A 110,153-nucleotide genomic window follows, 5' to 3' on the forward strand; every position below is an offset into this window, starting at 1 on the left:
TCACATTCGAAAGCTCGACACCCGAACCATCCGCCTTCACGCGAATTTTGACGTTGTAATCAACGACCCGCTTTACAGGGACCAAGATCTTCATGGCTTCCTTCCTTCATATGCCCGCGAGGGAAAATGCGCCTTTCAAAGGCGCCCTGATTGTCGGTTGGCGACATCGATACGCGTTTTTTCCCCAAATACAATGCGCCACGGGCCCTCCTCGCGCGAAAACGCAGGCGTTATAAATTACCTTTACGTTCACGTCAATTTTCCCCGCGAAACGCCATCATCGCCCCCAATGGGTCGGCGGCACGGAGGGGCCGGACGCCGTCTCCTCGGCGGGAACCGGCGTCGCTTCGACATGCCGGACGGCCTTCGGCGTGACGATCGTGCGGTCGAACAGCGGCACGCCCCGCCGGCGCATGACGAGGACGAGAACCGCGCCGGCAAGAATGCCGCCGACATGGGCGCCCCAGGAGACGCCGCTGTCGCCATCGACCACCAGCATGTAGAATTGCTGGGCGATCCAGAAGGCGAGCGGAATGACCGCCGGCAGCGGCAGCGGAATGCGGAAGAACACCAGGACCCAGACGCGCACCTTCGGATGCAGCAGGAAATAGGCCGCCACCACGCCGGAAATCGCGCCCGAGGCACCGATCAGCGGCGCCTCCGAATTCATCTGCACGAGGCCATGCACCAGCGCGCCGGCCGCCGCGCACAGCAAGTAGAAGATGAGGAAGCGGATATGGCCGAGCGCATCCTCGACATTGTCGCCGAACACCCAGAGGAAAATCATGTTCGAGGCGAGATGCATGAAATCGCCGTGCAGGAAGGCATAGGTGATGTAGGTCGCATCCTCCGGCACCAGCACGAGGCTCGGCTCCAGGTCGGCGAAATCGAAGACGACCGCCGGAATGTAACCGAGGCCGACCACCGCCGCATCGTTGAAGTCCTGCGTCGAGGCGAGGCCCGTCACCAGCCAGACGACGACATTGATCACGATCAGGCTGATCGTGACATATTGGACCTTGATGTATTTCAGGGCGTTGGCGTCGTGCAGCGGTATGAACATGGATCCCCTTCCCCAAAGGATGGCTGCGCACTTTTGCTAAGCTGCTGGCGACGACCTTATCTGTTCTGCCCCGGAACCCACAATATGTCCGTGCTGCCCTTGTCGTTGACCCAGCGAGCGGCAACGAAGAGAAAATCGGACAGCCGGTTGATATAGGCGACAGCAGCGGCCGAGACGGTTTCCCCGCCATCCTGAAGCGCCACGATCCGACGTTCCGCCCGGCGCGCGACGGTGCGCGCCACATGGAGTGCGGCCGCCGCCGCCGTGCCGCCCGGCAGCACGAAGGAGCGCAGCGGCTCGAGATCGGCATTGAGCGTGTCGATTTCGCTCTCCAGCCGGTCGACCTGCGCCTGCACGATGCGCAACGGCTCGTATTCGAGCTTCTTGCCGGTATCGGGCGTGGCGAGGTCGGCGCCGAGATCGAAAAGGTCGTTCTGGATGCGCATCAGCATCCGATCGAGATCCAGATGGCCGGCGAGATGCTGGCGGACGACGCCGATGCAGGAATTCGCCTCGTCGACCTCGCCATAGGATTCGACGCGCAGGTCGTGTTTCTTACGGCGCGGGCCGGCCACGAGGCCGGTCGTGCCGTCGTCGCCCGTGCGTGTGTAAATCTTGTTGAGTTTCACCATCATCCGCGCCCGCCGCCCGTGATCCACAGGGTCAGCATGATGAGCACGATGGCGATCGCCTGCAAGAGCACGCGCGCCTGCATCAGCTTGTTCGAGGTATTGCCGTTGCCGCCCTTGGCCATGTTGGCAAGACCGCGCACGAGCACGATGACCACGAGGCCCATGACGAGCAGGGTCATGAAGGTGAGAAAGGAAGACATGCCAACGATCCGATTTGATTTCTGTCAGCCCTATTCAAATAGGGCATTTGGGCGAAATAGCACGCGATTTGACGACGAATGCCTGCGACGCCGCGCCGCGTCAGCCGAGTTTGCCGATGATGCGGTAGAACAGCGCCGCCGGCAGCAGCTTCTTCAGAAGCGCGCCCTGCTTGGCCGGCGTCGTCACGATATAGTGCGGCCGCGGCGCCTTCGCCGTCAGCGCGTGGCGCAGCACGGCATGCACCGCCTCCGGCCCGAGTTTTCCGCGCGCGGGCTTGGCCTCGCCGCGCAGCCGCTGCAGCTGCCGGCGATATTCCTCCGCATGCACCGAGTTTTCCAGGTCGATGTTGCGCTCGATATGGGTCAGCGCATTGGCGGTGAAGCGCGAGGCGATCGGCCCCGGCTCGATGAGGCTGACATGCACGCCGGAGCCGGCAAGCTCCATGCGCAGCGTCAGCGACAGCGCTTCCAGCGCGAATTTCGAGGCATTGTAGGCGCCGCGCCAGCGATAGGGCACGATGCCGAGGATCGACGAGCATTGCACGATGCGGCCAGCCCCCTGTTTACGCATGGTGGGGATCACCCGCCGCGTCAGATCGTGCCAGCCGAAGACGTTCGTCTCGAATTGTAGGCGCAATGCCTCGACCGGCAGGTCCTCGACGGCCCCGGCCTGCCCGTAGGCGCCGTTGTTGAACAGCGCATCGAGCCGCCCGCCGGTGCGCGCCAGCACCGTCTCGACAAGGCCCGCGATCGTCTCCGGCTTGGTATAGTCCATCAGCAGCGCCTCGATGCCGTCCGCTTCGAGGCTCGCGAGATCCTCCTCGCGGCGCACCGTCGCGAAGACGCGCCAGCCCTCCGCCTTCAGCGCCCGGGCGCAATGGGCGCCGATTCCGGAGGAGCAGCCGGTGACGATGATGCTCGGCAGATGAGGCGCTGTTGGAGAAGACATGGCGGTTTCCTGTACAAATCTGCCTGGGTTTCCCATATTCACCATTCCAGCAACCTCTGTCTGTCATCCAGGAGGCACAAAGGTCGCCGTAGAACGTTGAACCGGGCATAAGCCCTTAAATCGATTCTGATTTACGGGCCATGCCCGCGCAGACAATGAGAGACCGGCGACGGTCGCAAAGGGACTGGACATTGCTTATGCCAACCGTCATCCGCCTTGCCTACAAGGTCGTCTTCGACGCGATCTGGCACTTTTCCGAGGACGACGGCTGGGCGATGGCGAGCCATGTCGCGCTGTCGACGCTGCTTGCGATCTTCCCTTTCCTGATCTTCGGCACCGCGCTCGGCTCCTTCCTCGGCGCCGACCAGTTCGCCGAAACCGCCGTGCACCTGATCTTCGACACCTGGCCGGAATCGATCGCCGCGCCCATCTCGCGCGAGGTCGTCGCCGTGCTCACCATCCCGCGCGGCGGGCTGCTGACGGTCTCCGTGCTCGCCGCCGCCTATTTCGCCTCGAACGGCGTGGAGGCGCTGCGCGTCTCGCTCAACCGCGCCTACAGGGTCGCCGAGACGCGCTACTGGTACGTCACGCGCCTCGCCAGCCTCGGCTTCGTCATCGCGGGCGTCCTGGCGCTTGCCGTCATCAGCATCGTGCTCGTTGCCGCCCCCCTTGCGGTGCGCGCCACGGGCGACTGGCTGCCGTGGCTGACCTATATCTATTCCTGGGTGGAGAGCTGGGGCCTTTTCGGCACGGTGCTCGTGCTGCTGGTCGGTCTGCTGATCGCCCATCTCTGGCTGCCGGCCGGCCGGCGCAAGATCGCCGACGTGCTGCCCGGCATCCTGCTCACGCTGATCGCCTGGGGTGTCGGGGCCTATATCTTTGCCTCCTATCTCGCGACCTTCGCCAATTACGTCTCGACCTATGCCGGCCTCGCCTCGATCATGATCGCGCTGGTCTTTCTCTACATCGTCGGCGCAATCTTCATCATAGGCGCGGAAATCAATGCGGCCCTGATGAAATATCGGGTGAAACACCTGATCCTCGACAAGGTGCGCGGCGTGAAGAAACCGCAGGCCGAGGACGACCCCTCAATGGAAGACGAAGCCATAGCCCGCGAGCAGGGCGCGAATGCCGGCCGGTGACACGCCCTTCTCACGATAGGCCGCGATCCCCGTATCCTGGTTGCTCTTGGAGAGTTTTCGCCCGTCCGGTCCCGGCACCAGCCCATGGTGGCGATAGGCCGGCACCGGCAGGCCGAGCAGGCTTTGCAGCAAGCGATGCACGGCCGTCGCGTGAAACAGGTCCTGCCCGCGCACCACGTCGGTAATGCCCTGCGCCGCGTCGTCGAGCACCACGGCGAGATGATAGCTCGCCGGCGCATCCGGCCGCGACAGGATGACGTCGCCCCAGCGCTCCGGCTTCGCGGTCACGGTGCCGGTCTCCCCTTCCGGCCCCTCGCCCGCCTCCGACCAGTCGAGGACGGCAGGCGCCAGCGCCCGGGCCTTGTCCATGTCGAGCCGCCAGGCATGCTGCCGCCCCGCCGCGATCCAGGCGAGCGCCTGGTCCCGGTCGAGCGCGCGCTCCTCGGTCGGGTAGAGCGCCGCGCCGTCCGGATCGCGCGGCCAGGTGCCGCCCGCTGCCTCATGGGCCTGGACCCGCGCCTTCACTTCGCCGCGGCTCAAGAAACCCGGATAGAGCACGCCCAGCGCCTTCAGCCGCTCCAGCGCCTCGCCATAGAAGGCGACATGTTCCGACTGGCGGCGCACCGGCTTTTCCCAGTCGAGCCCGAGCCAGGCGAGATCGCGATAGATCGCCGCCTCGAATTCGGGGCGCGAGCGGGCGGGATCGATGTCTTCCATGCGCAGCAGGAACCGGCCGCCGCAGGCTGCGGCAAGGTCGTGGTTGAGGATCGCTGAAAGCGCATGTCCGAGATGCAGGAGGCCGTTCGGGCTCGGCGCAAGACGAAAGACACGATTTTTTGACAAAGCGCTTGGCATGAGGTCTTCTGGCACGAAGAGGCGTGTCGCGTCACTACGGCATCAGGGCCGCTTGAAAAAATGCAGTTGCACATGATCAGGACGGAGGCGGATGTCGCGGCGGGTCTCGTCGACCTCGCGCTGCTTGACGCACGCCTTTTCACCGTCATCGACAAGGCCGGCCCCGTGCCGCTGCGACGCCTGGCGCCCGGCTATCGCGGCCTTGCCGGCATCATCGTCGCGCAGATGGTGTCGCGCGCCAGTGCGGACGCGATCTGGCGCCGGCTGGAAGAGGCTGCAAGCGACATCACGCCCCATCACATCCTCGCCCTGTCCGACGAGGATTGCCGCGCCATCGGCCTGTCGCGCGCCAAGGCCGAGACGCTGCGCCGCGCCGCCGACGCCGTTGACCGCGGCGAACTCGATCTCGATGCGATCTGTCACATGGAGGCGACGGCCGCGACCCGCAAGCTGACCGCGATCAAGGGCATCGGCCGCTGGACGGCGGATGTCTACCTGCTGTTTTGCGGCGGCCACCCGGATATCTTCCCCTCCGGCGACATCGCGCTGCAAAATGCCGTCGCGCATGCCTTCGGCCTTGCCGTGCGTCCAGGCCCGCAGGAGCTCGACCGGATCGCCGAAAGCTGGTCGCCCTGGCGCGGCGTTTCGGCCCGGCTTTTCTGGGCTTATTATTCGCGCGAGATGCGCCGCGAGGCCGTCCCGGTGCTCGAAGGCTGAGGCTCGCGAAATACGTTGTTTTCGCTTTTCCTTTCCGGCTTCACAATGCTGTAACAACGGGCCTAATATAGAAGGGCAGATGCCGAATCGATCAGGAGAAGCCCTTGACGATTTCTGTTTCACCACAGGCCCTGCCAGCCCTTGTATTGAATGCTGACTACAGGCCGCTGAGTTATTATCCCTTGTCGCTCTGGTCGTGGCAGGACGCGATCAAGGCTGTGTTTCTCGACCGCGTAAACATCATCGCCGAATACGACCATTCGGTTTCCTCCCCGAGCTTTACGATGCGCCTGCCGAGCGTCGTGTGCCTGAAGACATACGTGCAGCCCTCACGCCACCCGGCCTTCACCCGGTTCAACGTGTTCCTGCGCGACAGGTTCGAATGCCAGTACTGCGGGTCGCCGGACGACCTGACCTTCGACCATGTCATCCCGCGCGCCCATGGCGGCGAGACGACCTGGTGCAACGTGGTCGCCGCCTGCTCCCCATGCAATTTGAGAAAAGGCAGCAAGCTGCCGAAGCAGGCGGGCATGCTCCCGCATCAGAAGCCCTATCAGCCGACGGTTCAGGATCTGCACAACAACGGGCGACTGTTTCCACCCAACTATCTGCATGAAAGCTGGATGGACTATCTCTACTGGGACGTCGAACTGCAACCCTGACGCAGGCTGCGTGAACGGCAAGGCCGTTTCACGTCAGCGACATGCGTGACACGAAGGGTTGCGGCATCTCAGGCTTTCACGGACCGCGCGCCCGAAAAGGCGATTGCGGCGAGGATGACGCTTGCGATCACGTTCCAGCCGGCAAAGGACAGGCCGAGCAGGCGGAACGACGCCTCCGTGCAGGAGGGGCCGTGTTTGGTGTTGAGATCGGAGAGCAGGTCGCCGGCATTCTGCGTGACACCCTGCGCCGTGGTCGCGCAGGTCGCAGGCCCTTCCCAGAAACCCCATTCGACGCCCGCGTGGTAGACGCCCATGCCGGCGCCGACGAGCATCATGATGCCGGCAATCGCCAGCAGCAGCCGCGTCAGCCAGGCCGGACCGCCGAAGAGGGCCGAAACCAGCGCCGCGACCGCGACCGGAATGCCGTAATAATAGGGATCGCGCTGCAACAGGCAGAGCGCGCAGGGAATGTAGCCGCCGATATGCTCGAAGGCGAGCGCGCCGCCGACGGTCGCCGCCATGCCGAGCGTCAGGAGGCCTGCGGATGTCTTGCGGGAAAGGTCGAGGGATGCAGTCATCAGGATCGTCCAATCGGGCCGGCGGGGGTGCCGGCGGAACGGCGCCGAGTTCTATCAGGCGGCGCGCCGTTGTAAATCACCCGCACGGATAAGTGATCATGCCCGCCCCCGGATTTGCCGGTTGCCGCCCGCGAAAGCTTCGTGTAAACGGCGATGGCTCACAAGTGCCGTGCCCCATTGGCGGAACTGGTAGACGCGCTCGACTCAAAATCGAGTTCCGAAAGGAGTGCTGGTTCGATTCCGGCATGGGGCACCAAAATCTCAAAGCTTTTTTAGGCACTTTGTTTCCGGTTCCATCCTAGCCTTCGGGCAAATCAACGGGCTAGCCAAGGCCGGGTTATCGCCCGGGCCTTGCCGAAACTATCCGCATGAGGCAGATGAAACGGCAAGGACTTGCAATCGAACGGGCTTCAACGTGATCAATCAAGAGTTGGGAGAACTGACGCGGTGTTATTCCAATGTCGACTTGCCCGTCGAGGTGGATGCGACCCTGGATAGCGCGCTGTCATTCGAACAGCAGATCCTGAAATTCGGCGCGGCAGCCCGTCGGGCGGTCCATATGCCGGCGCTCCAGCGGTATTTGAGCGAGAATGCCGCACGCGCCGTTTCCGGCGATCTTTCCGATGAAGCATTGACGGAATTCTTCTGGTTCCTCTTCTCGCAAAAAGATTGGCCCCGGATTCGGTCGACCGCGGAGGGTTTGCGCGGCCGGCTCCGTCATCTTCCCCTGCACGTCGCCGACCTGATCTTCCTTGCCTTCTATCGCTCTCAACGCGATCGCCTGATGGCGGGCAAAGAGCGCGACGGTTTTGCCATCGATGCCAAGGAAACGACGGCGTTTTTGCGAGCCGGCTGGCCGGGCGCCGAGAGACATCTCGCCGCCTTCGAGGCCATGTCGGCCCATGCGACGGGAAACGCCGTCCATGCTCGCTCTTCGTTCGTGTCGGTCGGCGATCTCAAGTTCATTGAGCCGTTTGCCGGCATATCCAGCGTGCTCGTCGAAACCGACTACGCGGGCACGATCGTTCCCGAACACGATATCGAGGTGAGCCCGTCGGCGGCCGAGCATGTCACATTGCTCTCCCTCGACCGCACCTACTTCGAAAAATATGCCCTGCTCGTCGCAAGACGTTATGCGCAGACGAACCCGACGAACGGCTTGCACTTCCATTGCGTGGGCTTCGATTCTCGCGAGGCGATCAGCTCATGGGGCGTGCCTGTCAGCTTCGGCTTTACGATCGATCATACCGATCTGTCAGGCCTCGAGGTGCGCCAGAAGCGGGGATATTATGCCAGCGCGCGCTACATCCATCTGGCCCGATACCTTCAACTTTACCGGTCTGTGTTCGTCGGCGACGTGGATGGCCATGTGGCCCGCGATTTGCGGCAGATGGAGAGTGAGCACGCCCATCTTGACGTCCTCTTGAGCACGAAGGTGCTCGACAAGGCACGCACCCTGAACAGGCTTCCATGGGAATCGGTGACGGCCTGTTCGTTCATGGCGCGGCAAACGCCCGGCGCGCTTCGCTTCGCAAATCGGATCGGCGCCTACCTCCAGAGGATTGTCGAAAATGCCCGCTCGACGGGCAGGCCGATCTGGTATGCCGATCAAACCGCTCTCTTCTACTGCTGGCTCGATTCCGAGCACGACGTGGCGTTCGGCACCTTCGCCAAGCCCGCTTTCGTGCAACGCGGCTCCTGGCAATTGTTCCAGGGCGAGAAAGAGCGGCTGGACTTCCTCGCCAACCCCTAATCACGAATGGACCCCGTAGGCGTCATGCCGTTTGCCTTTTTGGTGCACGTAGTGGCGCGCACTAACGGCTCGTTCATCACTTAATTAGCAAATATTAAAATTACCTGGACTCCGCCCCGACCCAGGTTCACCCTCCCACGCATAGTCCAAGCTCAGCTTCGACTATCAGCGACTTCAGCTCCGTCTGCCGTCAAGGGCCAACCAGCTGCGTGGGCGTCCATGAAATATCTGATCATCATCGTTACGGTGGTTTGCGCCATGGCATGGGACTTCACGCAGAACCACGGCGCTTACACGTCGCGGACCGTGCGAAATGTGCATCATTTCATCCAGAGCACGCTTTAGGTCAGCGCACGACCCCGGCCGAAAACCCCTCGCTTAAAAAACCTGCATTTTAGCGGGAACAAATTTTGCACAGCCGCATTTTACGGCTGCAACTGCAGACACCCCCGGATGCGGTTGTGAGGGGGACCCGAGAGCGATGTGCACGCTCTTGGGTCTCAACCATCCTGGGGTTTTCAGAGAATGAAATCGGCCTTTGTGAAATCGATCGACGCATCGAGGCGGATCGAGAAATCGGCCTTGCCGTCGCCATCGACGTCGCCGTGGACAAAGGTATCCCCGCCCTTCTTCTCGTAGCGCAGCTCGCCCGCATCCTTGGAAAAGGCCTTGTCTGCGATGAAGCTGAACGCCTGGTTCTTGGCGAGCGTCGCATCGGCGTCGATCGCCTTGAGGTCGATCCTGTCCTTTTCCGTCTGGCTGAAATCGACGATCGTGTCACGCCCGCCCGCGGCAACGGTCGAATCCTTCACCGAACGGAAAACGAACGTATCCGCACCCGTGCCGCCATAAAGCTTGTCGGCGCCCGCGCCGCCTTCCAGACGGTCGTTGCCGGCATAGCCGTAGAGCGTGTCGTTGCCGGCCCCGCCCCAGAACGTATCGGCATATTTGGTGGCCTTGATCACGTCGCTGCCGGAGAGAAGCGTGTCGAGGAAGGTCTTTGTGCTGCCGCTGTCGAGCGCATTGGAGAGTTTTTTGCCGGCGAGCGAAAGTTTCGTGATGTCGAGCAGCGCCTGACCTTCGGATATAGCCTTGAAAGACGTGATCGTTCCCGATGTAATGCCGGAGACTTCCTTGTCGTCGAAGGTGTATTTCAGCTTCGAACCGCCGATCGCCATGTAATTCTTTGCATCATTGGAGAATTTCAGCGAGGTCGATGTTACCTTTTCGTGCTCGTAATCTAGAACGTCATGCAATTTTTCCGAAACGAACTTGCTGAAATTGGCGCCGGATTTCGATGTGAAACCGCTAATATTGATATAACTCATAAACACGTCCTCGCTGGAGATGCCGATGCTTAACGCGGGCGCTTAGGCCCGGCAACCGCCGTTTCGGCACAGAGCTGTCCGACATCGAAGCACCCCTAACCATCCCTTAAACCGCCATGAACAAATCCGATCTTTCAGCGTTGTCCACCGAACCCGCCATAGAGGAGCGCGCGCCATGGTCTTCAAGGAAGGCACCTTCAAGGGCGAACCGCCCGAACATTTCGATGGCCCGCACCCCGCCTGGCTGGAGGCTGCGGTGGCGGATGCGCTTTCGCTGGCCGGCGACGTGGACGCCTCCGACGTCAGGGTGACGTGCAAAGGCACGCGCATCATCCTCACCGGCAGCGTCGGCTCCGCCGCGGAGGCGGAGCGGGCGAGCGCGATCGCGGCCTCGCTGAAGGACGTCACGGAGGTGGACAGCCGCCTTTCCTGGCTCTGAGCCCTACAAAAAGCCGCCATTGCCGGCGGCCCCTCCGGAATGCTAGGTGCAATGCAGCAAACTGGAGTGACGCCGGATGCTCGCCGAGAGATCGACCTATGATGCGCTGTACCGGGATTTTCGCTGGAAGATCCCCGAACGGTTCAACATCGGCACCGCGGTCTCCAACGCCTGGGCGGCGCGCGAGCCGGACCGCGTCTGCCTCCAGCATTTCCTACCCGACGCCCCGCCGCTGGCACTTACCTATGGCGAACTCGCCGCCCGCTCGGATGCCTTTGCGGCGGCGCTTGCGGCCGAAGGGGTAGGCAAGGGCGACCGCGTCGGCATCCTGCTGCCGCAGGGTTTCGAGACGGTCATCGCCCATGTCGCGATCTACAAGCTCGGCGCCATCGCGTTGCCGCTGGCGCTGCTGTTCGGTGCGGATGCCCTGCTCTTCCGCCTGAAGAATGCCGAGGCCAAAGCGATCGTCACCAACCGGTTCGGCGCCGAGCGCCTTCGGCCGATCCGCCAGGAGCTTCCGACGCTGGAGCTGGTGGTGACCACCGACCCGGTGACCGATCCTGCGGAAAAATCCTTCCACGATCTCGTCGCCCGGCATGCCGGCCCGTTCGAGGCCGTCGACAGCGGTCCGGACGATCCGGCGATGATGATCTATACCTCCGGCACGACCGGCCCGCCGAAGGGCGCGCTGCACGGCCACCGCGTGCTGCTCGGCCATGTGCCGGGCTTCCAGATGCATCATGAATTCCTGCCGCAACCGGGAGACCGCATCTGGACGCCGTCCGACTGGGCCTGGGCGGGCGGGCTTCTCAACGTGCTCATGCCGGCGCTGCTGCTCGGCGTGCCGGTCGTCTCCTCGCCCGGCCAGAAATTCGATCCCGACATGGCCTACCGCATCATGCAGGACATGGACGTGCGCAACGCCTTCATCCCGCCGACGGCGCTGAGATTGATGAAATCGGTCGCCAATCCGCGCGAAAAATACCGGCTGAACCTGCGTACCATCGGTTCGGCGGGCGAATCGCTCGGCCGCGAGACGTGGGAATGGGTGCGCGATACGCTCGGCATCACCATCAACGAATTCTACGGCCAGACCGAGTGCAACATCGTGCTTGGCTCGATCGGCAAGCTCGGCGTCTCGCGCCCGGGACCGATCGGCAAGCCGGTGCCGGGCCATGTCGTCGCAATCATCGATGCGGATGGCCGGGAAGTGCCGCGCGGCACCGTTGGCCAGGTCGCGGTGAAGCGGCCTGACCCGGTGATGTTCCTCGGCTATTGGCGGAACGACAAGGCGACGGCGGAAAAATTCATCGGCGACTGGATGACGACCGGCGATCTCGGCCGCATGGATGCAGAGGGATACGTCACCTTCTTCGGCCGCGACGACGACGTCATCACCTCGTCGGGCTACCGCATCGGGCCGAGCGAGATCGAGGATTGCCTTGCCGGCCACCCGGCCGTGCAACTCGCCGCCGCCGTCGGCAAGCCGGACGAGCTGCGCACCGAGATCGTCAAGGCCTATGTGGTGCTGCGGCCGGGCCAGGCACCCTCCGAGGAGCTTGCCGCCGATATCCGCGAATGGGTAAAATCGCGGCTCTCCATGCACGAATATCCGCGCGAGGTGGAGTTCGTCGACAGCCTGCCGCTAACGACCTCGGGAAAAGTCATCCGCCACCTGCTGCGCAAGCGCGCCGCCGAAGAAACGTCGTTCGCCGCTTAAACTATTTGCGCAATTCCGGACGCAAAACCGCTTCACACTTTTGCTGGAATTGCTTTAGCGCTTAGCCAGCGACCGGATCTTGTCGCGCAGCAGCCGCGCCACGTTGCGCGTGTTGCGGTAGAGGTGGAGCTGGGCTGCGACCTGGCGCACGTCGCGGTCGCGGTTCTGTTGCAGGCCGACGACGAGCGTGCCCATGTCCTCGCGCTCTTCCCAGAACCGGCTCATCACCGGATGGTCCGGCACCGCGCAGGAATCCGAGCGTGCGATATTGGCGTCGTCGAGATGCCATTCGGTGAGTTCTGCGACAAGCAGCTTGCCCGGCGAATATTTCGAGAATTCCTCGGCATAGGCCGTCTTCCACGTATAGGCCTCGCCACCCGTCATGAAGACGATCATCGAGGCGATGGCGCGGCCGTCGAGGTCGAGCGTGTGGATGCGCACGCCGTCGGTCTCGGCTAGGTTGGTGATCGCCTCGCGGGCGAAGGCGGCGCGGTAGCGGTCGTTGATCATCGCGGTGCGGCCGCGGCCCTTCCAGCCGGCGGCTTCGAGCAGCAGGAATTCCTCCATGCGCAGTCTTATGTCGGCGGGTTGGCGGGCGACGTTGTAGCTGAGCGCACCCTGCTGGTCGAGCTTGCGCCATTGCCGGCGCAATTCGCGAAAATGCTCGGGCGAGATCGCCTTCTGCAAATAGGTCTGGCCGTCGAGCAGGCTTTCCAGCATCGGGCGGCGATAGGTGTCGGTGACCGTGACGGGCAGGTTGCGACCGATTGCCACAGCGCGCATCAGCTGCGCAAAAGCGCCGTTGAGGCGCAAGTCCGGCAGGACGAGGATCGGCGGCAGGCCGGTGCCTGCGCTGCCGAGCGCGTCCAGCAGGTTGTCCAGCGTTTCGGCCGCCTCCTCCGCATCGACGAGCGGCGTGCCGAGCGGCCCGAAAGGATTGGACCAGGCGCGCAAAATGCTGGAGCCGATGGAGAAGCCGGGCTTTTCGACCGAGAACGGCATCAGAAAGCGCATACGGCTGCGCCCGTTGCTCTCGTCGCGGATGACCGAAAGGCGCACCGTACGGTCTTCCAGGCGCGGCATGGCGGGTGCCAGAAACCGGCCGGTGAAGAAGACGTTCGGTTCCATGACGCGGTTCGACAGGAAATCGAGCTCCTGCTGCAGCTCGTAGCCCGCGGTCGCGGGATAAAGTGCCAGCGAGCGGCCCGGACGGCCGACGGCAACGCGTTTGTCCGCCGGCGGCTGCGCCATCGGCGGGGCCGCCGGGATGGCGGCCTGGGCGCGTCCGGCCGCAATGGCGTGGTCGAAGCCGTGGCTATCGGTCATGGCGGTCCATCCCGTTGACGAGGCTCGCCTTCACCGGATTGGCGAAGGCGAAGAGAATGATGGAAAGTTTCGTGCGCACCGCCAGGTGCAGCAGCACCGCCTCGACGATCATGGCGCTGGTGGTGGCGATCGCAGCGCCCGTCAGGCCGTAAAGCGGAATGAGCGTGACGTTGAAAGCGATGTTGGCGGTGAGCGCCATCGCATAGACGGCGACGCACAGTTTTTGTTCGCCGGACATGGTGAGCAGCACCTCGCCCGGCCCGACGAGCGCCTTGGCGAGAATGCCGACGAACAGGATGAACATCAGGCTGTAGCCCGCCGTGAAGGCCGGGCCGAACAGCGACAGCAGGAAATGCCCGACCAGCAGCACGCTGCCGCCGACGACGATCGACGGCCAGAAGCTCCAGCGCACGGTCTCCCCGGCAAAACGCGCGAGCGCCACGCGGTCGCCGGCGGAAAACATCGCGGAAAAGCGCGGTGCGGCGGCCGCCTTCACCGAGAAGAACACGAAATGCACCAGCGCCATCGTCTTGGCGGCGGCAAAATAGATGGCGACGCTTTCCGGATCGAGGAACAGGCCGACGACGAGCACGTCGGAATTGGTCAGCATGAAGCCGAAGCCCTCGATCAGGAAGATCGGCAGCGCGGCCTTGATCCACAGCGAGAACTCGATCTTGCGCGGCCCCGCGACATAGCGTTTTCCCAACCGGCGCACGATGTTGAAGAACTGCACGACCGTCGTGAGATAGGTGGCGGCAAGCGCCGCGACGATCGCCGTCAGCGCCGTATGCGGCGCGTCCATCGAGATGGCGAGCATCATGAAGACGAGGATCAGCAGCGGGCGCACGATATAGGTCGGGCTCAAGGCCACGACCGCCCAGCTGTGTGCGCGCGCCGTGCTCTCGAGCACATCGCCGAGCGCGATCATCGGCATGCAGAACAAGCCGATGAACAGCGGCACGAGATAATAGCCGGCAAAGGATTCGTGGAAGAGCCAGAGGCAGAGGAGGCCGACGGCGGCCAGCCCCGACGATGTCAGCATGGCGAAGATGCGCGCGGTCGAGGTGAGGCCGCGGATTTCTGCATGGGCGCTACGCCCGGCATAACCCGGCAGGAAGCGCACGATCGTCGTGTGGATTCCAAGACAGGAGAGATCGCCGAAAATGACGACGAGCGCCCAGACGAAAACGAAGATGCCATATTCAAACTCGCCCATCACGCGGGCAAGAATGATCTGCGAAATGAAGGCGATGGCCGCGCTGACGACGCGGATGGCGAAGGCGATCAGCGCCATGCGCTGGGCGAGATTGCGGGGGTCGTCGCTTGCGAGCGTGGCGGTAAGCGCGCGCACGAGCGGCTCCGCCTTGCCGCGCAGGCCGGATGGCAGCAACTTTTCCGCCGATTGAATGACCGCCATCAACACAGGAACCTGAACGCTACGCGAGACTATACAAAGGCCAGTCTTGTCAGATCAGGGTTAACAAACGGTTGGGTCGGGCCATGAAGAGCCGCCGGCAGGGCTAAAAGAACAGCCCGCCGAATCTCTCCTCCGTCATGGTCGGGCCTGACCCGACCATCCATGCTCCGGGCACGCCGGTGGATCCTCGGCTCAGGGCCGAGGATGACGTCGCGGGTGGGGGGAAACCTGTCAGCAAAATGCCGCCCGGAGGCGGCATTTTCTGGGTTCATCAGGCCTGTTCGAAGGCGCCGTGGCAATGTTTGTATTTCTTGCCCGAGCCGCAGGGGCAGGCCTCGTTGCGCGAGACGCGGCCCCAGGTCGCCGGATCGTTCGGATCGCGGTTTTCCGGCGCGACGGCAACGGCCATGAAGCCGCCGCCATTGCCCTCGCCGAAATCGTCCTCGCCGGTCGTGCCGTCGATGTGGTGGCCTTCCATTTCCGGCAGTGCCGGTGCAGGCCCGTCGGCGGCCTGGCGCACCAGCTCGACACGCATAAGCTGCGCGGTCACCGTCTGGCGCAGGTTCGCCAGCAGCGCCTGGAAGAGTTCGAAGGCTTCCGCCTTGTATTCCTGCAACGGATCACGCTGTGCATAACCGCGGAAGCCGATGACGGAACGCAGGTGGTCGAGGTTGACGATGTGCTCGCGCCAGAGAAGGTCCAGCGTCTGGAGCAGCACCGAGCGCTCGACATAGGTCATGATTTCCGGGCCGAAACGGTCGGCGCGGGCCTGCGCGGCCTCGTCGACGGTCGTCTTCAGGCGCTCCAGGATGTCCTTCTCGTCGATGCCTTCCTCGGCCGCCCAGGCATCGATCGGCAGGTCGAGGTTGAGCTGTTCGAGCACGCCGGCCTTAAGGCCCGCGACGTTCCACTGCTCTGCATAGGCGTTTTCCGGAATGTTCAGGCGAACGAGGTTTTCCACCACTTCATGGCGCATGTCGGCGACGATGTCCGACAGGCTTTCGCTGTCCATCAGCTCGATGCGCTGCTCGAAGATCACCTTGCGCTGGTCGTTCAGCACGTCGTCGTATTTCAGCAGGTTCTTGCGGATGTCGAAGTTGCGCGCCTCGACCTTCTTCTGCGCCCGCTCCAGAGCCTTGTTGATCCAGGGATGGACGATCGCCTCGCCCTCCTTGAGACCAAGCTTCTGCAGCATGGAATCCATGCGCTCGGAGCCGAAGATGCGCATCAGGTCGTCCTGAAGCGACAGGAAGAACTTCGAGCGGCCCGGGTCGCCCTGGCGGCCGGAACGACCGCGCAGCTGGTTGTCGATGCGGCGGCTTTCATGGCGTTCGGTGGCAAGCACGTAGAGGCCGCCGCCGGCAAGCGCCTGCTCCTTCAGCTTCTTCACCTCGGCGATGATCGCCTCGCGCTTGGCATCGCGCTCCGGACCCGGCTCCATCTCGGCCAGATCGCGCTCCAGGCGCATTTCGAGGTTGCCGCCGAGCTGGATGTCCGTGCCGCGGCCGGCCATGTTGGTGGCGATCGTAACGGCGCCGGGAACGCCGGCCTGCGAAACGATATAGGCTTCCTGCTCGTGGTAGCGGGCGTTCAGCACTTGAAAATCCTGGAAACCCGCCATCTTGAGGCGTTCAGCAAGATATTCCGACTTCTCGATCGAGGTCGTGCCGACGAGGACCGGCTGGCCCTTCTCACGCGCATCCTTGATCTCCTGGATGATCGCCTTGTACTTCTCCTCGACGGTCCGGTAGACCTCGTCGTCCTCGTCGAGGCGCTTGATCGGCAGGTTGGTCGGCACTTCCACAACGTCGAGGCCGTAGATGTTGCCGAATTCTTCGGCTTCCGTCGAAGCCGTGCCCGTCATGCCGCCGAGCTTGGAATACATGCGGAAATAATTCTGGAAAGTGATCGAGGCCAGTGTCTGGTTTTCCGGCTGGATCGTCACCTTTTCCTTGGCTTCGAGCGCCTGATGCTGGCCTTCCGAATAACGGCGGCCCGGCATCATGCGGCCGGTGAATTCGTCGATGATGACGATCTCGTCGTTGCGGACGATGTAGTCCTTGTCGCGGGTGAAGAGCTTGTGGGCCTTCAGCGCGTTGTTGATGTGGTGGACGATCGCGACGTTCTCGACGTCATAGAGCGATTCGCCCTTGAGAAGCCCGGCCTGGCGCAGCAGGTTTTCGAGCTTTTCCGTGCCGACTTCGGAGAAGTTGGCCGAGCGCTGCTTCTCGTCGATCTCGTAGTCCGCCTCGTCCAGCATCGGGATGAAGGCGTCGATCGTCGTGTAAAGGTCGGAGCGGTCGTCGAGCGGGCCGGAGATGATCAGCGGCGTGCGCGCCTCGTCGACCAGGATCGAGTCGACTTCGTCGACGATCGCGAAGAAGTGGCCGCGCTGCACCATCTGGCTGCGCTCGTACTTCATGTTGTCGCGCAGATAGTCGAAGCCGAGCTCGTTGTTGGTGGCGTAGGTGATATCGCTGCCATAGGCGGCGCGGCGCTGGTCGTCGTCGAGGCCGTGCATGATGACGCCGGTCGAAAGCCCCAGGAAGCCGTAGATCTTACCCATCATCGCGCTGTCGCGCGTGGCGAGATAGTCGTTGACGGTGACGACATGCACGCCCTTGCCGGCGAGCGCGTTGAGATAGACGGGCAGCGTCGCCACCAGCGTCTTGCCTTCACCGGTCTTCATTTCGGCGATCGATTTTTCATGCAGGATCATGCCGCCGACGAGCTGGACGTCGAAGGGGCGCAGCCCCAGGACGCGCAACGCGGCCTCGCGGGCGACCGCGAAGGCCGGCACCAGGAGGTCGTCGAGCGTCTTGCCCGCGGCAAGCTGCTCGCGGAATTCCACGGTCTTTGCCCGCAACGCCTCGTCGGAGAGCGCCTTCATCTCCGGTTCGAGCGCATTGATGGCGTCAACGCGGGGCTTGTAGGAGCGGATGCGGCGATCGTTCGAGGAACCGAACAACTTGCGGGCTATGCCGCCGAGGCTGACCATCAGGATGGTCCTTTCTTCATGGGCGCCCGGCGCGTGACAGGTCGCACGATATTTGCGCGCAAAGCCTTGAGACGCCCGGAAACTGTTCTGGACGCGGGATTGCGTGACAGATAAGAGGGGGGTCGAATGATGTCAACGGCTCAGGCGGTTGCACAACTGCCACATTCTGGTGGTGTTGAGCCGACTGGCACCGGATATCGGCCCGATTCCGGCGAGGATGTGAAAGGTCTCTTCGAAATGTTCAAGTACAGCAAGCTCGCAGCAGTCGCCCTTATCGCGATTGCCGCCGCAAGCACCAGCGTCCGCGCACAGGATGCGGCGGCCGATCCGGTCGTCGCCAAGGTCGGCGCGCTCGAGATCCACGAATCGGAGCTCAAGCTCGCGATCGCCGGCCTCGACCCGCAACTCGCCAACCTGCCGGACGAGCAGAAGCGCGTCGCAGCCCTCTCCTCGATCATCGACGTGAAGCTGCTGGCGGCAGACGCCGACAAGGAAGGCCTTCAGAACGACGCCGACTTCAAGCAGCGCCTCGCTTTCCTCACCGATCGCGAACTGCACAACGCCTATTTCAAGAAGCACGTCGTCGATGCCGTCACCCCGGAAGAGGTGAAGGCGCGCTACGACAAGGAAGTCGCCGCGATTACGCCGGAAGACGAGATCCGCGCCCGCCACATCCTCGTCAAGACCGAGGACGAGGCCAAGGCCGTAATCGCCGAGCTCGATGCCGGCAAAGATTTCGTCGAGATCGCCAAGGCGAAGTCGACCGACCCGAATAAAGCCGAAGGCGGCGATCTCGGCTATTTCGCCAAGGGCCGCATGGTTCCGGAATTCGAAACGGCCGCCTTCGCGCTGGAAAAGGGCGCCTATTCCAAGGTTCCGGTAAAGACCCAGTTCGGCTTCCACGTCATCAAGATCGAGGACAAGCGCCAGCAGCAGCCCCCGGCGCTCGACCAGGTCGAAGCCCAGGTTCGTCAGCTCGTCATGCGCGACAAGTATCTGGCACTTCTGGAAAAGGCGAAGGCCGCGGCCCCCGTCGACATCCAGGACCCGGCGCTGAAGACCGCCTATGACGCGGTCAACAAGCCGGAAGCCGCGGTCGAAGGCGAAGCCGCGCCGGCAACCGAAGGCCAGCAGTAAGATCGACAATGGCCCGGCTTTTTTCGCCGGGCCTCTTCTTGAGGCAGGAAAACAGCATGTCCGGTTCCATCTCCCCGCTCGCCCCGAAAACCTATGCCGAAATGCCGCCGGTCGGTGGCGTGCGCATGGCGACCGCCGCCGCCGGGATCAAGTACAAGAACCGCACCGACGTGCTGATGATGATCTTCGACCGCCCCGCAGCGGTCGCCGGCGTCTTCACCCGCTCCAAATGCCCCTCGGCCCCGGTCGATTTCTGCCGCGCCAATCTGCCGGGCGGCGTCGCCCGCGCCGTGGTCGTCAATTCCGGCAATGCCAACGCCTTCACCGGCCGCAAGGGCCGCGAATCGACCAAAATGACGGCGGAAGCCGCCGCAAAGGCCATCGGTTGCAGCGAAAGCGAGGTTTTCCTCGCCTCGACCGGTGTGATCGGCGAACCGCTCGACGCCACGAAATTCTCCGGCGTGCTCGACAGCCTCGGGACTTCCGCCACGGAAGATTTCTGGTTCGAAGCCGCCAAGGCGATCATGACGACGGATACCTATCCGAAGGTCGCGACCCGTACCGCAGACCTCGGCGGCGTCACCGTCCGCATCAACGGCATCGCCAAGGGCGCCGGCATGATCGCGCCCGACATGGCGACCATGCTCTCCTTCGTCGTCACCGATGCGAACATCCCTTCCCCGGTGCTGCAATCGCTGCTCTCGGCCGGCGTCGGCCCGACTTTCAATTCCGTCACGGTCGACAGCGACACCTCGACCTCCGACACCCTGATGCTTTTCGCCACCGGTGCGGCCGAAGGCCAGGCGCCGGTGACGGCGGACGATGCTTCGCTCGACGGTTTCCGCGCCGCCCTCAACGATCTCCTGCGTGACCTCGCGCTCCAGGTCGTGCGCGACGGCGAAGGTGCGCGCAAGATGGTGGAAGTCACCGTCGAAGGCGCCGAGAACGACGACGCCGCCAAGCGCATCGCGCTGTCGATCGCCAATTCGCCGCTGGTCAAGACCGCGGTGGCCGGCGAGGACGCCAACTGGGGCCGCATCGTCATGGCCGTCGGCAAGTCCGGCGAGATGGCCGACCGCGACCGCCTCGCCATCTGGTTCGGTGACGTGCGCGTCGCCGTCGACGGCGAGCGCGACCCTGCCTATTCCGAAGAGGCGACCACCGCCGTCATGGAGAAGCAGGATATTCCGGTGCGCGTGGAGATCGGCCTCGGTAATGGCAAGGCGACGGTCTGGACCTGCGACCTCACCAAGGAATATGTCGAGATCAACGGCGACTATCGTAGCTGAGGCCCGGACCGCGTGACCCCTTCCGGACAAGCGACGACAAGCGATCTCCCCAAAGTCCGCCGGCTGGAAGCCGTCGGGTTTCGCGCCTGGCCCGCGGCCTCCGTCATCTATGACGGCAGCTGGCTTTGCCGCCTGACCGCCGGCCACCCCTCGCGCAGGCTGAATTCGGTGAACCCGCTCGATCCGTCCGACACGCGCGACATCGACATCCGCCTGCAGAAGGCGGCAAAGCGCTTTGCCGATTACGGCCGCCCGTTGCTGGTGCGCCAGACGCCGCTGACCCCGCCGAAACTCGTCGCCTTCATGGACGAGGCCGGCTGGGTGGAGGACGGCTTCACCATCGTCATGATGGCGGACCTTGCCACGCTGATCCGCGACGAAGGCCTCGACCACCTGCCGAGCCGTGACGTCGGCCGCTTCGTCGATGCCCGCATCCGCGTGGCCGGCGACGACCCGGCACTGAAACCCGGCCTCACCGAGATCATCAACGCCATCAAGCCGGAAACCGGCCTCTTCATCTTCGAGGAGCCGGATTTCGGCCCGACGGCGGTGACGATCGCCGTGCACGACAACGATCTCGTCGGCATCCTCCAGCTTGGCGTAGCGGAAGAACGACGCGGCCAGGGCACCGGCACCGCCATCCTGCATGCAAGCCTGCGCTGGGCGAAGCTCAAGGGCGCGCGCCACGCCTGGGTGCAGGTCGAGGCCGACAATGCGGCGGCAATCGCGCTCTACCGCCGCACCGGCTTCCACGACGTCTACCAGTACAGCTACCGGGGACCGCAAGCGGCATGACCGAGACCATCGCAAAACCCCGCCGCATCCTGCTCGTTGCCGCCTGCGCGCTGGTCGATGCCGATGGCCGCATCCTTCTGGCACAGCGGCCGGAGGGCAAATCGCTTGCCGGTCTCTGGGAGTTTCCGGGCGGCAAGGTCGAGCCGGGCGAGACGCCCGAGGAGACGCTGATCCGCGAGCTCGACGAGGAGCTCGGCATCCAGACGAAAGTCGCCTGCCTCGCGCCGCTGACCTTCGCCAGCCACACCTATGACGACTTCCACCTGCTGATGCCGCTCTACATCTGCCGCCGCTTCGAGGGCACGGCGCATGGCCGCGAGGGACAGGCGATCAAATGGGTGCGCGCGAAGGCGCTGCGCGATTATCCGATGCCGCCGGCCGACGAACCGCTCATCCCCTTCCTGATGGACCTTCTTTGATCCTCTCGGCAGGAATTTACCCTGCATTTTTCGCGTCTCGTTAAGCAATCGTTTAGCACCGTCGTTCAAAGATTGAGCTTAACGTTGCAATGAATGCCTACGAGACTCAGAGATGCGTGACGAAGACTTCTGGAAAGCCGTTCAGGAGAAGGATTACACGCCGGCCGGAGATACCCGGACCGGTGCGTTGAACCTTGCTCTGCTGTTCGGCACGGCCGTCATAGCGCTTGCGCTGGTCCTTACCCCCGTGCTGTCGGCGAAGACCGACAAGCGCATGATGGCAAACGTGCCGGACGAATTCGATATGATCTCGACGGGATCGATCCCGTCGGAAGGCGGCAAGCGCTATACCGTGCGCCGCAGCGTGCTTCAGGAAATGCCGGGCGCCGTCTGCATCGTCAATGGCAATGGCCAGGGCAACGGCTGCTGAACCGGACAAACACGGGGGTGGGAATGGTGCTGAGACTGCTGAAATCATTCTGCTCCGATCGCGACGGCGGCACCGCCGTCGAATACGGCCTGTTGCTGGCGCTGATCTCGATCGGCCTGCTGCTCGGCCTGGAGAGCTTCCAGAACGGCCTCCAGAACACATTCGGCGCGGTCAGCAACAGCATCGACTCCGCCGGAAAGCAATAAGCCGGATCAGCTCCCGCCGCCCTGCTTCAGCGCATCGGCAAGCCGCATCGTCGCCGAACCCGGCTTCAGCGGCTTCTGCTGGCTTTCATGCGGCGCCCAACCCGAAACGTAGATGACCGAAAAGGTCGCGCGGATGCGCCCGTCCGGATCGGAAAAACGCTCCGCGTAAAGCTCCGCCGCGCGCAGCAACATGCCGCGTGTCAACGGCCGGCGGCTGCGGCCGGAAAGCGGATTGGCCATGCCCATCGCGCGCAGATCCCGCATCAGCGGAAAGATCGAATCGTAGCGGACCGTATAGGCCTCCTTGTCCGTCACCGGCAGCGCGAAGCCGCCGCGCTGGAGCAGCGCACCGACATCCCGCACATCCGGAAAGGGAATGACCCGCGGGCTTGCGCCACCCGAAATCTCGCTTTCCGCCGCCAGCAGCACCTCGCGCAACTCCTGCAACGTGCCGCTGCCGGGGATCGCCGCGAGGAACAGCCCGTCCGGCTTCAGCGCCCGGCGGATCTGCACGAAGACGCCCGGCGTGTCATTGGTGAGGTGCAGCGAAAGCGGCGAGACGATGAGGTTCACCGATTGCGGTTCCAGCGGCACCGTTTCGAGCGGCGCCACCGTCAGCGTCTCGCCGGGTGCAGCAAACCGCGCATCGCTCTCGATCCGCTCGACGCCATCCACCTTGCCCGTCTCGGCAATCGCCCGCGCGGTGGCACCGGTATGGCCATGCAGCTCGACCGCACGCTCGAAGCGGCGGTCGATGACGCTGAGGCGCTCCGCAAGCTCCCGCGCCACCACGTCGAGCAGGAAATCCGCCGGCGTGCCGCGGAGCGCACGCAGCCGGTTGGTGTCGATCAGGGCGTGGTCGAAGAGCGTTTCCATGGCAAGATCCCGTTCGGAATTCATGTCGCTTTGGCCGGTAAGACCGACTATTGTCAACCGCATGGGCGAAATCGAGGCCGAGGCATTGCCGGAAATCCCGCTCGGGCAGGGCATTGCCCGCCGGCTGCGCGGCCTTGGCCGTGCCGCCCTCGACATCGTCTACCCGCCGGCCTGCCCCGGCTGCGACAGGCTTCTCGGCAGCCGCGCCAGCCTCTGTCCGCAATGCTGGTCGAAGCTCGGCTTCATCGAGCGGCCCTATTGCGAAGTGCTCGGCACGCCCTTTACCCACGATCTCGGCCCCGGCATCCTCAGCGCCGACGCCATCGCCACCCCGCCGCCCTTCGACCGGTTGCGCTCCGTGGCGCTCTATGACGACCTCGCCCGCGTGCTCGTGCATTCGCTGAAATATCGCGACCGCACGGATTTGGCCCCCATGATGGCACAATGGATGCTGCGCGCCGGCGACGGCACGGTGCAGGCGGCGGACGTCATCCTGCCCGTTCCGCTGCACCGCTTCCGCCTGATCTGGCGCAAGTTCAACCAAGCGGCGGAACTTGCCCGCGCGCTCGGCCGGCTTTCGGAAAAACCGGTGCTGATCGACGCCGTGCGCCGCACGAAACGCACCCGCCGCCAGATCGGCCTCGGCCCCCGGGCGCGCGAGGAAAACGTGCGCGGCGCCTTCTCCGTGACGCCGGCCGGCCGCGAGGCACTGTTCGGTCGGCGCGTCGTGCTTATCGACGATGTCTATACGACCGGCGCCACCGTCGCCGCCGTCACCCGCACGCTGAAGCGCGCCGGTGTCACAGACATTACCGTTTTGACCTTTGCAAGGGCCCTTCCCGGACCTATATGAAAAGGACGAATTTCCAAGTCTTGGAGCAGGTAAGCATGGCTTCGGTCGTTATTTATACGCGTCAATTCTGCGGCTATTGCAGCGCCGCCAAGAAACTTCTTGAGACCAAGGGCGTGAGCTTCGAAGAGCATGACGCGACCTATGCGCCGGATGTGCGCCAGGAGATGATCAAGCGCGCCAACGGCCGCACCACCTTCCCGCAGATCTTCATCAACGAGCGCCATGTCGGCGGCTGCGATGACCTGCAGGCGCTGGAGCGCGCCGGCGAACTCGACGCCCTGCTGGCGGCCTGAGGAGACACCCATGACCGTCACGATCGCCGCCCTCCAGATGTGCTCCGGGACCGACCCCGTCCGCAACGTGGAGACGATGCGGCGCCTCGTGCGCGAGGCGGCCGCCAAGGGCGCCGTCTATGTCCAGACCCCCGAAATGACCGGCGCCCTCCAGCGCGATCGTGCGGGGCTCCGGGCGATCCTGCGCCCCGAAGCCGACGACCTCGTGGTCGCCGCCGCGGCGGAACTCGCCAAAGACCTCGGCATCCACGTGCATGTAGGCTCGACGGCGATTGCGCTTGCCGACGGCAAGGTCGCCAACCGTGGCTTCCTCTTCGGGCCCGATGGCGCGCAGGTCTGCACTTACGACAAGATCCACATGTTCGACGTCGACCTCGACAATGGCGAGAGCTGGCGCGAAAGCGCGGTCTATTCGCCGGGCGCCGTCGCCCGCATGGCGGACCTGCCCTTCGCCAAGCTCGGCTTCACCATCTGCTACGATGTGCGTTTTCCGGAACTCTTCAAAATCCAGGCGCAGGCCGGCGCGGAAATCATCTCCGTCCCCGCCGCCTTCACCCGCCAGACGGGCGAAGCGCATTGGGAGACGCTGCTGCGCGCCCGCGCCATCGAGAACGGCGTCTACATCATCGCCGCCGCCCAGGCGGGCGTGCATGAGGACGGCCGCGAGACCTTCGGCCATTCGATGATCATCGACCCCTGGGGCCGCGTGCTCGCCTCTGCCGGCGGCACGGGCGAGGCCATCGTGCTTGCCGAGGTCGACCCCGCCGCCGTCAAATCCGCGCACCAGAAAATCCCCAACCTGCGCAATGGTCGCGCCTTCACGCTCGAAGTGGCAGGCGAACCCGCGAAGGGAGGCGTTGCCGCTTGATCCGCTACGAGCTTTCCTGTGACAACGGGCACACCTTCGAAGGGTGGTTCGGCTCGGCGGACGATTTCGACCGCCAGCAGAAGATGGCGCTCGTCTCCTGTCCGACCTGCGGCTCGGCGCATGTCGCCAAGCGCCTGATGGCGCCCTCCGTCTCGACCGCCCGCAAGAAGGAGCGCCGCCAGGAGCTCGTCGTTCAGGCAGGCCAGAAGGAAATGATGGGCAAGCTCCGCGAGATCGTCACCGCGATCCGTGCCAATTCAGAAGATGTCGGCGAGCGCTTCCCCGAAGAAGCGCGGAAAATCCATTACGGCGAGACCGAACAGCGCGGCCTGATCGGCCGGGCCTCCGCCGAAGAGGTGCGCGACCTGCTGGAGGAGGGCGTCGAAGTGGCGCCCCTCCCCGTCCTGCCCGACGAGACGAACTGATCAGGCGGACGCGCGCCGCGCGACCATCATGTAGTTCACGTCCATGTCCTTCGACAGGTTCCACTGGTTGGTCAACGGATTGAAGAACACGCCGGTGCGGTCCGTCACCGTCAGCCCCGATGCATTGAGCGGCTTCTCGATCTCTTCCGGGCGCACCAGCTTTTCATATTGATGCGTGCCGCGCGGCAACCAGCGCAGCACGTTTTCCGCGGCGAAGATCGCCAGTGCGGCCGCCTTCATCGTGCGGTTGATCGTGGCGACGAACATCACGCCGCCGGGGCGCAACATGGAGGCGCAGGTGGTGAGGAAGAACTCGACGTCGGAGACGTGCTCGACCACTTCCATGTTGAGCACCACATCGAATGTCTCGCCCGCTTCCGCCAGCGCTTCGGCCGTCACCGCGCGGTAATCGACGGGAACACCGCTGCCTGTGGCGTGCGCCTTGGCGATGCCGATATTCTTTTCGGAAGCGTCCGCGCCCAGCACCTCCGCCCCCATGCGCGCCATCGGCTCGGAAAGCAGGCCACCGCCGCAGCCGATGTCGAGGATGCGCAGACCTTCGAGCGGGCGATGCGCCTTCGGGTCGCGGCCGAACTGGGCGGAGACGAGATCGCGGATATAGGTGAGGCGGACCGGATTGAACTTGTGCAGCGGCCGGAACTTGCCGTTCGGATCCCACCATTCCGCGGCCATGGCGGAAAACCGGTCGACTTCCGCCTGGTCGATCGTCGTGCGGGCTGCCTCGCTCATGGCTCGTCTCCTTCGCGTCCGTATCCCCGTGAAGTCGGCCTCCACGGGGCGTATGTCAAGGGGGCGAAGTGAAGCGGCTCAGGGAAGCCGCGTCGCCTTGAGCCGGTCTTCGTCGAGCACGATGCCGAGGCCGGGCGCCTCGCCGAGCTTGAGCCAGCCGTTCTCGTGGCGCAGCGGCGTTGCGAGCGGATAGTCGCGGCGCGCCTCGCTCCATTCCGGCGTGTCATAGGGATATTCGAGGAAGGGCGCGTCCCCGGCACCCGCCGTCAGATGCGCATTGGCGAGCACGCCGATGCCGTTCGTCCAAGAGTGCGGCGTGAAGGTGACGCCGGCCTCGCGGGCCTGGAAGGCGAGCCGCCGGCAGCCGGTAATGCCGCCGACCAGCGCCACGTCCGGCTGGATGACGTCGAAGGCGCGCTCCTCGATGATGTCGCGGAACTCGTAGAGCTCGCGCGTCATCTCGCCGCCGGCGATGCGGATGTCGGTCGCCTCCTTGAGCGCCTTCATGCCCTTGCGGTCGGAACGGTGCAGCGGCTCCTCCATCCAGTAGATGCCGAGCCGTTCCAGCTCGCGCGCCACGACCAGCGCATCCTTGAAGGTCCAGGGCAGCGTCGTATCCCAGGGCATGCGCCAACCCTGGTTGCAGTCGACCATCAGCTCCAGCCGGTCGCCGACACGCGCGCGGATCGCCTCCAGCGCCTTCACGTCGTCGCGCCAGCCATTGCGGCCGCCAGCGGAAGACGAGAAGCGCACCTTCATCGCCGGAAAACCCTCTTCGATATAGCGCTCCGCCTGGTCCGCCATGGCGGAGGGTTCGCGCAGCACGCTCGAGGAAGCGTAGAGCCGCACGCGATCCGCCCGGCCGCCGAGCATGCGCCAGACCGGCTCGCCCGTCACCTTGCCGGCGAGATCCCAGAGCGCGAGATCCAGCGGCCAGCAGCGGCCGTAGTGAAAGTTGATATGCGACAGCACCTCATAGTGCCGTTCGAGATGGCGCGGGTCCTGGCCGATGAACAGGTCCTCGTGGCCCTCGAACCCTTTCATCAGGTCGCCGGAGCCGATGCCCTCGCGGCCCTCGTCATCGCTCACGCGCACGATCGTCGCGTCGAAATGCCGGCGCGGCCGGCCGTCCCAGCTTGCCTTGAACGGCGGATCGAGCGGCAGCCGGTGGTGGCTGATCCCGATGGAAACGATCTTGCTCATGCCTTCCCCCCTTAGCCGAACTGCTGCCAGATCGTCTTGTAGTCGCAGTATTTGTCGATCGCATGCACCGAGCGGTCGCGGCCGAAGCCGGATTGCTTGAAGCCACCGAAGGGCGTGGCGAAATTCGACATGTCATAGGTGTTGATCCACACCGTACCGGCATGGATCGCCTCGGAGAAGCGGTGCGCCCGGTCCATGTCGCGGGTGAAGACCGCGCCGGCCAACCCGTAGATCGTATCGTTGGCGATCGCGAGCGCCTCCTCCTCCGTGTCGAAGGCAATCGCCGCCAGCACCGGCCCAAAAATCTCCTGCCGGGCGATGCGCATATCGTTCGTCACATCGGTGATGACTCCCGGCGAGACATAATAGCCGCCGGTCTCCGACAATACGCGCTCCGCCCCGAAAGCCCGGCGCCCGCCGTCCTTTTCACCCATGGCGATCAGGCCCAGCACCTTGTCCATATGTTCCGCCTCGATCAGCGCGCCGATCTGCGCGGAGGGCTCGAAGGGATGCGCCAGTGCGATCTCGCGTTTTACCACCCCCTCGATCTTCTCGATCAGCTTGTCCTGCACCGAGCGCTGAACGACCAAGCGGGTGGCGGCATGGCAGGTCTCGCCGGAATTGTAGAAGCAGCCCCAGGCGGCGGCACTGGCAGCCGCGTCGAGATCGGCATCCTCGAAGACCACGAGCGGCGACTTTCCGCCAAGCTCCAGCGCCACGCGCTTGAGGTTCGACTGCGCGGCATAGCCCATGATCAGCTTGCCGACCTCCGTCGAGCCGGTGAAGGCCACCATGTCGACATCCATGTGCAGCGCCAGCGGCTTGCCGACCTCTTCGCCAAACCCGGTGACGACGTTGAACACGCCGGCGGGAAGGCCCGCTTCGATCGCCAGTTCCGCCAGCCGCAGCGCCGAGAGCGACGACTGTTCCGCCGGCTTCAGCACGACGGAATTGCCGGCCGCAATCGCCGGCCCGAGCTTCCAGGCATCGATGATCATCGGATAGTTCCACGGCGTGATCGCCGCGATGACGCCGAGCGGCACCTTGCGCACCAGCGCGCGGGCCTTCGGCCCCGTCGGCGCGATCTCGTCATAGAGCTTGTCGACCATCTCGCCGTAATACTGGATACCCTCGGCGCAGAGCCGCACATCGACGCCGAGCGAGGCCTGCACCGGCTTGCCGACATCAAGCGTCTCCAGGAGCGCCAGTTCTTCGCCATGGGCGCGGATCAACTCTGCCCAGCGCAGCATGATCTTCTTCTTCTCGATCGGCTCCTTGCCGCGCCACACGGCGCTGGCAAAGGCCTTGCGGGCGAAAGCGACTGCGAGATCGACATCCGCCGCATCACCACGCGCCAGCACGGCACCCGGCTGGCCATCCATCGGGCGCGTGCGGGTGAACGTCTTGCCGGACGCGGCGGGCTGCACCTTGCCGTCGATGAAATGCCCGCGGTCGAGCGAAAGGCCGGCGAGGCGGTCTTCCCAATAGGCGCGGCTGAACTGTTCGGTCATATCGGGTCCTCAGAGCGTCTTGGGCAGGGCCATCATCGCGGCCGCAAAGGTTTCGATGTCGGCGTCGGAAATCTCGCGCACCGTCGAGCGCCGCATCGGCTGATTTTCCGGCGCGCGCATTTCGCGGGCGAGATCGGCGGCGGTGAAATCCGCAAAGGCCTTTGGCAGCGCGCGGACGATGCCGCAGCGATCCATCAGGTCGCCGACGAAGCCGGGCAGCATCGCCGCGTCGGAGAGCCCGCAGGCCCGCGCCGCAGCCGCAAGATCCGCCGTGTCGGCCTCGACCAGCCAGGCGAGCGTCGCCTCGAAGCCGAGCGCCGTGGCAAGCCCGTGATGCACCGGTGCAAGGCCGGCCAGCGCATGGCTGATATTGTGGGCGACCGCCGTGCCGCAATTATCGATGGCGACGCCGGCATAACACGAGCCGAGCAGCACCTTGCCGCGCGCTTCGATATCCGCGGGGTGCTTGACCGCCGTTTCCAGCGCCTCGGTCAGCAAGCCGAGCGCCGCATGGGCATAGAGCGCCGCGCCCGCATGGGCATTGCGGTTGGTCGCCGCCTCGAAGGCATGCACGAAGGCGTCGAGGCCGCACCAGGCGGTGAGGTTCGCCGGCAGCGTCACCGTCAGCGCCGGGTCAAGCAGCACCAGATCCGCCTTGGTCTCCGGCCCCCAGATCCAGAGTTTCTTGCCCTCCGGCCCGGCAAAGATCGTCGTCGCCGAGGTTTCCGAGCCGGTTCCCGCCGTGGTCGGAACCATGATCTTCTTCAGCGGCGCTTTCGGGAGCGGGTTGGCGGCGAGCGCATAGTGCATCGGGTCTTCGGAAGAAGCCGCCGCGCAAGCCGCGATCTTGGCGATATCCAGCGCCGACCCGCCGCCGATGCCGACGACGAGATCCTTGCCCCGCGCCGCCGCCGTTGCGGCCTGCACATGCGCAAGCTTCGGCTCGCCGGCAAAGTCCGAATAGAAATCCACAGCCACGCCTTCCGCGGCGAATTGCGCTGCCAGGCGCGCGCCGAGGCCGCTGTTGGCAAGGAAACCATCGATGACGACAAGCACCTTTTCCGCACCCAGCGCGCGGGCTGAGGCGGCGATGGTGTCATGGACCCCGTCGCCGAAGCGGATATCGGGCACGAAAGACGTTGCGAACTTCACGGAAAATCCCCCAGACGATTTCCCGAACCGTGCATCACGATTTCAGATTTTCAAATCCTTGGATTTTTCGGGCTTTTTGATAACATGAGATTATGAAAGCCGGTCTGCTCGCCCATATCCCGCTGGAAGCCTTCCGCGTCTTCGACGCCGCCTGCCGGCACATGAACTTTTCCCGCGCCGGGCGCGAGCTCAACATCACGCAGGCCGCCGTCAGCCGCCGCATCAAGGGGCTGGAAGACCATCTCGGCACCCAGCTCTTCGCCCGCGCCGGCAAGAATCTGTCGCTGACGCCGCGCGGCGAAAAGCTGTTCCAGCGCGTGCGCGCCTCGCTCGATTATCTGGAAGAAAGCCTCGAACCCTTCCGCACCGGCGCCGGCCAGAGCATCTCGCTTGCCGCCAGCGGCTCCGTCTCGCATCTCTGGCTCGGCCCGCGCCTGCGCGATTTCGCACGCGACAATCCCGGCGTTTCCATTCGCCTCGTCACCGTCGACAGCCCCGCCGACCTCGCCTCGGAAAACAACGACCTCGTCATCCTCTATTCCGCCGGCGAACACCCACGCTGGAACCTGACGCCACTCCTGGCCGAGGAGCTAGCGCCAGTCGCGGCGCCCGGCTACATCGCCCGCAAGGGGCTCGATCCCGCCACGCTCGCCCCGGCCGATCTCGCCGGCCTCGACCTCATCGACTACGAACGTTTCAACGCCAACTGGATTTCCTTCCGCCCCTGGCTGGAGCGCGTCGCGCCGGAAACCTTCCGGCGCCGGCCGCTGCCCCGACCGCATCTCACCTTCTCCACCTATGCACTCGCCATCGATGCCGCGCGCAGCGGCGACGGCGTGGCGCTCGGCAGCCTCGATCTCATCGCCGCCGAACTTGCCGCGGGCACGCTGGTGCAGCTCGGCGGGACGAGCCTCGTCACCGGCTACGGCTATCATCTCGGCTTGCCGAAATTCCGCACCGCGCCGCCGGAGGTGCTGATGCTGCATGAAAGCCTGCTGGCCTCGCGCAACGCAGCGTGAGGCGCGCGCCGGGCCGCGCTTGCAGGCGTGCGCCTTGTGGCCTATCAGGAACGAAAGATCGGCCGCGGCCGGGGCTTGCCCCCATCCGGCGGCCGCATCGACACGGGCAACGGCGCGGTTCGGCATGACGGAGCGGAAGCAAGGCAGATCCGGCTTGGTTGTCTTCGGGCTCTTCGCCATCGTGCTGCTCGGAGCGATCGGCGCGACCGTGCTTCTCGCCAACGATTACCGCAACCTCAACCTGCTGCTCGCCCGCTTCGGCTACGACCCGATAGAGGCCCAACCGCGCGAACGCGCGCTGCGCCCCTACGAGATGAAGGGCAACCGCATGCCACGCCCCGAGGGCCTCATTTCCGAACGGCTGCTGACCCCCGTCACGCCCACGCAGACCCAGTTCGTGCGCACGATCCGCAAGGCGCCGGAAGCGCTCTGCGAGGCGCTGCGCCGCGGCGGCTTCGTCAATTCCGGCTGGAAGGCCAGCATCTTCGACCAGCAGAGCTGGGAGTGCCAGTCCTACCGCGAATTCGCCCACGAGCGCGACGGGCCGAACCCGTCCTCCTCCGTCTTCCTGTCGATCAAGGGCAATGCGGAAACGCGCGTTTCTTCCTTCCGCCTCAAGCTGAATATCGAGAACCCGGCGACGCAAACCCAGGTGACCGATGCCGTCATCAACGCCATCGAAGTCTTTCTCGACGAGGTGCGCTGGGAAGAGGCCCCCGATATTTTCGAGAACATCCGGGCGCTCAAGGAGTTCGACATCATCCGCTTCGGCAACCGCATCCAGCTCAAGAAGGAATTCGGCGAAACGCCGCGCTACAATTTCACCATCAACCCGGACCGCACGCGCAATCGCGGCTCCTACCTGCCGGATTATTTCGACCGCAGCCGCTGGCTGCCGCTCGCGGAAAAAATGTGATGCATGTGCGAACAAGGCCGATGATCGCAGCACTCCTGCTGCTGCTGCTCGTCACCACCATGGCGGCAATGGCGGCGGAACTTATGCCGGGTGCCGCCTCCGACGATCCGATCTGGACCGACAAGCCCGTGCGGATCGACCGCAGCAAGCAGACCTATGAACGGCTCGCGGTCGAGCACATCATGACGCCGCTGCGCATCCCCGTCAGCAGCCGCGTCACCGTGCTCGACAGCACGTCCTTTCGCGACGGCGACCGTCTCTACGTGCTGACGAATGCGATCGCCGTCGATGCGAAGCGGTTCTGCCGCGGCGAAGGCGGCGCCATCGCGGTCTGCGGCCAGAAGGCGCGGATCGTGCTGCGGCAGCTCGTCGCCAACCGCACGCTCTTCTGCGAGCAGGATTTTCGCATCGGCTCCGCCACTTTCCTCACCTGCATATCCGGCGGCAAGGATATCGCCCAGGCGCTGATCGCCGCCGGCGCGGCCTGGGCGGCGACGCCGGAAGGAATGGCCGCCCAGCAGCAGGCGATGCAGAAGAAGGCCGGCATCTGGATCGATGCGGAATGCCGCGCGCTCGGCCGCTGCCCACCCGTCAGGCGGCGTTAGCGATGCGCCACTTTGCCGGTTTTCGTCGGCCGCCTTCCCGGCTATGAGATCGAAGCATGAGCATTGCCCCACCCCCGCTGCGCCGCCGCCGTCTGACGCTTCCCGCCGACCAGCCGCTGATCTATGCGATCGGCGACGTGCACGGCTGCCACGATGCCGTGCTGGCACTGGAGGAGAAGATCCGCGCCGATGCCGCGGCCCATGCCGGCGTGCCGCCGCTGATCCTCTATCTCGGGGATTATGTCGACCGCGGGCCAGCGTCCAATGCGGTGATCGAGCATCTGGCGATGGAGCGCCATGCCGATGGCATCGAGCGCATCGCGCTCTGCGGCAATCACGACGATACGTTCCTGAAGTTCATCATCGACCCGCTGCAACACCTGCGCTGGCTGGATTACGGCGGCGATGCGACGCTGCGCTCCTACGGCATCGACCTTGCGGACTATCGTTACGGCGAGCGCGGCATGCGGGCCCTCGGCGAGGCGCTTCGCCAGCGCGTGCCGCCACACCACATCGCCTTCCTGCAAGACCTGCCGATCGCAGCCTTGAGCGGCCGCCGGCTCTTCGTTCATGCCGGCATCCAGCCGGGCGTGCCCCTTCCGCAGCAGAAGGATTACGACATGATCTGGATCCGCGAACCTTTTTTGAGCGAAGGCCCCGGCCTGCCGATCACGGTCATCCACGGCCATACAGCAGGGCCCGAGCCGGTCTTCGGCACGGGCCGCATCTGCATCGACACGACCTGTTACGCGAGCGGCCGCCTGACGGCGCTGAAGGTGACACCCGCGGGCGCCACGCTACTCTGATCAGCCACGGCCGAACTCATCCTCGATGCGGATGATGTCGTCCTCGCCGAGATAGGAGCCGGTCTGCACCTCGATCAGTTCGAGCAGGATTTTTCCGGGATTGGCGAGGCGATGCACCTCGCCCTGCGGGATATAGACGGATTCGTTTTCGCGCAGCATGACCGTCTTCTCGCCGATCGTCACCTCCGCTGTGCCGCGCACGACGATCCAGTGTTCGGAGCGATGGTGGTGCTTTTGCAGCGAAAGCCGTTTGCCGGGGGTCACGAAGAGGCGTTTCACCTGGAAGCGCTCGCCGTTCAGCACGGAGGTATAGCCGCCCCAGGGGCGGTAGGAGGTCGGGTGCGTCTCGGTCAGCTTCGCCGTCTTGGGCAGTGCCGCGAGATGTTTCACCAGCTTGCCGACATTCTGGCTGTCTTCCATGCGGCCGACATACACGGCGTCCTCGCTGGCGATGACGGCCACATTGTCGAGGCCCTGCACCGCGACATGGATATCACGCGATATGACCAGCGAATTGCGCGTGTCGAGCACGGTCGTGCTGCCATCCGCCACATTGCCGGCCTCGTCCTGCTTGCCGGTCTTCCAGACGGAATCCCAGCTTCCGAGGTCGGACCAGGTGATGGGCGACGGCACAACGGCGGCGATCGGCGTTTTCTCGAAGATCGCATAGTCGACGGAAATATCGGGCGCGCGCGAAAAGGCCGCCTCGTCGAGCCGTTCGAAATCGAGGTCGTGTTTCGCCTTGGCGACCGCTTCGCTCGCCGCATCGAGAACCTCCGGCGCATATTGCCGGAGCTCGCGCAGGAACAGGCCGACCGGCAGCATGAACATGCCGGAATTCCACAGATAGCCGCCTGCCGAAAGCATCTCCGCCGCCTTGTCGCGGTCCGGCTTCTCGACGAAGCGGCGCACGGCATTGGCACCATTGCCGAGGTCCTCGCCGATCTCGATATAGCCGTAGCCGGTCGCAGGCTCGCTCGGCGTGATGCCGAAGGTGACGAGGCGGCCGGCCTGCGCTGCGGCGCGCGCCCGGGCGATGCAGTCGAAATAGACGTCGTTCGCATCGATCTCGTGGTCGGAGGCCAGCACCTGCATGACGGCTTCGTCGCCGTGGAGGCGGGCGATGAGCGTGGCGGCGGCGGCCAATGCCGGCGCGGTGTTGCGCGCGACGGGCTCCAGCAGGATCGAGGTCAGCGGCGCATCCGCGGCGCGCGCCTGCTCGGCGACGAGGAAGCGGAAATCGCTGTTGGTCACGACGATCGCCGGCTCGTAGAGCGCGGTGTCGGAAATGCGCGCCAGCGTCTTCTGGAACAGCGTCGTTTCACCGAGGAATTCGAGGAACTGCTTGGGTGCCGAGGCGCGCGACAGCGGCCAGAGCCGCGTGCCCTTACCGCCGGCCATGATTACGGGTACGATCTTGCGGGTCATCATTCCTCGTCCTGATGCTGGAGCCAGCCATTTTGGGGCCACTCTCCATCCCTGCCGTAAAGAAACAGCAAAATCGGACGCCCGGCAGCCCCCGCCGATGAGCATTCTTACGGATAAGGTAAAGAGACCCTGTTCCCTCGGCAAGCGAATCCATAGCAACAAAAAACCCGCCGAAGCGGGTTTGGTGTCTGCGAAATCCGGGTTCGGATCAGGCCGGCAGGAGCGTGCCCTGCAGCGTGGTGAGCTGCGCGAGGTAGCTCTCGATGCCGAACTTGTGTTCGTCCGAGGACGCATGCTCCAGCTCGGCGCGGGTCGCCTCGATCCGGCGCGTGATGTCTTCGCTCTTGATCTCGTCGACATGCACGGCCGATTCGGCCAGCAGCGTGCAGCCGGTCGGCAGGATGTCGGCGAAACCGCCGAAGACCACGTAGCGGTCCTTCTTGCCATCCGCGAACGTCACGGTGACGACACCCGGCTTGATCGTCGTCATGGTCGGCGCGTGGTTGGCCATGACGGTCATTTCGCCCTCGGTCGCCGGAATGACGACGGAGCTGACGCTGCCGGAAACCAGCAGGCGCTCGGGAGAAACGAGTTCAAAGTTGAAACTGTCAGCCATGACCATTCACTTCTTCTGATTTCATTCGGCCGGGAAACAGGGCGCCCGTTTCAGGGCGCCCCAAGTTCATCAAGCGGCTTCGGCAGCCAGCTTCTTGGCCTTTTCGACCGCTTCTTCCATGGAACCAACCATGTAGAAGGCGGCTTCCGGCAGGTGGTCGTACTCGCCGTTGACGAGGCCCTTGAAGCCCTTGATCGTGTCTTCGAGCGCGACGAGCTTGCCCGGCGAACCGGTGAAGACTTCGGCGACGAAGAACGGCTGGGACAGGAAGCGCTCGATCTTGCGGGCGCGGGCAACGGCGATCTTGTCGTCTTCCGACAGTTCGTCCATGCCCAGGATGGCGATGATGTCCTGGAGCGACTTGTAGCGCTGCAGGGTCGTCTGGACCTTACGGGCGACTTCGTAGTGCTCTTCGCCGACAACCATCGGGTCGAGCATGCGCGAGGTCGAGTCGAGCGGGTCCACCGCCGGGTAGATGCCCTTTTCGGCGATCGAGCGCGACAGAACCGTCGTTGCGTCCAGGTGGGCGAACGAGGTTGCCGGCGCCGGGTCGGTCAAGTCGTCGGCGGGAACGTAGATGGCCTGAACCGAGGTGATCGAGCCCTTGGTCGTGGTGGTGATGCGTTCCTGCATCTGGCCCATGTCGGTGGCGAGCGTCGGCTGGTAGCCCACGGCCGACGGGATACGGCCAAGCAGAGCGGACACTTCGGAACCGGCCTGCGTGAAGCGGAAGATGTTGTCTACGAAGAACAGAACGTCCTGGCCCTTGTCGCGGAAGTCTTCAGCGATCGTGAGACCGGTCAGAGCGACGCGAGCGCGCGCGCCCGGCGGTTCGTTCATCTGGCCGTAAACGAGGGCAGCCTTGGAGCCTTCGCCGCCGCCATGCTTGTTCACGCCGGATTCGATCATTTCGTGGTAGAGGTCGTTGCCTTCGCGGGTACGTTCACCCACGCCTGCAAACACCGAGTAACCACCGTGCGCCTTGGCGACGTTGTTGATCAGTTCCATGATGAGAACGGTCTTGCCGACGCCTGCACCGCCGAAGAGGCCGATCTTGCCGCCCTTTGCGTAGGGTGCCAGCAGGTCGACGACCTTGATGCCGGTGACGAGGATCTGGGCTTCCGTCGACTGCTCGACGTAGGACGGCGCATCCTGGTGGATGGCGCGCTTGCCGGCGGTGACCAGCGGGCCGGCTTCGTCAACGGGCTCGCCGATGACGTTCATGATGCGGCCGAGCGTTTCCGGACCGACCGGAACGGTGATCGGGGCGCCGGTGTTGGCGACCGGCTGGCCGCGGACGAGACCTTCGGTCGAGTCCATGGCGATCGTGCGAACGGTGTTTTCGCCAAGGTGCTGGGCGACTTCGAGAACGAGGCGGTTGCCGTTGTTGTCGGTTTCCAGCGCGTTCAGGATCTGCGGCAGTTCGCCGTCGAACGAAACGTCGACGACGGCGCCGATGACCTGCGTCACGCGGCCGGTCGCAACGAATGCGGCCGGAGCGGCAGCCTTCGTGGCGGCCTTGGCGACAGCGGTCTTCGCAGCCGGTGCCTTAGCAGCGGTTGCCTTTGCGGCCGGAGCCTTGGTTGCTGCTGCTGCGACCGGAGCCGCCGCTGCTGCTGCCGTCTTGGTCGCAGCCGGCTTCTTCGCCGCTGCGGTGTCCTTCGGGGTAGCTGCCTTAGCCATATCTCTTACCCTCTTTGTCCTGGTCCTTAGAGCGCTTCAGCGCCCGAGATGATTTCGATGAGTTCCTTGGTGATCTGAGCCTGGCGCTGACGGTTGTAGTTGAGCGTCAGCTTGTTGATCATTTCACCAGCATTGCGGGTCGCGTTGTCCATGGCGCTCATCTTGGCGCCCATTTCGCCGGCGACGTTCTCGAGCAGGGCCCGGAAGATCTGGACGGAAATGTTGCGCGGGATGAGATCGCCGAGGATCGCGCCGGCATCCGGCTCGTAGTCGTAGATCGCCGTTGCACCGGTCGTCTCGGCGACAGCCGCGGGAGCGGAGGCCGGGATGAGCTGGAGCGCGGTCGGGATCTGCGAAATGACCGACTTGAACTCGGAATAGAACAGCGTGCAGACGTCGAACTCGCCCTTTTCGAACAGGCCGATAACCTTGCGGCCGACCTGGTCTGCATTGGCGAAGTTGATGCGCTTGACTTCACGCAGGTCGACGCGGTCGATGATCAGCGACGCGAATTCGCGACGCAGGATATCGAAACCCTTCTTGCCGACGCAGATGATCTTGACCGTCTTGCCGCTCGCCAGAAGCTTGCGGGTATGGTCACGCGCCAGACGCGCAATCTGCGAGTTGAAGCCGCCGCACAGGCCGCGTTCGGCCGTGCAGACGACGAGCAGATGAACCTGGTCCTTGCCCGTGCCGGTCATGAGGCGCGGCGCCGAATCGTCCTGGCCGACGGCCTGGGCGATGTTGGCGAGAACGGCGCTCATGCGCTGCGAATAGGGCCGGGCGGCCTCGGCCGCTTCCTGGGCACGCCGAAGCTTCGCCGCGGCGACCATTTTCATCGCCTTGGTGATCTTCTGCGTCGCCTTGACGGAGGCGATCCGGTTTTTCAGATCCTTAAGTGAAGGCATCCGTTTTCCGTCCTGTGACATGATCCCCCAGAAAATCCTCTGAGCGGATCATGCGTCAATCAAAGTTCCCGGGCTGCCTGCGCGCCAGCTTAGCGCGCAGGGCTCGAACCGTAGCCTCAGCCGAAGGTCTTGGCGAAGGCATCGAGGGCGGCCTTGAGCTTGCCCTTGGTGTCGTCGCTGATCGCCTTTTCGGTGCGGATCTTGTCGAGGATGTCCTTGCCCTCGGAGCGGAAGTAGCCGAGCACGCCCTGCTCGAACTTGCCGACCTGGTTGACCGCGATCTTGTCGAGGTAACCGTTGACGCCGGCGAAGATCACCACGACCTGCTCTTCCGTCTTCAGCGGCGAGAACTGCGGCTGCTTCAGGAGTTCGGTCAGGCGGGCACCGCGGTTGAGCAGGCGCTGCGTTGCGGCGTCGAGGTCCGAGCCGAACTGGGCGAATGCTGCCATTTCGCGATACTGGGCGAGTTCGCCCTTGATCGAGCCGGCGACCTGCTTCATCGCCTTGATCTGAGCGGACGAGCCCACGCGGGACACCGACAGACCGACGTTAACGGCCGGGCGGATACCCTGGTAGAACAGGTCCGTTTCAAGGAAGATCTGGCCGTCGGTGATCGAGATCACGTTGGTCGGGATGAACGCGGACACGTCGTTACCCTGGGTTTCGATGACCGGCAGAGCCGTCAGCGAGCCAGCGCCCATGTCGTCGTTGAGCTTTGCAGCGCGCTCGAGGAGACGCGAATGCAGGTAGAAGACGTCGCCCGGATAGGCTTCGCGGCCCGGCGGGCGGCGCAGCAGCAGCGACATCTGGCGGTAGGAAACGGCCTGCTTGGAAAGGTCGTCGTAGCCAATGAGGGCGTGCTTGCCGTTGTCACGGAAGTATTCGCCCATCGCGCAACCGGCGAACGGTGCGAGATACTGCATCGGCGCCGGATCGGAGGCGGTTGCAGCAACGATGATCGAGTACTGGAGAGCGCCACGCTCTTCGAGAACCTTCACGAACTGGGCGACGGTCGAACGCTTCTGGCCGATAGCGACGTAGACGCAGTAAAGCTTGTCGCCTTCCGGGCCGTTATCGTGGATCGCCTTCTGGTTCAGGATCGCGTCCAGGATGATCGCGGTCTTGCCGGTCTGGCGGTCGCCGATGACCAGCTCGCGCTGGCCGCGGCCGACCGGGATGAGGGCGTCGATGGCCTTGAGGCCGGTCGACATCGGCTCATGCACCGACTTGCGCGGGATGATGCCCGGAGCCTTGACGTCGACGCGCGAGCGCAGCTTGGCATTGATCGGGCCCTTGCCGTCGATCGGGTTGCCGAGCGCGTCGACGACGCGGCCGAGCAGTTCCGGACCGACCGGCACGTCCACGATGGCGCCCGTCCGCTTGACGGTGTCGCCTTCCTTGATGTCACGGTCCGAACCGAAAATAACGACACCGACGTTGTCGCTTTCGAGGTTCAGCGCCATGCCACGGATGCCACCCGGGAATTCCACCATTTCGCCGGCCTGGACATTGTCGAGGCCGTAAACGCGGGCGATGCCGTCACCGACGGAGAGCACCTGGCCGACTTCCGAGACTTCCGCCTCTTTGCCGAAGTTTTTGATCTGATCTTTGAGAATTGCGGAAATTTCCGCGGCGCGGATATCCATCAGCCGACCTCTTTCAGTGCAAGCTTAAGAGTAGAGAGTTTGGTGCGAAGGGACGTGTCGATCTGGCGGGAACCCACCTTGACGATCAGGCCACCGAGAATGGACGGGTCGACGGTGACGGCGATCGTCACGTCTTTGCCGGCGACGCCTTTCAGCGCCGCCTTCAATTCTGTTTCCTGCGCTGCGGTCAGCGCATGGGCCGAGGTGACATCGGCCGTGATTTCGCCGCGGGCGCGGGCCGCGATGACGCGGTAGGCCTTGATCATGCCCGGAACGGCGAACAGGCGGCGATTTGACGCAACCACCTTGAGGAAGTTTGCCACGAGGCCCGTGATGCCGGCTTTGGCGGCAACGGCGGCAATGGCCTTGGTCTGATCTTCGGCGGAGAAGACAGGGCTGAGGATCAGCCGCTTGAGGTCTTCGCTCCCGTCGATCAGCGCCTGGAAACGGGCGAGATCGGCACCGACACTATCAGCCGAACCGGCTTCCTGAGCGAGGTCGAAAAGCGAGGACGCGTATCTTTCTGCAACACCGGAAACGAGCTGGGATGTGTCTGCCACGGGCACAAGCTTCTCTTCTTTTCATCCAGAAAGCGGGGCGGTAGCGAGGCTACAGTCCTAACCCTCTGAAATCGTTGCGGTAATCTTCAGTTCCCACAGGCTTTGAAGCCCGTTTTTTCTGAATTTCGCGGTTCGTCTAGCATAGGAAACCGGGACTCGCAACACACGCGGCGCAGGAATGCGCCATAAGTCGGCCATAGTCGGAGCAAAAGTTGACTGCGCAGACTATGTTCTGGTCTCGCCGAGGCAGGCCGGGCCGGTTTTTCGCTCAGATGAAGCCGAATGCATAGGCCAAAGGCAGCGCGGCGAGGCCCACCTGCACGAGGAGCACGACGAGGTTTTTCAGCGTGAAGGACCCGTCCGACATCAGCGAGAGAATGCGGCCGAATGCAGCGAGCGCGAAGCCGCCGCCGATGCCCATATAGATCCAGCTCTGCGCCATCATCAGCGCGACGATGGCGAGCCCTGCATAGAAACCACCGGCCGAGCGGGCGAAGGCATACCCTTCGCGGCTGCCCTCGCGGGTCTGGAGGCCAGCGAGCTTCAACGCCGTGCCGGGCGCGAAAAGGGCGAACAGGCCGAACAGCGCGGTCACGATGGCCGCCGAGAATGCGAGCAACTCGCCCGTTTCGGTGGGGATGTAGAATTCCATCGCGACGTTTCTCCGGTTGTGCTCGCCCGCCCCTCTATCGCACAGGCGCGAAAGTCGCAGAAGCGGGTGCGCCGACTTCGCACAACTCTTTGTTAACCATGGCGCTCAGAGGAAACTCTGCGGATCGATATCGAGCTGCACCTGGAGCGATGCGCGCTCCTTCGGCCCGTTGGCGAGCATGGTGCGCAGAAACGTCTGCATGTCGCTGTTGCGCCGCCCGTGGATCAGCAGGCGAAAACGATGGCGGCCGCGCACGAGCGCGAGCGGTGCCTCCGCCGGGCCGAGGATCGAGATGCCGTCCACATGGGGTGCGGCCTGCCGCAGCCCCCGCGCATGCATCTCCGCCTCGCCGCGCGTGTCGGCCGAGACGATGACCGAGGCGAGCCGCCCGAACGGCGGCAGCAGCGCCTTCTCCCGCTCGCCGATCTCGCGATCGTAGAAGGCCTGCGCATCGCCCGAGACGATCGCCTGCATGACGGGATGCAGCGGCTGGTAGGTCTGGATGAGGCCGTGGCTTTTGAGGCCAGAGCGCCCGGCACGCCCCGTCACCTGCGAGAGCAGCTGGAACGTCCGCTCCGCCGCGCGCGGATCGCCGTTCGAAAGGCCGAGATCCGCATCCACCACGCCGACCAGCGACATCAGCGGGAAATTGTGCCCTTTGGCAACGAGCTGCGTGCCGATGACGATATCCGCCTCGCCGCGCGCAATCGCCTCCAGCTCCAGCCGGAGCCGCTTGACGCCCATCAGGTCCGAGGAAAGCACGATGGTGCGCGCCTCCGGAAAATGCTTCTCCACCTCCTCCGCGATGCGCTCCACCCCCGGCCCGCAGGCCGCGAGGTGATCGAAGGTGCCGCATTCCGGGCAGGCTTCCGGCGTGCGCTCGGCATAACCGCAATGGTGGCACTGGATCTGCCCGCGAAACCGGTGTTCGACCAGCCAGCTGGAGCATTGCGGGCACTGGAACCGATGGCCGCAGACGCGGCAGAGCGTCAGCGGCGCATAACCGCGGCGATTGAGGAAAAGCAGCGCCTGCTGCTGCTTCTCGATGGTGCGGGCAATGCCGCGCAGCATGACGGGCGAAAGAAACCCGCCGCGTGCCGGCGGATGGCGGCGCATATCGACGAGATGCAGGTCCGGAAGGGCGGCATCGCCGTAGCGCGTCGGCAGGTGCAGCTTGCGATAGCGCCCGACATCGCTGTTGACCCGGCTTTCGACCGAGGGCGTCGCCGAGACGAGCACGGCCGGGAAATCGCCGATGCGCGCCCGCACCACCGCCATGTCGCGCGCATTGTAGAAGACACGGTCTTCCTGCTTGTAGGCCGGGTCGTGTTCCTCGTCGACGATGACGAGACCGAGATTCTCGAAGGGCAGGAACAGCGCCGAACGCGCGCCGGCCACGACCCGCACATCCCCCATCGTCACCTGCCGCCAGACCTTTTCACGGATGCGCGGGGCGAGATCGGAATGCCATTCGGCGGGCTTGGCGCCAAACCGATCTTGAAAGCGTTCGAGGAAACTCGCCGTCAGCGCGATTTCCGGCAGCAGGATCAGCACCTGCTTGCCTCGCCGCAGCGTCTCGGCAATCGCCTCGAAATAGACCTCCGTCTTGCCCGAACCGGTAATGCCATCGATCAACGAGACGTTGAAGCCGCCGGCGCGCACGCTCTCGACAAGCTCCGCCGCACTCTCCGTCTGTGGCCCTTCAAGCCGCGGCTCCACATGCTCCGGATCGGGCACCGCCACCACGGGCGGCGGCGGCAGGAAGACGGTCTCGAAGCTGCCCTGCTTCACGAGCCCGTCGACGACACTGGTCGAGGTGCCGGCGGCGTGCGCGAGACCCGAGCGGGTCCACGGAATGCCGTCCTCCACCATTTCCAGCACCCGCTCGCGGGCACTCGTCAGCCGCTCCGGCCGGTGGCCGGTGAAACGCAGGCCCTCGATCATCGGCTCGGGATCGAAGGCCGTGGGCGCGCGCAACGCCATGCGGGCGACGAGGCCCGGTGGCGTCACCGTATAGGCGGACACCCAGTCGAGGAAATCGCGCATCTCCTTGGAGAGCGGCGGGCAGTCGAAGACCTTCTCGATCGGCCGCAGCTTCTTCGGATCGACTTGGCTGTCATCGCCGCCATCCCAGACGACGCCCGGCACCAGCCGCGGCCCGAGCGGCACCTGCACGATCGAGCCCGGCTCCACCGCCATGCCCTCCGGCACGGAATAGGAATAGGGCGTGGGCGTGGGTACCGGCACCATGACGGGCACCGTGCGCGGAAAAAGTTTCTCCCCGAAGAGGTCGATCGAATCGCTGCTCATTGCCCGCGAAGATGCCCCCGGAGGTGCCGGAAGAAAACCGCAAAGATCGCCGGCCCGCTCATTCGTCGTCCTCATCCATTTCGCCGGTCAGCCGCATGCCGTCGATCCAGGTCGCCCCGTCATTCCGCACGACGCGCTTGGCCCGCACGCCGCAGCGCGTCTCCACCTCCTGCGCCAGCCGCTCGGAATGGGTGACGATCCACAACTGGCTCGTCTCGGCGGCCCGCGCGATCATTTCGGCCAGCGGCGACAGCATATCCGGATGGAGGCTCGCCTCCGGCTCGTTCAGCGCGATCAGCGGCGGCGTGCGGTACGAAAGCAATGCCGCCGCTAGCGCCAAAAAACGAATCTGCCCGTCGGAAAGCTCGCGCGGCTGGAAGATGCGCTGGGGAAACTGCGGGAAGGTCAGCCCGTAGGAGGCGAATTCCTCCGGCTCCGGCACGGAAAGCCGCGCGCCGCCAAAGGCATCCGCCACCGCCCGGTCGAGATCGACCGTGTCGCCCCGCGTCCATTTCAGCGTCGCGAACACCGCCGCCATGTTCGCCCCGTCCTCGTCGAGCAGCGGCGCGGTGACGGCAAGGCAGGGCTGACGCAACGCCGAATCGCGGTCCGAGCGAAAGCCATGGAAGAACCGCCATTGCGAAACCGCACGACGGAACGTGCCGACCTCCGGATAATGGCCGGCATCGCCGAGGAGGGCGATAGCGGTCTCGGAGGTCAGGGCCTGTTCGGGATATTCCACCATCCGGCCCGCCTCGCTGCGCACCATGATGCCCGGCCCGCCGCGTTTCATCATCGTCACCGGCCGGCGGCCGGTCTCGATCGACAATTCCTCGGCCTTGACATGCGGCTCGAAGGCGAAACCCGCGGCATCGATCGGCGGCCGCAACCCCGCCTCGACGCGGTAGCGGAAGGTGATCGCCCGATCCTCGTCGAGCAGTTCGGCTTCCAGCCGGATGCGCACCGGCTCGTTCACGCGGCGCTTGCCCGTCCACAGCGCCGAGGCCATGCCGCCTTCCGCCGCGATCTCATGGGCGAAATTGCCGCGCACCGCCGCCTGCACCAGTTGCAGCGAGCGATAGAGGTTCGACTTGCCCGCCCCGTTCTCGCCGACGAACAGGTTCACCCGCCCGAGATCCATGCGGATCGAGCGCAGCGAACGATAGTTTTCGGCGGACATGGAGCGCAGCAGCATGAAGCGTATCCGGAATCAGAAGAACGATCGTCTCTATACCGGGCACCATGTCCAGAGGAAGGCGGCCGGTGAAGCAAACGTTAACGCAAATCACCGACCATGCGGCAAACGGCCGAAGGGCATGCCATGAACGAACTTCTCATCATCGCCGACCAGACCCTGATGACCGAGCGGCAAAGCTGGCTCGCGTCGCTTGCCGAAGAGCGGCGGCTGTCGGAGAACACGCTGGACGCCTACGAGCGCGACACAAGGCAGTTCCTCACCTTCCTGACGCAGCACCTTGCCGCCCCCGCACGCCTCAAGGACATTGGCGACCTGCGCCCCGCGGACCTGCGCGGCTTCCTCGCCAGCCGGCGCCGCGATGGTGCGGGTGCTCGCACGCTCGGCCGCGGCCTTGCCGGCCTGCGCTCCTTCCTGCGCCATCTGGAGCGCAAGGGCCTTGCCAATGCGGCCGGTGCCTCCGCCGTACGCTCGCCGAAACAGCCGAAATCCCTGCCGAAGCCGCTCTCCGCCGGACAGGCGATCGCCGTCGTCGATGCCAGCGAACAGCTTGCCGACGAACCGTGGATCCGCGTGCGCAATGCCGCGGTGCTGACGCTGCTCTACGGCTGCGGCCTGCGCATCTCCGAGGCGCTGTCGCTGACGCCCGCCGATTTCGCCGGCACGCCGACGTCGCTGCGCATCACCGGCAAGGGCGACAAGATGCGCATCGTGCCGCTGATCGCCCCCGCGCTGACCGGCGTCGAGGATTACATCAAACTCTGCCCCATCCCGCTGGCCGAGGACAGGCCGCTGTTCCGCGGGATGCGCGGCGGACCGTTGCAGCCCGCCATCATCCAGCGCGAAATGCAGAAGATGCGCAGCGCGCTCGGCCTGCCGGACAGCGCCACGCCGCATGCGCTGCGCCATTCCTTCGCCACGCATCTGCTGGCCGGCGGCGGGGACCTGCGCACCATCCAGGAACTGCTCGGCCATGCCAGCCTCTCGACCACGCAGGTCTATACCGGCGTCGATTCGGCCCGGCTGCTGGAAATCTACGACCGAGCGCACCCCCGCGCCTGAATCCGTTAACGGCTTGCGGCTAGGGTCGCCAAAAATATGCAGGGAGTTCGACCATGACAGTCCTTCTTCACAAGAGCCGCATGGTGCTGGCCGACCGGCTGGCCGATGCCGGCCTCTGGGCGCTTGCGGCTATCCATCTCCTCATCGCCCTCTCCGTCCTCGTCGTGCTGGCGACCCTCTCCCCCGCCCATGCGCAGGAGCCGCCGGCCTGCGGCGGCGACAACCTGCTGACGAAATTCGAAAAGGACGACCCGGCTGGCTTCGCCAAGCTGCGCGCCGAGGCGGATGCCGTGCCGAACGGCAAGGGCATCTTCTGGAAGATCGAGAAGGACGGCAAGCCCGCCTCCTGGCTGCTCGGCACCATGCATGTGACGGACCCGCGCGTGCTCGCCATGCCGGAAGCGGCGCGCACCGCCTATGCCGATGCCGCCACCATCGTCGTCGAATCGGACGAGATCGCCGACGAGAAGAAGGCGGGCGCGGCCATCATGGCGCGGCCGGACCTCACCATGTTCACCGACGGAAAATCCATCACCGATTTCCTCGACAAGCAGGATGCGGAGAAGCTTGCGGAAGGCCTGAAGGGTCGCGGCCTTTCGCTCGCCGCAGTCGGACGCATGAAGCCGTGGATGATCGCAAGCTTCGTCGCGCTGCCCGCCTGCGAGATCGCCCGCAAGACCGCCGGCGCCGCCTTCCTCGACCAGCAGCTCGCCAAGACCGCGCTCGCCGAAGGCAAGACGCTGAAGGGCCTCGAAACACTGATCGAGCAGATTTCCGCCCTCGATTCTCTGCCGGTCGAACCGCAGGTCCAGGGCCTCGTGCAGACGCTGGAACTCGGCGATACGCTGACGGATGTTATCGAGACGATGAGCCAGCTCTACCTTGCCGGCGATACCGGCATGATCATGCCGATGATGCGGGCCTCCGCGCCTGAGACGGACGAGGACGCCAAGGCCTATGCCGATTTCGAGCAGCGCATCATCATCGACCGTAACCACACGATGGCAGAACGGGCGGCCGCGATTCTGGCGGACGGCAACGTCTTCATCGCCGTCGGCGCGCTGCATCTCGCCGGCCCGGAAGGGGTCGTCGAACTCCTGCGCAAGCAGGGCTTTACGGTAACCGCGGTGAACTGACCCGGCGCCCCACGCCGCACAGCATGGTGCGAACGATCAGCTTGTGGAACGGCATGATGGCGGCGAGGTAAAGCCGGCCGAGCAGGTTGTTGCGGTGCACGAGCGTCATCACGCTCAGGGTCTGGCCGCTCGGCCGGTCCTGCCGGATATCGATGACGATGCGGAAATCGAGATGCTTGTCGTCGAAGCCGAGCACGACACGGTCGTCGCTGGCGCTCACCACCGGAAATCCGCCGATCTCCACCGCCGATGTCGCGGCCTGTTCCGCCGCCCGCTTCAGGCCGAAGGGCGCGACCAGCGCATTGCGCAGCGCCATCAGTCTGCGCACCCAGCCCGGCGGATGTTCGAGCGCCAGCCGCGCCGCCTCCCGCGCCGTGAGATGATCGACGGGCAGGCCGAGCGTGAAACGATCCGCCCAGTCGGCAGTCGGCAGAAGCGGGTGCGGGAGCGAGACGGGTCTCGATACGGGGGACATGAAGGCCATCCTTTACAGCCTGCATGGTGCCCCTGATCGAGCAGAGAGGACAGGCGGCCGGTTGTCGCAGCCGCCTGATCCGGATCACATATGGATCGGCTTGAAGAAGGTTGCCAGCGCCGCTTCCTTGACGGCTTCCGACATGGTCGGGTGCGCATGGCAGGTGCGGCCGAGGTCTTCGGAGGAACCGCCGAATTCCATCAGCACGGCGGCCTCGTGGATCATCTCGCCGGCGCCGAAGCCGACGATGTGCACGCCGAGCACGCGGTCGGTCTCCTTGTCGGCCAGGACCTTCACGAAGCCGTCGGTCGCCAGCATGGCGCGGGCGCGGCCGTTCGCGGTGAAGGGGAACTTGCCGGCCTTGTAGGCGACGCCCGCGGCCTTCAGCTCCTCTTCCGTCTTGCCGACGGAGGCGACTTCCGGCTGGGTGTAGACGACACCCGGAATGACGTCGTAGTTCACATGGCCCGCCTGGCCGGCGAGGATTTCGGCAACGGCGACACCCTCGTCTTCCGCCTTGTGGGCGAGCATCGGGCCGCGCACCACGTCGCCGAGCGCATAGATGCCGGCAATGTTGGTCTGGAAGTGGTTGTCGATCTCGACGCGGCCGCGGTTGTCGAGCACCACGCCCGCTTCCTTGAGGCCAAGGCCTTCGGTGTAGGGCTTGCGGCCGGTGGCGATCAGCACGACGTCGGCCTCGATCGTGGCGGCATCGCCGCCCTTGACCGGTTCGAAGGTCACCTTGGCGCCCGCGCCGGCCTTCTCCACGCCGGTCACCTTGGCGCCGAGCTTGAACTCCATGCCCTGCTTGGCGAGCATGCGCTGGAACTGCTTCGAGACCTCGCCGTCCATGCCGCCGAGGATCGTGTCGAGATATTCGATGACCGTGACCTTGGCGCCGAGACGCGCCCAGACCGAGCCGAGCTCCAGCCCGATCACGCCGCCGCCGACGACGATGAGGTGGCCCGGCACCTTTTCGAGCGCGATGCCGCCGGTGGACGAGATGATGACCTTCTCGTCGATATCGACCGGAACGCCCGGAATGCCGGCGACGTCGGAGCCCGTGGCGATGACGATGTTCTTCGTCTCCAGGACCTGCTCCTCGCCCTTGTCGTTGGTGACGGAGACCTTGCCTGCACCCAGCACCTTGCCGGTGCCCTGGATGCCGTCGATCTTGTTCTTCTTGAAGAGGAAGGCGACGCCGTCGACATTCGACTTCACGGTCGCATCCTTGTGCGCCATCATCTTCGGCAGGTTGAGCGTCGGCTTCACACCGTCGATGCCGAGCGCTTCCATGCCATGGCCGGCCTGGTGGTAGACCTCGGAGGCGTGCAGCAGGGCCTTCGACGGGATGCAGCCGACATTGAGGCAGGTGCCGCCATAGGTCTGGCGCTTCTCGACGACGGCGACCTTCAGGCCGAGCTGGGCCGCCTTGATGGCGCAGACATAGCCGCCGGGGCCGGAACCGATAACGATGAGATCATATGCCATGACAAGTCCTTCCTGCGCGGGGCCTAGCGGCCGCCGCTGACGTTGAGGGCGGCACCCGTGACGTAGGATGCCGCATCGGAGAGAAGATAGAGAATGGAATGGGCGACTTCATCGGCCGTGCCCGGCCGCTGCATGGGTATGAGCGATGCCATGTCGCGCGCCCGGTCCGGCAGGCCGCCGGAAGCGTGGATATCGGTGTCGATGATGCCGGGGCGCACAAGATTGACGCGCACGCCTTCCGTCGCGACCTCGCGGGCAAGCCCGATGGTAAAACTTTCGATCGCGCCCTTGCTCGCGGCATAATCGACATATTGCCCGGCCGAACCCAGCTGCGCTGCCACCGACGAGATATTGACGATCGAGCCACCCTTGCCGCCATGGCGCGTCGACATGCGGCGCACGGCCTCCTGCGCGCAGCGGATCGAGCCCATGACATTGACCGCGAACATGCGCTCCAGCCGCTCGGCGGACATTTCGTCGACGCGCTGCGGCAGGGCGACGATGCCCGCATTGTTCACCAGCCCTTCGAGCCGGCCGAACGTGCCATCGATGGTGGAGAAGATATTGGCAAGGCCAAGCTCGCTGCCGACGTCGCCCTGAACCGTAATCGCCGAGCCGCCCATGGCGTGGATATCCGCAACCACGGCCTCCGCGGCTTCGAGGTTTGCCACATAGTTCACCGCGACCTGCCAGCCGGCGGCGCCCGCCATGCGGCAGACGCTGGCGCCGATGCCGCGGCTGCCGCCGGTGACGAGAAGAACGGGCGCTTCCGTCATGCGGCGCATCCTTTGCGCTTGAGCACGTCCCACGGCGCCACCTTGGCCTTGCCCTCGTCCCAAAGCGTCGAATAGCGCAGGGACGGGCCGAAGCCGGCGAGCAGCAGCGTTTCGGCCGCCTTGGCGCCCTCAGCGGGCAGCAGGTCCGCACCACCAGACCCGTCGAGCGTGTAGACCACGCCTTCCCAGACGGTGCAGGCGGCGATTTCCTCGCCGGTCACGTCGCCCTCAGGGCAATTGTGCATGACCATGCCGTTCGAGCGGGCAGGATCATCGCCGGGCATGACGATGCCGTCGAGAACTGTGCCGCTGGAGAGAATCTTGACCTTGAAATGATGGCTCGTCGCGGCAGCACTCGACCCGACGGGTTCGAAGGTCAGTTCATAGCCCCCGTCGCGATCCGCATAGATCGCGCGGTCCTGCCGGCACTCCGCCGCGGAGGCGGCGGTCGCGGCGAAAAGTCCGGCGACGACGAGGGCGGTGCGCATGGCTCAGTGGGCCTTTTCCGTCGCGAGCTTGATGCCGAGCGCGATGAAGACGAGGCCGCTGGCGCGATCGATCCACTGGCTCATGCGCGAAAAGGCGGCCCGCATGCGCGGCGTCGTCATGAACAGCGAGACGCCGACGAACCAGGCGATGAGGCAGGAAGCCATGACGAGGCCGTAGCCGAACTTGATGGCGATCGGCGTGTGGGCGCTGACGACGGTCGAGAAGATCGACAGGAAGAAGAAGACCGGCTTGGGGTTCAGCGCATTGGCGAGGAAGCCGAGGCCGAAGGCGCGCAAGGCCGACTGCTCGCCCTTGCCGTCCTCGTCGCCCTTCACCGCCTCCACGGACATGTCCGTCTTGCCGGCACGCAGCGCCTTGATGCCGATATAGATGAGGTAAGCGACGCCGCACCACTTCACGATGTTGAAGAGGTAGATCGACTGGGAAATGATGAGGCCGAGGCCGAGGATCGTGTAGGTGACGTGAAACATCAGCGACGTGCCGACGCCGAAGGACGTGATGATCGCCGCGCGGCGCCCATGCACGATCGACTGGCGCATGACCATGGCAAGGTCGGCGCCCGGCGAGACGATGGCGAAAGAGAAGATCGCCATCAGCGAGGCGAGTTCGAGAAGGTAGGTGCTCATGGGATACTTGCCTCCTAGAAGATGACCACGCCCGCCATGACCGCAAGGCCCGCCAGTGCGACGAGCCAGACGATCGAACGGATATAGGGAATGCCTGCCAGATAGAGCGGAAGATAGACGAGCCGGGCGACGAACCACAGCCAGGCGCCGGCGAGCCCACAGCCCCCCGGATCACCCGCGATGGCAAGCGCCAGGGCGAGGGCGACGAAGCCGGGATAGGTTTCCCGGAAATTGGCCGACGCGCGGCCCGCGCGTCCGGCAAGCTTGCCTGTCGGCTCCCGCCCGCCATCCCGCGGGCCGGCATTCCAGGCGGAACCGAGTTCGCGCGTGGAAAGCACGCCCTGGAGCCCGATATGGAAGACGAGCAGCGCCACGCTCAGTGCCAGGAGCACGAGCATGGGCGAAGACGCTGACGCTGCCATGACCATCCCCTCTTAGAGATCGAGAACGAGGCGTTCCGGATCTTCCAGGCTGTCCTTGACGCGAACCAGGAAGGTGACGGCTTCCTTGCCGTCAACCATGCGGTGGTCGTAGGACAGTGCCAGATACATCATCGGACGGATGACGATCTGGCCGCCGACGACGACCGGGCGCTCTTGGATCTTGTGCATGCCGAGGATGCCGGACTGCGGGGCATTCAGGATCGGCGAGGACATCAGCGAACCGTAGACGCCGCCGTTCGAGATGGTGAACGTGCCGCCCTGCATGTCGGCCATGGAGAGCGCGCCGTCACGGGCGAGCTTGCCGAGGCGGCCGATATCCTTTTCGATCTCGGCAATCGACATCTGGTCGGCATCGCGCACGACCGGAACGACGAGGCCCTTGTCGGTGCCGACGGCGACGCCGATGTGGCAATAGTTCTTGTAGATGATGTCCGTGCCGTCGATCTCGGCGTTGACCGCCGGCAGTTCCTTCAGCGCGTGGGTCACGGCCTTGGTGAAGAAGCCCATGAAGCCGAGCTTCACGCCGTGCTTCTTCTCGAACAGGTCCTTGTAGCGGTTGCGCAGGTCCATCACGGCCGACATGTCCACCTCGTTATAGGTGGTGAGCATGGCGGCGGTGTTCTGCGCGTCCTTGAGGCGCTTGGCGATCGTCTGGCGCAGGCGCGTCATCTTCACGCGCTCTTCGCGCGGCGCATCGGCCTCGGAGGAAGCCGCACGGGCGACAACCTTGACCGGCTCGGCAACGGCAGCCGGCGTCGAAACGCCCTTGGCGACAGCGGCGAGCACGTCGCCCTTCAGCACCTGGCCACGCTTGCCGGAACCATCGACCTGGTCGGCGGAGATGTTGTTTTCCGCAAGCAGCTTGGCGGCCGAGGGTGCAGCCGGCATGGACGACGCAGCCGCGGCGGGCTTGGCCTCGGCAGCCGGAGCGGCCGCAACCTTCTCGACCTTTTCGGCGGCGGCAGGCGCGCTTGCTCCGGCGGAGCCGCTCGCCGAGATCTGGCCGAGCAGGCCGCCCGGCTCGACCGTGTCGCCGGCATTCGCAACGATTTCCGACAGGACGCCAGCGGCCGGTGCCGGCACTTCGATCGTCACCTTGTCGGTTTCGAGCTCACAGAGCGGCTCGTCGGCCTTGATGACGTCGCCGACCTTCTTGAACCAGGTGCCGACGGTCGCTTCGCTGACGGATTCTCCCAAAGTCGGGACGCGGATTTCGGTAGCCATGAGTGTTTTCCGTTCGTGATTCTTTTCGTGGTTACTGGAGTGCAGGGCGGATCAACCGCCCAGCGCGTCCTCGAGGAAGGCGGCGAGCTGTGCGAGGTGCTTCGACATCAGGCCCGTTGCAGGCGACGCTGCGGCCGGACGGCCGGTGTAGCGCACGCGCTGGTACTTGGCGTCGATATGGGCGAGCACCCATTCGAGATAGGGGTCGATGAACGCCCAGCCACCCATGTTCTTGGGCTCTTCCTGGCACCAGACCATCTCGGCATTGCGGAAGCGCGACAGCTCGTTGATCAGCGCCTTGGCCGGGAACGGATAGAGCTGTTCCAGGCGCAGCAGGTAGACGTCGTCGATGCCGCGCTTTTCGCGCTCTTCCAGAAGGTCGTAATAGACCTTGCCCGAGCACATCACGACGCGGCGGATCTTGGCGTCCTTTTGCAGCTTGATCGGGCCGTCCTTGATGACCTCCGCGTCGTCCCACAGCAGGCGGTGGAACGAGCTTTCGCCCGCCATTTCCGACAGCGAGGAGACGGCGCGCTTGTGGCGCAGCAGCGACTTCGGCGTCATCATGATCAGCGGCTTGCGGAAGTCGCGCTTCACCTGGCGGCGCAGGATGTGGAAGTAGTTCGCCGGCGTCGTGACGTTGGCGACCTGCATGTTGTCCTCGGCGCACATCTGCAACCAGCGTTCGAGGCGGGCGGAGGAGTGCTCCGGACCCTGGCCCTCATAGCCGTGCGGCAGCAGGCAAACGAGGCCCGACATGCGCAGCCACTTGCGTTCGCCCGACGAGATGAACTGGTCGAAGACGACCTGCGCACCATTGGCGAAGTCGCCGAACTGGGCTTCCCACAGCGTCAGCGCATTCGGACGGGCCAGCGAATAGCCATATTCGAAGCCGAGCACGGCCTCTTCCGAGAGCATCGAGTTGATGACCTCGTAACGGGCCTGGGTCGGCGCCAGATTGGCGAGCGGGATGTAGCGGTCTTCGGTCTCCTGGTCGTAGAGAACCGAATGGCGCTGCGAGAAGGTGCCGCGTTCGCAATCCTGACCGGACAGGCGGATCTTCGTGCCCTCGACGCAGAGCGTGCCGAAGGCGAGCGCTTCGCCCATTGCCCAGTCGATGCCCTCGCCCGTCTCCACCATCTGCATGCGGTTGTCCATGAACCGCTGGATGGTCTTGTGGGCCTTGAAACCTTCCGGGATCGTCGAGATCTTGCGGCCGATTTCCTTGAGCTGCTTCATCGGCACCGAGGTCTTGCCGCGGCGCTGTTCGTCCTGGTTGTCGGCCGAGCGCAGGCCCGACCAGGCACCGTCCAGCCAGTCGGCCTTGTTCGGCTTGTAGGACTGGCCGGCCTCGAATTCCTGTTCGAGATTGGCGCGCCAGTCGGCCTTCATCTTCTCGAATTCGCCTTCGCTGATCACGCCCTCGGCAATCAGGCGCGCGCCATAGATGTTGACCACGGTCTTGTGGGCGCGGATCGCCTTGTACATCTTCGGCTGCGTGAACGCCGGCTCGTCGCCTTCGTTATGGCCGAAGCGGCGGTAGCAGAACATGTCCAGCACCACCGGCTTGTGGAACTTCATGCGGAATTCGGTCGCGATCTTGGCGGCGTAAGTCACCGCTTCCGGATCGTCGCCGTTCACGTGGAAGATCGGCGCCTCGATCATCTTCGCCACATCCGACGGGTAGGGCGAGGAGCGCGAGAAGGCCGGGTTCGTCGTGAAGCCGATCTGGTTGTTGATGATGACGTGCACCGTACCGGCGACGCGGTGGCCGCGCAGGCCCGACAGGCCGAGGATTTCAGCCGTCACGCCCTGCCCGGCAAAGGCCGCATCGCCGTGCAGAAGCAGCGGCATGACCTGGGCGCGTTCGAAGAGCGGGATGATATCGCCCTCGAAGACCTTCGCCATCTGGTCCTGCTTGGCGCGGGCCTTGCCCATGACGACCGGGTTGACGATTTCGAGATGCGACGGGTTCGCCGTCAGCGACAGATGCACCTTGTTGCCGTCGAACTCGCGGTCCGAGGAGGCACCGAGGTGGTACTTCACGTCGCCCGAACCTTCGACTTCGTCCGGCGCGTAGGAGCCGCCCTTGAACTCGTGGAAGACGGCGCGGTGGGGCTTCGCCATCACGTTCGTCAGAACGTTGAGGCGGCCGCGATGCGCCATGCCGAGCACGATTTCCTTCAGGCCGAGCTGGCCGCCGCGCTTGATGATCTGCTCCAGCGCCGGGATCAGCGCTTCACCGCCATCGAGGCCGAAGCGCTTGGTGCCCTTGTACTTGACGTCGATGAACTGCTCGAAGCCTTCCGACTCGATCAGCTTCTGCAGGATCGCCTTCTTGCCTTCCGGCGTGAAATCGACGCCCTTGTCCGGGCCTTCGATGCGCTCCTGGATCCAGCCCTTTTCTTCCGGGTTGGAGATGTGCATGAACTCGACGCCGATCGTCGAGCAATAGGTCCGCTCGAGGATTTCGACCATCTCGCGGATGCTCGCGTATTCGAGGCCGAGCACGTTATCGATGAAGATCTTGCGGTCGAGGTCGGCATCCGTGAAGCCGTAGTTCGACGGCGACAGCTCGTGATAATCCTCGACGGGTGCCGCGATGCCGAGCGGGTCGAGCTTGGCATGCAGGTGGCCGCGGGCGCGGTAGGCGCGGATCATCATGATGGCGCGCACCGAATCGCGCGTCGCCTGGTTGACATCGGCCTGGTTGACGGGCGCGCCGGTCTGGACCGCAACGGCTTCCGCCTTGGCCTGGACCTTCTTCTCAAGCACCTTCTCGACGACGCCCCAGTTGCCGTCGAGCGCCGAGACGAGCTCGCCATTGGCCGCGATCGGCCAGTTGGCGCGCTTCCAAGAGGCGCCCTTGGCGGCCTTCACGATGTCGGAGGGCTGGTCTTCCAGCGCCTTGAAAAAGGCCTGCCACTCTTCGCCGACGGAAGCGGGGTCCGCCTCATACTTCGCGTAGAGCTGTTCGATATAGGCCGCGTTCGCCCCGTCGAGGAAGGACGTGGCGAGAAATTGTTCGTTGGCGTCTAGTCGTGCCATGGTGTTTCGCGGGCGCCGCGCCCGCCTCCCGAACGATCGTGTTGACCGGGCTTTCCCCGGATTGCCGCCCGCCGCAGGCCTGTCCGCCGCGCGCCGGGAAGAGACGGATCGGCCGGCATTTTCAGCCGGCCCACCCAGTTTTGATGTTTCAGCCCTTCAGGACTTCGACCAGCGTCTTGCCGAGGCGGGCCGGCGAGGGCGAAACGCGGATGCCCGCGGATTCCATCGCCGCGATCTTGGATTCCGCATCACCCTTGCCGCCGGAAACGACGGCGCCGGCGTGACCCATGGTGCGGCCCTTCGGAGCGGTGCGGCCCGCGATGAAGCCGGCCATCGGCTTCTTGCGGCCTTTCTTGGCTTCGTCGATGAGGAACTGTGCCGCATCTTCTTCAGCCGAGCCGCCGATTTCGCCGATCATGATGATGGAGGTCGTGGCGTCGTCCGCCAGGAACATTTCCAGCACGTCGATGAATTCGGTGCCCTTGACCGGGTCGCCGCCGATGCCGACGGCCGTGGTCTGGCCGAGGCCTTCGTTGGAGGTCTGGAACACGGCTTCATAGGTAAGCGTGCCAGAGCGCGAAACAATACCGACCGAACCCTTGCGGAAGATCGAGCCCGGCATGATGCCGATCTTGCATTCTTCCGGCGTCAGGATGCCCGGGCAGTTCGGGCCGAGCAGGCGCGAGGAGGAGCGGTCGAGGCGGGCCTTGACGCGCACCATGTCGGCAACCGGGATGCCTTCGGTGATGCAGGTGATGAAGGGGATTTCCGCTTCGATCGCCTCGATGATCGCGTCCGCGGCACCTGCCGGCGGAACGTAGATCACGGAGGCGTCCGCGCCAGTCTTTTCCTTGCCTTCGGCAACCGAGGCGAAGATCGGCAGGCTTTCGCCCTTCGAGCCGGTCCAGGTTTCGCCGCCCTTCTTCGGGTGGATGCCGCCGACCATCTGCGTGCCGTAATAGGCGAGCGCCTGTTCGGTGTGGAAGGTGCCGGTCTTGCCGGTCAGGCCCTGAACGAGGACCTTGGTGTTCTTGTTGACGAGAATCGACATGAGGTCAGGTCCTTCAATTAGCCGTTGATCGCGGCGACGATCTTCTTGGCAGCATCATCCAGATCGTCGGCGGCGGTGATCGCCAGGCCCGATTCGTTGAGGATCTTCTTGCCAAGCTCGACATTCGTGCCTTCGAGACGAACGACCAGCGGAACCTTGAGGCCGACTTCCTGCACGGCCGCAACGACACCCTCGGCGATGACATCGCACTTCATGATGCCGCCGAAGATGTTGACGAGGATGCCCTCGACCTTCGGGTCTGCCGTGATGATCTTGAAGGCAGCCGCGACCTTCTCCTTGCCGGCGCCGCCGCCGACGTCGCAGAAGTTCGCCGGCTCCTTGCCGTAGAGCTTGATGATGTCCATCGTCGCCATGGCGAGACCGGCACCGTTGACCATGCAGCCGATATTGCCGTCGAGCGCCACATAGGCGAGGTCCCACTTGGAGGCCTCGATTTCCTTGGCGTCCTCTTCGGTCTCGTCGCGCAGCGCCTTAATGTCGTCGTGGCGGAAGAGCGCGTTGCCGTCGAACGACACCTTTGCGTCGAGAACGCGCATGCGGCCGTTCTTCATGACGATCAGCGGGTTGATCTCCAAGAGGCTCATGTCTTTCTCGACAAAGGCCTTGTAGAGGATCGGGAAGAGCTTTTCGGCGTCCGCCTTGGCTTCGCCTTCGAGCTTCAGCGCCGAGGTGAGCTTGGCCAGGTCGTCGGCGGTAACGCCGGCTTCCGGGTTGATCGCGACGGTGAGGATCTTTTCCGGCGTGTCATGCGCCACGGCCTCGATGTCCATGCCGCCTTCCGTCGAAACGACGAAGGCGACCTGGCCGACGGAGCGGTCGACGAGCAGCGAAAGATAGAGTTCGCGGTCGATGTCGGCGCCGTCCTCGATGTAGAGGCGATTCACCTGCTTGCCGGCCGGGCCGGTCTGCGCGGTGACGAGCGTGTTGCCGAGCATTTCCTTGGCATGGGCCTTGGCCTCCTCGATCGAGAAGGCGAGGCGCACGCCGCCCTTGGCGTCGGGGCCGAGTTCCTTGAACTTGCCCTTGCCGCGGCCGCCGGCGTGGATCTGGCTCTTGACCACGTAGAGCGGGCCGGGAAGCGATTTCGCAGCCGCTTCAGCCTCGTCGGCGGAGAAGATGGCAACGCCTTCGGCAACCGGTGCGCCAAAGCTCTTCAGCAGAGCCTTGCCCTGATATTCATGAATGTTCATGGGGAAAATCCTGTCCTGATGCCGGGATTACTTCAGCGAAGGCGCGATGTTGATGCAGGCTTCGCAAAGGCCGGCGACGGCCGCGACCGACTTTTCGAAGGCTTCCTGTTCGGCCTTGTTGAACTCGACTTCGATGATGCGCTCGACACCACCCTCGCCGATGATGGTAGGCACGCCGACATACATGTCCTTCACGCCGTACTGGCCGGAGAGATAGGCCGCGCAGGGCAGGACGCGCTTCTTGTCCTTGAGGAAGGATTCGGCCATTTCGATCGCCGAAGCGGCCGGGGCGTAATAGGCCGAGCCGGTCTTGAGCAGGCCGACGATTTCGGCGCCGCCGTCACGGGTGCGCTGGATGATTTCTTCGAGGCGCTCCTTGGTGACCCAGCCCATCTTGACGAGGTCGGTCAGCGGGATGCCGCCGACGGTGGAGTAGCGGGCGAGCGGCACCATCGTGTCGCCATGGCCACCGAGAACGAAGGCGGTGACGTCCTGCACGGAAACCTTGAATTCTTCCGAGAGGAAGAGGCGGAAGCGGGCCGAGTCCAGCACGCCAGCCATGCCGACGACCATGTTCTTCGGCAGGCCCGAGAACTTCTGCAGCGCCCAGACCATCGCGTCGAGCGGGTTGGTGATGCAGATGACGAAGGCGTTCGGCGCGTACTTCTTGATGCCGGCGCCGACCTGTTCCATGACCTTGAGGTTGATGCCGAGCAGGTCGTCGCGGCTCATGCCGGGCTTGCGGGCAACACCGGCGGTGACGATGCAGACGTCCGCGCCTTCGATGGCGGCGTAGTCGCTGGCGCCCGTCAGCGAGGCATTGAAGCCTTCGACCGGCGAGGACTGGGCAATGTCGAGGCCCTTACCCTGCGGGATGCCGTCGGCGATGTCGAAGAGGACGATGTCGCCCAGCTCCTTCAGGCCGGCGAGATGCGCCAGCGTGCCACCGATCATTCCAGAACCAATAAGTGCGATCTTCTTGCGGGCCATGAAAGCTTCCTCTTGCTCCGATCAACAGGCCCCCAATGTCGCAATTGCGGGACCTTTCGGCGCAAGGGCTTACGCTTGTCAGGTTAAAAATTCAACACATACTTTTGCATCGAAGATTTTCAATCGGTTAGATGCAAAAATACTTACGTAAACGTAAGAACTTCTGTCACGCTTTCGTCACGTCATCGCCATATCGGGCGGTGTGATCTGCGAGATATTCCGTGCTGCGGATCTCTATGAGGCGCGAGACGGTGCGGTCGAACTCGAAACCTTCGGTGCCCTTGCGGGTCACCAGAAGCTCTTCCGGGGCGGCCGCCGCCGAGGCGAAGAGCCGGACACGATGGTCGTAGACCGTGTCGACGAGATTGATGAAGCGCTTGGTCTCGTTGCGCTTGTCGGCGCCGAGCAAGGGGATGTGATCGACGAACAGCGTGTCGTAATGCGCGAGGATTTCGAGATAGTCGGCAGCACCCAGCGGGCGCTGGCAGAGATCGGCAAAGGAAAAGCGCGCCGCCCGGCCCGCCGCCTGCGGCACGGTTATGCTGCGGCCACGGAAGGCGATCGTCTCGGCATCGACCTGCTTGCCCGCCACCTCGCGCCGCCAGGCCGCATCCATCGCCATGTCGGCTTCCGGCGTCAGCGGATAGCGGAAGACCGGCAGGCCACTGTCCTTCTCCAGCCGGTAATCCGTCAAGGAGTCGAGCGGCACGATCTCGACATACTGTTTCAGGAGATCGACGAAGGGCAGGAACAGGCCGCGGTTCAAGCCGTCCTTGTAGAGGTTGTCCGGCTCGACATTGGATGTCGCCACCAGGATGCAACCGCGTTGAAAAAGCTCGCCGAAGAGGCGGGACAGGATCATCGCATCGGCAATGTCCGTCACCGAAAACTCGTCGAAGCAGAGAAGGCGCGCCTCCTCGATCAGGCTCTCCGCCACCGGGGGTACGGGATCAGCCTGCTTGGTCTCGCCGGCCTTCAGCTTCTGGCGGTGCTTGTGGATGCGGTCGTGCACATCGGCCATGAATTCATGGAAATGCGCCCGGCGCTTGCGCTTGACCCGCGCCTGCTCGAAGAACATGTCCATCAGCATGGTCTTGCCGCGCCCGACGCCGCCGTAGAGGTAAAGGCCCTTGGGGGCGCTGACGGTCTCGGGCTTGCGGGAGGCGAAGAGCCAGCCCAGCGCGCTGGATTTGCGCGCGGGACGCTGGGCATGCAGGTCGAGCAGCAGCCGGTCGAAACGGGCCGCCATCGCCTTCTGCGCCGGGTCGGGTTTCAGTTCGCCGCTCGCGACAAGGGCCTTCAGCCTATCCGAAACGCCATGGTCCGGATGTGTCGACCCGCTGTCCCAGTCCTTGCCCATGGGCGGAGGCTACCGTTTCGTGTCGGAGGACAAGGATTAGCGCGAGAGGCTGACGGGCTGGCCGGAATTGGTCGAACCGTCGAAGCGCGCATCCGCCGACTTGTAGAGGCGGGCGATCGCATTGCCGGCGCGGTCCTTCAGCACGACCTGCTTGCCGGCCACTTCCCAGGAGCCCATCGCCGTCAATTCGCCGGCGCAACCGCGCGTGCCGCCGCGCGAACCGCTGCCGAGATTGGTGAGCGTCAGGAACATGTCGCAGGAGGACGGGCCGCTTGCCACGCGCCAGTTGCCGACCATGGATTCCTTGGTGACGTCGAGCGCCGTCGCGGCTGCCGCATCGCCCGTACCGGTGCCCGTCGCCATCGCCGTCTCGGTTGTCGGCTTTTCCGGGAACTGCGAGGTATCGGTCGTCGGATCGGGAAGCTGGCTCGACGAAACGGTGCCAACCGGTGCGGCTTCGAGCGGCGTAATGTTCTGCTGCGTATTGACGCTGTCCATGGACGAGGAGGTCCGCTGGCACCCGGCCAGAGCAAGCGCCATCATCAGCCCGCCTGCCACATGTACAATCCGCATGTCGATACTCCCGATATCTGCCCGATACTGCTGCCATGCAGCAATTTCCGCCGAATTAACGTGAATCGCCCGTACGAATCAAGATGAAACGGCCCGATTGACCGGGCCGTCTTTCACGTTTCGTGAACGGTCGGTCATATGTCAGAGCCGACGCTCGACCATCATCTTCTTGATCTCGCCGATTGCCTTGGCCGGATTAAGGCCTTTCGGGCAGGCCTGGGCGCAATTCATGATCGTATGGCAGCGATAGAGGCGGAAAGGATCTTCCAGATTGTCGAGACGCTCGCCCGTTGCCTCGTCGCGGCTGTCGATCAGCCAGCGGTAGGCCTGGAGGAGGACGGCGGGGCCGAGATAGCGGTCGCCGTTCCACCAGTAGCTCGGACAGGAGGTCGAGCAGCAGGCGCACAGGATGCACTCGTAGAGGCCGTCGAGCTTGAGGCGATCCTCATGGCTCTGCTTCCATTCCTTGGCCGGCGCCGGCGACACGGTCTTCAACCACGGCTCGATCGAGCGGTGCTGGGCGTAGAAGTTGGTGAGGTCCGGAATGAGGTCCTTGACCACAGGCATGTGCGGCAGCGGATAGACCTTCACCGTGCCCTTCACCTCGTCCATGCCCTTGGTGCAGGCGAGCGTGTTGGTGCCGTCGATGTTCATGGCGCAGGAGCCGCAGATGCCCTCGCGGCAGGAGCGGCGCAGCGTCAACGTCGGGTCGATCTTGTTCTTGATGTAGAGCAGCGCGTCCAGCACCATCGGGCCGCAATCGTCGACGTCGATGTAGAACGTGTCGATCGACGGGTTCTTCCCGTCGTCCGGGTTCCAGCGGTAGATGCGGAACTCGCGGGTGTTCGTGGCGCCGTCCGGCTTCGGCCAGACCTTGCCTTCGGTCATCTGCGAGTTTTTCGGGAGAGCGAGTTCAACCATGTCCTGTTCTCCTCGGGATCAGTAGACGCGGGCCTTGGGCTCGATCTTCTTGGGATCGATCCCGTCCGCGATGAGGTCGGTGTGCACCGGGCGATAGTCGAGCGTCACGTCGCCCGCCTCGTTCACCCAGGACAGCGTGTGCTTGCGCCAGTTGACGTCGTCGCGGCCGCCGAAGGGGCCGTCGACATAGTCTTCGCGGGCATGCGAGCCGCGGCTTTCCTTGCGCGCTTCGGCACCGTAGACGGTCGTGATGGCGTTCGCCATCAGGTTTTCCAGCTCCAGCGTCTCGACGAGGTCGGAGTTCCAAATCATCGAGCGGTCGGTGACCTTGATGTCCGGCATTTCCTTCCAGATCGCCGTCATGCGCTTGCAGCCGCTTTCGAGCGATTCCTGGGTGCGGAACACGGCGGCGTCGTCCTGCATGGTGCGCTGCATCTTGTCGCGCAGGATGGCCGTCGGCGTGCCGCCATTGGCGTTCCTGAGGCGATCGAAGCGGTCCATGATCTTGTCGCAGGCGGCAATGTCGAGCGCCGGCACGGAGCCGACGCGGTCGATCACCTGGCCGGCGCGGATGGCGGCGGCGCGGCCGAAGACCACGAGGTCGATCAGCGAGTTGGAGCCGAGGCGGTTGGCGCCGTGCACCGAGGCACAGCCGGCCTCGCCGACAGCCATCAGGCCGGGGGCGATGCGCTCCGGGTTCTCGCTGTTGGCGTTCAGCACCTCGCCCCAGTAGTTCGTCGGCACGCCGCCCATGTTGTAGTGCACGGTCGGAAGCACGGGGATCGGCTCGCGCGTCACATCGACGCCGGCAAAGATCTTTGCGCTCTCGGAAATGCCCGGCAGGCGCTCGTGCAGCACGGCCGGATCGAGATGGTCGAGATGCAGATAGATGTGATCCTTGTTCTTGCCGACGCCGCGGCCTTCGCGGATTTCCATCGTCATGCAGCGCGAGACGACGTCGCGGGACGCGAGATCCTTCGCCGACGGCGCATAACGCTCCATGAAGCGCTCGCCTTCCGAATTGACGAGATACCCGCCCTCGCCGCGTGCGCCCTCGGTGATGAGGCAGCCTGCGCCGTAGATACCGGTCGGGTGGAACTGGACGAATTCCATGTCCTGCAGCGGCAGGCCGGCGCGTGCGATCATGCCGCCGCCGTCGCCCGTGCAGGTATGCGCCGAGGTGGCGGAGAAATAGGCGCGGCCGTAGCCGCCGGTCGCCAGCACCACCATCTTGGCGGCGAAGCGGTGGATCGTGCCGTCATCAAGGTTCCAGGCGACGACGCCGGTGCAGCGGCCATCGGCCGACATGATCAGGTCGAGCGCGAAATATTCGATGAAGAATTCCGCATTGTTGCGCAGCGACTGACCGTAGAGCGTATGCAGGATGGCGTGGCCGGTCCGGTCGGCGGCGGCACAGGTGCGCTGCACCGGCGGGCCTTCGCCGTAATTCTGCATGTGGCCGCCGAACGGCCGCTGGTAGATCTTGCCTTCCTCGTTGCGCGAGAAGGGCACGCCGTAATGCTCAAGCTCATAGACCGCCTTGGGCGCTTCCATGGCGAGATACTGCATGGCATCGACGTCGCCGAGCCAGTCGGAACCCTTGACGGTGTCGTAGAGGTGCCACTGCCAGCTATCCGGCGTCATGTTCTGCAGCGAGGCCGCGATGCCGCCCTGGGCGGCGACGGTGTGCGAACGCGTCGGGAAAACCTTGGTTATGCAGGCCGTCTTGAGGCCCTGTTCGGCCATGCCGAGCGTGGCGCGAAGGCCCGCACCGCCGGCGCCGACGACGATCACGTCGAAGGAATGGTCCACATAATTATAGGCCTTGCCGTTGGCCGCCGGGGAGGAGATCGCTGCCATGATGGATTATCCTGCGAAGGCGATTTTGAGGACGGCGAAAAGACAGAGCCCGCCGACCAGGATCGCGAAGAAGGTGTTGAGCATGAGAAGGCCGATCTTGCCCTCCGCATGCACGTAGTCCTCGATGATGACCTGCATGCCGAGCTTCATGTGGATGAGGCCGGAGACGACGACAAGGCCCATGAGGACGGCGACGATCGGGTTCGAGAGCGCTGCGGTCACTTCGGCGTAGGAGGCGCCGTTGTAGCAGATCAGGAAGCCGATGAAGAAGAGGATGAGCGGAACGTTGGCGACGGCCGTCAGGCGCTGGCGCCAGAAGTGCTCCGTGCCGTCCTTTGCCGAGCCGAGGCCGCGAACCTTGCCGAGGGGCGTGCGCATGTCCATGGGGCTCTCCTCAGCGGGCCAGGGTGCCGATGATCCAGATCAGCACCGTCAGGGCGACGGCGACGACCGGGGTCACGATGGCAAGTTTGGTGGAAAAGTTCTTCTCGTAGCCATGGCCGAGGTCCCACATGAAGTGGCGAAGGCCGCCCAGCATGTGCTGCATCAGCGCCCAGGTATAGCCGAACAGCACGACGCGGCCGATCAGCGAGCCGAAGAGCCAGTTGGCCCAGTCGAAATAGGCTTGCCCGGACGCGGCCGCGATCAGCCAGAAGGCGACGAGCACGGTGCCGAAATAAAGTGCAGCGCCGGTTATGCGATGCACGATGGACATGACCATCGTCGGAATCGGCTTGTAGACTTGGAGATGCGGCGAGAGTGGCCGGCTTCGAGTGACATTCGCCATCTGAACCTCACGGAACCCCGGAGAGCCAAAAACTGGACAAATTTTCTCCGGAATTGCAGTATGTTGTGCACAATGTAGTGATTGCGACGTTTAATCACCAGCGTGCGGAACCACAAGCCTCATTGCAGTGCAAAATGAATTTAATCGATTAGACGGCATGCCTGAAATTGCGCCATTTTGGGACGCATTTCCAGCGTTAACGATATCGACGGAATCCATAACCAAATCCGTGACTTTTGCCCCTCGCTGCGCCATCTTGCCGTTAAGGATCTGTTAAGCGTAATCCGGAAGGCAGGACAGAATGACTCTGTTTTCAGCGCCCCATGCGACCAAAGTGCTAGTGCTTGCGGTCGCCCTTGTGGCAGGCGGCATGACGACCGCAAAGGCCGGCGATGGCAATTTCAACTCGGGCTGGTCGAACGGCAACGTCAGCGGCTACATGGTCACGCGCCGTGACCGGCATGGCCGCGATGGCTGGCGCCAGCGCGATCGCCGGTCATTCGACGATCGGCGCACCGAGCGGCACCGCGATCGCCATTGGCGCAACAAGGACCGGAATTTCTACGGCGGCAGCGTCGCAGCCTATAACGATCCCGGCAACGGCATCTATTTCTACTTCGACGGCGATTCCTATCCGCGCATCATCGAGCGAACCTACGCCGAAAGCCGCGGCCCGAAGGTCATCCACGTCGTGCCGGGCCTGAGCGCCTGCTCCTGGGAATCCGGCGTCTGCGTCGTCCGGCCCTAGAGCAATTCCAGCAAAAGTGCGGCACGCGGTTTTGCGTCCGGAATTGCGTAAAAACAAAGAGATAGAGCGTTTTCGCGATTCGAAGAAAAGCGGGATTGCTCTAGGCGAGGAAACGCCAGACCGTCGTTTTCTTGACTTCGCTGTCCTCCAGCGCCCGCGTCACCGGCACCGTATAGGTGGCGAGCGCTTCCATGCGCTCACGCGGGCAATAGGCGCGGCCGGGATCGCCGACGAGCACGGTGGCGCCGCGGGCGGCGAGCGCTGAAAACCACGGGATCAGCACATCGGCAAAGCCGCGGTCGTAGAAGACATCGCCGGCGAGCACGACGTCCCATCCCTCGTCCCGGCCAATCATGTTTTCGACGGTATAGTCCAGCGCGACGCCGTTGAGGGCGGCGTTCAGCCGGATCGCCGTCTCGCTCCACGGATCAATATCCGCCGCCAGTACGGTCGTTGCTCCCGCCAGACGCGCTGCGATGCCGACGAGGCCGGACCCGCTTGCAAAGTCGATCACCGATTTGCCGGCAACCAATCCTGAATGATCGAGCACATGGCGCGCCAGCCCCTGCCCGCCGGCCCAGGCGAAGGCCCAGAATGGCGGCGGCAGGCCAATCGCCTCCAGCTCCTCCTCCGTTTTCAGCCACAGGTCATGCGCCTCGGTGGCGAGCCTTAGCGTCACCTCCGGCACATGCGGCGGCGACAGAACGCCGGTATTGTCGCGGATGAAGACTTCGGGGTCCGTTTTCACCGGAGCATCGTTCCGAAAATGCTCAGCGTGGCGGCTTGGAAAGGCCGCCCATGCGGCAGACCTCGATCCACTCTTCTTCGGTCACCGGCTGCACCGAAAGGCGCATGGAGGTAACAAGCGCCATGTTGGAGAGTTTCGGATTGGCCTTGATGGCCTTCAGCGATACCGGCTTCGGCATGTCCTGCACCGCGCGGATATCAACGCAATCCCAGCGCGGATCCTCGCCGGCCGTCGAATCGGGGTGCGACAGGGCGCAGACCTCTGTGAAGCCGACGATCTCCAGCCCCTCGTTGGAGTGGTAGAAGAAGCCCTTGTCGCCGACCTTCATCGCCCGCATGTGGTTGCGCGCCAGATAATTGCGCACGCCGGTCCATTCGGTGCCGGCAGCGCCCGCGTCCTTCTGCATCTGCCACGACCATTTGAAGGGTTCGGACTTGTAGAGCCAGTATGCCATGCGTCTCAGGCCTCCGGATTGTTGAAGACCCAGTTCCAGGCCTTCACCTCGACGGAGGCGAAGAGGCCCGCCTTGGCATAGGGGTCGTTGTCGGCGATCTGCCGCGCGTCCTCGATGGTCTCGGCCTTGACCACGACGAGGCTGCCGGTCGGCTTGCCGTCCTCGCCCAGGAACGGGCCGGCGAAAGCGAGCTTGCCGCCCGCATTGAGCTCGTTCAGGTAGGCGACGTGTTCCGGGCGCGTATCGAGGCGCACCTGGAGCGCGCCGGGCTTGTCTGCGCAGATGAATGCGAAAAGCATGAAACGATCCTTCCTTCTATTCCTGGGTGATCGGGCGCGTCATGAGCTGCCCGATGGCGGTCTTCACGTCGAGCGTGCCGTCGATGATGCTGGCGACCGCGTCGGTGATCGGCATGTCGATGCCCTTGTCCGCGGCAACGCCGGAGGCGACCGAGGCTGCAAAGGCGCCTTCGACGAGGTCTCCCGACCAGCCGGCGGCTGTGCCATGACGGCCGAGCGCGATACCGAAGCGCAGGTTGCGCGACTGGTGGCTGGTGCCGGTGAGCACGAGATCGCCAAGGCCGGAAAGCCCGGTCACCGTGGTGCCCTCGCCGCCATGCGCCGCGACGAAGCGCGACAGCTCCGCAAGCCCGCGCGAAATCAGGGCCGCCCGCGCCGAATCGCCGAGCCCCGCGCCCTCGACGATGCCGCAGGCGATCGCCAGCACGTTCTTCAGCGCCCCGCCGAGCTGCACGCCGATCCGGTCGGTCGAGGGATAGAGCCGGAAGGTCGGCCCGGACAGCGCCTGCGCCAGCATCGCACCGATTTCCGCCGTGCGCGCGGCAACGACCATCGCCGTCGGCAGGCCCTTGGCGATATCGGCGGCAAAACCGGGACCGGAGAGCACCGCGATCTCGCGGCCGGGCAATTCCTCTTCCAGCACCTCGGTCAGGAGGCGGCCGGTGCCCTTCTCCATGCCCTTGGCGCAGATGACGACCGCCGTGCCGGGCGCCAGCAGATGGGCAAAGGCCCGCGCCGCCTCGCGCTGCGCCTGGGAGGGCATGGCGAAGAGCACGATGCCGGCGCCGCCAACGGCCTCGACATCCGCGCTGAAGGCGAGTGCGGGCGGCAGGTCGATGCCCGGCAGAACCTTTTCGTTGCGCCGTGCGGCACGCATGGCCTCGACAGCCTCGGCATTGCGGCCGATCAGCGTGACATCGCCGCCACTTGCTGCGGCGACGCTCGCCAGCGCCGTGCCGAAGGCGCCTGCGCCGATGACGGCGATCTTCGGGCTCGAACTCATGCCTTGGCTCCCCGCTTACCCGAGCCCAGCATCGTCGCCGCCTCGCGGTCGAGCGGCCAGCGCGAGCGCGGTGCGACCGCGAGGTTATCCGGCGCGAAACCGGCCGCCATGCGCTCCAGCCCCGCCCAGGCGATCATCGCGGCATTGTCGGTGCAGAGCGCCAGCGGCGGCGCGATGAAACGGAATTTGTTCTTGTCGCAGAGTGTCTGCAAGGTCGCGCGCAGTTCGGCATTCGCCGCCACACCGCCGGCCACGACCAGCGCCGGCGTCTCGACAGTCGGATGGAGCGTGCGGAACCGTTCAAGCCCGCGGCCGATGCGATCCTTCAGCGTGCGCGACACGGCGCGCTGGAAGGAGGCGCAGATATCCGCGATGTCCTGCTCCGTGACGGGCTCGATCGACTGCGCCGCCTGGCGCACCGCCGTCTTCAGCCCGGAAAATGAGAAATCGAGCCGCGCCTCGCCGACGAGCGGCCGCGGGAAGGTGAAACGTTCCGGATTACCCGTCTTCGCCATGCGCTCCACGGCCGGCCCGCCGGGATAGGGCAGGCCGAGCAGCTTGGCCGTCTTGTCGAAGGCTTCGCCCAGCGCATCGTCGATCGTCGTGCCCCATCTCTCGTAATCGTCGACGCCGCGCACCAGCACGAGCTGGGTATGGCCGCCGGAGACAAGCAGCATGAGATAGGGAAAGGCGAGCCCGTCCGTCAGCCGCGCCGTCAGCGCATGGCCTTCCAGATGGTTGACGGCATAGAGAGGCTTGCCCGTCGCCCGGGCTATCGCCTTGCCCGTCATCAGCCCGACGATGAGCCCGCCGATCAGCCCCGGCCCGCTCGTCGCGGCAATCGCATCGACATCCTTCAGCGACCGGCCGGAGCGCAGGAGCGCCTCGGAAATCAGGCTGTCGAGCGCTTCCACATGGGCGCGCGCCGCGATTTCCGGCACCACGCCGCCATAGGCGCTGTGCTCTTCGAGCTGGCTCAGCACCACCTCGCCGAGGATTTCACCCCTGCCATCCGCATCGCGCAGCACGACGGCCGCGGCGGTCTCGTCGCAGCTCGTTTCGATGCCGAGAATGGTCAATTGGGACGACATGAAGCACTAGGATTGATTGCGGGCGGCTTTAAAGCCGGTTACGAGACATCCCGGTAACAACGGATCAAGGCGGATGCAAACAAAACCTTTCAGGATCGGCACGCGCGGCAGCCCGCTGGCGCTCGCCCAGGCCCACGAGACCCGCGCACGCCTGATGGCCGCCCATGGCCTGCCGGAAGACATGTTCGAGATCGTCGTGCTCTCGACGAAGGGCGACCGTATCACCGACCGTTCGCTGGCGCTGATCGGCGGCAAGGGCCTGTTCACGGAAGAGATCGAGGCGCAGCTGTCCTCGGGCGAACTGGATTTCGCCGTGCATTCCTCCAAGGACATGCCGACGAAGCTGCCGGACGGCCTTTATCTCTCCGCCTTCCTGCCGCGCGAGGACATGCGCGACGCCTTCATCGGCCGCTCCGCCGCCCGGCTGCTGGATCTGCCGCAGGGCGCTACGGTCGGCTCGGCGTCGCTGCGCCGTCAGGCGCTCATCAAGCGTCTGCGGCCAGACCTCAACGTCATCGTCTTTCGCGGCCAGGTCGAGACCCGCCTGGCCAAGCTTGCCGAAGGCCAGGCGGATGCGACGCTGCTCGCCTATGCCGGCCTGAAGCGCCTCGGCAAGCTCGATGTGCCGACGGAAATCCTAGACCCCGTGTCCTTTCCGCCGGCCCCGGCGCAGGGCGCAATCGGCATCGAAAGCCGCATCGGCGATGCACGCATCGACGCGCTGCTGTCGGCCATCGACGACCGGCCGACGCGCGCCGCCGTCTCCTGCGAGCGCGGTTTCCTCGGCACGCTCGACGGCTCCTGTCGCACGCCGATTGCCGGTTACGCGACTGTCGAGGGCGAACACCTCCAGTTCCGCGGCATGATTCTCACGCCCGACGGCAGCCAGTTCCATGAAATCGAAACGAGCGGCCCGGTGGGTGACGCCGAGCGGCTCGGCGCAGCGGCGGGGCAGGCTATCCGCGACAAGGCGGGAGCGGATTTCTTCGAAAGCTGGGGCTGAGCCGTGCGCGTTCTCGTTCTTCGCCCGGAGCCCGCAGCCACCCGCACGGCGCGCAAGCTCGTGGCCCTGGGGCACGAGACGGTCCTGCTGTCGCTGTCCAAGCCGGAACATGACATCGATGCGGTGAAGGCAGCACTTGCCGAGCGCCATTCGGCCATCGCCATCACCAGCGCGGAAGTGGCGCGCCTGTTCGGCAAGATCGGCGACGACCTCGACCGCCACCTGCTGACGACCATCTTTTCCGTCGGCCAGGCATCGGCCCATGCCGCGGAAGAGGCGGGTTTCCGCACCGTGCTCACCCCCGGCGGCGACGGCAAGGACCTCGCGGAGATGATCGTCGCCCATTGCCGCGATTTCGGCATGCCCGCCGAGCCGATCCTCTACCTCGCCGGCTTGCCCCGCGCGCGCAGCTTCGAAACCCGGCTGACGGAAGCGGGCATTCCGTTCCGCACCGTCGAAGCCTACCGCATGGTGCCGGTCATCCCCAGGCGCACGGCGACGGAGACAGCCCTGCTGCGCCCGGTGCCGGATGCCGTGCTGTTCTATTCGCGCGAAAGTGCCCGCGCCTTCTTCGAACTGCCGCCGCTTGCCGAAATCCCGGAGCGGTTCCTCTCGACGCTGATGCTCTGCATGAGCGCAAATGTCGCAAAGGCCGTCCCGCAGCGTTTCGCGGCGCTGACGGTCGTCGCCTCCTCGCCCAACGAGGAAAGCCTGCTCGACCTGCTATAGCCGCAAGTGCCGGCGGATGAATCTGCCGCCGGGGTCTTTCCCTCGCCGCCTTCCCTGTCTAGGTTTAGTGCAGTGCACATGAATAGCAGGAGGTCGCCATGGAACCGGAAACCCCGTCCCGTCGCAAGAAAGCCGGCGACGAACCCGTGACGATCGACCTCGAAGCCGTTCCGGCCTCCGTCAGCAACGAGGCGCTCGCCGCCGAAGAAAAGCCGGAAGCCGACGCCGCGGCGCCGGACGCCGAGCCCGCGGAAACGACGACGACCGAGACGGCAACCACGGAAACCGTGACCGAAGAGACCGCCGCCGCCGAGCCCGAACCCATCGTCGAGGAAAAGCAGGACCCCGTTGAGCCCGCCCGCGCGACCTATGAGGAGCCGGTGCGTGCGCAAACGCCGCCGCCCCCGCAGAAAAGCAATGCGGGCACGCTTGCCGCCAGCATTCTCGGCGGCCTGATCGCGCTTCTCGGCGCCGGCAGCCTGCAATATGGCGGCTACCTGCCCGCACTCGGCCCGGACCGAGCCGGCGACACCAGCGCCGTTTCCGCCCTGTCCAACGAGGTCGAGGCGCTGAAGACCCGCCTTTCCGAGGCCGGCACCGCAAGCCCGGTCGATCTCCAGCCGATCGAGACGCGCATCGCCGCGCTCGAAAAATCGACGGCCGAAGGCACGGGCGCGACCGCCGCCGCCCCCGAAGCCGTCACCAAGCTCGAAGGCGACGTGACGCGGCTGGCGACGGAACTTGCGGCCCTGCGCGAGGCCATTGCGGCCGTAAGCTCGACCGAAAGCCAGTTGACCGAGCGCATCGCCGCAGCCGAACAGAAACTCGACGAACCGCGCAGCGACATCGCGATGGCGCGCGCGGTTGCCGCAAGCGCCCTCAAGACCGCGATCGACCGCGGCGGACCCTATCTCGCCGAACTGGAAGCCTTCGCCAGCATCTCGCCGGACGACCCCTCCGTCGCGGGCCTGCGCGAGCAGGCCGCCATCGGCGTGCCGTCGCGCTCGGATTTGGTGCGCGACTTCCAGAAGACGGCCGATGCCATTCTGGACGCCGTGCACCAGCCGGAAGGCGACCAGGGCATCTTCAACCGCCTGATGTCGAGCGCCGCCTCGGCAATCCGCGTGCGCCCCGTCGGCACCGTCGAGGGGGATTCGCCCGAGGCGATCGTTGCGCGCATCGAGACCAAGCTGCAGAACGGCGACTTCAAGGGCGCGCAGATCGAATGGCAGACCCTGCCGGAGGGGGGCCAGACCGCGGCAGCAGACTACAAGCGCACGCTTGACCAGCGCGTCGCCGTCGAAGGCCTGATCGGCGCCGTCGTTTCCGGCGCCATGAACGGCACGACAACCGGCAACCAGGGCTGAGGAGAAAGACTTCATGATTCGCATTCTGGTCTTCGCCCTCTTCGTACTGGCTCTCGCGGCGGGCTTCGCCTGGCTTGCCGACCGTCCCGGCGAACTCTCCATCATCTGGCAGGGCCAGCGGGCCGATATGAGCCTGATGGTCGCCGCCACGCTCGTCGTCTCGCTGATTGCCGCCGTCATGTTCACCTGGTGGATCGTGCGCGTGGTCTGGACCTCGCCGCACTCGATCCAGCGGTTCTTCCGTGCCCGCAAGCGCGACCGTGGCTACCAGGCGCTTTCCACCGGCCTGATCGCCGCCGGCGCGGGGGACGCCGCCGGCGCCCGGAAGATGCTGGGCCGCACCAAGGGCCTGCTGAGCGCCGATCAGGAGCCGCTGATCCACCTGCTCGAAGCGCAGGCCGCGATGATCGAAGGCCGCTACGACGACGCGCGCAAAAAATTCGAGCTGATGGCCGATGATCCGGAAACGCGCGAGCTCGGCCTGCGCGGCCTCTATCTGGAAGCCCGCCGCCTCGGCGCCAACGAAGCCGCACGGCAATATGCCGAGCGTGCCGCCGAAAAGGCGCCGCAGCTTCCCTGGGCGACGGAAGCGGCCCTCGAATACCGCTCCGAAGCCGGCGACTGGGACGAGGCGCTGCGCCTGCTCGGCGATGGCCGCTCCGGCTCGGCCGAGGAGAAGAAGGCGCATGCCCGCCGCCGGGCCGTGCTGCTCACCGCGCGCGCCTCCGCAAAGCTCGATGCCGACCGGAAGGGTGCGCGCGACGATGCCCAGCACGCGCTGAAACTCGACGAGAATTTCGTGCCGGCCGGCCTGATCGCCGCCAAGGCCTATCTGCGTGAAGACAACCTGCGCAAGGCCGCCTCCATTCTCGAAAAGCTCTGGAAGGCGACGGCGCATGGCGACGTGGCGAAACTTTACGTGCGCGCCCGCAGCGGCGATTCGGCGACCGACCGGCTGAAGCGCGCGGAAAAGCTCGAATCCCTCCGGCCGAACAATGCCGAGGCGCTCTATGCCGTCGCCGAGGCGGCACTTGAGACCCGCGACTTCACCCTTGCCCGCACCAAGGCCGAAGCCGCAGCGCGCCTCTCGCCGCGCGAAAGCGCCTTCCTGCTGCTGGCCGATATCGAGGACGCCGAGACCGGCGACCAGGGGCGTATTCGCCATTGGATGAACCAGGCGCTGAAGGCGCCGCGCGATCCGGCCTGGACGGCCGACGGCATCACGGCGCCGGAATGGCGCGCCATCTCGCCCGTCACCGGCCGTCTCGACGCCTTCGAATGGAAGACGCCGGTGAGCGAGCTTCAGGGGCCGATCGAGGAAGGCTCCACCGACAGCGTCGACGAGGCGATCCGCACCCTGCCGCCGCTCGCCATCGAGGCAAAGCCGGTCGTCAAGATCGAACCGGTCGAGACGAAGGAAGCCGAAAAGCCGGTGGTCGTCGCGAGTGTCGTCGAACCGGCCCCGGTGAAGGAAATCATCGTCGCGGAAAAGGCGAAGGCGAAGCCGGAACCCATCGTGGCCGAGGAGGAGGAACGACCCTTCTTCGGCCTGCCGGACGATCCGGGTGTCAAGGAAGGCGCCGTCAAACGGGACGGCACCAGCGGTTTCCGCTTGTTCTGAGAACACGTCCGGCAAAGCAACGGTTTGCTGGACGTTATGGGCATGCTCAAAGGGCTTGAGGGTAAACGGGGCGACAATCGATGTTCGAACGCTTGCAGCAGTTTCTGGCGAGCCTTTCCGGTGGCGAAAGCAAACCGGCCTTTGCCGCCGACGACCCGCGGGTCGCCGTCATCGCGCTCTGCATCCAGGTGATGGAGGCGGACGGCAAGGTGCTGGAGATCGAGAAGAAGGCGCTGCGCGCCCGCTTCAAGGAGCTTTACGGCGTCGACGAGGCCGAGCTCGACGCGCTCGTCGCCGCCGGCACCGATGCCGAGAGCGAGGCGATCGACTTCTTCCGCTTCACCTCGGAACTGAAGCGCCAGCTTTCGGAGGACCAGCGCGTCGACCTGATCGGCCTGCTCTGGGAAATCGTCTATGCGGATGGCGAGAGGAGCGAGATGGAGGATCACGCGATCTGGCGCATTGCCGACCTGCTCGCCGTCTCGGGCCGCGAACGCATCATGAAGCGGCAGCAAGTGGCCGAACGGGTGGGAGCCGTGGGGGAGAAAGAAGGAGAGGACGAAGCCTGAGCCATGCTCGATTTCCCCCGTAAACCGCGCCGCAGGCCGCCCGTGCTGGTCGTGCTGCACCAGGAGACCTCCAGCCCCGGCCGCGTCGGCCAGATCCTGCAGCAGATGGGCCATGCGCTGGATATCCGCCGCCCCGTGCTCGGCGATCCCCTGCCCGCCACGCTTGAGCACCACGCCGGCGCCGTCGTCTTCGGCGGGCCGATGAGCGCCAATGACGACGAGCCCTATGTGCGCGAGGAGATCGAGTGGCTCTCGGTGCCCCTGAAAGAGAACCGCCCCTTCCTCGGCATCTGCCTTGGCGCGCAGATGCTGGTCAAGAACCTCGGCGGCAGGGTGTTCGGCCATGAGGAGGGCTGGACGGAGATCGGCTGGTATCCGCTGAAGGCGACGGAGGCGGGCACCGCGCTGCTGCCCTGGCCGGAAATGGTCTACCAGTTCCACCGTGAAGGTTTCGACCTGCCATCCGGCGCTACATTGCTCGCAACCGGCCATCACTATGAGAACCAGGCCTTCCGCTATGGCGACAAGGCCTGGGGCATCCAGTTCCACGGCGAGCTGACGCTCGCCATGATGCATCGCTGGGTCGTGCGCGGCGCGCATCGTTTCGAGCTGCCGGGCGCGCAGGTGGGCCGCGCCCATCTCGATGGCCGCCTGCTGCACGATGCGGCATTGCGCCTCTGGATGACGTCCTTCCTCGACCGCATCTTCCACGAAGACTGACGGCAATTAAACATGTTGGCGGCGCATCCGGCGCGCGGCCTTGCTGGCTGCGCCCGCAATGGCTACATGTCAGCACGAAACCAATTGGAGACATCAATGATAGCGGTCATCAACACCCTATTGTTCATCATCAACATAGCGTGGTTCCTGGTGATCGCCTCGGCGATCTTCTCCTGGCTCTACGCCTTCAACGTCATCAACGCGAACAATCAGGTGATCGCGACCATCGGCCGCTCGCTCTACCAGCTGACTGAGCCGATCTACCGCCCGATCCGCCGCATCCTGCCGAATTTCGGCGGCGTGGACCTGTCGCCGCTCGTCGTGCTCGTCATCCTGTTCTTCCTGGAACAGGTGATCCGCACCGTGCTGGCGCCGGCGCTGCTCTCCTGAGCCAGCAGCAGTAGCCAGAAAAAGAAAATCCTCCGGATCGCTGGCGACCCGGAGGATTTTGTCGAACGGAACGAAGCGCTGGGAGCGCTTACTTGCCTTCGTTGTAGCGGGCGACCGCTTCGAGGATCATCCTCTTGGCGACGTCGACATCCTGCCAGCCGGCGATCTTCACCCACTTGCCGGGCTCCAGATCCTTGTAATGCGTGAAGAAGTGCTCGATCTGCTTGAGCGTGATTTCCGGCAGGTCGGTGTAGTTGGCGACCTTGTCGTAGCGGCGCGTCAGCTTCGGCACCGGCACGGCGATGATCTTTTCGTCCTTACCGCCATCGTCTTCCATGACCAGAACGCCGATCGGGCGCACATTGATCACGCAGCCCGGAACGAGCGGGCGGGTGTTGGCGATGAGCACGTCGATCGGGTCGCCGTCTTCCGACAGCGTGTGCGGCACGAAGCCGTAATTGCCCGGATAGGTCATCGGCGTGTAGAGGAAACGGTCGACGACGAGCGCGCCGGCTTCCTTGTCCATCTCGTACTTGATCGGGTGGCCGCCGACCGGCACCTCGACAATGACGTTCACGTCGTCCGGCGGGTTCTTGCCAACGGAAATCGCATCGATACGCATGGAGGGGCTCCCTGAACTGCGGTGGTTTGTTTGCGGGCTTCCTAATGCGAATCCCGTTGCAGCGCAACATGACTTTCGCCGGGGGCCGAATAGACCGACCCGGTCCGCCGTCTCCAAAAGGACCCGGAGGATTACAGATGCGCCCGATACACCTCGTTCTCGCCGCCGCCCTTGCCGCCGTCTCGGCCACGGCTGCCTCGGCCAATGAAAGCGCCTATACCGAGCGCAATCTCGACGCCTGCGAGACCCTGTCGCAAACCGACGAAGGCCCGAGCATCACGATGAAATGCGCCGGCTACAAGGATCTGGCCGTCTATTTCAAGGAAGGCGACCTCCGGCAAAGCCAGGCCTATGGGCCGATCGGCAAGATTTGGCTGGATGAAGCTTTCGAAAGCTTCGGCCCGTTCAACCACACCAATGCGAAGGTCGAATGGCGCCTCGGCGCGAATGGCGCACCCATCGCCACCATCGTGCGCTGGTTCGTCTCCGATCCGGAAACGACGAGCGACACCACCACGCGCTACGGCCAGGTCTTGGTCGTCTCGACGGTGGCGACGGCGGAAGATCCGACAAGCTGCGTCGTCGGTTATGTCGATGCGCTGGAGAACAAGGATGCCAATACGCTTGCCCGCACGGTGGCGGACGAAGAGGCATCCAGCTTCATCTGCAACAAGAGCGAGCCGCAATGGCACGGCACCCGCGGAAAACTCGCCGGGGAACCGATGCGCTATCTGCCGGGAAAAACCGAATAGGTCTTCGTTTCACGCCTGCCGTTATCGGCAGGCTTCAGGACCAGACGAAACCGACCTTCTTCAGTTCCTTCTCGCCGAAATTCTCCATGCCTTCGGCAATGTCGCGCCCGCCGGCGGAGCGGAAGAAGCGGTCGGCGTGCTCGCTGTCTTCCAAGCACCAGACGATCATGCCGTTGCAGCCGAGCGACTTCAGCAGGCGCTGCGCCTCGCCGAACAGCAGCCGGCCAAGGCCGATGCCCTGGTATTCCGGGCGAAGGTAAAGCTCGTAGATCTCGCCTTCCTGCGGCAGCGCACGGGCGCGGTTGAGGCCGAGCGTGGCGTAACCGGCCACGGTGCCGGCGACATCGAGCACCAGAAGCGTCGCTGGACCGCGTGTCGCCTTGCGCCACCAGGTCTCGTTCCGGCGGTCGACCATCTGGATCAGCGGTTTGTGCGGAATGAGGCCGCCATAGGCCTGCAGCCACGACACCCGATGCGTTTCGGATATCGCGCGCGCGTCCTGCGGCTCGGCGCGCCGCACATCGATCGACAGTGTTTTCATAACACGACTCTTATTCCGGCACCGATTCCACCGGAATCCCGCGGCAGGAGAAGTCTCTCTTTCCCCACAGGCGAGTTCCGTATGGCACACGGAAAAGTTAACGCTTTTTTAACAAACGTCACAAGTCGTAAAACGATGGCACACACATGAAAAACCCCGGTGCAGGCACCGGGGTTCAAAATGTCTCGTTTCGGGAAGAAGCGCTTATGCCGCGCCGGCGGCACGCTGCTTGTCGAATCGCTTGCGGTCGTTGGCGTCGAGGAACATCTTGCGCAGACGGATGGACTTCGGCGTCACTTCCATCAACTCGTCGTCCTGGATCCACGAGAGAGCGCGGTCGAGCGTCATGCGGATCGGCGGGGTCAGCTTCACGGCTTCATCCTTGCCGGCGGCGCGGATGTTGGTGAGCTGCTTGCCCTTCAGCACGTTGACCTCGAGGTCGTTGTCACGGGTGTGGATGCCGATGATCATGCCCGCATAGACCTTTTCGCCCGGCTCGATGATCATCGGGCCGCGGTCTTCGAGGTTGAACATGGCATAGGCAACGGCTTCGCCCGACGCGTTCGACAGCAGCACGCCATTGACGCGGCCGCCGATCGCACCCTTGTAGGGCTGGTAATCGTGGAACAGGCGGTTCATGACGGCCGTGCCGCGCGTGTCGGTCAGGAGTTCCGACTGGTAGCCGATCAGGCCGCGGGTCGGCGCCAGGAACTTCAGGCGAATACGGTTGCCGCCCGACGGACGGAGCTCCGTCATCTCGGCCTTGCGCTCGGACATCTTCTGCACGACGATACCCGAATGCTCTTCGTCAACGTCGACGACGACTTCTTCGATCGGCTCCATCGTGGTGCCGTTCTCGTCCTTGTGCATGACGACGCGCGGACGAGACACGGCGAGTTCAAAACCTTCGCGACGCATCGTCTCGATCAGAACGGCGAGCTGAAGTTCGCCGCGGCCGGAAACGTAGAACGAATCCTTGCCTTCGGCCTCTTCGATCTTCAGCGCGACATTGCCTTCGGCTTCCTTGAACAGGCGGTCGCGGATGACGCGGCTCGTCACCTTGTCGCCTTCGGTGCCGGCAAGCGGGCTGTCATTGACGATGAAGGACATGGTCACGGTCGGCGGGTCGATCGGCTGCGCCTTCATGGCTTCGGTGACCGAGGGATCGCAGAACGTGTCGGCGACGGTGCCCTTGGAGAGACCGGCGATCGCGACGATGTCGCCCGCATGCGCCTCATCGATCGCCGTGCGCTCGATGCCGCGGAAGGCGAGGATCTTCGAGATACGGCCGGTTTCGATCAGTTTGCCGTCCTGGCCGAGAACCTTGACGGCCTGGTTCGGCTTGATCGAGCCGGAATGGATGCGGCCGGTGATGATGCGGCCGAGGAAGGGGTTGGCTTCCAGAATCGTGCCGATCAGGCGGAACGGGCCTTCGGCGACCGTCGGCTCCGGAACGTGCTTCAGCACGAGGTCGAGCAGCGGCGCCATGCCTTCGTCCTTCGGGCCTTCCGGGTTGACGTTCATCCAGCCGTTGCGGCCCGAACCATAGAGGATCGGGAAGTCGAGCTGCTCGTCGGTGGCGTCGAGATTGGCGAACAGGTCGAACACCTCGTTCAGCACTTCTTCGTGGCGGCCGTCCGGACGGTCGATTTTGTTGATCGCGACGATCGGCTTCAGACCGACCTTCAGCGCCTTGCCGACCACGAACTTGGTCTGCGGCATCGGGCCTTCCGAGCTATCGACGAGAACGATCGCGCCGTCCACCATCGAGAGGATGCGCTCCACTTCGCCGCCGAAGTCGGCGTGGCCGGGGGTGTCGACGATGTTGATGCGAACGCCCTTCCAATCCACCGAGGTCGCCTTGGCGAGAATGGTGATGCCGCGTTCCTTTTCGAGGTCGTTCGAGTCCATCACGCGTTCGGCGACGCGCTGGTTTTCACGGAACGAGCCGGACTGCTTCAGAAGCTCGTCAACGAGCGTGGTCTTGCCATGGTCGACGTGCGCGATGATCGCGATATTGCGGATGGACATGGTATAATCTCTGAGGTTCGGGGCGCGCAGGGTATGAGGGCGCCGTCTTCAATGGCCGGGCTCTTACATGTTTTTCCGCAATTGCGAAAGGGGCGGGACGCAACTCTGTTATCCTTCCGGCTCAAGGCTCGCTCGGATGCCACACCTCACGACGTGCGCACCGGCGGCAGCGTGACCCGCCAGAGCTCCTGATCCTCCCGGTCCATCAGCCGCACGGTCATCTCCTCGCTCGCGCCATGGATGTCGACGAGGCCGAAGAATTGCAGGCCGGCCGACGGCGGAAGATTGCTGTCGACGCCGCCCTTCGAGGATTTGATGAAGCGGACTTCGGGGCCGAAGGTGCTGTCGAGCGGCTTTGGCCCATACGTGCCGGAATGCAGCGGGCCGGAGACAAATTCCCAGAACGGATTGAACTCCTGGAATTTCGCGCGCGACGGATCGTAGTGGTGCGCGGCGGTATAGTGCACGTCCGCCGTCAGCCAGACGACATTGTGGATCGCATTGTCGCGCATGAAGGAGAGCAAGTCGGCGATTTCCCGCTCGCGTGCTGCCGGCGGGCCGTTGAGGCCATCCGCCACGCCCTCGTAGCCGAGGCTGTTGGAATAATCGTCCCAGATGACGAGGCCGAGCGGCATGTCACAGGCGATCACCTTCCAGACCGCCTGTGAAGCCGCAAGCTCGCGCCGCAGCCAATCCGCCTGCCGCCAGCCGAACAGGCCGTTCTCCGTGCCGCCCTGGTTGGGGCTGCGATAGGAGCGCAGGTCGACGAAGAACACGTCGAGCAGCGGCCCATAAGCGACCTTGCGGAAGATGCGGCCCGGCTCGGTGGGGAAATAGCGGATCGACGTCATCTCGTGGAAGGCGCGCCGCGCGCGGGCTTCGTAAATGCCGATCTCCTTGTCCGGATAGCGCCGGTCCCCAGTGAGATCGCTCGATTCCGACCAGTTGTTCAGCACCTCGTGGTCGTCCCACTGGAAGAAGGTCGGGCACTGGCTGTTGAAGGCCAGCAGGTGATCGTCGAGCAGATTGTATTTCCACTGCCCCCGGAATTCTTCCAGCGTGCGAGCCACGTTGCGCTTCTCGTCGGTGACGATGCGGTTCTTCCACACACCCCCGTCGCGCAAGGGGATTTCGTCCGGGATCGGGCCGTCCGCATAGACCGTATCGCCCGAATGGATGAAGAAATCCGGCTCGTGGCGCAGCATCGTCGAATAGGTCTTCATGCCGACATCGTCGATGCCCCAGCCCTGCCCGGCGGTATCGCCCGACCAGACGAAGCGCACCGACCGATTGCGCATCGGCGCCGTGCGAAAGCGCCCGACGATCGGCTCGGAGACGAGATGGCTGGAATAGGGGTCGTTGGCCGTGAAGCGGTAAAAAATGTCCTGGTCCGGCAGCAGACCCTGCAGCATTGCCTTGACCGTGTTGTCGGACGTCCCCAGCGCCTTCTGCACCGGCATCCGGGCCGCATTGGTGAAACTGTCGGTGGTCGAATATTCGAGCATCACCTCCGCCGGCCGGTCGATGCGCGCCCAGACCACGCCGGAGGAACAATCGACGTCGCCGGACTGCACGCCGTGGGAGAAGGCCGGACTGCCATGCCGCCGCGCATAATAGGGAACCGCCAGCGCAGAGGATGTGGCCAGTGCGCCGGCCCCCGCAGTCAGAAGAAACGAGCGCCGCGTCAGCGTCTCGGGAACAATCGCCATGCCACCTCCGGCCTGACCCGCGAATCGAAACGCCAGGCGGGCAGACCATGAGTCTTCGCCATGTCAGTCCGGTAACGGGAGCATGACGTTTCGCCAAAAGTTCGGTGACGGGAGGATGACGGCACGAGGTGGCGCGGGCAGTTGCCAGCCGAAGCCACCGCTCCCACGCCGCAGGTTTCTGGCCACAGCCGCAGCCTCTCCTCCGTCATGGTCGGGCCTGACCCGACCATCCACCCACCGGCACGCCGTGGATGTGGATCCTCGGGTCAAGCCCGAGGATGACGTTGGTGGGTGGGGACGACCTTCGAAAGAGAAGGCGGCCCGTCAGGCCGCCAGCCCCTTTTTCTCCAGCATCGCCTCCGGGCTCGGCAGCTTGCCGCGGAAGGCCTTGTAGGCGTCTTCCGGGTCGACGGAGCCGCCGACGGCGTAGATGTAGGTCTTCAGCCGTTCGGCCATGGCGGGGTTGAAGGCGTCGCCCGTCTCGGTGAAGGCGGCGAAGGCGTCGGCATCCAGCACCTCCGACCACATGTAGGAATAGTAGCCGGCCGAATAGCCGTCACCGGAGAATACGTGCTGGAAGTGCGGCGTCGCGTGGCGCATGACGATGGATTTCGGCAGGCCGATCTTTTCCAGTACCTCCGCCTGCACCGTCATCGGATCGTCCACCGGACCGCGCGTATGAAACGCCATGTCGACCAGCGCGGAGGAGGTGAACTCCACCGTCGCAAAGCCGGAATTGAAGGTGCGGGCAGCGAGAACCTTGTCGAGCAGCGCCTGCGGCATCGCCTCGCCCGTCTGGTAATGCACCGCATAACGCGTCAAAATTTCCGGCACGGTCAGCCAATGTTCGTAGAGTTGCGAGGGCAGCTCGACGAAATCGCGCGACACGCCGGTGCCCGAGACGGAGGGATAGGTGACGTCGGACAGCATACCGTGCAGCGCATGACCGAATTCGTGGAACAGCGTGCGTGCATCGTCGAGCGAAAGCAGCGCCGGCTTGCCTTCCGCGGGCTTCGCGAAATTGCAGACGTTGTAGATGATCGGGATTTCGCCGACGGTGCCATTCTTGAGCGGCAGGCGGTGCTGGCTCTGGTAGGAGCTCATCCAGGCGCCGGAGCGTTTTGACGAGCGGGCGAAATAATCGCCGAGAAACATGGCGACGAGTTTGTCGTTGCGATCGCGGATCTCGAAGACCCGCACATCCGGATGATAGGCCGGCACATCCTTCTTCTCGATCGCGTGGATATCGAACAGGCGTTCGGCGACATCGAAGCAGGCCTCGATGATCTTTTCGAGCTGGAGGTAGGGTTTCAGTTCGGCCTCGGAGAAGTTGAATTTCCGGGAGCGCTGCTTTTCCGCATAATAGCGCCAGTCCCAGGGCATGACCTCGTGGTTGCGCCCTTCCTCCGCGACAAGGGCGGCAAGTTCCGCCTCCTCCTCGCGCGCCCGAGCCACAGCCTTTTCCCAGACCTGCATCAAGAGGCCGTTCACCGCCTGCGGCGTCTTCGCCATCGTGTTGTCGAGCTTCAGCGCCGCGAAATTCTCGTAGCCGAGCAGGCCGGCCTTTTCGGCGCGCAGCGTCAGCGTCTCCTTGACGATGCCGCGATTGTCCGTAGCCCCCTCGTTTTCGCCGCGCGCCACCCAGGCCCTGAAGGCCTGCTCGCGCAGGTCGCGCCGTGCTGAGGCGGTGAGGAACGGCTCGATGATCGAGCGCGACAGCGTCACCGCATAGCGCCCGTCATGGCCGCGTTCCCGCGCCGCCGCCGCCATGGCGTCTTTCAGGAAATCCGGCAGGCCATCGAGCGCATCGCCCTCGTCGAGATAGAGCGCCCACTCCTTCTCGTCGGCGAGCACGTTCTGGCCGAATTTCGCGCCGAGACCGGCCAGCGTCTCGTTGATCGAGGAGAGCCGTTCCTGCTCGGGCTTTTCGAGCTTGGCGCCGGATTTGACGAAACCCTTCCAGTGCCGTTCCAGCACCCGGGTCTGCTCCAGCGAAAGCCCCAGGGCCTCCCGGCCTTCCCACAGCGCATCGATGCGCTGGAAGAGCGCGGCGTTGGTGCCGATCTTCGAATAGTGCCGCGACATTTTTGGCGCGATCTCGCGTTCCAGCGCCTGGATCACGTCGTTGGTGTTGGCGCCCGCCCGGCTCCAGAACAGCGCCGAGACGCGGGAAAGCTCATCGCCGGCGGTTTCGAGCGCGACGATGGTGTTCTCGAAGGTCGCGGGCTCCGGATTGCCGGCGATCGCGTCGATCTCCGCCTCGTGCGACGCCAGCGCCGCATCGAAGCTCGCCGCGAAGGCCTCGTCCTTGACGAGATCGAAACGCGGCAGGCCGTTGAGGCCGGTCCATTCGACGAGGGCGGGATCGATGCGCGTTTCGGTCATGGGGCTGGTCCTTCGTGGCAAATCATCGTGCGGCGAATATAGGAAGGGACAGGGGCATTGGTACAGGGCGCCCACCAGAAAATACGGGAACCGGACGCGCCTGTCCGCGTTTGGACGATGTGGCGCCCTGCCTCTTGACGCGGAAGGCAACTTCGGAGAGAACAGCCCCATCCGCGGCCTTTGACTTGGGTTGCCGCGGGAACCCTGGTGCCGGGCCCCTCTGGCGAGAGTTTTTACGGCGCTCTCGTGATGTCGGTACCGCCAGCAATTAGCCGGCGGATTCATACGCACATGAACATCCTGACCATGCCTTACCCGCATGCCCGTTGTGGTATGCGCAAACTCGTTTCTTCCCTCACCGTGGCTTCCAGAATGGAGGCGCTGTCATGATCGGCAACGGCGAAGGCAAGACCACCCTCTCCTATCTCAAATGGGCATTAATCTCGACCGGCATCGGCCTGGCGCTCGGCGCCTGGCTCGGCTGGCAGACGACCGGAACGATCTCCGGCATGGCGACCGTCTTCTTCATCTGCGCCGTTCTCGCGGTGCTGGAGATTTCGCTCTCCTTCGACAATGCCATTGTGAATGCCAACAAGCTCAAGGACATGACGCCGGTCTGGCAACGCCGGTTCCTGACCTGGGGCATCCTGATTGCCGTCTTCGGCATGCGCATCGTCTTCCCGCTGCTGATCGTCGTCATCGCCGCCGGTATCGGCCCGATCGATGCGCTCATCCTCGCAGCCCGCGAGCCTGCGGAATATGCCCGCATCATGAATGACGCGCACCTGCCGATCGCTGCCTTCGGCGGCACCTTCCTCATGATGGTCGGCCTCACCTACTTCTTCAACCATGAGAAGGACGTGCACTGGATCGGCTTCATCGAGAAGCACATGGCTCGGTCTGCGACCGTCAAGGGCATCGAGATCGCCTTCGTTCTCGCGCTCATCATCGGTTTCTCGAAGCTTCTGGAACCGGCGGAGGCCAACACCTTCGTGCATGCGGCGGTCTACGGCCTTCTCACCTTCCTGGCAGTGGAAGTGATCGGTGGCCTGCTTGATGCGTCGCAGAAGGCGATGTCGGAAGCGGCCAAGGGCGGCCTCGGCGCCTTCATCTATCTGGAAGTGCTCGACGCCAGCTTCTCCTTCGATGGCGTCATCGGCGCCTTTGCGCTGACGCAGAACCTCTTCGTCATCGCCATCGGCTTGGGCATCGGCGCCATGTATGTGCGCTCGATGACCATTATGCTGGTGGAGAAGGGCACGCTGGCCGAATACCGCTACCTGGAGCACGGCGCGTTCTACGCGATCCTGATCCTCTCGGTGGTCATGTACTGCCAGACGCTGGTGCACATTCCGGAGGTCATTACCGGCCTTGGCGGCGCCACGCTCATCGGCATCTCGCTCTGGTCCTCTATCCGTTACAACAGGCGCGAGAAGGAAATGGGGCATCACGGCGCCCCGCATGCCGGCGACCGCGTCGCGGCACAGCTCGGCGAGAAAGCCTAAGAAATCTCAGCCGGCCGTTTCGACGGCCGGCTTCTTCTTACGGGAAGAAGTAATCCTGAAATACAGAAGGCCCGCTGGTCTTGCGACCAGCGGGCCTTTTCATTGGGAGAATTCGCTGACCCGCGTTAGACGCGCGGGAAATCGGCGGGGTTGATGCCGAGGGTCTTCAGGTCGCGTTCCTTCGGGCGGCGGTGCCCTTCGACTGCCGCGGCGGCTGCATTGGCAGCGCTCAGTACGGCGAAGGCCCGGCCGAAGAAGCCCTGGGCGAAGGAGTTGCGGAGGGTGGTCATTTGGATTGCTCGCTTTCTGTTTTAGCTTACGAGCAGAAGATGATGCTTCAGGCCCGAAAGAACAACAGACGGATTGTCAGGCCAGCCATGCAAATGATGCAGGCCGGAAACGAGGTTTCCGGCCTGCATGTTTTCAATCGTTAAAGAACAGTATCAGTCTTCGTTCGCCGCAAACTGCGAGAGAACTTCGCCCTTGCCGCGCGCGCGCAGGATGAGCGGCACGACGACGGCGAGAACCGCGACCGCGAAGAGCACGGCGGCGATCGGCGACATGAAGAGCGAGGTCACGTCGCCCTGGCTGATCGCCAACGCGCGGCGCAACTGCTGTTCCGCCATCGGCCCGAGGATGAGGCCGACGACGACGGGCGCGATCGGATAGCCGAAGATACGCATGGCGAAACCGAGCAGGCCGAAGGTCAGCAACATGCCGAGCTCGAACACCGACGGATTGGCGCCGATCGTGCCGAGGGTCGCAAACAGCAGGATGCCGGCATAGAGCCAGGGCTTCGGGATGGTCAGAAGCTTCACCCACAGGCCGATCAGCGGCAGGTTCAGCACCAGCAGCATGAAATTGGCGATCAGCAGGCTGGCGATGAGGCCCCAGACGAGCTGCGGATTGGTCGCAAACAGCAGCGGTCCGGGCTGGAGCCCATATTGCTGGAAGCCGGCGAGCATGATCGCCGCGGTCGCCGTCGTCGGCAGGCCGAGGGAGAGCAGCGGCACCAGCGTGCCGGCGGCGGATGCATTGTTCGCCGCTTCCGGACCGGCGACGCCCTCGATGGCGCCCTTGCCAAACTCGTCCTTGTGCTTGGAGAACTGCTTTTCCGTCGAATAGGACAGGAAGCTCGCGATGTCGGCACCGCCGGCCGGCATGGCGCCGATCGGGAAGCCGATGAAGGTGCCGCGCAGCCAGGGTTTCCAAGAGCGCGCCCAGTCCTCCTTGCTCATCCAGACCGAGCCCTTGACCGCCTCCACCTTCTCGGGGATGCGGTCGCCCTGACAGGCGACGTAGAGCGTCTCGCCGATGGCGAACATGGCGACGGCGAGCGTCGTCACCTCGATACCGTCGAGCAGGTCCGGAATGCCGAAGGAAAGCCGCGCCTGGCCGGTCTGCTGGTCGATGCCGATGACGGCAAGGCCGAGGCCGACGAAGAGGGCGGTGAGGCCGCGCAGCGTCGAATCGCCGAAGGCGGCCGACACGGTCACGAAGGCGAGCACCATCAGCGCAAAATATTCGCGCGGGCCGAAGGAGAGCGCGAATTTCACCACGAAGGGCGCGATAAAGGCGAGGCCGAGCGTCGCGATGAGGCCGGCGACGAAGGAGCCGATCGCCGCCGTCGCGAGCGCCGGTCCGCCGCGCCCGGCGCGCGCCATCTTGTTGCCTTCGAGCGCGGTGACGACCGAGGCGCTTTCGCCCGGCGTGTTGAGCAGGATCGACGTCGTCGAGCCGCCATACATGCCGCCGTAATAGATGCCGGCGAACATGATCAGCGAACCGGCCGGATCGAGCTTGTAGGTGACGGGCAGGAGCAGCGCCACGGTGAGCGCCGGGCCGATGCCGGGCAGAACGCCGACGGCGGTGCCGAGCGTAACGCCGATCAGCGCATAGAGCAGGTTCATCGGCTGGGCGGCGATGGCGACGCCCTGCAACAGGAATTCGAAAGTACCCATCGGTCAGGTCCTCAGAAGAACAGGTGCTCGAGCGGCCCGGCGGGCAGCGAGAGTTGCAGGAAGCGGCCGAAGATGATGAAGACGACGAAGCTCAGCGCGATGCCGATCGGCAGCGATATCCAGAGCTTGCGCCGGCCGAAGCCGAAGGCGGTGAGCGCGAAGAGCACGCCCGTGGCAATGGAAAAGCCCGCGGTCTTGAGCAGCAGCATCTGTGCGGCAAGGCCCGCGACGATCATCACGACCGGCTGGATCTCGACGGGCTCGCGCTCGGGAAAATCGCCGCGCCAGGCTTCGAAACCCGTCCAGATGGCGAGCAGTGCCAGGCCGATGGCCACGACATGCGGCACGGTGGCAGGGCCGATGCGGGAATAGTTGCTCATTTCCGCAAGGCGCCCGGCATCCCACCAGATCACGGCGGCGAGGATGAAGAGGACCGGTGCGATGACCAGCGCCGCCCGATCAGGGCGGCGCTTTCCGTGTGAGGACGGGACCTCGCTCATTTGACGAGCCCGATATCCTTGAGGATGGCTTCCGTCGAGGCGACATCCTTGTCGAGCTGTGCCTTGAAGGCGTCACCGGCGAGATAGGTGTTCTGCCAGCCCTTCGTCTTCAGCGTTTCCTTCCAGGAGTCGGAATTGACCGCCTTCTCGATGTCGGCGTTGATCGCGGCGACCTGCTCGGCCGAAAGGCCGGGAGCCGCGGCAACCATGCGCCAGTTTTCGACGACGACGTCGAGGCCGCCTTCCTTGATGGTCGGGGCGTCGATGCCTTCGATGCGCTCGGCGCTGGAGATGGCGATCAGGCGCAGCGTGCCGGCCTTCACCTGGGCTTCGAACTCGCCGTAGCCGGAAATGCCGGCCGTCACCTGGTTGCCGAGGATCGCGGCGAGCGCTTCACCGCCGCCCGCATAGGCGACGTAGTTGATCTTGGTCGGATCGACGCCGGCCGCCTTGGCGATCAGGCCGACAGCGATGTGGTCCGTGCCGCCGGCCGAGCCGCCAGCCCAGGAAACTGCGCCCGGGTCCGCCTTGAGCGCGGTGACGAGGTCCTGCATGTTCTGGATCGGCGAGGCGGCCGGAACGACGATCGCTTCATATTCGCCGGTGAGGCGGGCGATCGGCGTGACGTCCTTGAGGGTGACCGGCGACTGGTTGGTGAGGATCGCGCCGACCATGACGTAGCCGCCGATGATGAGGGCGTTGGCATTGCCCGAATTCTGGCTCGCGAACTGGGCAAGGCCGATCGTGCCGCCGGCGCCCGGAACGTTGATCACCTGGACGCTGCCGGAGATCTTTTCATCCTGCAGGACCGTCTGCAGCGAGCGGGCCGTCTGGTCCCAGCCGCCGCCGGGGCCGGCCGGTGCGATGATCGAATAATCTGCGGCGAAGGCCGGCAGCGCCATGGCGCCGGCAATAAGGGATGCCAGGAAGAAATGTTTCAAGAGTGTGTCCTCCATCAGGCGCGGCTGAAATCCGCGCGTCGTTGCTTATGGGGGGAGGAACGGATCGGCCGCGGGCAACGCGAACAGGGTTCGCGGGCGCGATTTCGGCTGAAGTCTCCTCCCAGGTCTTCCGTCCGCCTCCACGGACGATAAGAGCCCTAAACCAGCACAAGAAGCTGACATCTACCTGACATGGTAGCGCACGAACCGGCATTGTCGAGCGCCAAGGCCATTATTGCGTGCGCAGGACCTCGTTCCAGCGCGCAATCAGCCGCGCGCGCTTGACCTGGTCGAGATAGACCATGAGGCCCGGGCTCACCGGCACGGGCTTCAGCTGCGCGCCGAGCAGCGCGCTCATCGTGCGCGCCGTGTTGGAATCGGAGACCTCCGGGCTGACGGCGGCGATCTGCAATTCGCGCGCCATGATCGTCTGGCCCTCCTTCGACATGAAGAAGGCGAGGTAGCGCCGGCCAAGTTCCGGCGACGCCGCCGCCTGCGGCACGAGGCCGATGCGCGACATGACGACGGTATAATCCTTCGGCAAGACGATCCCGACATCGGGATGGCGCGACGCCCAGTCCGCGGCGTAGGAGCCGAGAATGTTGTAGCCGAGCACGAAACGCCCGTCGGCGACGCGCTCCAGGATCGCCGAACTCGTCGAATAGAGTTTCACCCCGGCCGCGCCCATCGCCTGGATCACCGTCCAGATATCGCCGAACTGCTCCTGGTCGCGCGCCATGAAGAGGAAGCCGACGCCGGAGCGCTCGATGTCATAGGTGCCGATGCGGCCATAGACCTTCTCGCCCTGCCGCTTCAGGTATTCGACGAATTCGGCGCGCGAGGCCGGCGGCTTCTCGTCCTTGAAGCTCGGCTTGTGGTAGACGAAGACGGCGGGCTCGAAGGTCAGCGCATAGGCGGTGTTGCGCCAGTTCGCCCATTGCGGCCAGCGGTCGCTCATCGGCAGGTCGCTGCGCTGGGCGTAACCGTCATTGCTGAGCTTCACCTGCAGGTCCATCGCCGAGGAGAAGGCGAAGTCGGCGGTCTTCTGGCCGGCATCCGTCTCGCGCACGATGCGGTCGTGCACCTCGCCGGTCAGCATCTCGTCATAGCGAACCGCGACGTCGGGATTGGCCTCCTGGAACCCCTTGATCATCGGCCGGGCGAGCGGCTCGTCGAGCGAGGAATAGACGACGAGCACCGGCGCATCCGCATTGCCGTCATGCGCCGGAAAGAAAGTCGGCTCGGCAAGAGCGGAAAGGGGGGCCGCAAGCAGCGCAAGAAGGGTGAGGACAAGACGCATGAGATGACCTTGCCAAAGCGGACGCCCGTTCACAAGTGCACCCGCCGCCGTTAGACTTGGCCCGGGAGGACGAAACGACGTGCGCATTCTACTGGTCGAGGACAACGAAGCGCTCGCGGACGGCCTGTCCGCGATCCTCAAGGGCACCGGCCATGCCGTGGACGTGGTGCGCGACGGCGCGTCGGCGGACGCGGCCATCGCATCGGAAAATTTCGATCTCGTCATCCTCGACCTGACGCTGCCGGAGATGGACGGCCTCGATGTGCTGCGCGCCATGCGCGCCCGGAAAGACAAGGCATCCGTGCTGATCCTGACCGCGCGCGGTGCGCCGGAGGAGCGCGTGCGCGGCCTCGATCTCGGCGCCGACGACTACATGATCAAACCCTTCGACATTTCGGAATTCGAGGCACGCGTGCGCATGCTGCTGCGCCGCCAGGCGGGCCTGCGATCCTCCGCCATCACCTATGGCGGCGTGGCGCTCGACCTCAATTCGCGCACCTTCTCCGCCGAGGGCGCGCCGCTCGACATCCCGGCCCGCGAACTCGGCCTGCTCGAAATCCTCTTCATGCGCGCCGGAAAGGTGGTGGCCAAGGAGGCGATCATGCAATCGCTCGCCGCCTTCGACGACGATCTTTCCGCCAATGCCATCGAACAATATGTGAGCCGGCTCCGCAAACGCCTCGCGCCGCACGGCCTGACGGTGCGCACCGCCCGCGGCATCGGCTACTACCTCGACAAGGCGCCCGCCGCTTGACCCTCTTCCCGGCCTCCTCGCTCCGCCGGCGCCTGCTCCTATGGCTGCTCGTCTCGACGGCGGTGATCGGCATCGTCGCGCTCATCGACACCTACCGCGAGGCCGTGAAGACCGCCAACACCGTCTCCGACCGCGTGCTCGCCGGCTCCGCACTCGCCATTGCCGAACGTGTCGTGGTGACGGAGAACGGCAGCCTGGAGGTCGACATCCCCTATGTCGCGCTGGAAATGCTGACGTCCGCCGCGCAGGACCGCGTCTTCTACCGCGTCGACGGGCCGCCAGGCCAGTTCATCACCGGCTATCAGACCCTGCCGACCATTCCGGACATGCAGGGCCAGTCGATCGGCTTCGAGGATGCGACCTTCCGCGGCGAGCCGATCCGCATCGCTGTGCTACAACGCTCGGCCTCCACGGGCATCAACTCCGTGCCCTTCGCCGTCACGGTGGCGGAAACCACCATTGCCCGTCGGCAGCTGGCCCAGGCCATCCTGCTGCGCTCGGCGCTGCGCCTCGCCTTCATGATCGCCGGTGCCGCCACCATCGTCTGGATCGCCGTCACCGTGTCGCTGCGCCCGCTCTACCGCCTCAGCGACGCCATTTCCGAGCGCAATCCGAACGACCTGCATCCCATCGAACAGCGCGTGCCGAGCGAGGTGCAGGGCGTCGTCGATACGGTCAATTCCTTCATGGTGCGCCTGCAATCCGCACTCGACGCGCTGCGCCACTTTTCCGGCAATGCCAGCCACCAGCTGCGCACGCCACTCGCCATCATCCGCACCCAGCTGGCCCTCGCCAGCCGCGCAGCGACGCTGGAGGAAGCGCAGGAGGCCGCCCGCAAGGGCGATGCCGCCGTGGCCCATGCCGAACGCATCCTCGCCCAGCTTCTGCTGATGGCAAAAATCGACGCCGCCGGCTCGAACGAACCGCAAAAGCCGCCGCCGATCGACATTGCGGCCCTCGCCCAGCAGCTCACCGCCGACCGCGTGCCCGCCGCCGCCGAGGCCGGCATCGACCTCGGCTACGAGGGCGAAGGGCCGGCGCTGGCCCGCGCCGAGCCTCTGCTCTTCGGCGAACTCCTACGAAACCTCGTGGAAAACGCCATCGCCTATGCCGGCCGCGGCGCGGAGGTGACGGTGAGCGTGCGCGAGGCCGCGGATGCCGTGCTGCTCACCGTCGAGGACAACGGCCCCGGCATCGCGCCGGAACGCCGCGGCCTCGTGCGCCAGCGCTTTTCGCGCGGCGAACACCGTGATGCACCCGGCATGGGCCTCGGCCTGCCGATCGTCGAGGAGATCGCGGCGCTGTTCGATGCGTCGATGGTGCTCGAAGACGGCGCGGACGGGCGAGGCCTCAGAGTGACGATCCGCTTTCCGGCAACGAACCTTTAGGTCCGGCGCCAGCCGAGAAGGCCCGGAGCGGCGTGCCAGACCGCCTGCACGGCAAACCCCATGAAGAGCAGGCCGGACATGCGCACGATCGCCAGTTCATGGCGGCGGTAGAAGCGGCGCACCAGGCTGGCGCCGATGATCGCGACCATGATGACATCGGCCAGCACAAAGCCGAAGAACGAGACGGCAAGCAGGGCCGGCAGGGCATCGAAGTCCAGCGCGTTCGAGGAACTGGCGAGCAGTGCCGTGAAGGTCGCGAGCGCCACCGGATAACCCTTCGGATTGGTGAGGCCGAAGATCAGCCCGCGGCGTAGCGGCCGCTCGACCGTCATCAGCGCGGCGCCGTCGGTGCGCGGCCGTGCCCGAAGCGCCGACCAGCCGATCCAGGCGAGGTAGAAGCCGCAGAGAAGCCCCAGCACGTCGAACACCATCGTGCCGATCGTCTTGGCGCCGACGATCGCAACCAACGCCAGCGACGACCAGATAAGATCGCCGACAAGATGCCCGCCCATGAAAAGCGCGCCCGCCTTGCGCCCCTGCCCGGCGCCGATGCCGAGAAGGGCGAGGAAGGCCGGTCCGGGGATGAGCACGTAAAGCAGGGCAGCTATGAAAGCGCCGAACAGCATCGAACCGGTCATGCGAAAATCCCCTTGAATCTCCAGGCACTTCAGTCTGCGTCGCGGCTTTCGTCAAGATCGGCTGCCCAGGAATTTGTCATTTCGCAAGGCAGCCATGCATTGCGGCCGGGGCTGGGCTGTTGTCCGCCGCGGCAATGCATAGTAAGTTAAACTTACAATAGCCAGAAAGCGATCATGTCCCCTCGTCCCGATCCCGACGCCCTCGGTTTCGTCCTTATCGACGTTGCCCGTATGTTGCGCAGTGCCTTCGAGCGCCGCATCGCCACCGCCGGCCTCGGCCTCACGCCCGGGGAGGCACGCACCCTCGTGCGCATCGCGACGCTGGAAGGCAGCCGCCAGCTCGACATCGCCCAGCGCATGGGCATCGAGCCGATGACGCTCTCCACCTATCTCGACCGCCTCCAGAGCCTCGGCTTCATCGAGCGCCGCCCGGACCCGGCCGACCGCCGCGCCAAGCTGATCTTCACCACGCCCGCCGCCGACGACCTGATCACCAATATCCGCATCGAGCAGATCGAGCTGATGCAGCTTGTGACGAGCGGCATCGGCGAGGCCGAGCTCGACATCATGCGCGGCCAGCTGAAGCGGCTGCGGACCAATCTCGTGGCGCTGGAAGAAGACAGTTCCGCGCTGGCGCTCGTCAAGGAACCGATCCTGTGACTGCGCCACGCATGAGCGAACGGCGCACGAGCATCATCGCCGCCTTCCTCGTGGCCCTCGGTCCCGTCTCCATGGCGCTCTACACGCCGGCCATGCCGGAACTGGTGCACGCCTTCACCTCGACGGAATCCGCAATCAAGCTGACGCTCTCGGTCTATTTCGCCGGCTTCGCACTGTCGCAGCTCGTCTCCGGCACCATGTCGGACGTGCTCGGCCGCCGCAAGACGACGCTGATCTTCATGGTCATCTACCTCGCCGGCAGCCTGATGGCCGCCTTCGCGCCGAGCGTCGACGTGCTTCTGGCCGGTCGCCTCATCCAGGGCATTGGCGCCTCCGTCGGCATGACCGTCGCGCGCGCCATCGTACGCGACCAGTTCACCGGCACCGAGGCCGCGCGCATCATGAACATGGTCGGCATGATGCTCGCCGTCGGCCCCGCCGTCTCGCCGACGCTCGGCGGCTTCGCGCTCGGCCTCTTCGGCTGGCAGTCGATCTTCTTCCTGATGGTCGGCTTCGCGCTCATCGCCTGCGGCGCGGTCTATGGCTTCATGGCCGAAACCACCGTGCCGGACCGGGCCAAGGGCCATATCGGCCCCATCCTGCGAGGCTATCGGGAGCTTGCGACGAGCAGCCGCTTCGTCTCCGCCACGCTCGTCATGGCGGGCGCCGTCGGCGCGCTTTACGGCCAGGCGACCATGCTGCCCTTCGTGCTGATCGGCAAGGTCGGCCTGACGCCCACCCAGTTCGGCGTCGGCATGCTCATGCAGTCGGGCTTCTTCTTCGCCGGCACGATCTGCGTGCGCTTTCTCATGCGCAGCACGGCGCCGGCCCGCCTCGTCTTTCCCGGCCTCTGCTTCATCGGCATTGCCAGCATCCTGATCGCCGGCACCTCGCACCTGATGGTGCCGAGCTTCCTCAGCGTCATGGGGCCTGTCGGCATCTACGCCTTCGGCATCGCCTTCGTCATGCCCTACATGATGACCGCCGCGATGGAGCCCTTCCCGCACATCGCCGGCTCGGCTTCGGCCGCCATGGGTTTCATCCAGATGGGCGCCGGTTTCATCGCCGGCCTCGTCGCCGCCGTCATCGGCCTCCCCCTCTTGGCCTTCGGCACCATCATCCCGGTCATGGGCCTCATGGCCCTGCTCGCCTACGCCTGGTATCGCGCCGTCTGCCTGCGCGACGGCCAGCTTGCGACGGAACCGGCTGAATAACAAAAGGCCCGCTGCCGTCCCCGGCAACGGGCCTTTTCCTTGATACGTCGTCCGATCAGCCCCGGCGGTTGCGGGCGGCGAGCGTGCGCAGGCGCAGCGCGTTCAGCTTGATGAAGCCGGCGGCGTCCTTCTGGTCGTAGGCGCCCTGGTCGTCCTCGAAGGTGACGAGCTTGTCCGAATAGAGCGACTTCGGCGATTCACGGCCGGTGACCATGACATTGCCCTTGTAGAGCTTCAGCGTCACTTCACCCTCGACATGCTCCTGGCTCCGATCGATCAGCGCCTGCAGCATTTCGCGCTCCGGCGAGAACCAGAAGCCGTAATAGATGAGCTCCGCATACCGCGGCATCAGGTCGTCCTTGAGGTGTGCTGCACCCCGGTCAAGCGTGATGCTTTCGATCGCGCGGTGCGCAGCCAGCAGGATCGTGCCGCCGGGCGTCTCGTAGACGCCGCGCGACTTCATGCCGACGAAGCGGTTTTCCACGAGGTCGAGGCGGCCGATGCCGTTGTCGCGGCCATAGTTGTTGAGCGTCGCCAGCAGGGTGGCCGGCGACATGCGCACGCCGTTGATCGACACGGCATCGCCGCGCTCGAAGCCGACCTTGATAGTCGTCGCCTTGTCGGGAGCCGCTTCCGGCGAAATGGTGCGCATATGCACATATTCCGGTGCCTCGACGGCCGGGTCTTCCAGAACCTTGCCCTCGGAAGAGGAGTGCAGCAGGTTCGCATCGACCGAGAACGGCGCTTCGCCCTTCTTGTCCTTGGCGACCGGGATCTGGTGCTGCTCGGCGAATTCGAGCAGGTGCGTGCGGCTCTTGAACGACCAGTCGCGCCACGGCGCGATGATCTTGATATCCGGGTTCAGCGCATAGGCCGAAAGCTCGAAGCGGACCTGGTCGTTGCCTTTGCCGGTCGCGCCATGCGCGATGGCATCGGCACCGGTCTTGGCGGCGATCTCGATCAGGTGCTTGGAGATCAGCGGACGGGCGATCGAGGTGCCGAGCAGGTAGACGCCCTCATAGACCGCATTGGCACGGAACATCGGGAAGACGAAATCGCGCACGAATTCCTCGCGCACATCCTCGATGAAGATCTCCTTGATGCCGAGCATCTCGGCCTTCTTGCGCGCCGGCTCCAGCTCTTCGCCCTGGCCGAGGTCGGCCGTAAACGTCACGACCTCAGCGTTGAGTTCGGTCTGAAGCCACTTCAGGATGATCGAGGTATCGAGGCCGCCGGAATAGGCGAGCACGACTTTCTTCACGTCTTTGTATGATGCCATGATGATGAGGTCCGTTGCATGGAAAGGAACTGCGGCAACCCGCAAGGCCCGGTGTCGCGGCACTTTTAGCGAGATTGGCGCGTGACGCAAGGGTGGCGCCCGACGCGTCGTGACGCAAGCCAAATTTGACAGCGCGCCATCGCAACCCATATTCGCCTCAGTGAACCATGGAAGGGGTGACCCATGACGAACATCCAAGACATCATCCAGGAATCCAATGTCGCCGTCATCACGGGCGGTGCTTCCGGCATCGGGCTGGCCGCTGCCCGGCGCTTCGCAGAGGCCGGCATGTGCGTCGCCATCGCCGATCTCGACGCCGACCGGCTGGGCGAGGCGCGCGCCGAACTGGAAGCCATCGCCGGCGAGGCGAACGTCATGGCCGTGGAGACGAACGTCGCGCACCGCCATGAGCTGGAGGCGCTGGAACGCGCTGTTCTCCAGCGCTTCGGCCGCGTGCATGTGCTGATGAACAATGCCGGCATCCAGCCAGGCACGTCGATCTTCAGCGCCGAGGCGAACTGGGACCATATCCTCACCGTCAACCTGATGGGCGTGATCCACGGCACGCAGACCTTCGGCCCCAACATGCTGGCCCATGGCGAGCCGGGTCTCATCATCAATACCGGCTCCAAGCAGGGCATCACCACGCCGCCCGGCAACCCCGCCTACAATGTCTCCAAGGCCGGCGTGAAAGTCTTCACCGAGGCGCTCCAGCACGAACTGCGCAACACCGAGGGTGCAAAAATTTCGGCGCACCTGCTGATCCCCGGCTTCGTCTTCACCGGTCTCACCAGGGGCGACCGCACGGAAAAGCCGGATGCCGCCTGGACGGCGGCGCAGACCGTCGACTTCATGATGGAAAGCCTGGAGCGCGGTGATTTCTACATCCTCTGCCCCGACAATGACGTGCCCCGCGCGCTCGACGAGCGCCGCATGGCCTGGACGATCGGCGACGTCATCGAAAACCGCCCGCCGCTCTCGCGCTGGCACAAGGACTATGCAGAACCGTTCAGGGCATTCGTCGAGGGCGAATAACGCCCATCACAAAGCTTGATTGGTATTTTGCCGGAAGCCGGACTAGGGATTTCGCATCCCCTCCGGCTTTCGAGACGCACCCTCATGGATGTCCTGCCCACCCTCCCGACGCTTCTCGCCTTCACGGCCGCAAGCCTGCTGCTCGCCGCCACGCCCGGCCCGGACATGACGCTGTCGATCAGCCGGGCGCTCTCGCAGGGCCGCGGCCCGGCGCTCTTCGTGGTGGTCGGCACCAGCCTTGGCATCGTGGTGCACACACTGCTCGTCGCCTTCGGCATTTCGGCGCTGATCACCGCCTCGCCAACCGCCTTCATGATCCTGAAAACCGGCGGTGCCGCCTACCTGCTGTGGCTCGCCATCCAGGCGATCCGCTACGGCTCGAATTTTTCGGTCAAGACGGCCGCCGGCCCGCGCGGAACGGCGTTCTCGAACATTTCCAGCGGCTTCTGGGTGAACCTTCTCAACCCGAAGGTCATCATCTTCTTCATGACCTTCCTGCCGCAGTTCATCTCGGCCGGCGACCCGGATGTCACCGGCAAGCTGATTTTCCTCGGCCTGTTCTTCATCATCGTCGGCATCCCGGTCAACATCCTCGTCATCTTCGCCGCTGACAGGCTTTCCACCTGGCTCCAGCAGAACCCGAAAGTGCTGCGCGGTATCGACTACACCTTCGCCGGCGTCTTTTCTGTCTTTGCGATGAAGATTTTTCTCACGCAGGCGAAGTGAGGGCGGTCAGACCCCGTAGCGGTAGTGCCCGGTGATCTTGTAGGCAAAGAGCACATCCTCAAGGCGCGCGCCCGCGCCAATATTGTGGACCACGAGCGGCCGGGAGCTATCCGGCGTGCGCTCATCCGCCACGATGCCGATATGCGGCAGATTGCCGGGCAGCATCTGCGAGACGATATCGCCCGGCAGATAGTCCGCGCCATTCTCGCTCACCGCCAGTGCGGCACCCGCGCGCTTGAAGAAGGCCTGGAGATTGGGCACCCGGCGATGATCAATGTTGCGGTCGGTCTTCTTCAGGCCCCAGAGGGCCGGATAGGCGGAGAATGCCCGCCGCATGTCCTCATGCACCAGCACCTGAAGGTCGATGCTGAGCCCGTCCCGATAGGCCCGCACGAGCACATCGGTGCACACGCCCCGCTCCCGCGGCACGTCGCCGCCGGGATAATCGAGCCGGGAATAGGCCGCATCATAGGTCAGCGTGACGCCGACCTGTTTTCGCGCAGCCGCAACAAGCCGGTCCGCCGCGCCCGGTTCTGCCCGCAAGAGCGACGGCAGCGCGAGCACGAACCCCGAAGACAGGCCACCGGCCAGCAGCGTACGGCGAAACAGCATGAACATCCCCCAAATCCGACAGAAGAAAGCTGCTGCCGGATTCGGGCGCTTTGTGGGCGTCAGCCGATCAGCAGCGCGTCGTCGTCGAGCGTCTGGCCGCGCATCTTGCGGAACATGGCGATCAGGTCCTCGACCTGCAGCGTCTTGCGGCTGTCGCCGGAAACATCGAGCACGATCTCGCCGCCATGCAGCATGACGGTGCGGTGGCCGTAATCGAGCGCCTGTCGCATCGAATGGGTCACCATGAGGGTGGTCAGCTTGCGCTCGGAAACGATCTTCTGCGTGAGAGTCATGATGAACTCCGCCATGCCCGGATCGAGCGCGGCGGTATGCTCGTCGAGCAGCAACACGTCGGAACCGGCAAGCGTCGCCATGACCAGCGAGACCGCCTGCCGCTGGCCACCCGAAAGCAGGTCCATCCGGTCGCGCATGCGGTTTTCGAGGCCGAGATTCAGTTCGGCGATGCGCTCGCGGAAATGCGCGCGGCGCTGCGGGCCGAGGGCGGAGGAAAGCCCGCGCCGTTCGCCACGGCGGGCGGCCAGCGCGAGGTTTTCCTCGATGGAAAGGGCGCCGCAGCTTCCCGTCAGCGGATCCTGAAACACGCGCGCGACGCGGCCGGCACGGGCGGCGGTGCCCTGGCGGGTGACGTCGGCGGTGCCGATCTTCACCTGGCCCTCGGTGGCGATGACGTCGCCGGCGAGCACGCCGAGCAGCGTGGATTTGCCAGCGCCGTTCGAGCCGATGACGGTGACGAACTGGCCTTCCTCGATGGTCAGGCTGACGCCGTTCAGCGCCTGTTTCTGCAACGGCGTGCCCTTGCCGAAGGTGACCTTGATGTCGGAAACGGAGATCATCAGGCGGCTCCCCCGCGACGAAGGCGTGGCAGCACGAGCGCCACGGTGACGAGCAGCGCCGTCACGAAATTGAGGTCGGAGGCCTGGAGGCCGAGTATATCCGATGACAGCGCGAGCTGGATGGCGATGCGGTAGAGGATCGAGCCGAGCACGCAGCCGATCAAGGCCATCAGCAGGCCGCGGGTGCCAAACAGCGTCTCGCCGATGATGACGGCGGCAAGGCCGACGACGATGGTGCCGACACCGGAGGTGACATCGGCAAAGCCGTTCGTCTGGGCAAAGAGCGCGCCGCCGAGTGCCACCAGCGCATTGGAGAGCGCGATGCCGAGATAGATCTGGCGGTTGGTATCGACGCCCTGCGCGCGGGCCATGCGGGCATTCGCCCCGGTTGCGCGCATCGACAGGCCGGCATCGCTTTCCAGGAAGCGCCAGACCACCACGACGGCGACGAGCACGAGGATGCCGACGAAGAGCGGGCGGACGTAAAAGTCGCGAAGGCCGAGGCCGAAGAACGGGCTGATCATCGTGTCCGCATTGATCAGCGCCACGTTCGGCTTGCCCATGACGCGCAGGTTGACCGAGAAGAGCGCGATCATCGTGAGGATCGAGGCGAGCAGGTTGAGGATGCGGAAGCGCACGTTCAGCATCGCCGTCACCAGACCCGCACCGGCACCGGCCACCATGGCGACTGCCGCCGAAAGCCAGGGATTGACGCCCGCGATGATCAGCACCGCCGTGACGGCAGCTCCGAGCGGAAAGGACCCGTCCACGGTCAGGTCCGGAAAATCCAGCACGCGGAAGGCAAGGTAGACGCCGATCGCCACGAAGGCATAGACCAGCCCCAGTTCGACGGCACCCCAGAAGGCAATCAGGCTCACGGCTCTCGGCTTTCTCTCTTCACCCTTTCCGCGGGTCTTGCGGGAGGGGTTTTTTTAACAGATCAACCGCTGCCGGGTGATCCGGCAGCGGTTGAACCCGATTTGGACTGTCCGGCGGACCGGCGGATTATTCGATGACGCGGGTCGCGCGGCCCACGACGGCTTCCGGCAGCGTCACGCCCATCTTGGTGGCGGCGGACTTGTTGACGACGAGGTCGGTGCCGGCGGCGACCTTCACGGCGATGTCGCCCGGGTGTTCACCCTTGAGGATGCGCACGACGATCTCGCCCGTCTGGCGGCCGACGTCCTTGTAGTTGAAGCCGAGCGCCGCGATGGCGCCGCGCGAGACGGAATCCGTGTCGGCGGTGAAGAGCGGGAGTTTCGCTTCCTCGGCGACGGCGACGGCACCTTCCAGAGCGGAGATGATCGTGTTGTCCGTCGGGATGTAGATCGCATCGGCGCGGCCGACGAGGGCACGCGCGGCACCCTGTACTTCGGCAGACTTGGTGGCGGCGGATTCGATGACCGTCAGGCCCGCCTTTTCGGCTTCCGTCTTCAAGACGGCGAGCAGCGACACGGAGTTCGCCTCACCCGAGTTGTAGAGGAAGCCGATCGTCTTGGCGTTCGGCAGGATTTCCTTGATCAGCGCCAGGTGTTCGGCGACCGGCGACATGTCGGAAAGGCCCGTGACATTGCCGCCCGGCTTGTCCATGTCCTTGACGAGCTGCGCGCCGAGCGGATCGGACACGGCGGTGAAGACGACCGGGATATCGCGCGTCGAGGAGACGACGGCCTGCGCCGACGGCGTTGAGATCGGCACGATGACGTTCGGCTCTTCGCCGGCGAACTGGCGGGCGATCTGGGCGGCCGTCGCGGGGTTGCCCTGCGCCGATTCGTAGAGGAAGGTCAGGTTCTCGCCTTCCTTGTAGCCGGCCGCTTCCAGCGCTTCCTTGACGCCGTCACGGGCGGCGTCAAGTGCGGGATGTTCGACGATGGCGGTCACGGCGACCGTGACGTCTTCGGCCTTCGCAGGCAGCGAAATCGCGAGTGTTGCCGCGAATGCGAGCAGAAGTTGGCGCATGGAGGATCTCCCTAGAATGATTTTGGCCAGTTTCTAGGCAAAACAGGCCTTCAAATCAATTCTCGGAATCCGCTTCTTCGATCACAATTTCTGATAGGAAGCCGCGGCAAAACGGCCTCAGTCGTCCTCACCATGACCGACGATCATCATCGCCTCGAAGGCCATGCGATCGACCTTGCGCATGCGCTCGGATTCCGATTTCAGCTGGCCGCAGGCGGCGAGGATGTCGCGGCCGCGCGGGGTGCGGATCGGCGAGGCGTAGCCGGCCTGGTTGATGAAATCGGCGAAACGCTCGATCTGCTCCCAGTCCGAACACTGGTAGTTGGTGCCCGGCCAGGGGTTGAAGGGGATCAGGTTGATCTTCGCGGGAATGCCCTTCAGGAGCTGGATGAGCAGCTTGGCGTCTTCCAGCGAGTCGTTGACGTCCTTCAGCATCACATATTCGAAGGTGATGCGGCGGGCGTTCGACAGGCTCGGATAGGCGCGGCAGGCGTCGAGCAGTTCCTTCAGCGGGTACTTCTTGTTGATCGGCACCAGCATGTCGCGCAGGTCGTCGCGCACGGCATGCAGCGAGATCGCCAGCATGACGCCGATCTCCGAGCCGGTACGGTAGATTTCCGGCACGATGCCGGAGGTCGACAACGTGACGCGGCGGCGCGAGAGCGACAGGCCGTCGCCATCGGTGGCGATCAGCAGGGCCGTCTTGACGCTCTCGAAATTGTAGAGCGGCTCGCCCATGCCCATCATGACGATGTTGGAAACCTTGCGGCCTTCGGCGGGCGCGATCATGCCGGCCGGCGTATCGCGGTCCGGGAAATCGCCGAGCCGGTCGCGGGCAAGCAGCAGCTGCGCGAGGATTTCCTCGGCCGTCAGGTTGCGCACCAGCTTCTGCGTGCCGGTGTGACAGAAAGAGCAGGTGAGCGTGCAGCCGACCTGGCTGGAAATGCACAGCGTGCCGCGGCCTTCTTCGGGAATGTAGACGGTCTCGATCTCGACCGGACGGCCGGCGCCGCGCGGCGGGAAGCGCAGCAGCCACTTGCGCGTGCCATCGGCCGAAACCTGCTCCTCGACGATTTCCGGACGGGCGATGGTGAAATGCTTCTTCAGCATTTCGCGCATGTCCTTGGAGATATTGGCCATATCGTCGAAATCGGAAACACCGCGCACATAGAGCCAGTGCCAGAGCTGGCTGACGCGCATCTTCACCTGACGCTCGGGAATGCCCTTTTCGGCCAGCGCCCGGCCCATGTCCTCGCGCGAAAGGCCGATCAGCGACGGCGCCTCAGTGGCCGGAAGGGTGCGGACCACCGGTGCCTTGACCGGCTCGGCCGTGTTCAGAAAATCCATGCTTGCCATCGGCTCATCCTCAGGAACAGGAAACGCCGGCGCAGGCTTTTGCGCCGCAAACGGTTCATGCTCGACAAGAAGTTCATTGCGGGCCGATCAGCGCCGCTCGATGCAGCGCGAAGCCCAGTTGCCGGCCCTTTAGCATTGTTCCGACAGAAAGTCACCTGCCTTGCCGGTCGGCGCAGACCTCGCGCAGGCACGCCCGCAGCCAGCGGTGCGCCGGGTCGGCATCCATGCGCGGATGCCAGAGCATGGAGACGGTGAATTCCGGCACGTCGACCGGCAGGGGGAAGCTTGCCATGCCCTCGCGAAACCGCGTCGTCGAGCGGTCCGACACCTGCGCGATCAGGTCGGAGCTTCTGGCCAGCGTCACGGCTTCGGAGAAGCTTGCGACGGTGACGGCGATGGTGCGCTTGAGGCCGATACGCTCCAAAGCCTCGTCCACCGGGCCGCGCTCGCGCCGCCCCCGCGACACCACGATATGGTCGCCCTGCGCAAAACGTTCCGCGGTCATCGGGCCGTCGAGCAGCGGATGCCCCTGCCGCACGACGCCAATGAAACGGTCACGAAGAAGCGCCTGCGCCCGGACCTCCGGCCCCGTCGTGCCGCCGATCACGCCGGTTTCGATGTCCACCAGGCCGTCGCGCAGCGGCGTGCTCTCCTTGTCGGGTTTCGGCACGAAGCGGAGCTTGACCCCGGGCGCCTCGCGCAAGACGCGCGCCAGCAGCGCCGGCCCGAACGTATCGACGAAACCCTCGCGGTTGCGCAGCGTGAAGGTGCGCTCAAGGCTCCGGAGGTCGAGGATTTTGGCCGGCCGCAGCAGCATTTCCGCCTCCGCGACGACCCGACCGACTTCGTCGCGCAGCTCCAGCGCCCGCGGCGTCGGCACGAGGCCGCGCCCGGCGCGCACGAGCAGCGGATCGCCGGTCACATCCCGTAGCCGCGCCAGCGCGCGGCTCATCGCCGAGGGGCTGAGCCGCAGCCGCTGCGCCGCGCGCGCGACATTGCCCTCGGCCAGCAGCACGTCGAGCGTGACGAGAAGGTTGAGATCAGGTCGCGACATGGCGCGATCCTACCACGCCCGCGCAAAGATGACATAGCGTCAGACGCACGAATAGAATGCAAATGATGCGCGTTCCGCCCTATCTCGCGACGGCCTATCTGCTTCTCAGGAAACCGCAAGGAGCAGACGATGAACGACATGCAAATCCCAACGGCAAAACGCAGCAGGGCGGGTGCGCTCGCCGGCCTCTCGCTCTGCATCCTTTTGTCCTCGCTCGGCACCAGCATTGCCAATGTCGCCCTGCCGACCCTGGCGGATGTGTTTTCTGCCTCCTTCCAGCAGGTCCAATGGGTGGTGCTCGCCTATCTTCTGGCCAGCACCGTGCTGATCGCCAGCATCGGCCGCCTCGGCGATCTTCTCGGCCGTCGCCGGCTGCTTCTGGCGGGCCTGGCGCTGTTTTCCGCTGCCTCGGCGCTCTGCGGCCTCGCGCCCTCGCTGCCGCTGCTGATTGCCGCCCGCGCCGCCCAGGGGCTTGGCGCCGCCGCCATGATGGCGCTCGCCATGGCCTTCGTCAGCGAAACCGTGCCGAAGGAGCGCATCGGCAGCGTCATGGGCCTGCTCGGCACCATGTCCGCCGTCGGCACGGCGCTTGGCCCCTCGCTGGGCGGGCTGCTGATCAGCGGCTTCGGCTGGCCGGCCATCTTCCTCGTCGCCGTGCCCTTCGGCCTTCTCGCCTTCGTGCTGGTCCAGCGCTTCCTGCCCGCCGACCGCGGCGCGGCCACGGTCGGCCGCTTCGATCTCCTCGGCACCGGCCTGCTCGCCGCCACCCTCTCGGCCTATGCGCTGGCGATGACGGCGGGCCAGGGCCGGCTTGGCGGCGTGAACGCCGCCCTCATCGCCCTATCGGCCGTCGGCGCAGCGCTCTTCGTCTTTCGGCAGCGCCGCGCCGCCTTCCCGCTAATCCGGCCGGCCGCCTTTCGCCGGGAGGGTTTTCCCGCGAGCCTTGCCGCCAACGTGCTTGTCGCGACGGTGATCATGGTGACGCTGGTCGTCGGGCCGTTCTACCTGTCGCGCACGCTCGGCCTCGGTCCGGCGCAGGTCGGCTTCGTGCTGGCGATCGGTCCCGTGGTTTCCGTGCTGACCGGCTTTCTGGCCGGACGCCTCGTCGATCGTTTTGGCGCTGCCCCCATGGTCGCCGCCGGGCTCGCCACCATGGCGACGGGCGCCGTGGCCATGCCGGTGTTTTCCGCGCTCGTCGGCCTACCCGGCTATATCGCGGCGATCATCGTGCTGACGCCCGGCTACCAGCTCTTCCAGGCCGCCAACAACGCCGCCGTGATGACGGGTATTGCCGCGGACGAGCGCGGCGTCACCTCGGGCCTGCTCAACCTGTCGCGCAATCTCGGCCTGATCACCGGCGCCTCGCTGATGGGCACGGTCTTCACGCTGGCCGTCGGCACGAAGGACGTGGCGGGCGCCAGTGGCCCGGCCGTCGAGACGGGCATGCATGTCACCTTCGCGGTTGCCACCGCCCTGCTGCTCGCGGCGCTGGCGCTCGCCGCACCCGGCCTGAAGCGCGCCGCCGCCTGACAACCGCACAAACAAAAAGGGCCGGCGTGATGCCGGCCCTTTTTGCTTTAACGAGTGGATGCCTCAGCGGCAGCCTTCGATCTGCTTCAGCGCCGCCGAGATACCGGACAGCGAATAGGAATAGGCCGTGCCCGTGCCGCGGCGCGATTTCGCCTGCACCTGCATGTCCTTGCCGCTCTTCATGGCATTGACGAGGGCCGGCTCTTCCGCGGCGTTTTCCACCCAGGCCGAGTTGCCCTTGGTGAACATCACGAAGGTGCGCCCGTCGATGACGACGTTGACCTTGGAGTTTTCCTGCAGCGGGTAGCCCATCATCGCCTGCGGCTCGTAGCTGATGTTCTGGCCCGGGCGCTGCGAGACGAGGAAGAACACGTCGCCGTGGTCGACGCCGGCCGGGTTCTTTTCCTTCGGCACGGAGAGCACGTAGCAGACCTTGCCGCCGTTCGCCTGGTAGGAATAGGCGCCCCAGGCGTTGAACTGCTGAATGCGCGTCGGCGATTGGGCCGAGGCAACGCCTGCGGTCGCGAGAACGAGGGCGAGTGCGGTTGCGAGCTTTCTTACGAACATGTTTTCCTGCCGGTTGTCTTGCCTGTGGTTTGCCGACCGAAGGCGGCGCCTTCGATGCCGGTGTCGGCCATGCATGATGACGATTTAATTCATTTTGACTTAATTCAGGTTACCAAACCGTCAACAGGGGCCATTTTACTCAGGGTTACCGCGCCGCACCGGGACAAATTTGCGTCGAAATCCCGCCGCTGCCTTCAGAAGAAAGGCGGGCGTCCCCAGTCCCCTTTTGGTGAGATAGAAACCCGTCGAAACCATTTAAGGCACAAGGAATAGGGCAAGAATTTGACTTGCGCTACCGCGGGTGGAACGACGATCGGGAGGCAGCCGGATTTACCGGGCAGGCTGCCCGTCCGGCTCGTCCGCCATGGCCTTGTCGGCGGCCACATAATGGTCCTCGCGGATATGGCCACGGATCGCCGCGAAGGCGGCCGTCAGCACGGCGATGTCATCGGAAAAGCCGACAAGCGCGAAGAAATCCGGCACGCCATCGAGCGGCAGCACGAAATAGGCGAGCGCGGCCAGCAGAATGCCGCGAACCCGCGTGGGGGTGCGGGAATCCAGCGCGCAGTAGTACGCGGCCACAAGATCGCGGGAGAAGGGAACCTGGCGCATCGCACGCTTCAGGACCGGCCAGAACCGTCGCTTCACGCGGCTTTCCTGGCGCTCCTGCTCGTCCTCGTCTCCCGGCAGAAGGATCTCGCCGATCTTCACATCATCCATGCATGGCCTCCTTCAGGTGGCGATGCCGGAAAAGCCCGGCGGGAATCATATGGGAATGCCTTCACGCGCCTTCAACTCTTCGTGCGTTCGCCCGCAGCCTTGTCCATCGCGGTCGCGAGTTTGATGTCGAGCTCGGTCAACCCGCCCGCATCATGGTTGGTGAGCCGCACCTCGACGCGGTTATAGACGTTGAACCATTCGGGGTGATGGTTGAATTTTTCCGCCGCCAGCGCCCCTTCGGTCATGAAGCCGAAGGCCTCGCGAAAGGTCTTGAACTTGTATTTCTTCTCGATGGCGATGCCGTCGTCCGAGCGGGTCCAGCCGTCGAGACCCGCCAGCGCTTCGGAAATCGCCTCTTCGCTCAGTTTTTCCTGTTTCATGGCGCCCTCTCCTTTTTCCAATCCTACCATATGAAAACGGCGCCCGAAGGCGCCGTGTTCCTTATCGTTGGAAAAGCTCAGACGAAGAACTGGCCGCCGTTTGCCGAAACGGTCGAGCCGGTGATGAAACCGGCGTCATCCGAGGCGAGGAAAACGACGATGCGGGCGATCTCCTCCGGCTCGCCGAGGCGGCCGACCGGGATCTGCGGGATGATGCGCTCGTTCAGCACCTTTTCCGGGATGGCGCGCACCATTTCCGTGCCGATATAGCCGGGGCAGATGGCGTTGACCGTGATGCCCTTGGCGGCGCCCTCCTGGGCGAGCGCCTTGGTGAAACCGAGGTCACCGGCCTTGGCGGCGGAATAGTTCGCCTGGCCCATCTGGCCCTTCTGGCCGTTGATGGAGGAGATGTTGATGACGCGGCCGAAGCTGCGGTCGCGCATGCCGGTCCAGACCGGATGCGTCATGTTGAAAAGGCCGGTCAGGTTGGTGTTGATGACGGCGCCCCACTGGTCGGGCGTCATCTTGTGGAACATCGCATCCTTGGTGATGCCGGCATTGTTGACGAGAATGTCCACGGGGCCGAGATCGGCCTCGACCTTGCCGATGCCCTCGACGCAGGCCTCGTAGCTCGCAACATCCCACTTGTAGACCGGGATGCCGGTTTCCGCCTTGAAGGCGTTGGCGGCGTCGTCATTGCCGGCATAGCTCGCAGCCACCTTGTATCCGGCTGCCTTCAGCGCCACCGAAATGGCGGCACCGATGCCCCGCGATCCGCCCGTTACCAATGCTACCCTGCTCATGTGGCTCACTCCCCTTAGTTTGTTTTCGTATAGACCCGTCGCCCCGTTGCCGTGCAGGCGGCGGGTCATAGCAAAGCAGATTGTAAGCTGATGCTTACATGCTCTCTACGCACATCGCCACGCCCATGCCGCCGCCGATGCACAGCGTGGCAAGACCCTTCGAGGCGCCGCGGCGCTTCATCTCGAACAGCAGCGTGTTGAGGATGCGGGCGCCGGACGCGCCGATCGGGTGGCCGATGGCGATCGCGCCGCCATTGACGTTGACGATCGAGGGATCCCAGCCGAGGTCCTTGTTGACCGCGCAGGCCTGTGCCGCGAAGGCTTCGTTGGCTTCGACGAGGTCGACGTCGCCGATCTTCCAGCCGGCGCGCTCCAGCGCCTTGCGGGATGCCGGGATGGGGCCGGTGCCCATGATCTTCGGATCGACGCCGGCGGTCGCCCAGGAAACGATGCGGGCGAGCGGCTGGATGCCACGGCGCGAGGCTTCGGCTTCGGACATCAGAAGGGCTGCGGCGGCGCCGTCATTGAGGCCGGAGGCGTTGGCGGCGGTCACGCTGCCTTCCTTGTCGAAGGCGGGGCGCAGCTTGCCCATCGAATCGAGCGTCGCGCCATGGCGGATATATTCGTCGGAATCGACCGACACGTCGCCCTTGCGGCCCTTGACGATGAAGGGAACGATCTCGTCCTTGAAGCGGCCTTCCTTCTGGGCGGCCTCGGCCTTGTTCTGCGAGCCGACGGCGAAGACGTCCTGCTCCTCGCGCGAAAGCTGCCACTGCTTGGCGACGTTCTCGGCGGTGATGCCCATGTGGTAGCCGTAGAAGGCGTCGGTCAGGCCGTCCTTGATCATCGTGTCGATCATCTTGAAATCGCCCATCTTCACGCCGCCGCGCAGATGCGCGCAGTGCGGCGCCATCGACATGGATTCCATCCCGCCGGCGACGATGATGCTGGCGTCGCCCGTCGCGATCTGCTGCATGCCGAGCGCGACGGCGCGAAGCCCCGAACCGCAGAGCTGGTTCATGGTCCAGGCGGTCGCTTCCTGCGGAATGCCGGCCTTCATGGCGGCCTGGCGGGCCGGATTCTGGCCTTCGCCGGCCTGCAGCACCTGGCCGAGGATCACCTCGTTCACTTCGCCAGCCGCCACGCCCGCGCGCTCCAGAACTGCCGAAACGACCGTCGCCCCGAGTTCGTGGGCAGGCGTATTGGCGAAGGAGCCGTTGAAGGACCCGACCGCGGTGCGGGCGGCGCTGGCGATGACGATGGATGGGGTGCTCATGGTGGTACGTCCTCAGTTCTATCGACCGGTGGTCGGCCTTGGAACCGGGCTCAACGCGCGAACGACGCGAGCCCGGCGGTTCTCCCGGTATCAAAACTGGCAAAGCGGGAGGGGAGAGTCAAACGGGATATCCGGCGCCGCTAAAATTTCATCAAAGCGACGCGCAGCATAAAAATCCATGTTGCGCAGCATTCCTCGCCGCATCGCACAATTCGATTGTCAGGTCGCGACTTTTTGCGGATACTCGACAGGATCAAAAAAGAAACAGGAACACGGGGATGAGGAGACCCTAATGGCCCGCAACGACGGTCAGATCGTCATCAAGAAATATGCGAACCGCCGCCTCTACAACACCGGCACGAGCACCTATGTGACGCTCGACGATCTCGCGGTCATGGTGAAGAAGGGCGAGGAATTCACCGTGCAGGACGCGAAGTCCGGCGACGACATCACCCATTCCGTGCTGACGCAGATCATCTTCGAGCAGGAATCGAAGACCGGCAACACGCTCCTGCCGATCTCGTTCCTGCGCCAGCTCATCTCCTATTACGGCGACCAGATGCAGATGGTGGTGCCGAGCTATCTCGAGCACTCCATGCAGGCCTTCACCGACCAGCAGTCGCAGATGCGCGAGCAGATCAACAAGACCTTCGGCGACACCCCGCTCGGCAAGAACCTGCAGGTGCCGATGGCGCTGATCGAGGAGACGACGCGGCGCAACACGGAACTGTTCCAGCAGGCGATGAAGATGTTCTCGCCCTTCGCCAATGCCGCGCCGGCAAAGGAGACCCGCAAGGCCGAGCCGAAGGATCTCGACGAGCTGAAGGAACAGCTGCGCGCGCTCCAGACGAAGCTCGATAATCTAAGCTGAGAAAAACGGGCTGGCGCGGGGTTGCCCCGCGCCGCGTCAAAGCCCGATCGAGACGTCGCGGCCGGCCGTGCGGATCGACACGGCAAAACCCGCGATGACATCGATGAAGGTGATCGTCATCAGGATGAAGAAGATCTGCGTCGCCGCCCCCTGCACCAGCAGGAACTCGACGAGGAAAACCACGAACAGCACCATCGACAGCATGTGATCGAGCAGTGCGCGCGAGCCCGGCCGCGTAGCCTTCAGGATTTCCACGAAGAGCAGCACGAGCGCGATGAAGATGAGCAGATCGCCGAAGGCCATCGTCCAGGTCGTGCCGGACAGCATATTGACCGCCAGCACCTCGCTGTCGAGCACGGCGACACCGCCCCCGCCGAACAGGCCGGCCATGGCGACGTTATAGAGGGCGAACGGAATGATCAGCAGCGGGATGGCAAAAAGCATAGGCGACGCTCTCCTCTGGCCGCTCCCTGACGAGCAAGCCTTCCGGCCCTCTTAGCCGAAGTTTCGGCACAAGAAAATGTCGTGAGGGACGGAACGGAGCAAATGGCCTGAAAAGAAAAGGGCCGGACGAGCCGGCCCCTGATCTCAGCTGATGCCGAAAACGCAGATTATGCGCTTTCCTTCGGCGTCAGAACCTGGCGACCGCGGTACATGCCGGTCTTCAGGTCAATGTGGTGCGGACGGCGCAGTTCGCCCGAGTTCTTGTCTTCGACGTAGGTCGAACCCTTCAGAGCGTCTGCGGAACGGCGCATACCGCGCTTGGACGGGCTCGTTTTTCTTTTCGGTACAGCCATTTCACTAACTCCACTTATCGGGCAAACACATCCTCAGGCCACCGGACGGGCGACAGGGACATGTCTTTATCTCGGAAATTGGGCCGGCTTATACACAGCAAAACCCTGCTTGACCAGACCCCGGCCTGATTTTTTCGATTCTCTCGCTCAGGCTTCGTCTTCCGGCACGATCCACGGTTCGGCCAACGCCGCCGCCTGCCACTTCTGCCAGGCGGGGTGCGCCTTCATGCGCGCCATGTAGCCCTGTACCGTTTCGTCCGCTGTCAGGCGATAGATTTCGAAGCGATTGACGACCGGCGCGTACATCGCATCCGCCGCGGAAAAATCGCCGAACAGGAACGGCCCGCCGGAGCGCGCCAGAAGCCCCTTCCAGATCGTCTCGATGCGAGCAACGTCGTCCATGACGCCCTCGGGCAGGTCGATTTCCGCCGGCGTGCGGCGGATGTTCATCGGGCAGGCGCCGCGCAGCGCGCGAAAACCGGAGAGCATTTCCATCGAGATCGACCGCGCCTCGGCCCGCGCCGTGCGGTCCTTCGGCCAGATCCCGGCCTCGGGAAAGAGCTCAGCGACATATTCGATGATCGCCAGCGATTCCCACACCCGCACGTCGCCATGGTGCAGCACCGGCACGCGGCCCGTCGGCGAGATCGGCTTGAATTCCGGATTGCCGGCGGGAAAATCGAAGGGGATCACATGATCCGTAAAGGCGATGCCCGCCGCTTCCATGGCGATCCACGGCCGGAAGGACCAGGAGGAATAGTTCTTGTTACCGAGATAGAGGACGAGGTCGGACATGGTCTTGTGGCACTCCGTTCAG

General features: G+C 64.7%; 112 protein-coding genes, 1 tRNA gene and 1 pseudogene. 41 read left to right on the plus strand and 73 right to left on the minus strand.

Going from position 1 to position 110,153, the window contains the following annotated elements; translation table 11 throughout:
• The 5 genes and pseudogenes from J2Y63_RS24480 to J2Y63_RS24500 form a co-directional block, all read right to left on the minus strand.
• A pseudogene (locus J2Y63_RS24480) lies at window positions 1-94 on the minus strand (electron transfer flavoprotein subunit beta/FixA family protein); the annotation flags it as partial.
• A gap of 183 nt (window positions 95-277) precedes the next feature.
• Window positions 278-1,063, minus strand: coding sequence for a rhomboid family intramembrane serine protease (locus J2Y63_RS24485; protein ID WP_256119370.1), 786 nt, complete (start codon window positions 1,061-1,063; stop codon window positions 278-280).
• A gap of 56 nt (window positions 1,064-1,119) precedes the next feature.
• Window positions 1,120-1,695, minus strand: a complete 576-nt coding sequence (locus J2Y63_RS24490) for a cob(I)yrinic acid a,c-diamide adenosyltransferase (RefSeq protein ID WP_435268229.1) — start codon at window positions 1,693-1,695, stop codon at window positions 1,120-1,122.
• Window positions 1,695-1,895 carry a twin transmembrane helix small protein gene (locus J2Y63_RS24495; RefSeq protein ID WP_256119372.1) on the minus strand — a complete coding sequence of 67 codons (201 nt, stop codon included), beginning with the start codon at window positions 1,893-1,895 and terminating at the stop codon, window positions 1,695-1,697. The genes J2Y63_RS24490 and J2Y63_RS24495 overlap by 1 nt, the downstream gene beginning before the upstream one ends.
• A 100-nt stretch (window positions 1,896-1,995) precedes the next feature.
• Window positions 1,996-2,844 carry an SDR family oxidoreductase gene (locus tag J2Y63_RS24500; protein ID WP_435268230.1) on the minus strand — a complete coding sequence of 283 codons (849 nt, stop codon included), beginning with the start codon at window positions 2,842-2,844 and terminating at the stop codon, window positions 1,996-1,998.
• A gap of 197 nt (window positions 2,845-3,041) precedes the next feature.
• Here J2Y63_RS24500 and J2Y63_RS24505 point away from each other — a divergent pair, with 197 nt between their 5' ends.
• Entirely contained in the window at window positions 3,042-3,986 is a 945-nt protein-coding gene (locus J2Y63_RS24505) for a YihY/virulence factor BrkB family protein (protein ID WP_256119374.1), read from the plus strand.
• Here the strand turns inward: J2Y63_RS24505 and gluQRS are convergent.
• The gene (gene gluQRS, locus J2Y63_RS24510; protein WP_435268231.1) at window positions 3,933-4,841 is read right to left on the minus strand and encodes a tRNA glutamyl-Q(34) synthetase GluQRS; all 909 of its coding nucleotides are present in this window, start codon (window positions 4,839-4,841) and stop codon (window positions 3,933-3,935) included. The two genes, J2Y63_RS24505 and gluQRS, sit on opposite strands and share 54 nt — an antisense overlap.
• A gap of 66 nt (window positions 4,842-4,907) precedes the next feature.
• Here gluQRS and J2Y63_RS24515 point away from each other — a divergent pair, with 66 nt between their 5' ends.
• Both J2Y63_RS24515 and J2Y63_RS24520 read left to right on the plus strand, forming a co-directional pair.
• Window positions 4,908-5,558 carry a DNA-3-methyladenine glycosylase family protein gene (locus J2Y63_RS24515; RefSeq protein WP_435268381.1) on the plus strand — a complete coding sequence of 217 codons (651 nt, stop codon included), beginning with the start codon at window positions 4,908-4,910 and terminating at the stop codon, window positions 5,556-5,558.
• A gap of 104 nt (window positions 5,559-5,662) precedes the next feature.
• Window positions 5,663-6,220 (plus strand): HNH endonuclease, encoded by a 558-nt coding sequence (locus J2Y63_RS24520; protein WP_256119377.1) that lies wholly within the window; start codon window positions 5,663-5,665, stop codon window positions 6,218-6,220.
• A 68-nt stretch (window positions 6,221-6,288) separates the two neighbouring features.
• On the opposite strand, the gene J2Y63_RS24525 is transcribed toward J2Y63_RS24520, so the two are convergent.
• The gene (locus tag J2Y63_RS24525) at window positions 6,289-6,801 is read right to left on the minus strand and encodes a disulfide bond formation protein B (RefSeq protein WP_435268382.1); all 513 of its coding nucleotides are present in this window, start codon (window positions 6,799-6,801) and stop codon (window positions 6,289-6,291) included.
• Between the two features lie 168 nt (window positions 6,802-6,969).
• Here J2Y63_RS24525 and J2Y63_RS24530 point away from each other — a divergent pair.
• Both J2Y63_RS24530 and J2Y63_RS24535 read left to right on the plus strand, forming a co-directional pair.
• Window positions 6,970-7,054: transfer RNA gene (locus J2Y63_RS24530), tRNA-Leu, on the plus strand.
• Window positions 7,055-7,213: 159 nt separating this feature from the next.
• Window positions 7,214-8,551 carry a hypothetical protein gene (locus J2Y63_RS24535; protein WP_435268232.1) on the plus strand — a complete coding sequence of 446 codons (1,338 nt, stop codon included), beginning with the start codon at window positions 7,214-7,216 and terminating at the stop codon, window positions 8,549-8,551.
• A 518-nt stretch (window positions 8,552-9,069) separates the two neighbouring features.
• On the opposite strand, the gene J2Y63_RS24540 is transcribed toward J2Y63_RS24535, so the two are convergent.
• Window positions 9,070-9,879: a M10 family metallopeptidase C-terminal domain-containing protein gene (locus J2Y63_RS24540; protein ID WP_435268233.1), complete on the minus strand. Its 810-nt coding sequence runs from the start codon at window positions 9,877-9,879 to the stop codon at window positions 9,070-9,072.
• 175 nt (window positions 9,880-10,054) lie between these two features.
• Here J2Y63_RS24540 and J2Y63_RS24545 point away from each other — a divergent pair, with 175 nt between their 5' ends.
• Window positions 10,055-10,318, plus strand: a complete 264-nt coding sequence (locus tag J2Y63_RS24545; RefSeq protein ID WP_435268234.1) for a BON domain-containing protein — start codon at window positions 10,055-10,057, stop codon at window positions 10,316-10,318.
• A gap of 76 nt (window positions 10,319-10,394) precedes the next feature.
• Window positions 10,395-12,038 (plus strand): AMP-binding protein, encoded by a 1,644-nt coding sequence (locus J2Y63_RS24550; RefSeq protein ID WP_435268235.1) that lies wholly within the window; start codon window positions 10,395-10,397, stop codon window positions 12,036-12,038.
• 54 nt (window positions 12,039-12,092) lie between these two features.
• Here the strand turns inward: J2Y63_RS24550 and J2Y63_RS24555 are convergent, their stop codons facing one another.
• From J2Y63_RS24555 to secA, 3 genes are all read right to left on the minus strand, one after another.
• Window positions 12,093-13,364 (minus strand): GNAT family N-acetyltransferase, encoded by a 1,272-nt coding sequence (locus J2Y63_RS24555; protein ID WP_435268236.1) that lies wholly within the window; start codon window positions 13,362-13,364, stop codon window positions 12,093-12,095.
• Complete coding sequence (locus J2Y63_RS24560; RefSeq protein WP_435268237.1) at window positions 13,354-14,781, minus strand: lipopolysaccharide biosynthesis protein; 1,428 nt, start codon at window positions 14,779-14,781, stop codon at window positions 13,354-13,356. Before J2Y63_RS24560 ends, J2Y63_RS24555 begins: the two co-directional genes overlap by 11 nt.
• Window positions 14,782-15,052: 271 nt before the next feature.
• A complete protein-coding gene (gene secA, locus J2Y63_RS24565; protein ID WP_256119386.1) occupies window positions 15,053-17,779 on the minus strand; it encodes a preprotein translocase subunit SecA in 2,727 nt (908 codons plus the stop codon).
• 237 nt (window positions 17,780-18,016) lie between these two features.
• Here secA and J2Y63_RS24570 point away from each other — a divergent pair, with 237 nt between their 5' ends.
• From J2Y63_RS24570 to J2Y63_RS24595, 6 genes are all read left to right on the plus strand, one after another.
• Window positions 18,017-18,916: a peptidylprolyl isomerase gene (locus J2Y63_RS24570; RefSeq protein WP_435268238.1), complete on the plus strand. Its 900-nt coding sequence runs from the start codon at window positions 18,017-18,019 to the stop codon at window positions 18,914-18,916.
• Between the two features lie 56 nt (window positions 18,917-18,972).
• The gene (gene argJ, locus J2Y63_RS24575; protein WP_435268239.1) at window positions 18,973-20,205 is read left to right on the plus strand and encodes a bifunctional glutamate N-acetyltransferase/amino-acid acetyltransferase ArgJ; all 1,233 of its coding nucleotides are present in this window, start codon (window positions 18,973-18,975) and stop codon (window positions 20,203-20,205) included.
• Between the two features lie 12 nt (window positions 20,206-20,217).
• The gene (locus J2Y63_RS24580) at window positions 20,218-21,000 is read left to right on the plus strand and encodes a GNAT family N-acetyltransferase (protein ID WP_435268240.1); all 783 of its coding nucleotides are present in this window, start codon (window positions 20,218-20,220) and stop codon (window positions 20,998-21,000) included.
• The gene (mutT, locus tag J2Y63_RS24585; protein ID WP_435268241.1) at window positions 20,997-21,419 is read left to right on the plus strand and encodes an 8-oxo-dGTP diphosphatase MutT; all 423 of its coding nucleotides are present in this window, start codon (window positions 20,997-20,999) and stop codon (window positions 21,417-21,419) included. Before J2Y63_RS24580 ends, mutT begins: the two co-directional genes overlap by 4 nt.
• 112 nt (window positions 21,420-21,531) lie before the next feature.
• On the plus strand, window positions 21,532-21,849 hold the full coding sequence (locus tag J2Y63_RS24590; protein WP_256119390.1) for a hypothetical protein: 318 nt from the start codon (window positions 21,532-21,534) through the stop codon (window positions 21,847-21,849).
• A gap of 23 nt (window positions 21,850-21,872) precedes the next feature.
• On the plus strand, window positions 21,873-22,055 hold the full coding sequence (locus tag J2Y63_RS24595) for a Flp family type IVb pilin (RefSeq protein WP_435268242.1): 183 nt from the start codon (window positions 21,873-21,875) through the stop codon (window positions 22,053-22,055).
• A gap of 6 nt (window positions 22,056-22,061) precedes the next feature.
• On the opposite strand, the gene J2Y63_RS24600 is transcribed toward J2Y63_RS24595, so the two are convergent.
• Window positions 22,062-22,931, minus strand: coding sequence for a methyltransferase domain-containing protein (locus tag J2Y63_RS24600; RefSeq protein WP_435268243.1), 870 nt, complete (start codon window positions 22,929-22,931; stop codon window positions 22,062-22,064).
• A 61-nt stretch (window positions 22,932-22,992) separates the two neighbouring features.
• Here J2Y63_RS24600 and J2Y63_RS24605 point away from each other — a divergent pair, with 61 nt between their 5' ends.
• From J2Y63_RS24605 to J2Y63_RS24620, 4 genes are read left to right on the plus strand one after another with little or no spacing between them, the layout of a single operon-like run.
• Entirely contained in the window at window positions 22,993-23,784 is a 792-nt protein-coding gene (locus tag J2Y63_RS24605; RefSeq protein WP_435268383.1) for a ComF family protein, read from the plus strand.
• Between the two features lie 35 nt (window positions 23,785-23,819).
• The gene (gene grxC, locus J2Y63_RS24610) at window positions 23,820-24,077 is read left to right on the plus strand and encodes a glutaredoxin 3 (protein WP_256119393.1); all 258 of its coding nucleotides are present in this window, start codon (window positions 23,820-23,822) and stop codon (window positions 24,075-24,077) included.
• A 10-nt stretch (window positions 24,078-24,087) separates the two neighbouring features.
• Window positions 24,088-24,945, plus strand: a complete 858-nt coding sequence (locus tag J2Y63_RS24615) for a carbon-nitrogen hydrolase family protein (protein ID WP_435268244.1) — start codon at window positions 24,088-24,090, stop codon at window positions 24,943-24,945.
• Window positions 24,942-25,370, plus strand: a complete 429-nt coding sequence (locus J2Y63_RS24620; RefSeq protein WP_435268245.1) for a DUF1178 family protein — start codon at window positions 24,942-24,944, stop codon at window positions 25,368-25,370. The genes J2Y63_RS24615 and J2Y63_RS24620 overlap by 4 nt, the downstream gene beginning before the upstream one ends.
• Here the strand turns inward: J2Y63_RS24620 and ubiG are convergent, their stop codons facing one another.
• The 4 genes from ubiG to J2Y63_RS24640 all read right to left on the minus strand — a co-directional run bounded on the left by ubiG (window position 25,371) and on the right by J2Y63_RS24640 (window position 29,986).
• Window positions 25,371-26,120, minus strand: a complete 750-nt coding sequence (gene ubiG, locus J2Y63_RS24625; RefSeq protein WP_435268246.1) for a bifunctional 2-polyprenyl-6-hydroxyphenol methylase/3-demethylubiquinol 3-O-methyltransferase UbiG — start codon at window positions 26,118-26,120, stop codon at window positions 25,371-25,373. It abuts the gene before it with no gap.
• A gap of 78 nt (window positions 26,121-26,198) precedes the next feature.
• Complete coding sequence (locus J2Y63_RS24630; RefSeq protein WP_435268247.1) at window positions 26,199-27,323, minus strand: mandelate racemase/muconate lactonizing enzyme family protein; 1,125 nt, start codon at window positions 27,321-27,323, stop codon at window positions 26,199-26,201.
• An 11-nt stretch (window positions 27,324-27,334) separates the two neighbouring features.
• The gene (locus J2Y63_RS24635; RefSeq protein WP_435268248.1) at window positions 27,335-28,834 is read right to left on the minus strand and encodes an aldehyde dehydrogenase; all 1,500 of its coding nucleotides are present in this window, start codon (window positions 28,832-28,834) and stop codon (window positions 27,335-27,337) included.
• 9 nt (window positions 28,835-28,843) lie between these two features.
• Window positions 28,844-29,986, minus strand: a complete 1,143-nt coding sequence (locus J2Y63_RS24640; RefSeq protein ID WP_435268249.1) for an iron-containing alcohol dehydrogenase — start codon at window positions 29,984-29,986, stop codon at window positions 28,844-28,846.
• 92 nt (window positions 29,987-30,078) lie between these two features.
• Here J2Y63_RS24640 and J2Y63_RS24645 point away from each other — a divergent pair, with 92 nt between their 5' ends.
• The 4 genes from J2Y63_RS24645 to J2Y63_RS24660 all read left to right on the plus strand — a co-directional run bounded on the left by J2Y63_RS24645 (window position 30,079) and on the right by J2Y63_RS24660 (window position 33,332).
• Window positions 30,079-31,005, plus strand: a complete 927-nt coding sequence (locus tag J2Y63_RS24645) for a LysR substrate-binding domain-containing protein (protein WP_435268250.1) — start codon at window positions 30,079-30,081, stop codon at window positions 31,003-31,005.
• Window positions 31,006-31,159: 154 nt separating this feature from the next.
• Window positions 31,160-31,921, plus strand: a complete 762-nt coding sequence (locus J2Y63_RS24650; RefSeq protein ID WP_435268251.1) for a DUF6030 family protein — start codon at window positions 31,160-31,162, stop codon at window positions 31,919-31,921.
• Window positions 31,922-31,941: 20 nt separating this feature from the next.
• The gene (locus tag J2Y63_RS24655; RefSeq protein ID WP_435268252.1) at window positions 31,942-32,526 is read left to right on the plus strand and encodes a hypothetical protein; all 585 of its coding nucleotides are present in this window, start codon (window positions 31,942-31,944) and stop codon (window positions 32,524-32,526) included.
• Window positions 32,527-32,582: 56 nt separating this feature from the next.
• The gene (locus tag J2Y63_RS24660; RefSeq protein ID WP_435268253.1) at window positions 32,583-33,332 is read left to right on the plus strand and encodes a metallophosphoesterase family protein; all 750 of its coding nucleotides are present in this window, start codon (window positions 32,583-32,585) and stop codon (window positions 33,330-33,332) included.
• Here the strand turns inward: J2Y63_RS24660 and J2Y63_RS24665 are convergent, their stop codons facing one another.
• The 9 genes from J2Y63_RS24665 to J2Y63_RS24705 form a co-directional block, all read right to left on the minus strand.
• Entirely contained in the window at window positions 33,333-34,760 is a 1,428-nt protein-coding gene (locus J2Y63_RS24665) for a mannose-1-phosphate guanylyltransferase/mannose-6-phosphate isomerase (protein ID WP_435268254.1), read from the minus strand.
• A 208-nt stretch (window positions 34,761-34,968) separates the two neighbouring features.
• The gene (locus J2Y63_RS24670; RefSeq protein ID WP_435268255.1) at window positions 34,969-35,376 is read right to left on the minus strand and encodes a F0F1 ATP synthase subunit epsilon; all 408 of its coding nucleotides are present in this window, start codon (window positions 35,374-35,376) and stop codon (window positions 34,969-34,971) included.
• 69 nt (window positions 35,377-35,445) lie between these two features.
• A complete protein-coding gene (atpD, locus tag J2Y63_RS24675) occupies window positions 35,446-37,059 on the minus strand; it encodes a F0F1 ATP synthase subunit beta (protein WP_256119408.1) in 1,614 nt (537 codons plus the stop codon).
• Window positions 37,060-37,085: 26 nt separating this feature from the next.
• Entirely contained in the window at window positions 37,086-37,967 is an 882-nt protein-coding gene (locus J2Y63_RS24680) for a F0F1 ATP synthase subunit gamma (protein ID WP_256119409.1), read from the minus strand.
• A gap of 116 nt (window positions 37,968-38,083) precedes the next feature.
• A complete protein-coding gene (gene atpA / locus J2Y63_RS24685) occupies window positions 38,084-39,613 on the minus strand; it encodes a F0F1 ATP synthase subunit alpha (protein WP_256119410.1) in 1,530 nt (509 codons plus the stop codon).
• Window positions 39,613-40,179, minus strand: coding sequence for a F0F1 ATP synthase subunit delta (locus J2Y63_RS24690; RefSeq protein WP_435268256.1), 567 nt, complete (start codon window positions 40,177-40,179; stop codon window positions 39,613-39,615). The genes atpA and J2Y63_RS24690 overlap by 1 nt, the downstream gene beginning before the upstream one ends.
• Window positions 40,180-40,441: 262 nt before the next feature.
• On the minus strand, window positions 40,442-40,825 hold the full coding sequence (locus tag J2Y63_RS24695; protein ID WP_435268257.1) for a DUF4345 domain-containing protein: 384 nt from the start codon (window positions 40,823-40,825) through the stop codon (window positions 40,442-40,444).
• 105 nt (window positions 40,826-40,930) lie between these two features.
• Entirely contained in the window at window positions 40,931-43,135 is a 2,205-nt protein-coding gene (locus tag J2Y63_RS24700; RefSeq protein WP_435268258.1) for a primosomal protein N', read from the minus strand.
• Window positions 43,136-43,193: 58 nt separating this feature from the next.
• Window positions 43,194-44,330, minus strand: coding sequence for an AAA family ATPase (locus J2Y63_RS24705; protein ID WP_435268259.1), 1,137 nt, complete (start codon window positions 44,328-44,330; stop codon window positions 43,194-43,196).
• A gap of 126 nt (window positions 44,331-44,456) precedes the next feature.
• Between J2Y63_RS24705 and J2Y63_RS24710 the strand changes: the two genes are divergently transcribed.
• Together J2Y63_RS24710 and J2Y63_RS24715 are read left to right on the plus strand one after the other, a co-directional pair.
• Window positions 44,457-45,392 carry a tyrosine recombinase XerC gene (locus tag J2Y63_RS24710; RefSeq protein WP_435268260.1) on the plus strand — a complete coding sequence of 312 codons (936 nt, stop codon included), beginning with the start codon at window positions 44,457-44,459 and terminating at the stop codon, window positions 45,390-45,392.
• 53 nt (window positions 45,393-45,445) lie between these two features.
• Window positions 45,446-46,528, plus strand: a complete 1,083-nt coding sequence (locus J2Y63_RS24715; protein WP_435268261.1) for a TraB/GumN family protein — start codon at window positions 45,446-45,448, stop codon at window positions 46,526-46,528.
• Here the strand turns inward: J2Y63_RS24715 and J2Y63_RS24720 are convergent.
• The 17 genes from J2Y63_RS24720 to sdhC form a co-directional block, all read right to left on the minus strand.
• Window positions 46,506-47,003: a DUF2867 domain-containing protein gene (locus J2Y63_RS24720; RefSeq protein WP_435268262.1), complete on the minus strand. Its 498-nt coding sequence runs from the start codon at window positions 47,001-47,003 to the stop codon at window positions 46,506-46,508. The genes J2Y63_RS24715 and J2Y63_RS24720 overlap by 23 nt on opposite strands.
• A gap of 84 nt (window positions 47,004-47,087) precedes the next feature.
• Window positions 47,088-48,494, minus strand: a complete 1,407-nt coding sequence (gene lpdA / locus J2Y63_RS24725) for a dihydrolipoyl dehydrogenase (protein ID WP_435268263.1) — start codon at window positions 48,492-48,494, stop codon at window positions 47,088-47,090.
• 23 nt (window positions 48,495-48,517) lie between these two features.
• On the minus strand, window positions 48,518-49,270 hold the full coding sequence (locus J2Y63_RS24730; RefSeq protein WP_435268264.1) for an SDR family oxidoreductase: 753 nt from the start codon (window positions 49,268-49,270) through the stop codon (window positions 48,518-48,520).
• Window positions 49,267-49,758 (minus strand): hypothetical protein, encoded by a 492-nt coding sequence (locus tag J2Y63_RS24735; protein ID WP_435268265.1) that lies wholly within the window; start codon window positions 49,756-49,758, stop codon window positions 49,267-49,269. The genes J2Y63_RS24730 and J2Y63_RS24735 overlap by 4 nt, the downstream gene beginning before the upstream one ends.
• A 3-nt stretch (window positions 49,759-49,761) precedes the next feature.
• A complete protein-coding gene (locus J2Y63_RS24740; protein WP_435268266.1) occupies window positions 49,762-50,406 on the minus strand; it encodes a LysE family translocator in 645 nt (214 codons plus the stop codon).
• A gap of 14 nt (window positions 50,407-50,420) precedes the next feature.
• Window positions 50,421-50,834: an MAPEG family protein gene (locus tag J2Y63_RS24745; protein WP_435268267.1), complete on the minus strand. Its 414-nt coding sequence runs from the start codon at window positions 50,832-50,834 to the stop codon at window positions 50,421-50,423.
• A gap of 6 nt (window positions 50,835-50,840) precedes the next feature.
• On the minus strand, window positions 50,841-52,073 hold the full coding sequence (gene odhB, locus J2Y63_RS24750; RefSeq protein WP_435268268.1) for a 2-oxoglutarate dehydrogenase complex dihydrolipoyllysine-residue succinyltransferase: 1,233 nt from the start codon (window positions 52,071-52,073) through the stop codon (window positions 50,841-50,843).
• Window positions 52,074-52,124: 51 nt separating this feature from the next.
• Window positions 52,125-55,121, minus strand: a complete 2,997-nt coding sequence (locus J2Y63_RS24755) for a 2-oxoglutarate dehydrogenase E1 component (RefSeq protein WP_435268269.1) — start codon at window positions 55,119-55,121, stop codon at window positions 52,125-52,127.
• Between the two features lie 148 nt (window positions 55,122-55,269).
• Complete coding sequence (gene sucD, locus J2Y63_RS24760; protein ID WP_256119426.1) at window positions 55,270-56,172, minus strand: succinate--CoA ligase subunit alpha; 903 nt, start codon at window positions 56,170-56,172, stop codon at window positions 55,270-55,272.
• A gap of 17 nt (window positions 56,173-56,189) precedes the next feature.
• The gene (gene sucC, locus J2Y63_RS24765; RefSeq protein WP_069060767.1) at window positions 56,190-57,383 is read right to left on the minus strand and encodes an ADP-forming succinate--CoA ligase subunit beta; all 1,194 of its coding nucleotides are present in this window, start codon (window positions 57,381-57,383) and stop codon (window positions 56,190-56,192) included.
• A 27-nt stretch (window positions 57,384-57,410) separates the two neighbouring features.
• Entirely contained in the window at window positions 57,411-58,373 is a 963-nt protein-coding gene (gene mdh, locus J2Y63_RS24770) for a malate dehydrogenase (RefSeq protein WP_256119427.1), read from the minus strand.
• A 166-nt stretch (window positions 58,374-58,539) separates the two neighbouring features.
• The gene (zapE, locus tag J2Y63_RS24775) at window positions 58,540-59,733 is read right to left on the minus strand and encodes a cell division protein ZapE (RefSeq protein ID WP_435268270.1); all 1,194 of its coding nucleotides are present in this window, start codon (window positions 59,731-59,733) and stop codon (window positions 58,540-58,542) included.
• A 36-nt stretch (window positions 59,734-59,769) separates the two neighbouring features.
• A complete protein-coding gene (locus J2Y63_RS24780; RefSeq protein ID WP_256119429.1) occupies window positions 59,770-60,306 on the minus strand; it encodes a protease inhibitor Inh/omp19 family protein in 537 nt (178 codons plus the stop codon).
• Window positions 60,307-60,447: 141 nt separating this feature from the next.
• A complete protein-coding gene (locus J2Y63_RS24785; protein ID WP_256119430.1) occupies window positions 60,448-61,227 on the minus strand; it encodes a succinate dehydrogenase iron-sulfur subunit in 780 nt (259 codons plus the stop codon).
• Window positions 61,228-61,245: 18 nt separating this feature from the next.
• Window positions 61,246-63,087, minus strand: a complete 1,842-nt coding sequence (sdhA, locus tag J2Y63_RS24790; RefSeq protein ID WP_435268271.1) for a succinate dehydrogenase flavoprotein subunit — start codon at window positions 63,085-63,087, stop codon at window positions 61,246-61,248.
• A gap of 6 nt (window positions 63,088-63,093) precedes the next feature.
• Entirely contained in the window at window positions 63,094-63,471 is a 378-nt protein-coding gene (gene sdhD, locus J2Y63_RS24795) for a succinate dehydrogenase, hydrophobic membrane anchor protein (RefSeq protein WP_435268272.1), read from the minus strand.
• Between the two features lie 10 nt (window positions 63,472-63,481).
• Window positions 63,482-63,874, minus strand: a complete 393-nt coding sequence (gene sdhC / locus J2Y63_RS24800; RefSeq protein ID WP_256119433.1) for a succinate dehydrogenase, cytochrome b556 subunit — start codon at window positions 63,872-63,874, stop codon at window positions 63,482-63,484.
• A gap of 370 nt (window positions 63,875-64,244) precedes the next feature.
• Between sdhC and J2Y63_RS24805 the strand changes: the two genes are divergently transcribed.
• The gene (locus J2Y63_RS24805) at window positions 64,245-64,622 is read left to right on the plus strand and encodes a hypothetical protein (protein WP_435268273.1); all 378 of its coding nucleotides are present in this window, start codon (window positions 64,245-64,247) and stop codon (window positions 64,620-64,622) included.
• Between the two features lie 100 nt (window positions 64,623-64,722).
• On the opposite strand, the gene J2Y63_RS24810 is transcribed toward J2Y63_RS24805, so the two are convergent.
• The 5 genes from J2Y63_RS24810 to tsaD are packed head-to-tail and all read right to left on the minus strand — an operon-like array spanning window position 64,723 to window position 68,217.
• The gene (locus J2Y63_RS24810) at window positions 64,723-65,370 is read right to left on the minus strand and encodes a class I SAM-dependent methyltransferase (RefSeq protein WP_435268274.1); all 648 of its coding nucleotides are present in this window, start codon (window positions 65,368-65,370) and stop codon (window positions 64,723-64,725) included.
• Between the two features lie 22 nt (window positions 65,371-65,392).
• On the minus strand, window positions 65,393-65,824 hold the full coding sequence (locus J2Y63_RS24815; protein ID WP_435268275.1) for an EVE domain-containing protein: 432 nt from the start codon (window positions 65,822-65,824) through the stop codon (window positions 65,393-65,395).
• A gap of 5 nt (window positions 65,825-65,829) precedes the next feature.
• On the minus strand, window positions 65,830-66,123 hold the full coding sequence (locus tag J2Y63_RS24820; RefSeq protein ID WP_256119437.1) for a YciI-like protein: 294 nt from the start codon (window positions 66,121-66,123) through the stop codon (window positions 65,830-65,832).
• Between the two features lie 16 nt (window positions 66,124-66,139).
• Window positions 66,140-67,126 (minus strand): NAD(P)H-dependent glycerol-3-phosphate dehydrogenase, encoded by a 987-nt coding sequence (locus J2Y63_RS24825; protein ID WP_435268276.1) that lies wholly within the window; start codon window positions 67,124-67,126, stop codon window positions 66,140-66,142.
• Window positions 67,123-68,217: a tRNA (adenosine(37)-N6)-threonylcarbamoyltransferase complex transferase subunit TsaD gene (gene tsaD / locus J2Y63_RS24830; RefSeq protein WP_435268277.1), complete on the minus strand. Its 1,095-nt coding sequence runs from the start codon at window positions 68,215-68,217 to the stop codon at window positions 67,123-67,125. Before tsaD ends, J2Y63_RS24825 begins: the two co-directional genes overlap by 4 nt.
• A 73-nt stretch (window positions 68,218-68,290) precedes the next feature.
• Between tsaD and hemC the strand changes: the two genes are divergently transcribed.
• The 7 genes from hemC to J2Y63_RS24865 all read left to right on the plus strand — a co-directional run bounded on the left by hemC (window position 68,291) and on the right by J2Y63_RS24865 (window position 74,616).
• Window positions 68,291-69,220, plus strand: a complete 930-nt coding sequence (gene hemC, locus J2Y63_RS24835) for a hydroxymethylbilane synthase (protein WP_435268278.1) — start codon at window positions 68,291-68,293, stop codon at window positions 69,218-69,220.
• Between the two features lie 3 nt (window positions 69,221-69,223).
• Window positions 69,224-69,949, plus strand: coding sequence for a uroporphyrinogen-III synthase (locus J2Y63_RS24840; protein WP_435268279.1), 726 nt, complete (start codon window positions 69,224-69,226; stop codon window positions 69,947-69,949).
• A gap of 98 nt (window positions 69,950-70,047) precedes the next feature.
• Window positions 70,048-71,316 (plus strand): COG4223 family protein, encoded by a 1,269-nt coding sequence (locus tag J2Y63_RS24845; protein ID WP_435268280.1) that lies wholly within the window; start codon window positions 70,048-70,050, stop codon window positions 71,314-71,316.
• 13 nt (window positions 71,317-71,329) lie between these two features.
• A complete protein-coding gene (locus tag J2Y63_RS24850) occupies window positions 71,330-72,937 on the plus strand; it encodes a heme biosynthesis protein HemY (RefSeq protein ID WP_435268281.1) in 1,608 nt (535 codons plus the stop codon).
• Window positions 72,938-73,017: 80 nt separating this feature from the next.
• On the plus strand, window positions 73,018-73,506 hold the full coding sequence (locus J2Y63_RS24855) for a TerB family tellurite resistance protein (protein WP_256119444.1): 489 nt from the start codon (window positions 73,018-73,020) through the stop codon (window positions 73,504-73,506).
• A 3-nt stretch (window positions 73,507-73,509) separates the two neighbouring features.
• Window positions 73,510-74,226, plus strand: coding sequence for a glutamine amidotransferase (locus J2Y63_RS24860; protein WP_435268282.1), 717 nt, complete (start codon window positions 73,510-73,512; stop codon window positions 74,224-74,226).
• A gap of 96 nt (window positions 74,227-74,322) precedes the next feature.
• On the plus strand, window positions 74,323-74,616 hold the full coding sequence (locus J2Y63_RS24865) for a YggT family protein (protein WP_256119446.1): 294 nt from the start codon (window positions 74,323-74,325) through the stop codon (window positions 74,614-74,616).
• Between the two features lie 88 nt (window positions 74,617-74,704).
• Here J2Y63_RS24865 and ppa read toward each other — a convergent pair whose 3' ends face one another.
• The gene (gene ppa / locus J2Y63_RS24870; protein WP_256119447.1) at window positions 74,705-75,238 is read right to left on the minus strand and encodes an inorganic diphosphatase; all 534 of its coding nucleotides are present in this window, start codon (window positions 75,236-75,238) and stop codon (window positions 74,705-74,707) included.
• Between the two features lie 137 nt (window positions 75,239-75,375).
• Here ppa and J2Y63_RS24875 point away from each other — a divergent pair, with 137 nt between their 5' ends.
• The gene (locus tag J2Y63_RS24875) at window positions 75,376-75,990 is read left to right on the plus strand and encodes a hypothetical protein (RefSeq protein WP_435268283.1); all 615 of its coding nucleotides are present in this window, start codon (window positions 75,376-75,378) and stop codon (window positions 75,988-75,990) included.
• Window positions 75,991-76,024: 34 nt separating this feature from the next.
• Here the strand turns inward: J2Y63_RS24875 and J2Y63_RS24880 are convergent, their stop codons facing one another.
• The 4 genes from J2Y63_RS24880 to J2Y63_RS24895 form a co-directional block, all read right to left on the minus strand.
• On the minus strand, window positions 76,025-76,531 hold the full coding sequence (locus tag J2Y63_RS24880; RefSeq protein ID WP_256119449.1) for a GNAT family N-acetyltransferase: 507 nt from the start codon (window positions 76,529-76,531) through the stop codon (window positions 76,025-76,027).
• A 204-nt stretch (window positions 76,532-76,735) separates the two neighbouring features.
• Window positions 76,736-78,562 (minus strand): translational GTPase TypA, encoded by a 1,827-nt coding sequence (typA, locus tag J2Y63_RS24885; protein WP_435268284.1) that lies wholly within the window; start codon window positions 78,560-78,562, stop codon window positions 76,736-76,738.
• A gap of 146 nt (window positions 78,563-78,708) precedes the next feature.
• A complete protein-coding gene (locus tag J2Y63_RS24890) occupies window positions 78,709-80,271 on the minus strand; it encodes an alkaline phosphatase D family protein (RefSeq protein ID WP_435268285.1) in 1,563 nt (520 codons plus the stop codon).
• 324 nt (window positions 80,272-80,595) lie between these two features.
• Window positions 80,596-82,656 (minus strand): M3 family metallopeptidase, encoded by a 2,061-nt coding sequence (locus J2Y63_RS24895; RefSeq protein ID WP_435268286.1) that lies wholly within the window; start codon window positions 82,654-82,656, stop codon window positions 80,596-80,598.
• Between the two features lie 386 nt (window positions 82,657-83,042).
• On the opposite strand from J2Y63_RS24895, the gene J2Y63_RS24900 reads away from it, so the two are divergent.
• Window positions 83,043-84,161, plus strand: a complete 1,119-nt coding sequence (locus J2Y63_RS24900) for a DUF475 domain-containing protein (protein WP_435268287.1) — start codon at window positions 83,043-83,045, stop codon at window positions 84,159-84,161.
• Between the two features lie 125 nt (window positions 84,162-84,286).
• On the opposite strand, the gene J2Y63_RS24905 is transcribed toward J2Y63_RS24900, so the two are convergent.
• The 5 genes from J2Y63_RS24905 to J2Y63_RS24925 form a co-directional block, all read right to left on the minus strand.
• Window positions 84,287-84,451, minus strand: coding sequence for a hypothetical protein (locus J2Y63_RS24905; RefSeq protein ID WP_171902425.1), 165 nt, complete (start codon window positions 84,449-84,451; stop codon window positions 84,287-84,289).
• Window positions 84,452-84,604: 153 nt separating this feature from the next.
• A complete protein-coding gene (locus tag J2Y63_RS24910) occupies window positions 84,605-86,122 on the minus strand; it encodes a tripartite tricarboxylate transporter permease (RefSeq protein WP_435268288.1) in 1,518 nt (505 codons plus the stop codon).
• An 11-nt stretch (window positions 86,123-86,133) separates the two neighbouring features.
• The gene (locus J2Y63_RS24915) at window positions 86,134-86,622 is read right to left on the minus strand and encodes a tripartite tricarboxylate transporter TctB family protein (RefSeq protein WP_435268289.1); all 489 of its coding nucleotides are present in this window, start codon (window positions 86,620-86,622) and stop codon (window positions 86,134-86,136) included.
• Complete coding sequence (locus J2Y63_RS24920) at window positions 86,619-87,563, minus strand: Bug family tripartite tricarboxylate transporter substrate binding protein (RefSeq protein ID WP_435268290.1); 945 nt, start codon at window positions 87,561-87,563, stop codon at window positions 86,619-86,621. The genes J2Y63_RS24915 and J2Y63_RS24920 overlap by 4 nt, the downstream gene beginning before the upstream one ends.
• Before the next feature lie 232 nt (window positions 87,564-87,795).
• Window positions 87,796-88,863, minus strand: coding sequence for an ABC transporter substrate-binding protein (locus tag J2Y63_RS24925; RefSeq protein WP_435268291.1), 1,068 nt, complete (start codon window positions 88,861-88,863; stop codon window positions 87,796-87,798).
• Between the two features lie 79 nt (window positions 88,864-88,942).
• On the opposite strand from J2Y63_RS24925, the gene J2Y63_RS24930 reads away from it, so the two are divergent.
• Window positions 88,943-89,617 (plus strand): response regulator, encoded by a 675-nt coding sequence (locus tag J2Y63_RS24930; RefSeq protein ID WP_256119458.1) that lies wholly within the window; start codon window positions 88,943-88,945, stop codon window positions 89,615-89,617.
• The gene (locus J2Y63_RS24935) at window positions 89,614-91,005 is read left to right on the plus strand and encodes a sensor histidine kinase (RefSeq protein ID WP_435268292.1); all 1,392 of its coding nucleotides are present in this window, start codon (window positions 89,614-89,616) and stop codon (window positions 91,003-91,005) included. The genes J2Y63_RS24930 and J2Y63_RS24935 overlap by 4 nt, the downstream gene beginning before the upstream one ends.
• Here J2Y63_RS24935 and J2Y63_RS24940 read toward each other — a convergent pair.
• A complete protein-coding gene (locus tag J2Y63_RS24940; protein ID WP_435268293.1) occupies window positions 91,002-91,643 on the minus strand; it encodes a LysE family translocator in 642 nt (213 codons plus the stop codon). The genes J2Y63_RS24935 and J2Y63_RS24940 overlap by 4 nt on opposite strands.
• 174 nt (window positions 91,644-91,817) lie before the next feature.
• On the opposite strand from J2Y63_RS24940, the gene J2Y63_RS24945 reads away from it, so the two are divergent.
• Window positions 91,818-92,303 (plus strand): MarR family winged helix-turn-helix transcriptional regulator, encoded by a 486-nt coding sequence (locus J2Y63_RS24945; protein WP_435268294.1) that lies wholly within the window; start codon window positions 91,818-91,820, stop codon window positions 92,301-92,303.
• A gap of 11 nt (window positions 92,304-92,314) precedes the next feature.
• A complete protein-coding gene (locus J2Y63_RS24950) occupies window positions 92,315-93,517 on the plus strand; it encodes a multidrug effflux MFS transporter (RefSeq protein ID WP_435268384.1) in 1,203 nt (400 codons plus the stop codon).
• Between the two features lie 55 nt (window positions 93,518-93,572).
• Here J2Y63_RS24950 and J2Y63_RS24955 read toward each other — a convergent pair whose 3' ends face one another.
• Window positions 93,573-94,796 (minus strand): argininosuccinate synthase, encoded by a 1,224-nt coding sequence (locus tag J2Y63_RS24955; RefSeq protein ID WP_256119462.1) that lies wholly within the window; start codon window positions 94,794-94,796, stop codon window positions 93,573-93,575.
• Window positions 94,797-94,979: 183 nt separating this feature from the next.
• Between J2Y63_RS24955 and J2Y63_RS24960 the strand changes: the two genes are divergently transcribed.
• On the plus strand, window positions 94,980-95,831 hold the full coding sequence (locus J2Y63_RS24960; RefSeq protein ID WP_435268295.1) for an SDR family NAD(P)-dependent oxidoreductase: 852 nt from the start codon (window positions 94,980-94,982) through the stop codon (window positions 95,829-95,831).
• Between the two features lie 84 nt (window positions 95,832-95,915).
• Window positions 95,916-96,557: a LysE family translocator gene (locus tag J2Y63_RS24965; protein WP_435268296.1), complete on the plus strand. Its 642-nt coding sequence runs from the start codon at window positions 95,916-95,918 to the stop codon at window positions 96,555-96,557.
• 6 nt (window positions 96,558-96,563) lie between these two features.
• Here J2Y63_RS24965 and J2Y63_RS24970 read toward each other — a convergent pair whose 3' ends face one another.
• The 6 genes from J2Y63_RS24970 to J2Y63_RS24995 form a co-directional block, all read right to left on the minus strand.
• A complete protein-coding gene (locus J2Y63_RS24970; protein ID WP_435268297.1) occupies window positions 96,564-97,169 on the minus strand; it encodes a DUF1287 domain-containing protein in 606 nt (201 codons plus the stop codon).
• 59 nt (window positions 97,170-97,228) lie between these two features.
• On the minus strand, window positions 97,229-98,023 hold the full coding sequence (locus J2Y63_RS24975) for an ABC transporter ATP-binding protein (protein WP_319324755.1): 795 nt from the start codon (window positions 98,021-98,023) through the stop codon (window positions 97,229-97,231).
• Window positions 98,023-98,901, minus strand: coding sequence for an ABC transporter permease (locus tag J2Y63_RS24980; protein WP_435268298.1), 879 nt, complete (start codon window positions 98,899-98,901; stop codon window positions 98,023-98,025). Before J2Y63_RS24980 ends, J2Y63_RS24975 begins: the two co-directional genes overlap by 1 nt.
• Before the next feature lie 127 nt (window positions 98,902-99,028).
• A complete protein-coding gene (locus J2Y63_RS24985; protein ID WP_435268299.1) occupies window positions 99,029-99,982 on the minus strand; it encodes an ABC transporter substrate-binding protein in 954 nt (317 codons plus the stop codon).
• Window positions 99,983-100,099: 117 nt separating this feature from the next.
• Window positions 100,100-101,338 carry a 23S rRNA (adenine(2503)-C(2))-methyltransferase RlmN gene (gene rlmN / locus J2Y63_RS24990; protein WP_435268300.1) on the minus strand — a complete coding sequence of 413 codons (1,239 nt, stop codon included), beginning with the start codon at window positions 101,336-101,338 and terminating at the stop codon, window positions 100,100-100,102.
• A 151-nt stretch (window positions 101,339-101,489) separates the two neighbouring features.
• Window positions 101,490-102,392 carry a LysR family transcriptional regulator gene (locus J2Y63_RS24995; RefSeq protein WP_435268301.1) on the minus strand — a complete coding sequence of 301 codons (903 nt, stop codon included), beginning with the start codon at window positions 102,390-102,392 and terminating at the stop codon, window positions 101,490-101,492.
• Window positions 102,393-102,521: 129 nt separating this feature from the next.
• Between J2Y63_RS24995 and J2Y63_RS25000 the strand changes: the two genes are divergently transcribed.
• Entirely contained in the window at window positions 102,522-103,922 is a 1,401-nt protein-coding gene (locus J2Y63_RS25000) for an MFS transporter (protein WP_435268302.1), read from the plus strand.
• A 63-nt stretch (window positions 103,923-103,985) separates the two neighbouring features.
• Here the strand turns inward: J2Y63_RS25000 and J2Y63_RS25005 are convergent, their stop codons facing one another.
• From J2Y63_RS25005 to J2Y63_RS25025, 5 genes are all read right to left on the minus strand, one after another.
• Window positions 103,986-104,489 (minus strand): invasion associated locus B family protein, encoded by a 504-nt coding sequence (locus J2Y63_RS25005; RefSeq protein ID WP_256119472.1) that lies wholly within the window; start codon window positions 104,487-104,489, stop codon window positions 103,986-103,988.
• 330 nt (window positions 104,490-104,819) lie between these two features.
• Window positions 104,820-105,209, minus strand: a complete 390-nt coding sequence (locus tag J2Y63_RS25010) for a YkvA family protein (RefSeq protein WP_256119473.1) — start codon at window positions 105,207-105,209, stop codon at window positions 104,820-104,822.
• A gap of 71 nt (window positions 105,210-105,280) precedes the next feature.
• A complete protein-coding gene (locus tag J2Y63_RS25015) occupies window positions 105,281-105,589 on the minus strand; it encodes a 4a-hydroxytetrahydrobiopterin dehydratase (protein WP_435268303.1) in 309 nt (102 codons plus the stop codon).
• Between the two features lie 77 nt (window positions 105,590-105,666).
• Entirely contained in the window at window positions 105,667-106,392 is a 726-nt protein-coding gene (locus J2Y63_RS25020; protein ID WP_256119475.1) for a beta-ketoacyl-ACP reductase, read from the minus strand.
• Between the two features lie 94 nt (window positions 106,393-106,486).
• Window positions 106,487-107,668 carry an acetyl-CoA C-acetyltransferase gene (locus J2Y63_RS25025; protein WP_435268304.1) on the minus strand — a complete coding sequence of 394 codons (1,182 nt, stop codon included), beginning with the start codon at window positions 107,666-107,668 and terminating at the stop codon, window positions 106,487-106,489.
• A gap of 292 nt (window positions 107,669-107,960) precedes the next feature.
• Between J2Y63_RS25025 and phaR the strand changes: the two genes are divergently transcribed.
• Window positions 107,961-108,539, plus strand: coding sequence for a polyhydroxyalkanoate synthesis repressor PhaR (phaR, locus tag J2Y63_RS25030; RefSeq protein ID WP_256119477.1), 579 nt, complete (start codon window positions 107,961-107,963; stop codon window positions 108,537-108,539).
• 36 nt (window positions 108,540-108,575) lie between these two features.
• On the opposite strand, the gene J2Y63_RS25035 is transcribed toward phaR, so the two are convergent.
• From J2Y63_RS25035 to J2Y63_RS25045, 3 genes are all read right to left on the minus strand, one after another.
• The gene (locus J2Y63_RS25035; RefSeq protein WP_435268305.1) at window positions 108,576-108,983 is read right to left on the minus strand and encodes a hypothetical protein; all 408 of its coding nucleotides are present in this window, start codon (window positions 108,981-108,983) and stop codon (window positions 108,576-108,578) included.
• Window positions 108,984-109,150: 167 nt separating this feature from the next.
• Window positions 109,151-109,336 (minus strand): 50S ribosomal protein L32, encoded by a 186-nt coding sequence (rpmF, locus tag J2Y63_RS25040; protein ID WP_024271259.1) that lies wholly within the window; start codon window positions 109,334-109,336, stop codon window positions 109,151-109,153.
• A 147-nt stretch (window positions 109,337-109,483) separates the two neighbouring features.
• A complete protein-coding gene (locus tag J2Y63_RS25045) occupies window positions 109,484-110,131 on the minus strand; it encodes a glutathione S-transferase family protein (RefSeq protein WP_435268306.1) in 648 nt (215 codons plus the stop codon).
• Between the last annotated feature and the right edge of the window lie 22 nt (window positions 110,132-110,153).

Origin of the sequence: Shinella sp. BE166 (genome assembly GCF_051201095.1) — a bacterium.
Taxonomy (GTDB): Bacteria; Pseudomonadota; Alphaproteobacteria; order Rhizobiales; family Rhizobiaceae; genus Shinella; species Shinella lacus.

What these genes read in the sequence shown, in the direction of transcription:
- J2Y63_RS24500 (WP_435268230.1), bottom strand. Translation starts at nt 2,844, where the DNA reads ATGTCTTCTCCAACAGCGCCTCATCTGCCGAGCATCATCGTCACCGGC.
- J2Y63_RS24820 (WP_256119437.1), bottom strand. Translation starts at nt 66,123, where the DNA reads ATGCTTTTCGCATTCATCTGCGCAGACAAGCCCGGCGCGCTCCAGGTG.
- grxC (WP_256119393.1), top strand. Translation starts at nt 23,820, where the DNA reads ATGGCTTCGGTCGTTATTTATACGCGTCAATTCTGCGGCTATTGCAGC.
- J2Y63_RS24865 (WP_256119446.1), top strand. Translation starts at nt 74,323, where the DNA reads ATGATAGCGGTCATCAACACCCTATTGTTCATCATCAACATAGCGTGG.
- J2Y63_RS24815 (WP_435268275.1), bottom strand. Translation starts at nt 65,824, where the DNA reads ATGGCATACTGGCTCTACAAGTCCGAACCCTTCAAATGGTCGTGGCAG.
- mutT (WP_435268241.1), top strand. Translation starts at nt 20,997, where the DNA reads ATGACCGAGACCATCGCAAAACCCCGCCGCATCCTGCTCGTTGCCGCC.
- sdhA (WP_435268271.1), bottom strand. Translation starts at nt 63,087, where the DNA reads ATGGCAGCGATCTCCTCCCCGGCGGCCAACGGCAAGGCCTATAATTAT.
- J2Y63_RS24960 (WP_435268295.1), top strand. Translation starts at nt 94,980, where the DNA reads ATGACGAACATCCAAGACATCATCCAGGAATCCAATGTCGCCGTCATC.
- J2Y63_RS24895 (WP_435268286.1), bottom strand. Translation starts at nt 82,656, where the DNA reads ATGACCGAAACGCGCATCGATCCCGCCCTCGTCGAATGGACCGGCCTC.
- J2Y63_RS24710 (WP_435268260.1), top strand. Translation starts at nt 44,457, where the DNA reads ATGAACGAACTTCTCATCATCGCCGACCAGACCCTGATGACCGAGCGG.
- J2Y63_RS24495 (WP_256119372.1), bottom strand. Translation starts at nt 1,895, where the DNA reads ATGTCTTCCTTTCTCACCTTCATGACCCTGCTCGTCATGGGCCTCGTG.
- J2Y63_RS24785 (WP_256119430.1), bottom strand. Translation starts at nt 61,227, where the DNA reads ATGGTTGAACTCGCTCTCCCGAAAAACTCGCAGATGACCGAAGGCAAG.
- J2Y63_RS25020 (WP_256119475.1), bottom strand. Translation starts at nt 106,392, where the DNA reads ATGAGCAGGGTAGCATTGGTAACGGGCGGATCGCGGGGCATCGGTGCC.
- J2Y63_RS24845 (WP_435268280.1), top strand. Translation starts at nt 70,048, where the DNA reads ATGGAACCGGAAACCCCGTCCCGTCGCAAGAAAGCCGGCGACGAACCC.
- J2Y63_RS24900 (WP_435268287.1), top strand. Translation starts at nt 83,043, where the DNA reads ATGATCGGCAACGGCGAAGGCAAGACCACCCTCTCCTATCTCAAATGG.
- J2Y63_RS24605 (WP_435268383.1), top strand. Translation starts at nt 22,993, where the DNA reads ATGGGCGAAATCGAGGCCGAGGCATTGCCGGAAATCCCGCTCGGGCAG.
- J2Y63_RS24950 (WP_435268384.1), top strand. Translation starts at nt 92,315, where the DNA reads ATGAGCGAACGGCGCACGAGCATCATCGCCGCCTTCCTCGTGGCCCTC.
- J2Y63_RS24735 (WP_435268265.1), bottom strand. Translation starts at nt 49,758, where the DNA reads ATGCGCACCGCCCTCGTCGTCGCCGGACTTTTCGCCGCGACCGCCGCC.
- J2Y63_RS25045 (WP_435268306.1), bottom strand. Translation starts at nt 110,131, where the DNA reads ATGTCCGACCTCGTCCTCTATCTCGGTAACAAGAACTATTCCTCCTGG.
- rpmF (WP_024271259.1), bottom strand. Translation starts at nt 109,336, where the DNA reads ATGGCTGTACCGAAAAGAAAAACGAGCCCGTCCAAGCGCGGTATGCGC.
- J2Y63_RS24665 (WP_435268254.1), bottom strand. Translation starts at nt 34,760, where the DNA reads ATGACCCGCAAGATCGTACCCGTAATCATGGCCGGCGGTAAGGGCACG.
- J2Y63_RS24730 (WP_435268264.1), bottom strand. Translation starts at nt 49,270, where the DNA reads ATGACGGAAGCGCCCGTTCTTCTCGTCACCGGCGGCAGCCGCGGCATC.
- secA (WP_256119386.1), bottom strand. Translation starts at nt 17,779, where the DNA reads ATGGTCAGCCTCGGCGGCATAGCCCGCAAGTTGTTCGGTTCCTCGAAC.
- lpdA (WP_435268263.1), bottom strand. Translation starts at nt 48,494, where the DNA reads ATGGCATATGATCTCATCGTTATCGGTTCCGGCCCCGGCGGCTATGTC.
- J2Y63_RS24555 (WP_435268236.1), bottom strand. Translation starts at nt 13,364, where the DNA reads ATGACCGATAGCCACGGCTTCGACCACGCCATTGCGGCCGGACGCGCC.
- J2Y63_RS24850 (WP_435268281.1), top strand. Translation starts at nt 71,330, where the DNA reads ATGATTCGCATTCTGGTCTTCGCCCTCTTCGTACTGGCTCTCGCGGCG.
- J2Y63_RS24975 (WP_319324755.1), bottom strand. Translation starts at nt 98,023, where the DNA reads ATGATCTCCGTTTCCGACATCAAGGTCACCTTCGGCAAGGGCACGCCG.
- J2Y63_RS25035 (WP_435268305.1), bottom strand. Translation starts at nt 108,983, where the DNA reads ATGCTTTTTGCCATCCCGCTGCTGATCATTCCGTTCGCCCTCTATAAC.
- J2Y63_RS24590 (WP_256119390.1), top strand. Translation starts at nt 21,532, where the DNA reads ATGCGTGACGAAGACTTCTGGAAAGCCGTTCAGGAGAAGGATTACACG.
- J2Y63_RS25005 (WP_256119472.1), bottom strand. Translation starts at nt 104,489, where the DNA reads ATGTTCGTAAGAAAGCTCGCAACCGCACTCGCCCTCGTTCTCGCGACC.
- sucC (WP_069060767.1), bottom strand. Translation starts at nt 57,383, where the DNA reads ATGAACATTCATGAATATCAGGGCAAGGCTCTGCTGAAGAGCTTTGGC.
- J2Y63_RS24600 (WP_435268243.1), bottom strand. Translation starts at nt 22,931, where the DNA reads ATGGAAACGCTCTTCGACCACGCCCTGATCGACACCAACCGGCTGCGT.
- J2Y63_RS24970 (WP_435268297.1), bottom strand. Translation starts at nt 97,169, where the DNA reads ATGCTGTTTCGCCGTACGCTGCTGGCCGGTGGCCTGTCTTCGGGGTTC.
- J2Y63_RS24720 (WP_435268262.1), bottom strand. Translation starts at nt 47,003, where the DNA reads ATGTCCCCCGTATCGAGACCCGTCTCGCTCCCGCACCCGCTTCTGCCG.
- J2Y63_RS24490 (WP_435268229.1), bottom strand. Translation starts at nt 1,695, where the DNA reads ATGGTGAAACTCAACAAGATTTACACACGCACGGGCGACGACGGCACG.
- J2Y63_RS24635 (WP_435268248.1), bottom strand. Translation starts at nt 28,834, where the DNA reads ATGACCGAACAGTTCAGCCGCGCCTATTGGGAAGACCGCCTCGCCGGC.
- mdh (WP_256119427.1), bottom strand. Translation starts at nt 58,373, where the DNA reads ATGGCCCGCAAGAAGATCGCACTTATTGGTTCTGGAATGATCGGTGGC.
- sdhC (WP_256119433.1), bottom strand. Translation starts at nt 63,874, where the DNA reads ATGGCGAATGTCACTCGAAGCCGGCCACTCTCGCCGCATCTCCAAGTC.
- J2Y63_RS24880 (WP_256119449.1), bottom strand. Translation starts at nt 76,531, where the DNA reads ATGAAAACACTGTCGATCGATGTGCGGCGCGCCGAGCCGCAGGACGCG.
- J2Y63_RS24755 (WP_435268269.1), bottom strand. Translation starts at nt 55,121, where the DNA reads ATGGCACGACTAGACGCCAACGAACAATTTCTCGCCACGTCCTTCCTC.
- atpD (WP_256119408.1), bottom strand. Translation starts at nt 37,059, where the DNA reads ATGGCTAAGGCAGCTACCCCGAAGGACACCGCAGCGGCGAAGAAGCCG.
- J2Y63_RS24905 (WP_171902425.1), bottom strand. Translation starts at nt 84,451, where the DNA reads ATGACCACCCTCCGCAACTCCTTCGCCCAGGGCTTCTTCGGCCGGGCC.
- ubiG (WP_435268246.1), bottom strand. Translation starts at nt 26,120, where the DNA reads ATGAGCGAGGCAGCCCGCACGACGATCGACCAGGCGGAAGTCGACCGG.
- J2Y63_RS24550 (WP_435268235.1), top strand. Translation starts at nt 10,395, where the DNA reads ATGCTCGCCGAGAGATCGACCTATGATGCGCTGTACCGGGATTTTCGC.
- J2Y63_RS24740 (WP_435268266.1), bottom strand. Translation starts at nt 50,406, where the DNA reads ATGAGCACCTACCTTCTCGAACTCGCCTCGCTGATGGCGATCTTCTCT.
- J2Y63_RS24745 (WP_435268267.1), bottom strand. Translation starts at nt 50,834, where the DNA reads ATGGTCATGGCAGCGTCAGCGTCTTCGCCCATGCTCGTGCTCCTGGCA.
- J2Y63_RS24630 (WP_435268247.1), bottom strand. Translation starts at nt 27,323, where the DNA reads ATGAGCAAGATCGTTTCCATCGGGATCAGCCACCACCGGCTGCCGCTC.
- J2Y63_RS24560 (WP_435268237.1), bottom strand. Translation starts at nt 14,781, where the DNA reads ATGGCGGTCATTCAATCGGCGGAAAAGTTGCTGCCATCCGGCCTGCGC.
- J2Y63_RS24940 (WP_435268293.1), bottom strand. Translation starts at nt 91,643, where the DNA reads ATGACCGGTTCGATGCTGTTCGGCGCTTTCATAGCTGCCCTGCTTTAC.
- atpA (WP_256119410.1), bottom strand. Translation starts at nt 39,613, where the DNA reads ATGGATATCCGCGCCGCGGAAATTTCCGCAATTCTCAAAGATCAGATC.
- J2Y63_RS24660 (WP_435268253.1), top strand. Translation starts at nt 32,583, where the DNA reads ATGAGCATTGCCCCACCCCCGCTGCGCCGCCGCCGTCTGACGCTTCCC.
- J2Y63_RS24915 (WP_435268289.1), bottom strand. Translation starts at nt 86,622, where the DNA reads ATGAGCGAGGTCCCGTCCTCACACGGAAAGCGCCGCCCTGATCGGGCG.
- J2Y63_RS24780 (WP_256119429.1), bottom strand. Translation starts at nt 60,306, where the DNA reads ATGCGGATTGTACATGTGGCAGGCGGGCTGATGATGGCGCTTGCTCTG.
- J2Y63_RS24860 (WP_435268282.1), top strand. Translation starts at nt 73,510, where the DNA reads ATGCTCGATTTCCCCCGTAAACCGCGCCGCAGGCCGCCCGTGCTGGTC.
- J2Y63_RS24995 (WP_435268301.1), bottom strand. Translation starts at nt 102,392, where the DNA reads ATGTCGCGACCTGATCTCAACCTTCTCGTCACGCTCGACGTGCTGCTG.
- gluQRS (WP_435268231.1), bottom strand. Translation starts at nt 4,841, where the DNA reads ATGCCAAGCGCTTTGTCAAAAAATCGTGTCTTTCGTCTTGCGCCGAGC.
- zapE (WP_435268270.1), bottom strand. Translation starts at nt 59,733, where the DNA reads ATGGGCAAGGACTGGGACAGCGGGTCGACACATCCGGACCATGGCGTT.
- J2Y63_RS24595 (WP_435268242.1), top strand. Translation starts at nt 21,873, where the DNA reads ATGGTGCTGAGACTGCTGAAATCATTCTGCTCCGATCGCGACGGCGGC.
- J2Y63_RS25000 (WP_435268302.1), top strand. Translation starts at nt 102,522, where the DNA reads ATGAACGACATGCAAATCCCAACGGCAAAACGCAGCAGGGCGGGTGCG.
- J2Y63_RS24715 (WP_435268261.1), top strand. Translation starts at nt 45,446, where the DNA reads ATGACAGTCCTTCTTCACAAGAGCCGCATGGTGCTGGCCGACCGGCTG.
- J2Y63_RS24545 (WP_435268234.1), top strand. Translation starts at nt 10,055, where the DNA reads ATGGTCTTCAAGGAAGGCACCTTCAAGGGCGAACCGCCCGAACATTTC.
- J2Y63_RS24615 (WP_435268244.1), top strand. Translation starts at nt 24,088, where the DNA reads ATGACCGTCACGATCGCCGCCCTCCAGATGTGCTCCGGGACCGACCCC.
- J2Y63_RS25025 (WP_435268304.1), bottom strand. Translation starts at nt 107,668, where the DNA reads ATGAGCACCCCATCCATCGTCATCGCCAGCGCCGCCCGCACCGCGGTC.
- J2Y63_RS24680 (WP_256119409.1), bottom strand. Translation starts at nt 37,967, where the DNA reads ATGCCTTCACTTAAGGATCTGAAAAACCGGATCGCCTCCGTCAAGGCG.
- typA (WP_435268284.1), bottom strand. Translation starts at nt 78,562, where the DNA reads ATGTCCATCCGCAATATCGCGATCATCGCGCACGTCGACCATGGCAAG.
- J2Y63_RS24670 (WP_435268255.1), bottom strand. Translation starts at nt 35,376, where the DNA reads ATGGCTGACAGTTTCAACTTTGAACTCGTTTCTCCCGAGCGCCTGCTG.
- ppa (WP_256119447.1), bottom strand. Translation starts at nt 75,238, where the DNA reads ATGCGTATCGATGCGATTTCCGTTGGCAAGAACCCGCCGGACGACGTG.
- J2Y63_RS24505 (WP_256119374.1), top strand. Translation starts at nt 3,042, where the DNA reads ATGCCAACCGTCATCCGCCTTGCCTACAAGGTCGTCTTCGACGCGATC.
- J2Y63_RS24890 (WP_435268285.1), bottom strand. Translation starts at nt 80,271, where the DNA reads ATGGCGATTGTTCCCGAGACGCTGACGCGGCGCTCGTTTCTTCTGACT.
- J2Y63_RS25010 (WP_256119473.1), bottom strand. Translation starts at nt 105,209, where the DNA reads ATGGATGATGTGAAGATCGGCGAGATCCTTCTGCCGGGAGACGAGGAC.
- J2Y63_RS24875 (WP_435268283.1), top strand. Translation starts at nt 75,376, where the DNA reads ATGCGCCCGATACACCTCGTTCTCGCCGCCGCCCTTGCCGCCGTCTCG.
- tsaD (WP_435268277.1), bottom strand. Translation starts at nt 68,217, where the DNA reads ATGTCGTCCCAATTGACCATTCTCGGCATCGAAACGAGCTGCGACGAG.
- J2Y63_RS24965 (WP_435268296.1), top strand. Translation starts at nt 95,916, where the DNA reads ATGGATGTCCTGCCCACCCTCCCGACGCTTCTCGCCTTCACGGCCGCA.
- J2Y63_RS24570 (WP_435268238.1), top strand. Translation starts at nt 18,017, where the DNA reads ATGTTCAAGTACAGCAAGCTCGCAGCAGTCGCCCTTATCGCGATTGCC.
- J2Y63_RS24805 (WP_435268273.1), top strand. Translation starts at nt 64,245, where the DNA reads ATGACGACCGCAAAGGCCGGCGATGGCAATTTCAACTCGGGCTGGTCG.
- J2Y63_RS24985 (WP_435268299.1), bottom strand. Translation starts at nt 99,982, where the DNA reads ATGCGCCAACTTCTGCTCGCATTCGCGGCAACACTCGCGATTTCGCTG.
- J2Y63_RS24540 (WP_435268233.1), bottom strand. Translation starts at nt 9,879, where the DNA reads ATGAGTTATATCAATATTAGCGGTTTCACATCGAAATCCGGCGCCAAT.
- argJ (WP_435268239.1), top strand. Translation starts at nt 18,973, where the DNA reads ATGTCCGGTTCCATCTCCCCGCTCGCCCCGAAAACCTATGCCGAAATG.
- J2Y63_RS24945 (WP_435268294.1), top strand. Translation starts at nt 91,818, where the DNA reads ATGTCCCCTCGTCCCGATCCCGACGCCCTCGGTTTCGTCCTTATCGAC.
- J2Y63_RS24910 (WP_435268288.1), bottom strand. Translation starts at nt 86,122, where the DNA reads ATGGGTACTTTCGAATTCCTGTTGCAGGGCGTCGCCATCGCCGCCCAG.
- sucD (WP_256119426.1), bottom strand. Translation starts at nt 56,172, where the DNA reads ATGTCGATTCTCGTCAACAAGAACACCAAGGTCCTCGTTCAGGGCCTG.
- J2Y63_RS24825 (WP_435268276.1), bottom strand. Translation starts at nt 67,126, where the DNA reads ATGAGTTCGAGCCCGAAGATCGCCGTCATCGGCGCAGGCGCCTTCGGC.
- J2Y63_RS25015 (WP_435268303.1), bottom strand. Translation starts at nt 105,589, where the DNA reads ATGAAACAGGAAAAACTGAGCGAAGAGGCGATTTCCGAAGCGCTGGCG.
- phaR (WP_256119477.1), top strand. Translation starts at nt 107,961, where the DNA reads ATGGCCCGCAACGACGGTCAGATCGTCATCAAGAAATATGCGAACCGC.
- rlmN (WP_435268300.1), bottom strand. Translation starts at nt 101,338, where the DNA reads ATGGCAAGCATGGATTTTCTGAACACGGCCGAGCCGGTCAAGGCACCG.
- J2Y63_RS24705 (WP_435268259.1), bottom strand. Translation starts at nt 44,330, where the DNA reads ATGCTGCTGCGCTCCATGTCCGCCGAAAACTATCGTTCGCTGCGCTCG.
- J2Y63_RS24955 (WP_256119462.1), bottom strand. Translation starts at nt 94,796, where the DNA reads ATGGCATCATACAAAGACGTGAAGAAAGTCGTGCTCGCCTATTCCGGC.
- sdhD (WP_435268272.1), bottom strand. Translation starts at nt 63,471, where the DNA reads ATGGACATGCGCACGCCCCTCGGCAAGGTTCGCGGCCTCGGCTCGGCA.
- J2Y63_RS24655 (WP_435268252.1), top strand. Translation starts at nt 31,942, where the DNA reads ATGATCGCAGCACTCCTGCTGCTGCTGCTCGTCACCACCATGGCGGCA.
- hemC (WP_435268278.1), top strand. Translation starts at nt 68,291, where the DNA reads ATGCAAACAAAACCTTTCAGGATCGGCACGCGCGGCAGCCCGCTGGCG.
- J2Y63_RS24485 (WP_256119370.1), bottom strand. Translation starts at nt 1,063, where the DNA reads ATGTTCATACCGCTGCACGACGCCAACGCCCTGAAATACATCAAGGTC.
- J2Y63_RS24925 (WP_435268291.1), bottom strand. Translation starts at nt 88,863, where the DNA reads ATGCGTCTTGTCCTCACCCTTCTTGCGCTGCTTGCGGCCCCCCTTTCC.
- J2Y63_RS24700 (WP_435268258.1), bottom strand. Translation starts at nt 43,135, where the DNA reads ATGAGCAGCGATTCGATCGACCTCTTCGGGGAGAAACTTTTTCCGCGC.
- J2Y63_RS24695 (WP_435268257.1), bottom strand. Translation starts at nt 40,825, where the DNA reads ATGGAATTCTACATCCCCACCGAAACGGGCGAGTTGCTCGCATTCTCG.
- J2Y63_RS24855 (WP_256119444.1), top strand. Translation starts at nt 73,018, where the DNA reads ATGTTCGAACGCTTGCAGCAGTTTCTGGCGAGCCTTTCCGGTGGCGAA.
- J2Y63_RS24645 (WP_435268250.1), top strand. Translation starts at nt 30,079, where the DNA reads ATGAAAGCCGGTCTGCTCGCCCATATCCCGCTGGAAGCCTTCCGCGTC.
- odhB (WP_435268268.1), bottom strand. Translation starts at nt 52,073, where the DNA reads ATGGCTACCGAAATCCGCGTCCCGACTTTGGGAGAATCCGTCAGCGAA.